This is a genomic window from Bacillus sp. EAC, from assembly GCF_002156875.1.
In the GTDB taxonomy this organism is placed as follows: domain Bacteria; phylum Bacillota; class Bacilli; order Bacillales; family Bacillaceae_G; genus Gottfriedia.
This window is the reverse complement of the sequence record NZ_NCSY01000009.1, coordinates 57,672-173,014: the sequence shown is the minus strand read 5'-3', so window position 1 is coordinate 173,014 and position 115,343 is coordinate 57,672. Positions and strand designations below refer to the sequence as shown.

The following is a 115,343-nucleotide window of genomic DNA, read 5'->3' as shown; positions in this document are numbered from 1 at the left end:
CTAAATCATCAGTTGGGATGATTTCTATTACCACAAGCAATAGATCATTAACTTTTGGTTAAAATACTTTATATTTCTTCTTTATTTAATTGATTTGATTTATTATTATCTTAGTTCCTAAGATATTTAGTTACGATAAATTTTATTGTACCTTCTAATTATATAAGGAGAGAATACTATGTCGGAAAAGACAACATCTAGAAATGAATTTATCACCTCACTAGTCATGGAGATTAGAAAGTTTAATACCTCCATTGTTATCTTAAATGAAGGTATTGCATCTAAGCTTCATTTGAATGTGACTGATTTAAGGTGTAGAGAATTACTAAGTCAAACTGGTCCTATTTCAGCAGGTCAGCTATCTCAACTAACAAATTTAACAACCGGGGCGATAACTGGAGTAATCGATCGATTAGAAAAAGCGATGCTCGTTAAACGAATTCATGATCCAGAAGACCGTAGAAAAGTAATTATCCAACCTTTATATGAACGTGATGATGAAATTACAAAGCTTTTCAAGCCACTATCGGACTCTCTCTCTAATATATTTAATCAGTACAATGACGAGGAATTAGATTTATTATTCAAATTTTGGAATGAAATTAATGAGTTAATTCCAAAAGAGACAAAGAGATTAAAATAAAAGGGGGAACTTAAATGGTTTCAAAAGAAAGTAATGTTGGCTTAGTTGTTGCAGGTCTACTTCTTGGTATGCTTATGGCAGCGATGGACAACACAATTGTATCTGCCTCGATGCCAACAATAGTTGGTGAACTTGGTGGACTCGATCAATTTATCTGGGTAACTTCAGCTTATCTAGTTGCTACGATGGCAAGTATGCCGATTTTTGGAAAGTTATCTGATATGTATGGTCGTAAACGATTCTATTTATTAGGCCTTGCCATTTTCCTAATCGGATCTGCTTTATGTGGAACAGCAAATAGTATTGTGCAATTAAGTATATATCGTGCAATTCAAGGGATTGGTGGAGGATCATTAATGCCAATCGCATTTACGATTATTTTTGATATTTTCCCTCCAGAAAAAAGAGGAAAAATGACTGGTCTTTTTGGAGCAGTATTTGGATTATCCAGTGTTTTTGGTCCACTTCTAGGAGCTTACATTACCGATCAAATCGATTGGAGATGGATTTTCTACATTAACTTACCATTAGGCATTATCTCTTTATTTTTCATTTCAAAGTATTATAAGGAAACTCTTCAATTAAGAAAACTTAAAATTGACTGGCTAGGAGCTATTACACTTGTTGGTTCAGTTGTAAGTTTAATGTTTGCTCTTGAGCTTGGTGGAAACGAATATGACTGGAATTCCACACAAATTATTTCTCTTTTCACAGTTTTCGCTGTACTATTCATTTCATTCATCTTTATTGAAAGAAAAGTAGAAGAACCAATTATTTCGTTTGGATTATTTAAAAAGCAATTATTCGCAGCAACACAAGGTGTAGCATTTTTCTATGGTTCTGCTTTTATTATTACAACGGTTTTAATACCACTTTTCGTACAATCCGTTTATGGTGGTTCTGCAACAAACTCAGGTATTATTTTAATCCCTATGATGGTCGGCTCAGTAATTGGTAGCCAAGTAGCAGGTCAATCTGTTCGTAAATTTAGCTACAGAGCAATTATGCTAGTTTCTGTCATTTTATTTTTCACTGGTATGGCTTTATTAAGTACGATTGATCTTGATACAACACGTACAACAGTTACAATCTTTATGGTTATTGCTGGTCTTGGTATGGGTTGTTCATTCTCGTTACTAAGTATGGCAACACAACATAAAATTGAACCTCAAAAAAGAGGTATTGCAACATCCACAAATACTTTCTTTAGAACATTAGGAATGACAATTGGTGTTACTATTTTTGGTACAATCCAAAATCATGTATTTAAAAACAATATAAGTGATGCACTAGGAAATCTAGCTGGTTTTGCAGGGAAAATTGACTCTCGAGCACTGCTATCGGCTGATGCAAGAGCGAAAATTCCACCTGAAGTATTAAGTAAGATTACTGATGCAATGGCAAATTCAGTTGCTACTACATTTATGTGGACATTAGTTCCAATTGCTTTAGGATTCATTGCGATTGTTTTAATGGGCAAAGAAAGATTAACATTTGAAGTAAAAGAAAATAGAACAAAAAAAGCTCAATAGATTTAACTTTACTATTGATAAAAGCCATATCCATTTTAGTGGATATGGCTTTTTTATTAGCTCTTTTCATAAATATTGTTATTTTCTTACAAGGTGTTAGTTTCCGCTACAGGATGCTCAATTTCTTTAGGGGGCGGTTGAACCTCCTCAGCAATTTCTCACCTGCAAGGTCTCACTTGTCCCGTTACTCCCATTTGAGTCCCACCATCTGCTCCAACTAACTGAGTTTTTTGCTTTAATAAGATTCCTCAGCTTTGGTTACACCGCCTGTTGACCAGTTTCCCTTCGGGTATTCATTTATTAAGACTTTTACTTGGACTGGTAAAACTTCAAGTGTACGACAAACTACTTCATTAATTTCTTTCATCAATTCTTTTTTTAGTTCAGTGCTTCTTCCTTCAAGCATTTGGATTTGAATAATGGGCATTTAGATTCCCCCTTATTTCGAAACTCGCAAAGTCATGTTTTCTAAACCTTCAAAACGAGCTTCAACTAAATCTCCATGTCCTACGTGAATTGCCTCAGTGATTCCCCCTGTTAAAATGACCATTCCTGGCTCAATTTGATAGCCATTTTTGCTTAGCATTTTAACTAATTTCACTACAGATTCCACAGGGTGATCTAGTACATCTGAACTTACCCCTGATTGAACCTTTTCACCGTTTTTATATAGCTCTACCTGAATTTGATCCCATGATGTAAATGTTGGTGAGTATTCTTTTTTTCCAATCATAAATTTCGAAGAAGATGCATTATCAGCCACTACATCCGTTAACGTAAATGAAAAGTTTTTATATCGGCTATCAATTACCTCGAGTGCTGGTACAATATATTCAGTAGCTTCCCATACATCTGCAGCTGTTACATCATTTCCGAATAAAGGTTTATTCAAAACAAAGGCAATCTCTGGCTCCACACGAGGATGGATTGTTCCTTCCAAATGTAATTCATTCGAATCTAATTCCATCGACTTTGTTAATCGACCATAAATAGGTTCATCTACTTTTACAGATTTTTGTTTTGCGATACTCGTTAAACCCATTTTCCAACCAATTAAAGGATCACCATTTTCAATCGCATAGTCGATGCTTAACTTTTGAATTTCATATGCATTGTTCACATCTAACTCAGGGTACTCTAGAGTAATTTTGTCCATTTCCATTCCATTTTTTTGGTGTTGATATATTTTGTTTGCTATTTCAGTAATCAATTGTTTATCTCCTTTCAAAAAACAGACAATTTTTTATTTGCTATTTGGCAAGCAATTTCCTGAATCATATCTTCTTGCCCACCTACTACCCTTTGCTTTCCTAGTTCAACTAATATGTCTCTTGCGTCTACATTCCATTTTTTAGCAGCTCGATTTGCATGTAATAGAAAACTAGAATAAACTCCAGCATAGCCTAGAATTAAACTTCCTTTTGTAATCTCCTGGGGTGTTTGTAAGATCGGAGCTACGATGTCTTCAGCTAAGTCCATTAATTTATAGAAATCTATACCCGTTTTTATACCTAATCGTTCAAGTACTCCTACTAACACTTCTGTCTGTGTATTACCTGCACCAGCACCTAAACATCTTACACTTCCGTCAATCCTTGTTGCTCCTTCTTCTATCGCAATTAACGTATTGGCCATTGCTAACGAAAGATTATTGTGTGCATGAAATCCAATTTCGATTGATAATGACTGACGTAAAGCTGCAATACGTGATTTTACTTCATGTGGAAGTAATGCGCCCGCTGAATCTACCATATAAACCACATCTGCACCATAGCTTTCCATTAATCGCGCTTGCTGTACTAGTTTTTCAACAGGTGCCATATGTGACATCATTAAGAAACCTACTGTTTCTAGTCCAAGTTCTTTTGCAGTTGATATATGTTGTTTCGATACGTCTGCTTCAGTCACATGTGTAGCTATTCGTGCCATTTTAGCACCTAAATTCGCTGCAATTTTCAACTCTTTTACTGTCCCAATACCAGGTAAAAGTAAAACTGCAATTTTCGATGATTCACATACATTTACTGCAGCTTCGATTAAGTCAAACTCATTTGTCGTTGATAAGCCATATTGTAACGACGATCCACCTAATCCATCACCATGTGACACTTCGATAAATGGTACCCTCGCTTCATCAAGCGCCTTTGTAACGCGAACGACTTGGTCGACTGTATAGGAATGAGCAATCGCATGACTCCCATCTCGTAATGCTACCTCAGTTACAAGGACATCTCTTTCATTCATTGACTATTCCTCGCTTTCGAAAAAGTTCTTAAACTGTTTCAGCCAAATCATATTGAGCAATCTCTTCAGCCACTTTAACCGCAGACGCTGTCATGATATCTAAATTACCAGCGTAACTTGGTAAATAATCTCCAGATCCTTCAACTTCTAAATAAACGACAACTGTTTTCCCATCAATAATAGGGTCCATTCTTAGACGGTATCCAGGTACATAACTTTGGACCTTTTTTACCATATTTTTAATTGAACTGATTAATTTTTCTTGGTCAAAGTCATTTTCCTCTAAAACACAATAAACTGTATCTCTCATCATAATTGGAGGCTCAGCTGGATTTAGAATAATGATGGCCTTACCTTTTTTTGCCCCACCAATAATCTCTATTCCACGTGCAGTTGTTTCGGTAAATTCATCAATATTTGCACGTGTTCCTGGCCCAGCACTTTTACTACTAATTGTCGCGACAATTTCAGCATAATTCACTTCAGAAACTTCGTTAATCGCATGTACAATAGGGATTGTTGCCTGTCCACCACATGTAATTAAATTAACATTTTCTTTTTGAATATGAGTTCTTAAATTTACTGGAGGTACGACAAAAGGTCCAATCGCAGCTGGTGTTAAATCAATGACTCTTTTCTTTAATCCACTAAGAACCTCTGCATGCATTTGATGTGCTTTTGCAGAAGTCGCATCAAATAATAAATCAGCTAATTCTGCCTTTTGTACAAAGCCTTCGATTCCATTATTAATCACTTCAATCCCTAACTCTTCCGCTCGCTTTAACCCTTCAGAATTAGGGTCAATTCCTATCATAGTTGTTAGTTCAAGGAAAGAATTATTTTGTAATTTCATCATCAAATCTGTACCAATATTACCTGAACCAATGATTCCAACTTTTAATTTACTCATAGGACACCTCATTCAGTAAATAATATAGAAACTTCTCCAAGTAATGGGAATTTCGCTGTAAAACAATCTCCAGCATTTGCATTTATTGCAGCAGATAATGCACCCGATAAAATGATTTCTCCCGCTTTTAACGAGATACCAAATTCACTTAGTTTATTTGCTAACCATGCAACACAATGAATTGGATTGCCTAGAACTGCATCACCTTTTCCTTTATTCATCAGTTCATCATTGCGATATAATTCCATTTGCACATTTGGTAAATCAATTTCCTGTACATCGAATCTCTTATTTCCTAACACAAACAAACACGATGATGCATTATCTGCAACAGTATCTTCTAATCGTATTTTCCAATTTTCAATTCGGCTATCAACAACCTCAATCGCTGGTACGATATAGTCCGTTGCATCAACAACATCTTGAAATGATACATTTGGTCCAACTAAATCTTTTTTCAAAATAAATGCAATCTCAGCTTCAACCTTAGGTAAAATTGTTTTTGAAATAGAAACTTCTCCATGGTTTACTATGTGCATTTCATTTAATAAATGACCGTAGTCTGGTTCATCAACTCCCAATAGTTCTTGCATTGCAATTGATGTCAAACCAATCTTTTTCCCTACAATTTTTTGTCCTCGGTTTAATTTATCATTGATATTCGATAATTGTATTTGATAGGCTTCATTAACGGTTAAAGTAGGCAGACTTTCAGTCAGTGGTTTGATACTTTCCCTACTTTTTTCTGCCTCCAATAAGAGATTCGTAAATTCTTCTACTCTTGTAGTCTTCAATTCTCTTTCTCCTTTTACTTATAATTTAATTGTAATATTGGATAATTCACTATAAAATTCGAAACTATGAATGCCGCCTTCGCGTCCTAAACCACTTTGTTTCATACCTCCGAATGGGGTACGCAAATCTCTTAAATACCATGTGTTTACCCAAATAATTCCTGCCTCTATTTGATGGGCTACCCGATGAGCTCTGCGTAAATCGTTTGTCCAAATCGTAGCTCCTAATCCATAATGGGTATCATTTGCCCATTCAAGTACTTCTTCTTCAGTATCAAAAGGCTGTACTGTTACGACAGGACCAAATATTTCTTCTCTGACGCATCGAGAATCGCGATCTAGTCCACTAATAATTGTTGGAGCGATAAAGCATCCTTTATTAAGGGAATCTGGTCGATGTCCACCTGTTAAGATCGTGCCACCTTCTTGTTTCGCGATATCAATATAGCTTAATACTTTTTCATAGTGCTCTTTGCTAATAACAGCTCCAACTTTAGTTCCCGCTTCAAATGGATCCCCAACCTTTAATTCCTTTGTTTTCTCAACAAATTTCTCGACAAACTCATTGTAAATTGAGCGTTCAATATAAATTCTAGAGCCACATAAACAAACTTCACCTTGGTTCATAAAAGAAGATTTCAATGTCGTTTCTATTACTTCATCAAGATTTGAATCGGCAAATATGATGTTTGGATTTTTTCCACCAAGTTCAAATGACAGTTTCTTTAATGTTGGTGCAGCTGCTTTCATAATTGCAGTTCCTGTTTTTGTTTCACCTGTAAATGTAATTGCATCTACATCCGAATGCTCTGTTAACGCAGATCCTGCTGCATTCGCTCCATAACCGTGAACAATATTTACAACGCCATTTGGCACACCTGCTTCTTGACAGATTTCAGCAAGTAATGTAGCTGTCATCGGTGTCCATTCTGCTGGTTTCATTACCGCTGTATTCCCTGCAGCTAAACAAGGTGCTAGTTTCCAAGTCAATAATAGTAACGGAAGATTCCATGGATTAATCATACCAACTACTCCAACAGGTCTCCGGTATGTATAATGTAATGCTGTTTGATCTTGCATATGTGACTCTGAGCTTAATGTTGTAATATAATCAGCAAAAAAATAGAAGTTATGTGCAGATCTTGTAATATCAACCTCAAGTGCCAAATCATACGGTTTTCCTGTATCCATTGCTTCTAATGCAGCAAGTTCTTCTTTACGTGCTAATATTCCGTCGCCTATCTTTCTTAAAATGGCAGCTCTTTGACCGCTAGTAAATTTTTTCCATTCTCCTTTTAATGCTCTCTTTGCGGCTTTGACAGCTAAATCCACTTCAATTTCTCCACCTTCTGAGACAGTGCCTAACACTTCTTCGGTAGCTGGATTAATATTTAAAAAAGTTTTTTGATTATAAGATGAGATATATTGGCCATCAATAAAGTGCTTACAATCAATTGGTAATGTTTTGTTTTTTTTCTCTTTAACTTGCAATATAGACACCTACCATTCTAATAGAATAAAAGGTGACACGAATGCCACCGAAAAGTTTAATCTTCTATTTCTACAATCATCTCTATTTCAATTGCCGTATTGTTTGGAAGCTGTGCCATCCCTACTGCTGACCTAGCATGACGTCCCTTTTCTCCAAACACATCAACTAATAAATCAGATGCACCGTTCATCACTTTTGGTTGATCAGTAAAATCTTCAGTGCAATTTACGAACCCTAATATTTTTACGATTCGTTTTACCTTTGAAAGCTCACCTAGTTCATTTTTTAATACATTTATTAAATTCAACATCGATAGACGAGATGCTTCGTATCCTTCTTCTATTGTTAAATCTCGGCCAAGTTTCCCATGATATTCATCAACGCCTTGCCCCGCAGTAAATAGGAGATTTCCAGTACGAACCACACTTACATAATTCCCAACTGCAGGCCTAATTGGCTTTATGAAGTATCCTAAACTTATTAGTCTATCTTCTGGAGTCAATACTTTGTTTTCCATGAAGTAGGTCTGTCTCCTTTACATTTAAAAATTTCAATGCATTTTTCCATAATATACTTTCTCTTATTTCCAGACTTGCGTTTACTAGATTATCGATTACTCTTCCTGGAGGAGTTTCTCTCAATAAGAACGGATAATCTGTACCCATTACGATTTTTTCATATCCAAAACGATCAATTAAAAATTGAATATTAATAGGATCATAATGCAGCGAATCAAAATAGAAATTATTTACATAATGGCTTGGTGGATTAGCAGTTTTTCGTAAGTGTGGCCAAACGTTCCATCCTTGATCTAATCTAGGCAATAAATAAGGAAAAGTTCCTCCACCATGTGCGAAGCAAATTTTTAAATCTGGGTATTTCTCAATCACTCCACCAAACGTTAAGCTAGCAGCTGCTAAGGCTGTCTCACTTGGCATCCCAACTGTATACATAAAATTATGATTAGGCGTACGCTCTCGAGCCATCGTTTCCCATGGATGGATAAATAAAGGGACATTCCATTTTTCAGCCATTTCAAAAAATGGAAGTAACTCTTCACTATCTAAATTTACTCCATTGACATTCGTTCCAATCTCAATTCCATTTAAACCTAATTGATGAATACAGCGATCCATTTCTTGAATTGCAATACTTGCATCTTGCAATGGTACCGTACCGAGTCCAATAAATTTAGCAGGATGATTTTTCACTGTTTCAGCAATGAAATCATTTTGAATTTTGGACATTTCTAAAGCAGCTTCGATTGGCGCCCAGTAAGAAAATGTGACTGGAATAGGTGATAACACCTGCATTGATACGCCTTCAATTTTCATATCTTCAATTCTTTTTTCAGCACTCCATACTTGATCGGTTACTTCCCTAAAGACTTTTCCACCGACCATAATATTTGCGCCACATGAACAAGTTGGCTGTAAAATGGGCCAACGCTCTTGACCGTATTTCTCAAAGAAATTAGGCAAGTTTGCTGGAATAATATGTGTATGAAAATCTATACGCATACCCATTCATCCGCTTCCTCTTTCATTACATGTCCACAATGTTTACATGTTCTAAGCTCTAAGCTTCCATTAAATTGTTCTATTGCTTCTTTAACTTGAGTCCCAATATCCGTTAATTGAACAGTTGTTTTATGCATTTCTTCATTGCACTCATCGCAGTACCAAACAAAGCTTTCTAATTCACCTTCAGCTCTTTTACGTTCAAGTACAATGCCATATGAATCCTTAACTCGGTGAGGTGAATGAGGAACAAATGATGGAAGCATAAATATTTCGCCTTCACCGACTGTTACAACTTCACGTTTTCCTTCTGGCGTAATACACTCCACATAGCAGCTCCCTTTAATTTGGAAGAAAAATTCATCAGCTGGATCAACATGGAAGTCTCTACGTTTATTTGGTCCTCCAACAATCATTGCAGCATACTCTGAATCTTCCCAAATCACTTTATTATTAACTGGTGGTTTTAATAGCTCTTTATTATCCTCAATCAATTTGAAAATATTAAAAACTCGACTTTTTAGATTCATCTTTTATTTCCTCCTTGTTTGAAATGCTATATTTCACTTAATTTTTGGCACAGTTAACACAAGTTTTTTTAATTCTCCTAAATTCACTATCAGTAAACGCTTTCATTATGCGTTAATATAACCCAATTCGTTTGAAACCGTCTTAGCCGTTTTAATGACATCTTGTATCATGCGACCAATATCTTGGCTCATCATATATGAAACAGGTCCTACCATATTTAATGCAGCAAACGTCTGACCAGTATATGTTTGAAGAGGAGCCGCAATCCCAAATAAACCTAAATCATTTTCATTATTACTTATGCTATATCCATTCTCTTTAATAGCAGTTAATTCTTTTTTTAATGTTTCGATACATGTAATCGTATTTGTTGTATACGGTTCAAATCCTCGATCAATTGTTGACTTTAAATAAGATGGATTATATGAAAGAAGAATTTTCCCTGTACTCGTACAATATGCAGGTCGTTTTGCACCTACGAAGGTCGGAACTGGTATTGAGTTTTTAGAGGAGACTTTTAACACAAACCTTACATCCCCTTTATCAAACATCCCAATATGAACAGTGCCGTTATAATTTTTCAATAGATTTTCTACCAAGGGAATAGCTTCTCGATAAATGTCTTGCTGATACATGACATGGTTACTCCATTCAAGTAACTTCCAGCCAAGTCGATACTTTTTTTTACTATCCTGAATTAATATCCCCTCAGAACAAAGAGTACGAACTAGATGGTGGACTGAGCTTGCATTCATATTTAACTTTTCAGCTATTTCTAAGTTTCCTAAGACTGGTTCATCTTCTGTAAAGCAATCTAATATTCTAGAAATTTTACGAATAGAAGAGATCATTTAGTCTACCTCCTCACTCAAGCCAAAACAATTCATAACTCCCCTGCTTTCTAAAATTAGTTGTTAATTTTAGAATTCGCTAGATTAGTAGATTGTCCTTTTAAATTATTAGCCCCATTCAATGCATCATCAACCATACTGAATGTTTTTTTGCGTTTCATTTGATTATAAAATATCGCTCTTTTTCGAATTGGGTCACCTGTATAATATCTCTCATATTGTAAAGCCCTTTGACCAAATGCTTCTCCACATAAATCCCAAGCGAGCTTAAATAGTTGTACACGCTCTTCAGATGAAACGCCTTCTCGGCCAACATAATATTTATCAAGTGAATCTCTTAAATCAGGGTGATTGAAGTCTGCCTCTGTTGGTGACATAAGTAAGCCGCCAGCACCAATGGTTTGAATTACTTCAATCGCTCTTGGATACATTGTTGGAAGTAGTCCACGAATCGTTTCTAATGGTTCCATTGCTGGTCTTACTTCACCTGAAGGTAGAGTCTCAAATTCTGCCTCTGCTACACGAAGTAAAGCTCGAATCGTTTCTACCGATTGTAATAGTTCTCCTAAGTCGTTTTGAACATTTAAATAAACATCTACACCAATTGAATCTGCTAGTTTACAAGCTACTTCTGTTGCAAATGCTAGTTTTACATACCCTCTTACTCCAGATTGATGTGCAGGCTGCTGTGCAATTCCCGTTTTTGGATATAGATTATTAGCTGCCTCTACATTATTATGAATAAACACTCGATTCCACGGAACCAATACATCTTCAAATACAAGTACAGCATCCATTTCTTCAAATCTGGATGCAAGTGGATGATCAAAGAATGACCTTTTTCCATCTTGCATTTGCTCTCTACAAATAATTTTTAATCCCGGTGTATCGATAGGTAACGCAAATGCTAGCGCATATCTCTCATCACCCTCATGAAATCCTGGGAATGAATAAATGATTACTTCATCTGTAATAGGTGCTAAAGTTGCAAGCATTTTTGCACCTCTAACAACTAAGCCTTCATCAGTTTCTTCAACGGCACCTAAATGCGTAAAAAGATCTTTTTGCTCATACGAAGGTTTACTTCTGTCATTTTGCGGATTTATAATTGCATGTGTTAAAAAAATATCTTGATCACGAACAAATTTAAAATAACTTTGGACATTTTTTGACCACTCAGGATTGTACTTATCTAAAAACCACGAATTGCTTGCCATTGAAGTTAAAACAATATTTAAGAAATCTGGGGTTCTACCCATTAGTCCAAATGTTGACTTTGCATATGCCTCAAATAAAGCTCCTCTTGCTTTAATATCCTCGATCGTTTTAGGAACTAAAAATGCATTTGAAATACGTTCGCCTGTTTCTTCACTTATATGTGTTATCTTATCTTGATATTGTGGATCAAATTGCATATCATATAATTTTGCAATTTCTAAAATTGGCTGTTTAAACACTGGATGGTTTACTAAATCATCGACTCTTTCACCACCAAGCCAAACCTCTGGCTTTCTAGATTTTAATCCTTCAATATATTGCGCTCCTGTACGAATACCCATCTAATTATTTCCTCCATCCCAATATGTAAATTTCTTTTAATCTACTTTTTCACTATCGATTCGAAAAAAACAATAAAGCGCTTTCATTTTATTTAATAATCTCTTATTTCATTACTTTAGTTCTGCCCCCCTTATTCACGTTTAAAATCTAATTTAACTATAAGAAATTATAAAATTAAGAACAATCAGATTATTTCACATTATGAAATTCCTATTATTTAAATCTATGCTCTGTTAATGTTTATTGTTGAATTTAAACAAAACGCATTGTTTTGAAAGATTTAACAGGATTTGAAACAAAGAGTGTAGTAAGAGATTTGATTGGATTGGATATGCGAGACTCCTGTGGGAGTAGCGAGAAGGGTGAGACCTAAGCAGGCTTGCCGAGGAGGCTCAGATTTCGCCCCATGGAAAGGGAGCATCCTGTAACGAAAATCAACATTATTTTTAGTTTAGAAAAAAAAAGACGTCATTATGACGTCCCATCACTTGAAATCTTTCCAAGAAATATTACTTTCATTTAATAATTCTTCGAAAGATTTATTTTTCTCACGCAATCTTTTTTCTTCACGAATACGTGCTTCTTCTTCTTCTTTTAATTTCACTTCATTTTCTTGTAATTGTTTTTTCGTATTTTTTAATTTTTGAAGTACTTCTTCATTCATAAATGAACCTAAAGTGATTTTCTCTTTTTGCTCATATGATGGTTTTGCTTGTTGCTGCGGTTTTCTTTTTTTCATGTTATATTCACCTTCCATACTCATTATTTTAACATGAAATAATGTCAATTTTTAGTTTAATGCTTCATTAATAATTGTCAAATTTAATTTTCTAACTATTCATTCTTTTATGATACACTTACCTAAAAGGAGTGACTATAATGTCTAACACTGAACAAATGTTACAAGAGAAATTTGTCTGTTCAAAATGTAAACATACTCATGCAAAAATTAAAGAAGTATCAATGTCTGGTTCTGGTTTAAGTAAGTTGTTTGATATTGATTATAATCATTATTTATTTGTCTCTTGTTTAAATTGTGGATTTGTAGAAGTTTATAATCCTTCTATTTTAGAAGGAAAAACACGCGGAGAACTTTCTACAATATTAGATATTTTATTTGGATAAGAAAGTGTGATGGATACATATGATATTCTTACTTGTTGTTATCCTTCTCTTCCTCATTTATTTTGTTGGAATAGGGTTTTATTTTACTAAACAAGTTTTATTTATGAAAACTAATTCACTTGAATACATTTATCATCGTGAGTTGGTAAATTCTCGATTTGATGAAGGTTGGTATCGTTCCGTTCATAAGCAGTCCTTTTCCGTACAATCTCGTTACGACTATGAACTAAAGGGCTTCTTATATGAATACTATGATACAAATAAATGGGTTATTATAACTCACGGTGTTACAGTGAATAAAAATAATTCAATTAAATATGTCGAGCTTTTTTTAAAACTTGGTTTTAATGTTTTATCATACGACCATAGACGACATGGTGAATCTGGCGGTCATACAACGAGCTATGGCTTTTATGAGAAATATGATTTACAAACGATTATAAAGTTTTTGAAGGAATTGAAACAAAATATCGTTTTTGGTATTCATGGAGAATCGATGGGAGCATGTACTTTACTTCAATATGCGGGGTTCGTTGAGGACTCTGCTGACTTTTATATTTCAGATTGTGCATTTGCTACTTTTGAAGAACAGCTTGCCTATCGTTTAAAGATCGAAGCCCATCTTCCAAAGTGGGCCATCCTTCCTGTTGCAACTTGTTGGTTAAAACTAAGAGATGGTTTTTGGATTAATGATATCAATCCACTAATTGCTACTCAACTTATTAAAAAACCAATTTTATTTATTCATAGTAAACCTGATTTGTATATTCCTTATTCTCAAACCCTTGAATTATTTGAAGCTAAAAATCAAGGTATGAAAGAATTATATATTGCTGAAAATGGTGCGCACGCTATGAGTCTTAACGAAAATAAAGAAGAATATTATTCGAATGTTTCATCATTTTTAAGCAAGATTGGTATTGACCACGTAAAGTTATAAAAAAATGGACAGATTTTGAACTGTACACGAATTGTTAATCAAAAATAACAATTGGAAGTGCAGTTCATTTTTCTGTCCATTTCTTATGGTTATAGTGCTGCTTCTAAAATTTTAAGTGCATCATTTTGATCTAATTTTTTAAAGTGACCAAATGGGCCATATTTAACTGTTTTAGCTGCCATTTCAGAAAGTTGTTCTTTTGTAATACCATACTCGCTTAAACGACTTGGTGCTCCAATTGAATTCCAGAATGAACGCAATGCTTTAATACCAGCTAATGCCCACTCTTCTTTTGTCATTGAACCTTGTTCAATATCAAATACTCTTTCTGCAAATTGACAGAAACGATCAACATTTTCGCTCATTACATATTCCATCCAATGTGGGAAAATAATTGCTAATCCACCACCGTGAGGAATATCTGACACCGCTGATACCGCATGTTCAATATTATGCGTAGCCCAATCACCTAAAACACCCATGCTCAAAATGCCATTTAAGGCCATCGTACCACTATATAAAAGAGTTTCACGTGCATTGTAATCTTCTAAATTTTCAACAGCAATTGGTGCAGTTTCGATTACCGTCTTTAAAATGCCTTCACAAAAACGGTCTTGAATCTTCGTATTTGTGCCATGATGGAAATACGACTCAATTACATGCGACATAATATCTACTGATCCATAAACAGTTTGATCACGTGGAACAGTAAATGTATTTTGAGGATCTAAAATTGAAAAAGTTGGGTAACTGAAACGACTTCCCCATCCTAATTTCTCATTTGTTTCCCAGTTTGTAATAACCGAACCAGCGTTCATTTCAGAACCAGTCGCTGCAAGAGTTAATACTGTACCGAATTTTAATGCGTCTGTCGGAGTTGCTTTGCGCGTAATAACGTCCCAAATCTCTCCATCGTATTTTGCACCTACTGCGATCGCTTTTGTACAGTCAATAACTGATCCGCCACCTACAGCTAGGATGAAATCAATCTTCTTGTCTCTACATATTTGAATTCCTTTATGTACAGTTGATAACCTTGGATTTGGTTCTACTCCACTTAACTCGTGAATTGTTTTATCAGCTTCTTTCAGAATTCCTACAATTTGGTCATATAGGCCATTTCTCTTAACGCTTCCGCCACCATAAACAATTAATACATTTTTGCCAAAGCTTGTTGCCTTTTCTTTTAACTTTTGTACGCTGTCCTTACCAAAAATCAATTCAGTTGGATTTGCAAATGTAAAAAAATTCAATTGAATCCCTCCTTTTTTCTCATGTTTAATTTTAACTTAAACAACAGAAAGGATGCATCTTAAACGACTTCTGTGGCGAATATTTTTTTATGAATTGGGAAAACTAAATAATCGTATGGATGTCCCATAATATACTGTACTTTTTCGTACGTAAATCCGACTTTTTCATACAATCGTCGAGCAGCAGGTTTATTTTGATCCACGTTTAATGAAACACGATTAACACCCATCTCTTTTGCATGGGAAAGTAAACCAGTTAATAACTCAGTTCCGATTCCTAGACCTTGAAAATTTGGATGTACGGATACAGTATCGATATAGAAATCCTCTTCATCCGCTTCTTTGTCAACTGTTGCATTTTCACTATTTAAATTACGACTGATTATTTCAAGCATTTCACGATCTAGCACTGATAGCTCTGTGCAATTATAAGCAATTATCACTCCAATAATTTGGTCTTCATGTACCTTTACTAAGCAATTTTGATAGCTTAATCTATTTTTTTCAGAACGAATATAATACTCTAATATTGGCAAAGCTTCGTCATATGATGAAGTTCCTGTCAACATAAAAGCGATTTCTTCTATAGCTTGGACAATTAAAGGAACAATCTGTTTCGCATCTTCTTTTTTAGCTAACCGAATCATGGTGACAACTCCTTTTTTTACTTTAAATTTATATCAATATAGTATATATCATTTTTTATACTTAATGGAATAAGAAATACTTTTAAAGCTTAATTAAAATTTTGTTTCATATTACTAACCAATAAATAAGATAACCCTTTCATTTTAAGAAACTTCTAATGTATAATTAATCTAAATGTGTCTAGGAGGCAATATAATGTCTGATGTTCAAATTAAAGTGTTAGATAACGGTCCATTCCGTGTGACTGGAACAGTTGAGCTTATTGATGCTGAAGGAAATAAATTCCCTCAAAAAGCAGCTTTTTCTTTATGCCGATGTGGTTTATCAAGTAAATTACCATATTGCGATGGTACGCATAAAACTCAGTTCGAATCTGTTGTTCGTGCTCCTAAAGAAGAAGAATAGTCTCTACCTGCCGATTATTTATTTCAACTCATAAATAATCGGTTTTCTCTGTCCAATTCTTTGTTTTGTTACTCAACTAAAATTACGCCCCATTAATCACATTTAGCTAAATTATGGATAACACACTTAGGGGGAAGCATCATGAAAAAGGTTGTAGCATCAATCGTTTTATCCGCAGCTTTAATTGCACCAGGATTAACAGCACAAGCAGCTCCAAATAAGACTGAGTTAACGACTTACTTAAAAAGTATCGACATGACTCAAATAGAATTAGAAAATTATTTAAAATCCAACTATGGTGAGTCTATCGCTGATTATGATTCAGTTGATGAATTAAAGGACACTTTAGGGGAACCTCTTACAAAAGAAAGTCTAGCTGCTATTCTAACAGATTATGATTATACTGAAGATCAAGTTAAGGAACTAGCAGTCTATTACGATGATATGGACGAAAATGCATCATTATTAGAAACTTATTACTTCACATCAGATATTGAAAATTTAATTTTATTAGAATCAGATAGTAGTGGCGAAATGCCATCTATGGATGATATGTCTAAGTTACTTGATTCATTTGGAATTACTCAAACTGAAATAGATCATGTATCTTCTTATATTGAAAAAGTTATGAAGGATGATCCTTCTGCAGAAGCAAAACTACAAGTTTTAGCTGAAAGAATGACTAATCTGTCAGATAAATATGCAGATATCTTCTCAATGGATACAGCTCCGGATGAATTACCAGCTGAGTTATCTGCGGAACTTACAAATATTGTAAAAGAACTTCAATCTACTTTAAAAATCGATGTAAAAGTTGCTATTGAACAAAATGGTGTAAAAACGCCTCTTACTTTTGCAAAAATGTTAATGATGGACGATTCTGCCGATTCAATGGCAAACGCTAAGGTTTATTTAGATATTTATGATAATTCTGGCAATCTATTATTAGATGCCGTAGTGACAGAAGATTTATTATTAAATGACGATTTACTAGGTATGGTTAACGATGTGAAAGTTAACGTTAAGAATCATTCAAATGGTATTAGCAGAACTGAAAACGGTGGAAAACTTCCAAAAACGGCAACTCATACTACTGAGTGGGCATTTGTAGGTATTTTCATGATGTTATCTGCACTTGTATTACGCAGAAAAGTAATTGCTAAACGATAAAAGATGAATCGCAAACGTAAAATTCTTCTTTTCATCTCGGCTTTCCTTTTTCTATGTGGCTTATTTTTCTCCACGACAAATGCTTTTACAATGATTAAAACTTATTTTCTTTATAAACAAACAAAGGACGAGTTTAAAGAATCAGTAAATAAAGATGCGGCGAAAAAAATGGACCAGATAAAAAAGAATGCGCCGCTTTATAGAACTTATCCAAAATTTGGCGAGGAAATGGGAACTCTTTCCATTCCGAGAATCCATGCGACATTACCAATTTTCCATGGTACAAATGAAGACGAGCTTTCTAAAGGTATCGGTCATTATGCAAAATCTGTTATGCCGGGAGAACGAGATAATAGTGTACTTGCGGGTCACCGTGACACAGTATTTCGTGAGCTTGGTAAGGTTAAAATCGGTGATCATTTAATTGTCAAAACTTCAGCTGGTACTTTTACGTACGAGGTGCACAAAATTCGAATTGTTGATAAAGATGATCGTACTGTCATTATCCCAAAGCCAAGACCGACATTAACTGTTAGTACTTGTTATCCATTCCGATATATCGGTCCTGCACCAGAGCGTTACATCCTTGTTGCTGGTTTAGTAGAATCTGAAGTTAATAAATAACAAAAAAAGGCTCAACTTTTCTTGAGCCTTTTTTGTATATACTCTATTCATTTACTTCATTACTCCTCAAGTTTTTCCCAATACTTTTCATTATTTAAATTTCGAACACTCCATTGGTAATGACCATCGCTACAATTTTCTGAAAAGTAATTTGCTGAATAAATACTATAAAACAGTACGTATAAATAAATACGATTTTTATATTCGTAACCAATCGTATCTAAAATCATCTTTAAATAATTTTCTAATTTCTTTTCACCTAATTCTTCATACAAATCAAACAAGAACCAACTTAGAGCAACATCGAATACAAAATCTCCATAAAGTGTCATTAATCCAAAGTCAATTACCCCACTAATTTTTCCTTCTTCATTTACTAAAAGATTTGATGGATAAAAATCACCATGTATTAATGAATAGTCTCCTTTATACTCGACTGATAGTAACTTAAGTAACCTCTCATATTTCATTTCATAATTTAGTACCGCTTTCATAAGATACTCTTTTACTTCATTGTTTTTACAGATGAGTGATTGTTTTAAAAAATCGTACCAATCATTTGGCCGCTCTGACCATTCATAGTCACTTAATAATTTGTACTCACTCATCTTCGTTTTTAGGTTGATATTTTGTATGCTTACGATCGTATTTAAATAATTTTTAAAAAATGCTTCTAACTCTTCAGCATTATATTGTGACAAATCTTTTTGGATATTACGTCCTACAATTCGTTTCTCAATTGTTAGAATAGCGTCTTGTTCTTTAATTATTTCATGTATTGATGGCAATTCAAAGTTAATATCATCCGAAACCATAGATTCATAAAACCGCTTTAAAATTTGCTGTTTTTTAAATGCCGTAGAATCATATAGTTTAATGACTCTATCATGATCATACAAATATACTTCCGCTTCCTGCCCTTTTCCTAAAAAATCCGATTCTTTTATATTATATTTTTTCAAAATGTACGCCTTAACATTTTGTTTAATCATTTTGAAATCCCCATCACAATTTATTTTTTATTTTACTATTTTTCAATACACTTTCTATATATTCCTTCTTTCTTAAAATTAGCCTTATTTCCCTTAATTTTCAATAAAAAAAGCGAACTTCATTCTAGAAGTATCGCATTATTCGTTAAATAAGTATGCTGTTCTTTTATCCATCGTTGCTTTTTGGGAGTGTGTTAGTTGATTTCCACTCCAGGATGCTCCCTTTCCGTGGGGCAAGAGCTGAGCCTCCTCAGCAAGCCTGCTTAGGTCTCACCCTTCCCGCTACTCCCACAGGAGTCTCGCATATCCAATCCAATCAACTTCTGTCTATAAAGTTACAAAAAACCTATTTATACGTAACAATCTTTTAGTAAAGGGCCAATTAGTAAGAGCAGCGTCTTTTAATTAATTGATAAATTTTGTTACCCATACGATATAGTTAGCACCGGGGATAAAGAGTATTTGAGCAAAAAGAGTTCCTAGTAATCATGATGATATCATCATGATTGATATTCCTTTTAGCTTGGAATAACTCCCTCTATTATTTACCACATCATCTGCCAGAACTGAAATCTTCGGATCAATTAGAAGTGCTAATAGAATTGTAGCAACTCCATTTATAAATCCTGATGCCATTGTTGTACTTGTGTGTCTTTCAGGAACAAGGACGGATGCATAGAGTGCCGATAATACTCCAATCGTATAAATTGAAGTAACAATTAAATTAATAAAAAATAGCTTATACGGTATATCTTTTAAATTCACGTCATTAAAATATGATAGTCTAGGTATTTTAAAATGCTTTACATACCCTAAAAGATTTTTCAAAGTCAGTGCTTTTTTAATTACTGCTAATATAGATCCACGTTCGTTTGACAGTTGAATAATTGCTCTTGAAAATAACGCCACAAAGGTTGGTAATAAAAGGATTCCTAAAATTGTTCCTAGTGTTGATGCTCCGATTAGCACTCTAAACTGTTCATCTATATGATTTAATGTATGATTAATTGCAGCCGTATCTACTAAACTACCAGTAAATGGTTGCTGCATCATGTTTGCCATCCTTGAAACGATTACCATCATGCTAAATAAAGATACGGCGGAGGCAATTAATTTTACTCTTGCACCAGATAGTCTGACCGAGTAGGCAAGTGTTTCAATACAATGTATGATTAATATAAATATAGAGATAAATATAACCTTTCCAGTTAAAAAATCCATTTTAGCTCACTTCTTTTCTTCGATTTAACATTCAAGTACTTGATCATCTAAGCTTCTTCTATTACTAAATTCATAGAGATTAACGCAATTTAGCCATATAATATTCGTCGTATACCGTTCCATCGATCATCAAAGATTTCTTTTTTGTTCCTTCTATTTCATAGCCCATTTTTTTATATAAATTTACTCCTGCTTCATTTTGAGTAACAACAGTAAGTTCCAATCGGACTATTTTATGTGTGATTGACCATGCGTCTAATTTTTGGAAAAGTAATGTTCCGATACCTTTCCCTCTATATTCATCTAAAACACCTACCACTATATATGCTGTATGTTTTTTCCTTTGAGCATTCCCACCGATTACCATTAGATATCCACAAAAATCACCTTTTTCTTCGGCAATTAATATTGTTGCATTCGGCTGCTTAGTAATAATTTCAATTTGCTGACGTTGTTTATCCGCTGTCATTTTTCTTTCACCGGCTTTATAAAGCATAAATTCCGATTTATTTTCAACTTCTTTTATTAATTGTAGAAATCTCTCAGCATCTTCCGTTACTACTTCCCTTATCAACAATTGATTTCCCCTCCAAGAAAACTAATTCTGCAGCTTCCAATCTTACGCTTGTCATATTATACCATTTTTAGTTATTTAATTTTCTTATTATTTCGACTTCTACAACTAAATGCATTGTAATAAAAAAAACCTCTTAAAAGAGGTTCTCCCACATCTATTTATTCTTCTTCCTTACTCTCCCATGACCCTTGTAACTTGCGAATAAAAATGATTTGTCCAATATGATATGTATTATGTGTACAAAGGTTTGATAGTGCTTCCCACCAAATTGCCCCTTCTGGAAAAGTTGGAATCTGTTCATGGAGCTTTTCCTCAGTAGATTCCTCTATAATTTGTTGCCAGTTTGCCAATCCTTCATCTATCTTTTGAACAAGTTCTTGCCAATGATCTTCTGTAATCTGCTTAATCTCAAAAAATGTATCCGCATTTCGTTTAACAACTTCAGTAGGAATTTCACCTTTAAAACGGTTCAACCATCTTTCATTATAAAAATATAAATGATTTACAATTTCAACAATGGAATGAGCGGTCTCGTTTTGTTTCCATATAGCATCTTCAACTTTTAAACCTTCTAAAGCAGTACTTAATGGTTTAATCCAACTTTCGATATTGCGACAAACTGCTAATTGATCCAATAAAAATTCTTTTTTACTCATAGACAAATCCTTCCCCTCTCCCGATTAACCCTTATGGAGTCTTTAGTTAGTTTCTTCATCAACCATCTATATTCCTACCTTGATTATATTCTTTATTGAATGAAAATAAGCTGGTAACTATAATTTCCGAAAAAAAGTGCATTACTTTTTTAAGTAAAAGCAATGCACTCTTGGGATAAAATAGAGCAAACCTATTTATTTTATAAAATAGCTTGTCCTAACTTATTTTGAAAACAGAAAGTGAAGCGCCAGCACCTGCTAATAGCGTCACAGTACCTACTATTCCAAACAATTCAAGCGAAATAGTATCTCCTTCTTCTAATGGCAAGATAATTTGATTATTGTATTCTGTTCTATTCTCTACTGGTGCAATCGTTGTAGCACTTACTCGTCTGCCGTTAATTAAAATCGCTGTGGATACTTTTGTTGGAATAGTCGTATTCACAGAATAAGCAATATAATAATTCCCTGGATGAAAAACTGTTAACCGATCTTTAGCTTCATTAATTATAATTGCTTCTCCTAAAAATTCGAATGATGGGAATGTTACTTTTGTCCCTTCATTTAAAACGGCAATTACTCCCCCGCTATTTGTTACTTGCGCAAAATCTTCTCCAGGTGGAAAAGGTTTTGGTGGTCTTAGATGTCTTCCAAAATGCATAATATCACCTTATTTTATTTTATTTTATTAGACATAAATCTCTCTTTGGAATAGCACTCCTTAAGCTTGTCTATATTTGTTAATAATCTATTAATATGATTGTTATTTGTTTTCGTTACTACTTGTCCCTAACTTTTACAAAGTTATTTTCATCATTGGCAAACCTAATTAACTTTTCTAACTACAACATGAAAACATCACAAAAAAACACAAAAAACCTTAGTCGTGATACAGAACTAAGGATGTTCATATTAGTACTTCTTTACTTGATAAAGTGGAGAAACTCTCCCGTGTGAATCAGTATTTTCACGAAGATTTTTCTAATACACGAGCAATTCGTTCCAACGCTTCTGTTTGTTTTTTCAACTCTTTATTTTTTATGTTCGATAAATTCTCGTACTTCTTATAGAAGAAATAGATAATCCCAACCGGAATAGCTATGTAAAATAACATAAAAATAATCGGTATGAAACCAGCAATTGCATTCATTTTAATGTTCTCCTTTTATTTTTTTATAGTGTATTTATTAATTACGAAATTAAAATTGCTACGAGATACCTAAACTCTCATCCGAAAATTTTGACTGTTTTATTGTATTAATTCTTCCTTAATTCGAAAAGACCTTCAAAAAAAACTGAAGGTCCTCCATTAATCTATTTTTCTATTAGTGTAATTTACTTAATATCAATTCAAACAAAGGATGGTCTTCCTTCAAACCACAAACTTCATTTAATGTTTTTTCGTAACTTAATTCTTTTATTTTTTTCTGTAATTCTAAAGCCTCGTCGTCTTGCCTAAAATCATATTTTAGTGCAGCAACAATTGCATTTGCTAGGTGGACTGGCTCCGCTTTTACATAATCATAATATTGAATAGCTGGACTTACTAAACGATCATCATGTCCTAACTTACGCAACGGTCCTCTTGCCACCCTTGGTATTTCATCGTTAATATATGGATTAGTAAAACGGCCAATAATCTTTGTGATATATTTCACATGATTGTCGTAATCAAAATCATATTTCCTAATTAATACATCCCCTGTTTCTTTTAATGTTCCTTCAACCGCTGTTAATACTTTTGGGTGTTCCATCGCATCTTTAATTGTTTCTAGTCCAGTTTGATAACCGATATACGCAGCCACTGCGTGTCCAGTGTTGACGGTAAACAATTTCCTTTCTATGTATGGTCTTAAATCATTTACATAAGTAACTCCTTCAATCTTTGGTACTTCTCCTAGCATCATTGATTGATCTATAACCCACTCATAAAAAGGTTCAACATGAACTATTAATTTATCTTCATTTATTTGATTTGGCACAATACGATCTACTGCGGCATTTGGAAATGCGAAATTTAAATCAAACTGATTTTTTTCTTCTTCTGTTATTTTTTCGTATACATTCTTTTTCAAGAATTCACTACCATCAATCATATTTTCACAGGCAATAATATTTAATCGTTTGTTTGTTTTCTCTACTCTTTTTTTCAAACCATCTGCCATTAGTCCTGATATAATTGGTAGAATAGTAGGACCGACAGCTGTTGTAATTAAATCTGCATTAACAATTGCTTCTATTACGTCATCCGGATCTTTTATGCTATTAATCGCTCTTACATTGTTAACTAGTTTTTCTTCTGATTGATCACTTACAAGAACCACACGATATGATTTTTTCTCATTTAGCAAATCTACTATTTCACTATTTACATCTACAAAGCAGACTTGATAGCCTGCTTCTGAAAGTAGGCCACCAATAAAACCTCTACCTATATTGCCTGCACCAAAATGGACTGCTAACATATTATTAATACACCTCTTCAAACATATTTAGTATTTGTTCTGGCGTTGTTGCTTCTACAAGTTTTTGAATATTTTCTTCTTCAGAGCATACAATCGCAATTTGTGAAAGTATCTCTAAGTGTTCATCGTCTTTACCAGCAATCCCAATGAGAATTTTTACGATATTCCCATTTCCAAAGTCAACACCATTTGGTACTTGAATAATCGATATACCAGAATCAATTACATTTTTCTTCGCATCCTCTGTACCATGTGGGATTGCTACAAAATTCCCCATATATGTCGTCGTCAACTTCTCACGTTCTAGCATTTTCTCAATATAATGGTCTCTTACATAATCCTTTTCTACTAAAATTTGTCCTGTTTTTCGAATCGCCTCTTCTTTATTTATAAAGCTCGCGTTTAATAATATATTTTCTTTTGATAAAATCTGTTTGTTCATGTTAGTAAAACACCTCATTTTATAAATTTCGAGTCATATAACTCTTTCATTTCAGTTGCTAATAAATTAAGTAGTTCCTCTTCATTGCCGGTTTGGAACAGTTCAATTGATTGTTCATCACGAATTATGAGTGAACTAATTCCACTTAGAATTTCTAACGCCTCATCGCTAATATTTGATGGTGAAAGCATTAAAAGTATCGTGTCTACTTCAATATCTGTATCATCCATCGCTTTTCTTTTAAATGCATTATTCAATCTTCCTATCGAAAAGCTAGGTTTAAGTATGCTTTCACTTCTAGTATGATATAAACCGAGTGAAGTACCTGGTATCCCTATTCCGCCAAGTTCTTCCCGTTTAAGTAAAGCTGATACTACATTTTCCGGATCCTTAATGACACTTTTTAACTTAAGTACATTACAGATTTCTTGTAAGGCATCAGCAATTGTCTCGCTCTGTTCAATGTTATCTATATAAAATCCTTCTAATAGTTTATAAATCACTGTCGAATAGTTTTTAACCTTTTTAAGATCGACTATAAAATTTTCATGATTAACTTTAATTTGATCTTGATTTTCGTTTATACCTTTCCCAATTAGACGTTTATTTGTCATAATTGATTTTCTAATTTTAGCAATCTCTGATTCTGACAATAATGGATTTACTAATAAGTACTCTTCATTAATATTTTTCAGTGGAATTGTCGAAATGATTGTCCCATATTCCGATAGATCTATTTTTGGCAAATCAAACAATGATATATTTACAGTTTTTAATCCAGGGATTTCTTTTTGTAATTTAGTCGAGAGTATTTTGGATGTCCCAATTCCACTCGAACAGACTACTAGAGTTTTATGCTCTTTTACTTGGTCACTACTTAAAATTGCAGAAGCAAAATGGATAACTAAAAATCCAATCTCTTCTTTCGGTACCTCTAAGTCATTAAAAACGATTTGTGCTGCTTTTGTTAATATAAAATATAGTTTCTGATAATCTTCCTCAATCTTTAAGAGAAGTGGATTTGATATTCCCATGTTTTGCTTAATTCGGTATAACGCAGGTTTTAAATGAGCAACTAAGTCTTTAAAAAGTGATACATTTTTTGTTAAATCTCGATTCAATTCATTACTTACGAAACGAATTAAATTTTGAGCATAAACTCCTACGTGAAGACTCGAATCTTCTAATATTTCTGGATGTTCATTACTAAGTTTTGCACCCATTAAATGCATTGTTATATAGCCAACTTCACCATCGCTGATCTCAATATTAAATATCTCCTCTAGCACTATTGCCAGTTTTTTTGCTAAATTGAATTCTTTTGATTTTTTCAATTCAACTAAGAGATTTTCATCAAAATTTATTTTCTCTCCTTGCTCTATTCGTTCAATTGCTAGTACCAAATGGACGACTAAGCCTATATATGCACGATCTGCAATAGCATAAGGTAATTCTTTTTTGATTCGATTGATTTGTTTTTCAATTATTAGCAGCTTATTTTCATCAATTAAACCTAGTAAGCGAGTGTTAACTGATTCAGCAGATTTTTTTTGAATATTTTCTTTTATGATCGATATAAATTCATACTCTTCGATATTAGTATTAATCAATTTACTCATTGCTTTTCGTTTGTCTGATTCAAGTCCGTTTATTTCAACCCCATAGCCTCGTTTCCTTAATAATTTAAGGTTAAAGGGATTTATTTCTTCATCTACTTTATTTAGATCATTACTTATAGTTGCCAGTGTTACATTTAAATCATTCGCTAAAGATACTAATTTAACTGGTTCTTTAGAAGCTAATAAAGTGGACAAAATAAACGTTTGTCGTTCTTCCGAAGTATATTCATAATAGTTAAGATTGAATAAAAAGGATTGAATCTTCTCCTTTAACGAAACATCACCGATCAGCTGAACACCGCTCCCAGATTTTTTATTTAGCAAAAGACCATATTCATCTATAATTTCTTCTACGCCTTTTAAATCGCGATGAACTGTACGTGGACTTACAGTTAATTCATCTGCTATTTCTTTTACAGTGATTTCTTCCTGTTTGTTTAGTAAAAGTTCCAGTATTTTTCGTTCCCTTGCCGAAATATACATTTTTTCACCTCCATTACTTTATTACTAGAATTTCTGATTCAAAGGTTTTCAAAGTTATTATATAAAGAGTCTATAAAACTTTGTTTATATGCCGACTCAGACAATTGGTTAGTCTGTTCTTTAATCATTATTTCAAGTTCTCGATTAACTCATCATATTTAGGACTACTCAGGAAATTCTCAACTGAAATATGATGTGCAGTCGGAAGTTTATCAATTGCTCTTGAAGTTAAATCTTTATGTGAAACGACTATATCAGCATCGTGTGGGATGTTATTTATAGTAGTATTGGAAATATCGATATTCAAGCCTGATTTCTTCGCTTTATTTTTAAGAATAGAAGCTCCCATTGCGCTAGAACCCATTCCTGCATCACATGCAAAGATAATTTTCTTTACATTTTCAGGTTCAAAATCCTTTTTTTCTCTAGACTGAACTGTAGCCCCAAAAGTTTCAACTACAGCGCTTTTCTTTCCTTTTAATTGTTGCATTTTTTCTGTTGCTTCAGAAATATCTTCTTCTGTACCTGACTTACTTGATTTTAAAATAAGTGATGCTACTACAAATGAAACGACTGTTGCAACTAAAACACCTAATAACACGCCAAAATGGTTTCCATCTTTTGGTGTCATTGCAATTAATGCAAAGATGCTTCCTGGTGAAGGGGGAGCGACTAATCCGACCTTTAATAAAGAGAATGTAAATACGCCACTAACACCACCTGCAATTGCTGCTAAAATTAATATTGGCTTCATCAAAATATAAGGGAAGTAAATTTCATGAATTCCTCCAAAGAAGTGGATAATTGCAGCTCCGGGTGATGTTTGTTTTGCTGTTCCTTTTCCAAATATCATAAATGCTAACAGAATTCCTAAACCGGGTCCTGGATTTGTTTCTAATAAGAAAAGAATTGATTTCCCAGATTCGGATGCTTGTTCAGTCCCCAGCGGACTTAAGATTCCATGATTTATTGCATTATTTAAGAAAAGGACTTTTGCAGGTTCAATAAAAATATTTGCTAATGGAAGTAGTTTCGCATCAATAATTGCTTGAACTCCAGATGCTAATACATGATTTAATCCAACTACTGTCGGACCTATTGCCCAAAATGCCAATAATGTTAAAATTCCTGCTAATATACCTGCTGAGAAGTTGTTAACTAACATTTCAAATCCTTGTTTTACTTTTGGTTGTATGTACTGGTCAACTTTTTTAATTAAATATCCACCTAAAGGACCCATAATCATTGCTCCAAGGAACATCGGTATATCTGAACCGACTATAACCCCCATCGTTGCGGCTGCTCCGACTACTCCGCCTCGACCTTCGTAAATCATTTTCCCACCCGTATAACCAATTAATAATGGTAATAAATAAGTGATCATTGGACCAACTAGTTCAGCCAAATGTTTATTTGGAAGCCATCCTGTTGGAATGAATAATGCTGTGATAATACCCCATGCAATAAATGCTCCAATATTTGGCATAATCATGCCGCTTAAATAACTACCAAATCTTTGTATTTTTACTCGGTAGTCCTTAGAATTAGTATTTGACATCCTATTCTCCCTTTCATCTCTACAGTATTTTTTCTTCGTTTTCTAATCTAATCATATGCTTGTATTAAAGCGGTTTCAATTTAAAGAAAAATGCATTTTGTCAATTCCATTGTTGTCATAATTAATAATTAGAAACTAAAAAAACGAATCGAATATAGATTCGTTTCACTACACTTTTGCTCTTCATCACATTGATTTGGCAAGAATAATTTGTCATTCACATCTTCAATTTTCAATTCAAAAAAGCCCTATCCTTTATTGGATAAGGCCACTATACTTTATTTAATTTTGCTTCATTTTTTGTTTTTGATCTAAAAAATGATAAATCGCATGCGCTACTCCAGCTTCGTCATTTGTTTTTGTAACAAATGCACATTGACGTTGTAGCTCTTCTTTTGCATTCCCCATTGCTACTGAAAAACCTACGCGATTAAACATCGAAACGTCATTAAAACTATCTCCAATAGCCATGCTCTCTTTTAAATCTACGCCTAGAATTGGGGCAAGCTTTAATAATGCCGCTCCCTTACTTACGTTTGCTGCATTAATCTCGACATTGTTTGAATGAGACGAAGTAACAAGTAAGCTTTCTTCTTGCATTAAATTAAGACGAACTCGATTGATGACTTCTTCATTCTTTGAAAGAAATAAAATTTTGTATACATCCATATTATTAAAATCTTCTATTGATGTATAATTACGAACTTTTCTCAATGTAGCTGTTACTTTTTGTGGCTTTCCTGTTTGTTTGTCAGTGAAAAATTCTTCATATAACGTGTCACGACATTTAGTAAATGAACCTTCACTTGTACTTATAATAAACGTTTTATTTTCCGCTTCACAAATTGCTAACGCCTTTGCAAAAACATCTTTACTCATTGAATCGTTGTGTAAAACATTCGCTTCTTTATCATAAATTTGCGACCCATTTAAACATACAATTGGGCAAGATAACCCCGCTTCATCTAGAGTTTCTTTTGCACTTTCATACATTCTGCCTGTAGAAATGACAACATGGATTCCTTCTTTTTGTGCAGCTCGAATGCTCTCAATATTTTCTTGAGGTATACTATTTTTACCATTTACAAGCGTGCCATCCATATCAATTGCAATTAATGCCATGTCGTTCTCTCCTTTACTACTATTCTATTATCTATTCTATTACTATCTTAATCCCAAGTATTCATTCATTGCTAGTAAAACCTATTTCTGTTCCATTTAATCATTCTATTATAACGCAAAAAAAGACCTCCTGCATTGGAGGTCTTAGTAATCTTTTAATTTCTTTTAATTTTGCCACTTCCACATTCAGCTAAGCTAATCTTCTATCATAATTTAATATCAATTATTTCTTTTCCCACTAGTCGCGCGCTTTGTTTTGCTACGACAATACCACCCGTAGAAGTAAACACATTATTTGCTACAATTTTATCCATCACCTGATTAATTAGTGTTGGATTAACCGGAATAGTTGGATTGTCTACCGTTAATGTTACAACTTTTTCATCTTCATTTAAAAATTTCAATTCTAAAGTTTGAATCATGTCATTTCGCTCCTTTTCTACAGAGTGTTTAAAAGCAATCCGTTACTTAATACTTCTAGTTCCACTAACGGTAAGTCTTGAAGTGATGCTAAGGCACTTCCAACATCGACCAGCTTCTCTAAATCAACGCCTACCCGTATGTTTTTGTATACCTTTTTCTTGATGATGATTTTTCCTTGTGCATCTTTTCCTGCATGTAACTTTACATACAATGTAAGTTGTTGAGTAGCAATTTGCGCCATTTTCAACTCCCCCTTTCGATGTATAGATACAAATCTGAGGGTGAGTATTCGTTAATGGACTCATTATTTTTTAATGCTTCCTATGATCCAATTTTCACGTCCACAATATCACTTAATATTAACTCCATGTATCCCGCTTGTTCTTCATGTATTGATAGTCTATTTTGATGTAAATTAATTTTCCCTACTTTTCCTTTTACACTATGATGATGATGATCTTTATAAAACGTAATTTGTACACTTTCATCCTCATATATAGCCTGTTGAAGATGGCGATTCATTTCTTCCAATAACTGTTCATCAACATCTCGCTGTTGTTCATAGTTTTGAGATACTTTCCAGTCACGAAGCATTTTTACATGCTCAGGCATCATCATTGACGTCCATTTAATCGTACCACGGTCACGAATCATCGCATTCTTCTCCTTTTTTCTGCACATCTCTTTTGGTTGTTATTATTGTTCTTTTTCTTATGCTTATGAGCCCACAGGATGTGGGTCATGCATGCATTACGACAGGACGTCGTGGTTTTAGCATGCCATCTTCTGTGAGCGAGACGCTTCCACATTTCGCACTGTCTAGTTCCAGCGCCTTGCCCCTCGAGGTCATAAGCTAAAGTCCATTAAAGGTTAAAAACCAACCTTTATTGTTCTTTTTCTTATGCTTGTCGGGGTTAGCGAGACGCTTCCACATTTCGCACTGTCTAGTTCCAGCGCCTTGCCCCTCGAGGTCATAAGCTAAAGTCCATTAAAGGTTAAAAACCAACCTTTTTCTACATTTCGAATTACCCTTTATGTCCGCCTACTAGCTTACTCCGAGCAAGGGCTGTTCCACCTTCCGTATAGGAAACTGCCCATAGAAGTGAATTCGATCCATATTTTTTTCGCACTGCATCCATGATATAGCCTAACTTTCTTTTTTGAGGCTTCTTCTGATCAAATAAATTTAATTGCATCAGTTCATCACTTACGATGTTGGAAAGGGTAATAAAGATTTGCCGAACTGTTTTACCCTCGTAATATTGATCAAAAAGCTTGTTACATACTTCATACAAATCTGATGTGATATTCGTCGGCTCATCCATCGTGAAAGCATGAGAGAATCCTCCGCCAAACTCTTCACGGCTATAGCCGATTCCTAATGTAATCGTTCTTCCCGCTTTTTTGGCATTTCGAGTGCGACGTGCAACCTCTTCACACATTTCACGAATAACAAATTTAACTTCTTCTACTTTCGTATAATCTCTCATTAATATCTGGCTTTTCCCAAAGCTAATTTGTCCGCTCATAATCGGTGCACCTAATTCAGAGAGATCAACTCCCCATGCATGATGATACAGTTGATTCCCCATCACACCGAATTTCTTTTCAAGCAAATGGAGAGGATAGTTCGCTAGTTGGCCTACCGTAAAAATTCCCATTGAATTTAGAGAACGTTCAGTTCTCTTACCGATTCCCCACATTTCACTTAGAGGGCTGACTTTCCAAAGCTTTTCTTTTACGTCGTCGTATGTCCACTCCGCTATCCCATCTTTTTTCCCTTCTAGGTCTAGACATAGCTTTGACAAAAGCATATTAGGACCTATACCAATCGAGCATGGTAAATTAAAACGAGCTGTAATTTCTGCTTGAATTTTTTCAGCAATTTCCCATGCATCTCCCCATAATTTCTTTACGCCATCAACTTTTAAAAAACATTCATCGACACTATATACATGCAAATCCTCTAAAGGTACATATTCATTTAGTAACTTTACGATATTAGTTGAAACCTCCAAATACTTTGACATTGTAGGATTCACAATTTTAATACGAGGATCCTTTGGAATTTCAAAAACCCGCGAACCTGTTTTTATTCCAAACTCCTTTTTTAATCGTGGAGAAGCTGCAAGTACAATGCTTCCCTCCCTCTCTACGTCACCAACAACTGCTAAATAACATGCTAAAGGATCCAATTCGAGCATAACGGCAGAACAACTTGCATAAAAGCTCTTCATATCGATGCATAATATACGATGATGTGGTAACTCTTCATAACAAATGCTCATGCATACCACTCCAATTCTTCCAAATAATAGCAGAACTCATGTTCTTATTTTTATTATAAACATATATTAAACGAATATACGTTCTATTTCAATAAATTTTTCTCTAGGAACCATTTAAAATTTTGGATATACTTAAAGTAACTTAAGGGAGGAAATACATAGTGGATGGACAGTTTGTGAAACAGATGATCAAAAAGGCATTAACACAATATGGGGGCGAACACGAACAATGGATTACAGTTGAGATGTTAAATGAACTGTACAATCAAATCATAACCGAACAAGAAAAAAACGAACGTTCGCTACATGAATTAGTACAAGATATTGTTTACGAATATGTAACGAATTATGCTTAAACTAAAATAAAAAACCCGAGAACGAACATTACTGTTCACTCTCGGGTTTTAAGAATATGTAATTGTTACTTCACTTGTAATGCCATCGTCTTCATCAAATCCAATTACTATGTCCATTGCATGGGAGGAAAAACGATGAATCTCATCTAAATAAAAACCGATGGCATCCGATATTTGTTGTTCTCCATAATGAGAGTCTAGATGATTCGCTTTTACGAGACAGTTTACTCCTTCACCTTCATTAAATTGAAACTCAATTTGTACATCCTCAGGGCGTATTCTTTCCAAATCAGCTACAAATACACAAATTGCATTTGCAACATCTTGCTCATCAAAATAAATTCTCATCAGCTACCCCCAATGGATAATAACCAATCCTACCTACCACTTCTACGAAAAATTTTCTTGATAAACCAAATAATAACGATAATTAAAAGTATATCGATTAATAGACTAAAAAATGAAAAGCCAAATTGTTGCCCGCCAAAGTAACCACCAAACGGATGTAGCATTGACCCAAATAAAGAACCAATACCAAATGCCCCTGCATAACCTAGAAAATTCCTGCTGGTATTTCTGGAAGAACGGTAACTTGATCTAGGTGCAGAAGGACGATAACTTCGATTGGAGCGATAAGATCTTCTTAGTGCAAATTTCATCGATGATTGCTTACTACTTAAGACCGCTTTTGAAGGACTTTTCAGAACCTGTTGACTTGAGTAACTATTTGCAGAAACCGGAATTGAAAATGAAAAAGCGAGTACCATAATGCAAGCAGCGAACAAGACATTTATTTTTTTCAAATCTGACCCTTCTTTCTTTATTAAACATCCTTCATAGTATGGATGAATTCACAAAAATCATGTGACAAAAAAAGGGTCTATAACCATTTGATACGCTGTTTAGTAAACAATTGATCCGCTAAAAGATGCGAAAAATAACCAACTGTTCCTGCCAACCATAAACCATTAATTAATAAATCCTTTTGAATTAAAAAGCAAATCCCACTCCATATTGCTAAAAAGTAAAGAGAATGTGTCGGTCCGCGATGTTTTAATCTTGAAGAAATGGCAATAAATAAACCTACAGCAATGATTGACCATTTATCATGAAAAGCAAACCAACCAATAAACGAAATCAATAAACCGGTCAACATAAGTATCGTTTTCATATGCCTTAACCAACTCACGCATATAATAAATAAAACGAATAACCCTACACCATAAATCCAGGAACCAGCAAAAATAAACTTGCCCGTTTTTATCAAGACAAATAATGAAACGGCTAAAAATAATAAACTAAACAGAATTTGTAATGGGGTCGAAATCTTTTTAGTTAATGAACCGTTATGATGATCTAAATCCGGAGCGAGACTACTAATTGCACCAACAATCAGTGGAACGGTCATTGAATCATTGTGTGTTGCGTACATAGTGACACCTGTTGCGAATAATCCTACAATTACATGACTTTTTCCATCCAAAACACTTACCTACCTTATCTTAAATACTCGTACTTATTATTATAGTCGGACAAAGATAGAAAGCCTATTAATATGTTAGAAAAAGATAGACATGAAAGAATTCTGAAAGTCCCTTATATTCATTGACGATTGTTCTTTTTTCTGACAAAATGAAGGAAACTCTATATATTATAATAAAATACTTTCATAGTTTGCGTTGGGGGAAAATATGCAAGAAAAAGAAATGAGTGTCATTGATCATTTAGATGAGCTTCGAAATCGAATAATAAAAGTAATTGCTGCATTCGTCATATTTTTAGGAATAGGTTTATATTTTACAAAAGATATTTTTCATTTTCTTGTACAAGGTTTAGATCAAAAACTTTTAGCACTTGGGCCAAGTGATGTTCTTTGGATTTATTTTATGATTGGTGGAGTGTTTGCAATTGCCTGCAGTATTCCTGTAATTGCCTACCAATTGTGGGCGTTTGTAAGACCAGCCTTACATATAAAAGAACGTAAAACGACTATGCTCTATATCCCTGCTTTATTTATTTTATTTATTTGCGGTTTGGCTTTTGGTTATTATTTTATTTTTCCAAACGTATTAAAATTTTTAAAGGATATTGGAGAAGAATTAGTCACAGTTACATTTACTGCTGAACGCTATTTTAGCTTTTTATTTAACTTAGTAGTTCCGTTCGCGTTTTTCTTTGATTTACCTGTTATCATCTTATTTTTAACAAGTATTGGAATTGTAACACCAGCGTTTTTACGAAAATTTCGCCGGTTTGCTTATTTTGTATTAATTATTATCGGAACTGCAATCTCACCACCTGATTTTGTGTCTGATATGATGACAAGTTTACCATTATTAGTTATATACGAATGTAGTATTCTTGTATCATCAATTGCATATAGAAGAAGAATAAAACGCCTACAACAAGACACTGAAAATGACGAATCATAAAAAAAATGGACAGCACATGAAGTGCTTGTCCATTTTTTTATTACAAACTAAATTAAAATATGTGATGAATATAAAGTGACTACTAAACCTGAGAAACTATAAATTAAAGATGCCTTAATCGCAGTACTTCTTTGAAAATCTTTATGTAACTCATTTAATTCTAATCCAGCCGCACGTAACCATTGATATTGCTGGAAAGGCGTGTAAGTTTGTTTTTTTGCGCTTTTCCAATAAAGGATAATTGTTGTTGCGAATCCAATAATTATTGCAGTATTACTAGCCGATGAATCCGAAAGAACACTAACAAGGAACGTCAATATAAGTTGTACAATTAAAATAGCAAATACATAAATGATCTTCTTCAACATGTTAATCCTCCTCATATTAGCTTAAATAAATTATATCAAAGATATATTTTTCAGAATAGTAAAAATTTTGTAGAAATCATAGGATATTAGTATCAAATATCGGCAAAAAGACTACAATATAGAAAAAATTTCCAATTAAATGATAAAAACATATTCCTTTATCAAGAATCTTTTTAAAATTGCACCCTATTCGATTCTATTATAAAATTTAAGTCCATACGTTCTATTTTATAGTTGCAACAACAGAACGATTGTTCTATAATAAAGATATAGAAAAAGATTCCCACAATAATGAGAATCTTTTCTGAACATCTATTTAGTTTTTCGATTGAAGATCTTCCTTAGATTTCGGTACGATGATAATTGTTTCCCCTTTTTTAGAGAACATATATTCATCCCGAGCATAGTTTGCTATAAAGTCTGGATCATTTAGCAATTTAATTTGTCTAGTAAGCCCACTCTCAGCTTTCGTTAACTTTGTTTGTTGTTTCTGTAAATTATGCAATTCACTTTGCTTTGCCGAAACAATTTGATTCTGACTAAACAAATAAACGCCAGCTACAACAAATAAAGATACATATAAGACTGCCAAAATTAGCCTATGATATCGAATCGATTTTCTTTTTTGAGACTGCGGAAATTGATTACGAGAAGGCTTGTTTACTACTTCTCTATGTGGACTATATAAATTTCGTGCTTCTGCCTTCACGTATAACTACCTCACTTTCAAAAATATTATTCCACTCTAGTGTATCAATTTATCATCTATTAGAAAAGAGAAAAAAGGTAAAATAAGTAAAAAAATGACTATTTATCACTAATATGACATTATTTTGTCGAGTTTTATACATTCATTTTATCGGCTAAACGAAATAAATTATAAAGTTTTTTGTTATTTTTTGAATATTTTAAAAATTTTCAATAAATCTATTGACGAACATTTTTATATCATGTATATTAAGTATAAATTAACTGAAAATTTAAACAGTTAAATTTTAGTAATCATGTTATACACATCCCCCCAATCCCTATCACCCAATTAGATAGGGATCTTTTTATGTTTAAAAAACTTAACACTTATCTAGACGCCACAGAAAACTAGAGCATCCTGGAGTGGAAATCCTCAAATCTCCATGTTTAATAGCAACAAAGTTTAACAACCAAAATCTAAAACCATCAAATTACCATTTTAGGGAAAGTTGGATTATAATACTCTTTATAGGAGGTAGATTAAATGCAAACATTACAAATCAGTGCTGTAGAAGAAGCACTTCAAAATTTCATAAATCAAACTGTATACTTACATTTAGAAACAACAAATGGTGCATATGCTAATCATTTTAATGATAAAGTGATGACGGTAAATGCATTTATTCGAAATACTAAAGTTAATATAAGTCGAGCGACAATTACTGGAAAAAATCCTTACAGAATTGGCCTAAAGCTCGAAGAAGGCTGGGTAGTAGCAGAAGGTTTAACAGATTTTCAAGTCGATGACCACAACCGTCTCCTATTAGCAGGACATAATGAAGAAGGCAAACTTGCAATCGCAATTCAATTAAGCCACACGCCATTTTAAGAGAGGAGCACGAAAAATGAAACAAGAAAAAGTATTGCTAGTGTTCCCTCACCCAGATGATGAAGCATTTGGAGCTGCTGGAACAGTATCACAGTTTACGAACAAAGGAATTCCTGTTACATACGCATGTTTAACACTTGGAGAAATGGGACGGAATATGGGAAATCCATTTTTTGCTACAAGAGAGTCCCTTCCAACTATTAGAAAAAATGAATTAATAGATGCTTGTAGAGAAATGGGTATTCAAGATTTAAGAATGCTAGGATTTCATGATAAAACGATAGAATTTGAAGATCCAGAAGTAGTGATTGGAGCGATAAAAGAAGTAATCGATGAGGTTCAACCTACACTTGTAATTACTTTTTATCCCGAACATGGCGTACATCCTGATCATGATGCTACTGCTAGAGCTGCGATTGAAACTGTTCGTCGAATGGATTCGAATGAGCGTCCAATCGTATGGTGCATTGCGATTACAAAGGAACGTTTTGAAGTATTAGGAAAACCTGATATTGTAAATGACATTATGAATGTAGCAAGTCAAAAACTACGTACGTTGAAGGCACATCGATCTCAAACTGAGTCAATGCTAAAAGATGTAATCAAGATTGAAAAATTCGAAGATATTCCTGATGATCGATTAAAATCATTTTTTGCGAAAGAATCATTTTACACATATCAATTTGAATAAAAGGATAAACAATGAATTTGTAGAAATATTGAGGGATTATACTTTTCTGGAGGAATAGATATGTTAAAAATGAGATATTTAATTTTATACGTTACGAACCTAGAAACGTCTCTTACATTTTATACGAAAACATTTGGTCTTAACATTCGCGGAAATCATGGTACATATGTAGAATTAGACACAGGACAGACGATTTTGGCTATGATTCAGCGTGACAATGTACAGGAGCTAACAGGATTAACTTATAAAAGTTCCCAGGAATCTTCACAAACATTTGAAATTGGCTTCGTAACAGACGACGTATTCACTATGATCGAAGACTTACGCTCGAAAGGCGTCAAAATTATTAAAGAACCAATTACTAAACCATGGGGCCAAACAGTTGCATATGTAGCTGATCCAGATGGTCATTATATTGAAATATGTAGCTCAATGGACGAATAAGTTTCATATCAAAAAGCCATCTCTAACGCTAGAGATGGCTTTTTAATATGAACTTTACACAAAATTTCTAGTATGACTATTTCTGCTAAATTTATAAACTGCTATTAAGAAAAACGCGATAGCGAAGGCTAAAAGAATTAAAATGTTTAAATATAAACTTCCTAAACTGCTACCCTGCTGTAATTTTGTTAAAGTTTCTAATGTCCACCTTTGTGGAAGAAAATCTGCAATTTTTTGAATTGACGTTGGCATAATTTCAATTGGCCAAAAGCAACCAGAAATCATAACGGTTGGTACGATAATTAAATTTTGTAAAGCACCTGACGATTTCGTGCTATTAGAGAATGCAACAATTACTAATGAAATTCCTACCGCAATCAATGCAAATAATAACATCACAACAGCCGCTTCCCAAAATGGGATGTGAATATCGATATGGAATACAAATGTCATAAAGACCAGTGTTAGAATTACTTGAATAAACATGACAATCATATTAACCACAATATTTGAGAAGATGTACTTTCTGGCATTAATCGGTGTAGAAAGTAGACGGAAGTAAATTCGATTTTCTTTTTCTTTTAAGATGATTTCCGATAAATTCCCTGCAGACATTAACATAATCATAATTAAAAAGCCCAAACTATAAGTAGTCATATTTTCAGATTTAGATGTATCTGACAATGTCTTAGAAGTTACCTTAAAATTAGCATGTTGGTAATTTGAAACCATTTGATCAAACTTAGTTTGGTCCGTTTTTGCTACTCTGCTAATAGCAGCAATATTATCAATATAATTATATAAGTAAGACTTAACGAAACTAGTAATTTGAGCGCCTTTTATCGAAGAAATTTGAATATGGTCAGGCTTTCCTTGTCGGACACTTTCAGTGAATCCATCCTGAAATGAAATAACACAATCAAGTGATCCAGATGCAACTTTATCTTTTACTTCCTTATTGCTTATTTTTTGAATATGAACATTATCTAAACCTTCTAAAAATCTAATCGTATCATTGGCAATCGTATGATTATCATCATTAACAATACCAACTTGGATAACTGTTTTATCCGCTCCTCCGTAAGCTAAGAAAGAGATGAAAATACCTATTAAAGGAACAAAAATATACATAATGATATTTTTCTTATTTTTCAAAGTAACTCTTAATGTATTGGTAATCAACCAAATGATTGTTTGCATCTTACAATCCCTCCCTTCTTCGTAGAGAAATAGTTGCCATTAATAAGAATAATAAAGATAATCCAATATTAAAAGTGAACGCAGGAACTGCAGCAGACAGATCATCGGCATAGATGATTTTACTAATTGCAGTATTCGCCCATGTAAGAGGTGAAAGTTTAGTGATAAATTCAAGAATCCCACTAGTATCTCCTAGTTTAAAATAAGCACCACCAAAAAATGAAGATAACTGTACAACAATCAAGATAATCACCCTAGAAGAAGCACTTGTTTTCGTTAAATAGCTAATCGCCAATCCAAAACTAATCGCAAACAATACTTCCGTCAATATAACAAGTAAAACTAACCAAAGGTGGCTACCCCAATCTGCATCGAAAAAGAACTTACTAAAAAATACGATTACTGTCGCACAAAGAAAATTAACAACAATACTTCCTACTATTTTCCCAATGAAAATCTCACTTTTACGAATAGGAGAAACAATTAAACGGTCAGCTGTTTTTCGAACTCGTTCCCCACTAATTAAATTACTGGCAGACATAGCTCCATAAAGTGCAATCATAGTTGTCATCGCAATTGCATAATAATCCATTGATCCAGGCTGCTTATTAGAACTAATTGATGTATCCTTAATATAATTTTCATGTGAATGATTGCTAAAAACTTCCTTTACTTTACTAGGATCAATTTTGACAACTTCTGCTGCAACATTATATTTATCAACAAAGGTAGTTAACATCCCTTGAATAATGCTACCTTCAACACTATTTCCTTCATTAATAAATAATTTGATTCCATTATTTTGGATGACTACATACCCATCATAACGATTTCGTTTTACTTCATTTTCACCATTTACATCATTTGTTGCTTTTTTAAAATGAACCCCAGAATGGTTTGCTGCTTTAATAAATTCATTAAAATAATTCGAAAACTCTCCTTCTGTTGACGAATCTTTATATAAAACATCTACGTTTTTAATTGGAATCGATGTCGTAAATGCATTTGAAAGTGCCGTACCAAGAACTAACATTAATACAATTGGAAATGCTAACATAAAGACTAATGTTCTAATATCCCGGAAATCACGTTTAATTTCCATGAAAGCAATGTTAAATATGTTCAAGAGAAATGCCTCCTTTTTAAATTTCCAATGAAATTAATCACGTAAATTCCGACCCGTTAGTGTCAGAAAAACTGTTTCTAAATTAGGTGCATTCTCATGTAATGAACTAATTTCAATCTCACTATTAATAAAATGCTGAACGATTTTATTTAAATTATTAACACCATTATCTGACGTAATTGTAATAAGATTATCTGAAATGTGAACAGCTTCTACACCAATAATCGATTTAATCTGTGTTACATCAATATTTTCAGTTGATTTAACTTCAATTTTAATATCTTTCGTATTTGTAATAATAGATGTAAGCTGCTCCTTCGTCCCTTCAGCAATGATTTTGCCATGGTCGATAATTGAAATACGGGAACAGATTTCTTCTACTTCTTCCATGTAATGACTTGTGTAAATAATCGTACAACCCATTTCATTAAGCTTGCGAACACTATTAAGAATATAATTACGTGAATGTGGATCAATTCCTACTGTTGGCTCATCCATAATAATTAACTTAGGTCGGTGTGCAATCGCACAAGCAATGTTTAGACGTCTCTTCATTCCACCAGAGAAATTTTTAGGATACTCCTTAAGCTTATCTTCGAGCCCTACAAATTGTAGCGCTTCTTCGACTCTTTCATTTAATTCCGAACCCCTTAGTCCATATAAGCCAGCAAAAAATCTAACATTCTCGTATGCTGTTAAATCTTCATAAATTGCCAAATCCTGTGGAACCATTCCAATATTCATTTTGGCAAACTTACTATTTTTCTTTGTATTTTTTCCAAGGATTTCAACTGTTCCTTGATTACTACGTAAAAGTCCGGAAATAATATTAATCGTCGTACTTTTCCCTGCACCATTCGCACCAAGAAAACCAAAAATTTCGCCTTCCTCAATTGATAAAGACATATTATCAACTGCAATAAAATCGCCAAATTTTTTTGTTAAGTTCTTTATCTCTAAAACTTTCATACTCTCACCTCTCCATTGACTTCATGATGCTATTATAAGCAAAAGGGTGAACTAATATCAGTGTATTAGTTCACCCTTTTCACATGAAGAAACTCATATTTTTTTATGAAATAATCATTGTCACCTACAAAATATTTACAAATAACTATGACTGACACTTACTGGATTTGGATTGGAAGTAAGGTTGTCACTGAAAAACCAATATTCCCATCAACAATTATTTTCCCGTTAATAGATGCTGTTCTCTCTTCCATACCGATAATGCCTAAACCTTTTTTGATTTTCAATTTACCTTTACCATTATCTTTCACCTGTGCCTTAATCATTTGATTCATCACGTGAATTTCGATCGAAATTTCAGTTGCATCAGCATATTTCATCGAATTTGTTAATGCCTCGATTACATTTTCATGTATGATTTTCCATTGAATTGGTGTAACAAGATCCAAATTTCCTTTGTAAACAAACGAGGTTTTCAATTCATTCTTAGCAGAAAATTCATCAATGAATAATTTCATATGGTGAATCCCCATTTGTTCAGTTGGAGGTTTCATATTTTTCAAGGTGAGTCGTATGTTTTCAATTCCATCCTTCGAAATATTAATTGCATTTTGAAGTAATTCCAATGCTTTATCTTGATCATTACTCATTAGGTGCTTAGCCGCTTCCATCTGAAATAAAGCACCTGTCATAGAATGCCCGATCTTATCATGAATTTCTTGTGATATCCGATTTCGCTCTTCTAACTTAAAGGTATATTCCGACTGTTCAATGAACTCATTATGATCATTTAATTTTTTCGTAAGTTTTTGAATAGTGTTTCTCATTTTGTCAATCTGATCTTCCTTAAACCGAAACCTCGTATTAAATGATGTAACAATCGAAAAAATTATAAAACTAACTACGGTGACTAGACCATAAATTGCTTGATACGAATCTTGTATATAGAAAATTGGCAATATAGCAAGAATTAACCATACCCACTTTTTCGAAGTAAAGTAGACGGCAATTTCGAGAATAGAAATTGGTAGCAATAATAGTAATAATGGCTGAACCAAGAAATTTGAACAAAGAATTAGCACAATCGATAAAAAGATAATAAATTTAATTAGCGATACTTTCTTTAAAATGTAAATGCTAATATTCAAACAGAAGTAAAGTAGTAACGTAAATAATACCCAAGAAAAATTAGAAATATCATTACGAATACAAATAAATGCGATATACATGATAATAGAAAACTTATTTAAAATAATCCAACGCTCCATCTTCAGCCCCTCGCGTTAATCCACTTTCCCTGTTATATAGAAAATAGCAATTTGTGTGCGATGTTCTAACCCTGTTTTTGCTAAAATCGAAGTAATGTAATTCGCGACTGTTCCTTCAGAAATATAGATTTGCTTTGAAATTTCTTTATTTGAAAAACCTTTTGCTATTAACGACATTACATCTAACTCTCTTTGTGTAAATTGACTTGTATCGATTTTTGTTTCAGATCTATTTGATTGATTTAAGTTTGATCTAATTTTATCTAATACTAGATCTTGCATGATCGTATTACCATAGTAAACACTTTTAATGGCCTCACGAATCCGTTCTGGATCATTGTTTTTTAGTAAATATCCCTTTGCACCGTTTTTAACAGCATCAATAATATATTCATCATCATCAAAAGTCGTTAAAATAAGTGGTTTCGTCTTCGTCTGCTCAGATATAAGCTTTGTAGCTTCCACACCATTCATATTCGGCATCCGTACATCTAAAAGCGCAACATCTACTTGATTGTTTTGACAATATTTGAATGCCTCACTACCATCATTTACAGTCTCCAGAACTTCAAATTCGTCGTATGAACTTAAGATGATTTTGAGCCCCTCTCTAATAAATGAATTATCATCAGCTATAATTAGTTTTATTTTCATACGAATAAAGGGAAAGAAATTTTGTCCCTTGTTCACATCCTTTTATATCATGAATTATATTTCCATTATATACCTCTTTTAAACAATATCCATTAGAAGAATAATATCCTATTTATTTCAATTCAAAAAAATAAATCCCTTCTACAAAAGCAAAAGGGATTTTACAAACACATTATTTATTTACGATTAACACTTTACCAAACTCTATTTCTTTATTCTCTAAATAATCATGAGCTTCTTTCACTTGATCAAACGTAAAGCATTTAGGATTAATAAGGGGTTTTAATTTATTGTCTTCCACAAGACTAGCGATTTGATTTAATATAGCCGCATGCAATTTACGCCCTTCTTCTGTTCGCTGAGTCAGCATTATAAAAATAACATGCAATGATAAAGACTTGTTATGTAAAATGGTTAAATCATGAGTTGAGCGAGCAGCGATAGCAAGAACACTTCCGCCTGCTTTAACAGCATAAAATGATTTATCTAAATTTTCATTACCGACTGTATCAAAGACAATATCAAATCCTTTGCCATCCGTTAAACGACCGACATACTCATCAACCGTTTCTTCTTTGTAGTTAATGACATAATCTACGCCAAGTGATCGAACTAGTTCGGCTTTTTCATTCGAGGAAACTGTAGTAGATACGATTGCACCTAAAGCTTTAGCAACTTGTATTGCGATATGACCTACTCCACCTGTACCTCCGTGAATCAAAATATGATCACCTTTTTTCATATTCCCTCGATCAACTAATGCCTCCCATGCTGTAATTGAAGTTAAAGGCAAGCTTGCCGCTTCTTCAATAGGTAAATTACTAGGAGTTTTGGAAATCACATTTTCATCGATGACTAAAAAATCTGAAAGAGCACCTCCAAATACATTTAAGCCATAAACGAAATCTCCGACTGAAAAACGCGATACATTCTCTCCAATTTCAACAATTTCACCAGAGAAATCACTATGTAGGATCATCGGAAAATTCGGTTGGAACGCATTCGGAACGACCCCTTTTCTAATTTTTGTATCAATTGGATTTATACTCGTAGCAGATACCTTTACTAAAACCTCATTCCCTTTAGGCTTAGGTCGAGAAATATCAGATGTTTTAAATTCAGAGCTATCTCCATACTGATGAATTAAAATTGCTTTCATGAATACGCCTTCTTTCGAATGGAAATTTTTTCTATAATTGTATCATAAACTAATTAATACAATCTTTTTCACACTATTTGCTAGACTGTTAAATTATAAAGTTATAAATTCAAAAAAATTCGGGACCTGATGATTCTCCGAATTTCTACTTTCAATGTGTACCTTCCTACTACGCTTCAGAAATTAAATCGAATTAAATCTTCATTCCTACAGCTATTTACTTACAAGAACCAATAAAGATCACTGTCGAGTTACTAAACAGGTACTTTTAGGATTGCATTTTACTATTTTGCAGAAATTTTTTCAGTGTAAATAAAACACTATCGTGTATCGGAATATTTATTCCAAATCCTTCATGACTTTCAAGAGATACAAACCCATGGAGAATACTTCTAAGTCCTCTAACCGTATGAATCAAGTCTATTTCACTTAATTTAAACGGATTAAGAACATTAAAAATTAATTCCAATATTTTTTTGCCCATTGAATGATATTCATTTCCTAACGTATGATTTGACGATAATGTCGCTTGATATAAGCCTGGATGATTTCTGGCAAAATCAATATAGGCGAATGCTAAAGAATAAATCGCTTCGTCTTTATCTTTTGATTTAACAGACGCTTCAAGCTGATCGTAAAGTTGAGTAATTCCATAAATTGCGACTTTATTTTTTAGTTCATCTAAATTTTTTATATGATTATAAATAGAAGGAGGTTGAATCGTTAGTTTTTTAGCTAAATAACTAATGGTTAAAGCCTCCCACCCTTCATTATCAACAATTTCAATAGATTTTTTTAATAACTCATTAAAATTCAAACCAATTCTAGGTGACATTACATGTTCTCCTTACTTTATTTCTTGATAATTGCTCTCTCGATTGCATTTTGTGGATTACTTAGCATAGTTCCGTGCCCAACAGCTAATAATGAAGGATTATATTTCAATATTTTTTTAGCGCTATTAATCGCTTCATCTTTATTCCAAGTAGCTAATGAGGGAAATGGAAATAAAATTCTTAATTGACCAGATATGGCAAACCCACCTCTTAAAGAAAATGCATCTCCAGCAATAACAGCGTTCGTCCGTTGATCTAAAAATGCCATAGAACCAGGTGTATGTCCAGGTACTTCAATGGCTAATAATGATCCAATCATATCTCCTTCTTGCAAAAGTCTGTCTGGGACCGTTTGAATGTTCTTCGGAATTCCACCTTTAATAGGGAAATTAGCTGGCTCATTTTCTTCTAAACTAGCATCCCCTCTTAATAATTTAGCATCTCTTTTTGAGATTGAAACAATAGCGTCTGGTAAAGATGCTTTCAACTCATCTAAAGATCCTACATGATCACCATGTGCATGTGTCAATACGATATTCGTAATTTTTTTACCAATTTGATTTGATACATCTAAAATTTTATTTGCGCTAAACGATAACGCAGTATCTATTAATGTAAGTCCATCGTCTTCTTCAATTAAAAAACAGTTCACAGGGAAAAAATTAGGTAAAAAGCTTATTTGATAAAGAAAATTATTTTGAGTAACCTTCATAAAAAAAACCTCCTAATGAAAACTAATGGTATTAGTTTTATAATACTAATGATATTAGTTTTTGTGAACAAAAATGTCAATTTTTTAATAAAAATAATTAAATCAACTAAAAACCCTTCCATCAAATGACGGAAGGGCTACATTTTATTTTCTGCTTAAGTCCATTTCTTTATAAGGAACGACTTTAGTATTATGTTTAAATTTATAAACTAACCAAACGATTAAAAATACTGGAATTCCGATATACGAAACTAGAACACCTTGCCAATCGATTACATGACCAGTAAATGCTTGGTAGTTTTGAGCTAACACGATAAATAAACATGCTAAGAACGCTAAGATTGGTCCTAGTGGGAACCATTTTGCACGGTATGGCAGATCATTTAAATCTTTCCCTTGAGCAAGATAGCCTTTACGGAAACGATAATGTGAAATTGCAATACCTAACCATGCGATAAAACCAGATAATCCAGATAAATTTAATAACCAAGTATATACTTGACCTTCACCGAAAAATGAAGTTAAACATGCTAGTGAGCCAACAGCCAGTGTTACATATAAAGCATTTGTTGGTACACCGTTTTTATTTACTTTTGTTAAGAATTTAGGAGCTTTCCCCTCAATCGCTAAAGTATATAACATACGAGTTGAAGCATACGTACCACTATTCCCAGCTGATAAAACTGAAGTTAAAATAACCGTGTTCATTACAGATGCAGCAAACGCAATTCCAATTTTCTCAAAAACTAACGTAAATGGACTTACCGCAACATCACCTCGCATTAAATCAGGGTCAGTATAGGGTATTAATAAACCAATAACGAAAATTGCTAACACATAGAATAAAAGGATACGCCAGAAAATTTGACGGATTGCTTTTGGAACATTTTTTTCTGGGTGTTCTGTCTCACCAGCAGCTACCCCAATTAATTCTGTACCTTGGAATGAAAAACCAGCAACAATAAAGATTGATAAAACTCCTAAAAATCCATTATGGAAAGGAGCATTTCCAGCAGTAAAGTTTTTGAAGCCAACATTTTCTCCACCTAAAATACCAAAAATCATTGCAATACCAACTACTAAAAAGACAATAACTGTTACAACTTTGATTAAAGAGAACCAAAACTCAGACTCGCCATAACCTTTAACTGATAGTAAATTTAAGCCTAAAATGATAATTAAAAATATAGCACTCCATAATACAGCCGGAGTATGAGGGAACCAATATTTCATTAACATAGCAGAAGCAACTAATTCAAATGCTAATGTAATTGCCCAGTTATACCAATAGTTCCAACCCATTGCAAAACCGAAAGCAGGATCTACATAACGAGATGCATACGTACTAAATGAACCAGAAACTGGTAAATATGTAGCCATCTCTCCTAAACTTGTCATTAAGAAATAAACCATTAAACCAATTAAGCCATAAGCTAGTAAAGCTCCTCCTGGACCTGCTTCACTAATAGAAGAACCACTAGCTAAAAATAAGCCAGTTCCAATTGAACCACCAATTGAAATCATTGTTAAGTGTCTTGCTTTTAAGCCCCTTTTAAGAGCACCTTGCTGAGTAGCTGTTTCTACTCTTTCATTTTTTGGGAGATTCGATTGTCCCATCATGTTGCCTCCTCTTCATTCATGCAATATTATCTTTACGCAGAATTAGGGACGGTTCAAAAGTGTTGTATGATGTGTATTTTACACAGTAATTTCCAACATTATGTAAAGTTTGGAAACTTTGGAAAAATACAAAAAACACGTGAAGCAATGTTCACGTGTTTCAGACTCAATTTATGTGTCAAACAGCATCAACATCTCTTCAATAGCCCTCCACAAGAAAAAAACTTGTGACAGTCCTACGCTTATTCAGCAATAGGCCCAGCAACAAACTTGAATGGCAAATTTGTTACTTCGGCAGTTTTACCTTTAATTACTTTTCACAGGTACCATAAACCTCAAAGTAATGACTCATCAAAACTGCGCCTCTATCCATACGAGATAAAGATCATATTAAATTAAATTTTATAAATTCACTATACATTCTACTAATCTAGTTTGTCAATATATTATTCTACAAAATATGACAAAGACAATAAAATGGCTATAAAAAGGCAATAATCTAAGTAAAGTAACGAAAAAATATCTTTAAATTACTATTTTCCAATTCATTATTGTTATAATAAACCTCTATATTATTAAAAAGGACTATATTTTCTTACATTCAAATTGATCTTCAAAATACTTTTATTGATTAGCGAACACCACTTCACAAATACATCACATTTTTATAATAAGATTATTTTTAGCATAAAAAGTGGTTAATTTAACTTAGCGAATTCTATATTCATTCACTATTAAATTAAGCACTCATTCTTACATAAAGAAGGAGATTTATATGAAAAAAGGTTTATCATTTATCATTTTACTATTATTTTTATTCCCAACAATGGCGAGCGCACATACGAAACTTGAGTCGTCTAACCCATCTGAAGGTCAGGTTGTAACGGAACCAATTAAGCAAATTACGTTAGAATTTGAAGAAGCACTAGAACAATTAGGAACAATAAAGTTGTATCGCAATGGAAGCGACAATGTCGTTACAAAGGTCATAGTTAAAGATAATAAGTTGATTGCAAACTTACCATCTGGTTTAGAAAATGGTAATTATAAAATTGAATGGAAAGTAATTAGTGAAGATGGGCATCCAGTAACAGGACAAATATCATTTAAAGTACAATTAAAACAAGTTGAATCTAAATCTTCAACCGTAAAAAAGTCAACTGAAAAAGAAATAAAGGATAAATCGCCAAGTGCTGAAAAACAAAAAGAAGCTACACCAAAAAAAGAAAAATCTAAATACCTAATCCCGTTGATTGCAATCGGACTATTCGGTATCGCGTTAATGGCAGGTGGCGTAATGCTTTGGAATAGAAAATGAGTTATATTGTTCCATTTACAGAATTTATTACTTATATTCTTTATTCAATATTAGCTGGATCAATCGTATTGGAATTTATTCAAACTGAAAAAAAACCTTCAACAAATATTTCTAAGAGTGCAATTTATTGGATTATTATTGGAATCTTGGTCTTTTCACTGTTTCCAATTCTACGAGTGATCACCTTTTTCATAGACGATGTTAGTCTTAAAATGGCCGCATATTCAGTTTTTGTAAAAACGGCTATTGGTAATGCGTGGATTTACTTATGCATGTTTGCGCTTATGCTAGGAATTAATATTTATAATGACGGAAAAAAGTACTTTAATTTCTTTTGGTTATTATTAATGATTTTAAGTATAGGGTACGCAGGTCATATTACTTCAATGGATTTTTGGAAAGGGTTCATCTTCCAAAGTAGTCACTTTCTAATGGTATCTATCTGGAGTGGAATCTTATTTCATGTAGCATTTCTTTCAAAAGATACAAAAAACTATTCTAATTTTTTAAAATGGTTTACTCCCTTAGCGATAATTAGTGTAGTTATTATTTTTGCAAGTGGAATGATTTTAATGTTAGAAGAACTAAAACTTAAGGATTATATGACTGCTTGGTTATTACCATATGGACAAATGTTACTTTTAAAACATATAAGTATCATTCCCGTTTTGTTCTTTGCTTTTTTTAATGGATTTCTAATGAAGCAGTCTATTGAAGATTCTTCGAATAAAATAAAAAAATGGTTAAAAGCCGAGTATATCATAATTACATTAGTTTTCTTTTTTACCGGCATAATGAGTACGCAATCTCCTCCACATAATCTAAATTTAACATTAAAAACGGAAGGATCGTCTAAATGGATTGAATTTATTATGGGAATCGATATTCTTTCACCTATGAAAGTAGTATTTGCCTTTACATTAGAAGGATCATTGTTATTGGGTATGTCAATGACCTTCCTTGTTCTACTAATAATTAGCTTTATAAAAAAAACCAACATTATTTTACCTATAGCCTTTAGCTTTTGTTTTGTTATAACAATGTATCTTGGTCTCATGTACAACATAACAGTCTGACAAAAAAAGATTGTACTTATGTATTAATTACATACTGTACAATCTTTTTGTAATTTCTTCGATAATTATTTACTCGTCTTCTTTTTGGCACGTCGCAACCAAAAAAATATCTTGAATTGATATTTCACTATCCAAACTATGGGTATTTCAGAAAAGTTTAAATTACTCACATTATATTCCTCATATTGGTCCAATCTACTCTTATCCTTGTACCTTCTCCTTTCATTTCTGTATAATAATAACAATGTAAAATAAAGGAGGATATAGTCATATGACAGTTTATAAAGCTTTAACTCTTGCAGGATCCGATAGTAGCGGTGGTGCTGGATTACAAGCAGATATTAAAACATTTCAAGAGCGTAATGTTTATGGAATGAGTGCGATTACAACATTAGTTGCGATGGATCCTCATAATCATTGGCATCATCAAGTATTTCCAATTGACATAGAAACGATCGCAGCGCAGTTAGAGACAATCGTTGTAGGTGTTGGTATACAAGCAATGAAAACTGGCATGCTTGGTTCTGTAGAAGTCATTGAATTAGCTGCCAAGACAATTAAAAAACATTCTATTGACCGTGTAGTTGTCGATCCGGTTATGATTTGTAAAGGTAATGACGAAGCTCTGCACCCAGAAACAAATGATGCATTAAGAGAGATATTAGTTCCCCTTTCAACTGTTGTCACTCCAAACTTATTTGAGGCATCTCAATTAGCAAAAATGGAACCAATTAAGACAATCGAACAAATGGAAGAAGCAGCACGTAAAATTCATGCACTTGGTGCTAAATTTGTTCTAGTAAAAGGCGGAAGCAAAATCCAACATAAAAATGCAGTAGATGTATTATTTGACGGAGAAAAAATGGAGCGTTTAGAGTCAGATCGAATCGAAACGACTTACACTCACGGTGCTGGCTGTACATACTCAGCTGCGATAGCGGCTGAATTAGCTAAAGGGGTTGAGCCAAGAGAAGCGATTTATACAGCTAAGAAGTTTATTACAGAAGCAATTCGCCACTCATTCCCATTAAATGAATACGTAGGCCCTACAAACCATATGGCTTATCGCTTACATGGTGAGAATAAATAAGTAATTGAATTGATATAAAAAGGCGTTCTCCTAAATTGGAAAACGCCTTTTTAGTAACCTATTAAAATTTATCCCATGTCACAACTTCATCTAATGAAAGACGAACTTTTTCGAATCCAGCTTTAACGCCTTTACCTACAGAAATTAGCATAACTGGTTTAAAGTTTTCAGGTACATTAAAAGCTTCTACAAATTTCTCCTGATCAAATCCACCCATTGGAACTGTATCTAAACCTTTTGCTTTAGCAGCAAGCATTAATTGCATTGAAACTAATCCCCCATCGATCATCGCAACTTTAGTTGCAACTTCAGTTGGAAAACTACCATAGTTTTTAATGATTGATCCTACATAGAAGTCTTTAATTTCTTGTGTCATCATACCTTTTTCAACTAATTCATTGTATATGCGATCTGCATTTTTGTAAGCTTCAAGATCACCTAGAACTGCGATTACAACAGATGCATCAACAACTTGTTGCTGATTATTAGCGATAGGTAATAATTTTTCTTTCGTTTCTTGATTTTTAATAACAAGAAATCTCCAAGGCTGTAGATTTGATGAAGATGGCGCTTGAATTGCTATTTCTAATAACTCATTGATTTCAGCGTCATCCATTTGATAACTTGAATCATAATGACGAACAGAACGTCTTTCTTTAGCTACCGTAAAAAAATCTGTGCCTTCAATTTCTTTTGGCGCCTCACTCCCAAAATCTATTTCATTAACTTTATTTAAGTATTCTTCTTTGTCAGTTGAAATTTTTGACATCATAATCTCTCCTTATTAACTGTATTGTTTATAGATACAGTATAAAACTTTAACTGTATATTTGTCAACTACAGTTAATTTTAAAAAATAAAATCGAAACATAGTTTCGATTTCATTTAGTTAACTTCCTTTGGTAATAGATCAGAAATTGTTTTTTTAGATAAGCCCTCTACTAACCAGCTCTCCATCTCATCTTTTAAATTATATAAGGCTGAGCGTGTTGATGGGTCAAAACATTCCTTACTATTTACATCAAGAAAACCTTTTGAATATGGATCTGATCTCATTGCATCATATACATCTTTTAATGTTATTTCATTAACTTCTCTCGCTAAGTAATATCCACCATCACGACCTTCTTTTGCAGAAATGATTCCCGCTTTAACTAAATTAGCAAGAATTTTTCTTAAGAAAGTTGATTGTGCTTCAAGTTTTTGTGCCATAATTGCACTTGGACAAATTCCATCGTACTCTGCCAAAATAAGTAGAGATTGTAGTGCAAGTCCAAACCATTTCGTGCTAGAAACCTTATCTTTCAAGAGCTTTCACCTCAAATACTAGTCTAAACTATTTTGCAAAAAAGACAACCTACTTAATTAATAGTCCGAATAAAAGAAACATTAATAAAAAAACTTTTTAAAAACAACAATCTAATAGAATAAAGCCCAATAAAAAGAAGACCATAAAGGTCTTCTTCATTAGTTACTATGATAAATTATGAAGCATTGCTTTCAGCAACTTCTTTATCAGATAAACGCTCGTTCCCCATTAAGAAGATTGAGAAGAACGCTAATCCAACTGGAATAAGTGTCCATAAGAATGTATGAGAAATGGATGTCGAAAACACATCTGTAATTTTTGCTAAAATAGGTGCTGGAATGAACTTGCTAGCCTCTGGTGAAAAAGCTTGATTAATATTTGAAAAATCTTGAGGAGCTCCAGATTTAGCAAAAGAATCCGTGATTTTGTTTGTAAATACATTACGTTGAATAACACCAAATACTGTTATACCAACCGTCATTCCTAATGCACGTAAGAATGAATTTGTTGAGCTTGCTGAGCCGCGATTCTCATTATCGAAATGATGCATCGCAGACATACCAAGTACAGAGAATGATGCGCCAACTCCAAGTCCAACAATAATCATATATAAGATAACTTGGAACTTTGTTGTATCAGGAGTTAATGTACCTAAACAAATAATACCAATTAATAAAAGAATAACTGATACAATCATGATATTACGGTAACTAGTTTTATTTGCTAGTGCACCCCCAAATGCAGCAGAAACACTGACACTAACCATCATTGGTAATAAAACTAAACCTGAATTTGTAGCAGTACCGCCTTGGACAAACTGAATAAAGATTGGAATATAAATCGTAGCCGCAATAAAGGCAGCACCATAGAATAAACCGACAAAATTACTTGCTGCAAACAAGCGATACTTAAACATATCAAACGAGATAATTGGTTCAGATGCTTTTCTTTCGATAAATAAGAAAATAATAAGAAAAATAGCAAAACCAGCGAACAAACTTAAAATTTGAACAGAATCCCAAGCGTATTCTTTACCGCCTAACTCTAGCCCAAACATTAAGCAAACGATACTAATAACAAAAGTTGTTGCTCCCCACCAATCGATTTGTTGTCTTTGATGGTTTTTCGATTCATTATAGAAATAACTAATTAATCCAAGAGTTAATAATCCAAAAGGAATATTAATATAGAAAATCCAACGCCAGTCAATATAATCCGTAATATAAGCACCGATTAATGGACCAAGTACACTAGATAATCCAAAAACCGCACCAAAAATACCACTCATTTTACCACGTTTTTCAATAGGGAAGACATCCCAAATGATTGAAAAAGCAATTGGCATTAAAGCACTTCCACCGATACCTTGGATCGCACGGTAAATACTAAGTTGAACAATTGAATGAGCCGTACCGCAAAGGATTGACCCTCCAATGAATAAAATAATACCTAACATAAAAAATCTTTTTCTTCCATACATATCTGAAAGTTTACCGAAAATCGGCATACCCGCCATTTCTGTAACTAAATATGCTGAAGTAACCCAAACAAATTTATCATAACCACCTAGATCTTTTAAGATGGTTGGCATTGCAGTTGAAACAATTGTGTTATCAAGTGAAGCAAAAAATATCCCAAGTAATAACGCAATCATAACAGGAACCAATTTTGTTTCCTTTTGTTTCATACATATCTCCCCTTTAACAGCGATCCTTTTGAATCAGTCTTTATTAATGTATAGTATTGCATTACTCAATAGACCTAAACCTATTCCTATACCAAAACCTAAAAATCCTCCAACAATTATATGTGAAGTGAAATAACCTACTCCTAAACCAATTGTTAATCCTAAGATTACGAACGCAGCATAAAAAATCCCAACAGCTTCTTCATGTCTTAACATCATATCATTCCCTTTCATTTATATTTTTAAGTTCAAATAAACTAATTATCTAATGATTAAATCAAAATACATTATTTCTTTTAGTTAATATAACATTGTTTCGTTACTTCCACAATACACAAATTAGATAATCTCATTAGATTTTTTTATAAAAGCATAAATCTGAACTTAAAAACCTATAAACCTTAATATAGAAAGAGAAATATTCCTTTTTAAAAAATCATTTTAAGAATTCAATTAACAAAAAACAAAACATTGTTGTGTAAATACAGTACATCCTATTTATTATTCAAAACTTTTAAAAAAATCTCTTAACTTTGTTGCTAGATAAAGCAATAACCAACTTTTTTAGCAAGGCTCAAATTGATTAAACAACGACTTTACGATTTTTAAAAAGTTTAAATGCTAAACCTACTCCGCTTAAAAAGAAGAGCCAAGCCGCAAGATGAAACATAAAATGAATATCAATCGATTCTAATAAAATCCCTACACCAATAATACATAATGCAGTTACAAATGATGTCCAAAATAAATAGCTTCGATAAAAATCAGATGAAGCATTCATAAATAATCTTTTCTCTGCTAGTTTAAATAAAGCTGTAAAACTACCAAATAATAATTGGCCGATATATACAATTTTTATATTTTCAATGAGAGGTAACGAGAAGAATAATAAACTACAAAATAACGAGTGACACATCATCAATAAATATGGAGAAAAACGTTCAATATATCTTCCTCCAAAATAAACAACTACGCTCAAGCTTAATGAAAATAAACCGTACAATAAACTGAATACATCATAGCTATCCCCAATATTTCTCAAAAAAAGTACATAGTATGGAAAAACTAATGAACTACTGAAACCAATTATACTTAATAAGGTAATTAAAAACCGATTCATCACTTTACTCCCCGTAATTATGATAAAAGGTATTAATAAATACACCTTTCTTATCAAACTCTCTCTTCTTTTCAAAAAATTCATTTGTTCTAGGGTAAGCTAATTTCATTTGTTGTTTAGATTGATATGGATAATAAGGTAAATAATATGTCCCATTATGATCTAGTGTGATATCAGTCCATTTTTGAATGACATCTTTTGCATATTTAATGGATGATTGATCTTTGCCATGTTGAATTAGTACGACGAAAGCGAACATGTTATCTTTCGCATAATTTAAAACTGTTTCATCATCCTTTTCGACATAACGAATAGTGATATTGAGAATATTTAAGTTTTCACCTTGTAAATATTCTCTTACATCATCTATATACGGAACAAATTCATCGACAGGAACAAAAAATTCTTGAAGTACTTGAGTATCTTGTTTGTCTTCAAATTCCATAAATTTACTTTCAGATCGCATGACATTATTACGAGTTTCATAGTTTCCACTAAGTGAGTCGATAAAATGATATTGTATATTCCAGAAAATGTTTTTTCCTTCATCAGACGTACGAGACATCCCTAACGCTAGCTTTGGTAAAAATGAAGAATGATCTTCCTTCAACAACTTATCTGAATCAGTCATTTTGCGTGAAGTTTTCATATAGTTAATTGAATAAACGGAATCTAAAAAGCTATCTGGCGCGACCGAAATACGCCCAATGTGCATTTCTGCTTGCTTATTATTTAATACATTCTTTTTAAAATATGACGGATATTCATCATAATCCATCGTACTAGTCTCAATTTTATACAGTTCATTATTTGTCAATTGAAGTTCAACATCTAAAATTACACCAAATAATCCATATCCACCAAGAACATAAGGGAAAAGATCACTATTTTCTGGACGACTAACTTTTATTACATTTCCATCTGGAGTCAATAGTGTAAACCAATTAACTGTACTAGCTAATGAATGATTTCGAATATCACGACCATGTGCATTTACACTTAAAGAACCACCAACCGAAAATATTTCTTGAGATTGTGTCACCTTTAATGCAAGATTATACGGATTAATTGCTTTTTGGATATCTCCCCAAGTTGCACCACTTTCAACAATGACAGTTTTTCGAATAGGATCCACTTTTTTTACGTGATTAAACGATTTTAAGTCAATAACAACCCCATCTTTATAGTACGTATGACCACCCTGACTATGACGCTGACCTGCAATCGAAACTGTTTTTCCTTGTTGATTTGCGGTCTTCACAATTTTTTTTAATTGCTCAATCTCTTTCCCCTTCACTACACGGTCTATTTTAGTAGGAAGAAGATGCCCTACATCATCGATCATTCCATCCTTTAACATAACCGGCTTATTCCATAACGTATGTAATACAGTAAAAAATACCGTTAACAATAGAATACCAACTACTATTTTTCTCCACAAATTTGTTTCCTCCAATTGTTAAAATAAAATGATGAAAGTCCATAAAAAAAAGACGTGTTACATAAATTGTATGCACGTCTTCCCTAAAAATAAATTGCGCACATGATTAAATTCAAGGGAAATGTAGTCTCAAAAATAATATTTTAACTAAACCATCCGATCATTCGATTAACGTCTCTTTCATCTAAGTGATTCACTTGATATGTATGACCGAATTGGCTAGAAAGAATTGTAATATAGATTGATTTCAGTTTTACTCTTTTTTGTAGGATACTTTGTTCACCTATTAATACTTGTATCCGTTCCTTTGGCAGTATAGCAGTAGTTCTAGAAAAGTAACCTGAACGAAGGATCACTGTTCGATCTAACAAAGAATACCCTGCATTTCTATATCCTAATTCACCTATAAAAATACCAATTAAGACAATCCCGAATGCCCAAAATTGAATAAATGGAAGTAAAACGATCCCACTAGCAATTAATAAAAAGATAATTATGTTTCTCGCGTAATACGTTCTTCTAGCTCTTTTTGGTGCTAAATGGTAGATTTCACCATATACGATTGACGGTAGAAAATGATTTAAAAATAAAGGGACATCTCTTTTTTTTATAAAAGGATGCAGAACATGTCTTCCATACTCCTGCGAATCTCCCATTCCGACCGCTTCAACATATACAGTCGCATAGCCAAATAACTGGCGGAGAATACCTTCTTTTATGACAACACCTTGTATTCGTTTAGTTGAAACTGTAAACTCATTTTTTTCAAATATTCCACGTGAAATAATAAGTCGATTTTCGATTCGCTGAACAGTAAAGTTCGCAAACTTTAGCACATATCTTAATGTAGAAAATATTAAGGACAGCAATAAACATCCTAAAAATACGAAAAAAAACATCATATATGTGAATGATTGGATTTGATTATATAATGCTCCATAAAGACTTTTAGGCAATAAATCCTCGATTTGCGAAAATAATGATGCCAATACCGCAAATGCAATTCCAACTTCAAACGAAGTTAAGCCAGCTAAAATAAGTTTTTTCGTATCTACTTTCGTACAATAATCAACAGTTGGTTCATCAACTGGTTTTTGATTTTCTTCAGTTACATTAACATCTATTTTTTTCTTTTTAGAGCGTAAAATTTCATTTTTTAAAGCGAGTGCTTCATCCTTTGGGATCGCATTTAGTACCCCTTCTGCTTTCTTTCCACCAGCTGTTTCAATTCGTACACTAACGACATTAAAGAGTTGTTGAATAAATCCAGCGTTAATTGCAATTGATTGAATTCGTTCTTTTTGAATAAAAGTGTTTTCAATTACAAATAATCCCGAACGAATTCTAAATTCGTCTTCAGTCAAACAATAAGAAAATCGATACCATTTAATGATTGCTGAAGCAACAGGAAATACAACTAAAACAGCAGCAAACAAATATTGAAATATTGATCCTTTATCACCTGAGATTAATAAAATGATGATTGGAATGATAACATTTTTAATTTGTTCAATTAATACTGATAAAATATAAGCTGGATGTTGTCGTTTCGGCTCAAACATCATCATCACTGATCCTTGCTAAATAAACAATTTTATCTCTTAAATTCTCAGCAATATGATGCTCTAAGCCTTCAATTTTATGAGTGGTAGCAGCCGTGGAAATATTAACAGTAGATAAACCATATCGACGAAGTAATGGACCAACTTCTGTCGTAACATGTTGTACTCTTACCATTGGAATAATAATTCGTTTAATAACGAACATGCCTTTTTGAATTTCTAACTCATTTTCATAAATTTCATAAGCTGTATATTTCATTTTTAATGATGGCAAAAATAAAGTTGTAAAAAGGATTAGTCCAATAACGCCAACAGATAAAACGATTATAAAAAGAGTAGGAAATGAAAAATATCGCATCAGAAAATAATAAATAATTGGTAATGCAACTAGAGAAATACTACTAAGTAACGATGTAATTCTCCATACAGACCTCATCTTTGGTGATGGTCTTTGAGATGGATCTGACCTCATTTAATCACCTTTTCTATCTCTAAATTCACTCGACAATTATATCATAACATGAGAGCCACTTTTCACAAACAACCTAAAAATCGACAAATTCTTATTTTTTATAAATTAACATGCGATGAAGAATTGAAAAAGCGATTATTTGAACATAATCGCTTTAACGTCCTTCTACTATATTTGCAAACTCCTCAATAGTAGTGGAATACTTAATATAAATTCTTGGTAAAAGAAATAATTCATTTGGTATGGATTGTCCTGTATATAGTTTAGGAATAGTTGTTAGTCCAAAAGAATAATATTTTTTGGTTTCTTCCACTACCTTTTTATTATACAAACTATAAGGGTAGGCTAGTGCAATTACAGGTTTGCCTGTAATTTGTTGAATTTTCTCTTTAGACATTTTCAATTCATATTCATAGTCTTTTACTTTCATTAAATCCGGATGAGTCGCCGTGTGTGATTGAATGGAAAACATCCCAGATTCAACCATCTTTTTTAAATCAGTCTCTGAAAGTCTATTAGTGCGACCAATAAATTCAGATATTGCGAAAATTGTTCCGATTGGTTTAAAACGATCACTTTTTAATTTTTGAAAGATCGTAAATGCATTCAAATTATTTTTATATCCATCATCAAATGTAATGAAAATAGGTTTTTTAACCTTTGATTTCTCTTTCCATTGTTCAAACGATAATAAAGTAAAACCATGATTTCGCAAATAAGTCATTTGTTCTTCAAAATTCTTTGGTGAAACATATAAATCAATCGCACCATGTCCATGAAAATCATCGATCGAATGATAAATTAAAATGGGAATTTTTTGATCTGCATATGTTTGACTCGGATATTGCAAAACGAATCCGACAAATAGCATGATAATTAATATTTTCTTCATAATTCTCCTCACTTCAACTCTTTTCATATAGTGTTCCTAATTCCCTTTCTTCTATTATAATTTTGCTAATAGCATAAGAAAAAAGGACTCGTGAAATAACCGAGTCCTTTGACCTTTAAAATGTAACAATTATTCCTGATTAATCTTGTACTTCGCTTGTTGAGATTGGAATTTTTTCTCTTTCATTTCATCACGTTTTTCTCGTTTATTCTTTAAACTCATATGCTCCGGATTATTTTGATATTCTTCACGCCTATTTAAACGTGATAGTCCTTTAGGTACTAAATTAAAGAATTGATCTTGGAATATTCCAGATATGCCAACAGTTGAATTTTTTTCATCCATTTCCGGATAAATGCTTTTAAAATAATCATCTGCTCGATCTGGAACATAATTTTCAGGTTCTGGATATGAAGTAATCACACCTTCAAAATTACGTAATACAACTTTGTTAGTACTTTGAGCTAACAAATAATTCGGTTGTAGCGAGATTTTCCCACCACCACCAGGTGCATCTACAACAAATGTTGGAACAGCATAACCAGATGTATGTCCCCTTAATCCTTCTATTATTTCCAATCCTTTTGCAACCGGTGCTCTAAAGTGTCCAATGCCTTCTGATAAATCGCATTGATAAATATAGTAAGGTCGAACTCTAATCTTAACTAAATCATGCATTAGTTTTTTCATAATTGGGATGCTATCGTTTATTCCAGCAAGAATCACTGACTGATTACCAAGAGGAACGCCAACATTAGCTAACATTTCACACGCTTTCTTCGCTTCTTCTGTTATTTCAATTGATGTATTAAAATGAGTGTTTAACCAGATTGGATGATATTTTTTCAATATATTACATAAATTCTCAGTAATTCTTTGTGGAAATACAACGGGTGCTCTCGTTCCAATCCGAATGATTTCAACATGTGGAATCTCTCGAAGATTTTTTAATATGTATTCCAAAATGTTGTCATTAATTAATAATCCATCGCCTCCGGAAATTAACACGTCACGAACTTGAGGAGTTTTACGGATATAATTTATCGCATCATCCAGTTGTTTTTTCGGAACACCCATACCAACTTGCCCTGAAAATCTTCGTCTTGTACAATAACGGCAATACATTGAACATTGATTCGTTACAAGGAAGAGTACCCTATCAGGATATCTATGGGTTAACCCTGGAACTGGACTATCTTCATCCTCATGAAGCGGATCCTCTAAATCATATTTTGTCTTCGATAATTCATTGCTGATTGGAATTGACTGCATTCGAATTGGACATCGTGGATCATCTGGATTCATCAACCATGCATAATAAGGAGTTATGTTTAAAGGAATTGTTTTTGCAGAGACCTTTACCCCTTCCTCTTCATCTGGAGTCAAATTAACGACTTTTTTCAGATCATCTATTGTACGAATCGTATTGGTTAATTGCCAAAGCCAATCATTCCATTGTTCATCTGTTACGTCCTTCCATAACTCGATATCTTTCCAATGACGATTTGGCTTATATAATTTTTGCATCATATTTATTAACCTCCTAAAATATTAGTTTAGTTCGGTCGTACAATTTATGTTTTTTATTTATCTGCTAAATTTTTTACCCATACATTCATATCTTCTATTTTATCAAAGATATAACAATTATTTGTAAGCCTACCAGTATATCTATAACCTAATTGATGAAATGCCGCATTCATTCCATACGATCTTGACCTCGCGATTGTATAAGAACAATAAATGGATTTTTTTATCAGTTCAGACTCAAGTTCAAGCAATAAATGCTTCATCCACCCATGTTTGCGATAAGAAGGTAAGGTCGCACAATTCGTTAATTCTGCATTGTAATATCGTTCATTTAACTCTGCACCAGCAGCACTAACAATTTGCCCATTATGAATAATCACACAAAAAATTGTATCTTCTTTTATTGATTTCGCAACATAATCGGGTTGATCTAACGGTGTCGGATAAATTTGAAAAACTTGCTTGTATAAGCCAGCTAATGCATCTGCATCTTTTTCAGTAGCAATTCTCATAGTATAGTTATCTTGCAAATCAGGTTTATTCCATTTATTTGGAGAAAGAACAATTTTTTGAACAATCTCATCTTCTTCAATCCAAAAATCACTATTGCGCCTTAAATTGTCATTGTATTTTGTATAAAAACTCATATTATTCCCGTGAAAATAGTTAGTCACTTCAGCTTCTTTTACAAATCCATGGAGTTGTAACGTGAAATAATCTTCGTCCCTTGTTTTTATAATAAATTTTGTAAAACGCTTATCCGTACTAACTTGGTTAATATAATCAAGCATCGATTCAACGTTTCCACGATAATCGTCAATTCGAATCCGTTTATTAAAATAGTCAAAACAAATATCTGCTACAAAATTCCTCTTAGTAATTACTTTGTTTTCATAAAATACTTCGTTCATCCACACCACACCAATCTAGTAATGTGTAAGCAATTACTTTAGAACACTGTATAAGTTCATCTAAATCAATATATTCATTTGGGTAATGTGCAACTTTTGTTTCACCTGGTCCGAAAACAATCGTCGGGATCTGCTTTATTTGTGTAAATAATCCACCATCTGTTCCCCAAGGAGAAGCTTCAACTATAGGTTCTTTCTCATATACCGTTTCGAATGCTTCTTTTAGAGATTCCATAAAAGGATGTTCAAGGTCAATACTTCCTGGAACCCATCTAGCACCAAAAAATTCAACCTCTACTGGATATTCAATAAACCACTCATCTTTTTTGTTTAGTCCACTTATCCAATTCTCAAGCTCAAATTTAGCATTTTCCATTGTTTCATCAGGAGCGACACCTAATCTTCCCTCAAGAATTACCAAATCAGATACGGAAGATGGCCAAGTACCACCCTCTATTTTCCCTATATTAATAGGAATAGGGATCGGAACATTTTTATATAAAGGATCATCTTGTAATTTTTTATTTCGTTGCTTTTCTAGTTGAATAACATGATTAACGACGATCATACTCTTTTCAATGGCACTAACACCTTCATATCTCGTACCACCATGCGCAACTCTGCCTTTTACCTTTAAACGAAACCACATACTTCCCTGTTGTTTCGGAAAAATTTTCATTTTAGTAGGTTCAGGAATTAAGACTGCATCGGCTTCATAGCCTCTTAAAATAGCTGCCAAAGTACCTGCCCCACCGCTTTCTTCTTCTATTACACTTTCAAAAAACACATCACCCTTTAGTTGTATTCCTGAGTTCTTTATTGCTTCGATCGCTAAAAGGGCTGCTACATTCCCACCCTTCATATCGGTTGCTCCTCTGCCATACAACCGATTACCTACAATTTCTCCACTATAAGGTTGATATTTCCACTGGTGTAGTTCACCTTCTGGGACAACATCTATATGACCATTTAATATAATCGATTTTCCATTCCCCGAACCCTTTAAAGTTGCAACGATATTCGGACTATCTTTAAATGAAGTCCTTTGAGAAATAAAAAAACTAGATTCGTTTAATTCCTCAAACGAAGGCTCCCATACATCTAATTCAAGACCTAGCTTGTTTACATAGTGAGTGACGATACCCTGCGCAGTAGCTTCGTTTCCAGAAACACTTCTTTCCTGAACTAGTTTTTGAAGGAGTTCAATTGCATTTTGACTATGATTTGAAATATAATCATTAATTCTCGTTTTTAAGTTCAATTGAATTCACTCCCATCTATGAACAATTACATTTGGATTTACAAACAATGGTGCTCCTGTTTTTTCTATTACTTCAATAATCGAATAAGGTGACATTACCTCATTTAACCAGAGTTCACCGCTCTCCTTCTTAACTTCAATAACAGCCATTTCAGTAATAATTAAATCAACACATTTTGGAGAAGTTAATGGAAGGGTACATTCAGAAACAATTTTTGGTTCACCATTTTTACTTGTATGATTCATAAGTACAATTACTTTTTTAGATTTTTGAGCTAAGTCCATTGCTCCTCCAATGCCTGGTACTCTTTTCCCTGGAACAATCCAATTTGCTAAGTCACCATTTTGACTTACTTCTAACGCACCAAGTACGGTTAAATCTAATAAACCTCTACGAATAATGGCAAAAGCAATACTACTATCAAAATAACTAGAACCAGGAACAAGCGTAACTGGAAGCCCCGCTGCGTTGCATAAGTTTCCGTCTTCTTCACCTTTTAGAGGTGTCGGTCCAATCCCGAGAACACCATTTTCTGCGTGAAACATAACGTTGCAATCTTCAGATAAATAATTCGGAATAAGTGAAGGAATTCCAATACCTAAGTTTACAATCATTCCATTCTTAACTTCTTTCGCTGCACGCTGAGCCATCACTTCACGAGCAGTCATTTTTCCCAAACCCACTTCCAATTCACCCCTTCCGATTGAACGATATGATGCACGAATGCACCTGGAACAATGATTTCTTCAGGCTCCAATGAACCAATAGGAACAATTTCATCAACTTCCGCTATCGTTATATTGCCAGCCATCGCTACATATGGATTTGAATTTCGTGCACTTTTATCGAATATTAAATTGCCGAATGGATCAGCTTTTTTGGCATAAACAATCGATACATCAGAAATAAGTGGCGTCTCAACTAGATACTCTTTTCCATGTATATTTACCCTTTGTTTATTCACATCGATCACACTATCAATTCCAATATCAACAAGCACGCCACCTAGACCAACACCACCTGCACGAACACGTTCAATAAACGTACCTTGTGGGCTAAACTCGATATCTAGTGTTCCATCTGTCATTTGTTTCCCTGCATTTGGATTGGAACCAATATGGGTCGTAATCATTTTTTTAACTCTTTTTGCGGTAACAAGCTGCCCGATTCCAACATCTGGAAAGCCGGTGTCATTCCCAATCAATGTTAAATTTTTAATTCCTTTTTCTAAAATTCCTTTTATAAGTGATGGCGGATTGCCAATACCTCCAAATCCCCCAAACATAAGTACCATATCATCATGGAAGTATGAAAGAGCTTCATCAATACGTATGATTTTTCCAAATGTATTGATTACCATTAAACTACCTCCTTCGCTTCGTTATTCAAATCTTTAAATACTTCTTCCAGAATAATAAGTAACTCTCCGACTTGATCATCTGAAATGACTAAAGGTGGTGATAATAAGAAGCTATTTTCCACCCTCCCATATGGTCCACTTACAGATGGATATAACAATAAACCTTTACTTTTAGCAATATTAATTACATGTGATGTCAAACTGTTTGATTCAAAAAATTCTTCATTTAACTCGACTCCAATTAGTAAGCCTTCTCCTCGTACGTCAAAAATGAATGGAAAAAGTGTCTGCCATTCTTTTAATTTTGAAATTATTTTTTCACCTTGTATTTTCGAATTTTGAACTAAATTATTCTTTTCAACGTAATTTAAAACAGCTAATGCGACACTTGCAGATAATGGATTTCCACTAAATGTGTGTCCACTCATAACAAGACGGCTACCTTCTATAATTGGCTGCATCACTCGATCACTTGCAACAGCTGCAGCAATTGGTGTGTAGCCGGCAGCTAACCCTTTTCCTAAAACTAAAATATCCGGAATACAATTCCAATGATTGACTCCAAACATTTCTCCAGTTCGACCAATTCCCGTCATCACTTCATCTGCTATAAACAAGACATCATGTTTTTTACAAATTTCACTAATCTTCTCATAGTATCCCTTTGGTGGAGTTAACGCTGCTCCTGCTGCTCCAACGATTGGTTCAGCTATAAAGGCAGCTACATTTTCCGGACCTAATTTTTGAATCGTTCGTTCAAGAGAAGTAGCACAAAGTAATTCACAATTCCCACTCGTTAACCCATAAGGACACCGTTTACAATATGGCGCTTCGACCATCGGATAGTCTTCAAGTAAACTAGTAAATCGTTTTCTTCTTAGTGGGTGACCTGACATCGATAAAGCACCCATTGTAATTCCGTGATAGCTCATCATTCTTGATAGTATTTTAGTTTTCGAAAAAATTCCTCTTTCTTGAAAATGTTGGATTGCCATTTTCATAGCAGTTTCAGTAGCTTCTGTTCCACTGTTTACAAAAAAGCTCCAATTCAAATCCCCTGGCGCAAGCTCGGCAATTTTTTGAGCTAAAGCCTCCGCTGCTTCACTTGTAAATTGTGATCTGTATACAAACGCTACCTTAGATGCCTGTTTAGTCATTTCATCGATTACTTCCTTCACACCATGCCCTATACTTGCAGATACTGCACCAGATGACCCATCAATATATTTTTTCCCTTGCTTGTCCCACAGGTAGATATTTTCTCCCCGATCAATCGTTGGATAGTTTTCACCAACTAATGGTTTGATTAAGTAATCTCTTTTAGACATACTACACCACCAGCTTTCATTTAGTGCTTATACCTATATATAGTTTAAAGTTCAATAAGTTAGACTAGATAAAATTCAAGTAAACGGGCTAATAGTAGGATAAGGTAATGAAAACAATACAATCTTAAGCAATCTAACTCTTTGCAAAAAACAAAAAAGTCACGTTAATTAACGTGACTTTAAGGTGTATTACACAATGTCCAAGTAATCATAGTTTGATACGATTCAATGTAAACTTCAGCAGGATTTGTTTTCAAAAGTATCCCTTTTTCACGATCCCAATGAATAGGAGTAATTGAATCTTCACCTGTTGTATATTCAAATACTTTTAATGGTGTTGTACTTAATGGTGTTGTATTTCCTGCATCATCAATATAAACAAGTGCGTTTAACAATTTATGCGATGAATTACTCGTAGATGTTAACGGGGTATTAATCGATGCTGTTATATGCCAATTCCTACCTGGAAGGTCGTCAAAAACAGACATTTCCCAATTGGAATCATCTCGATGAATTATTTTTTCCGTTGATGAAATAGTTGATGTTGGAAAAATGATTGAATCTGGTATTTTTTTAAAATGCAAAAAACCTAGATTATACTGTGTAACTTGCCCATAAAAATCAGAACCTGAATTTCCAATCGTTACATAATTATTCCATGTAAATTTATTTACTCCAGTTGTACTCCAAATTAGTTGCCCATTTTCATAAGTACCTGTTCCATCTGACCAAATAACTGGTGGAACGCTCATATTCGGATTTAAAAGAGAAAATGAAGTTGGAACTCCAATTGTTCCTTGACTTAATTGAATTGATTGATTTGCAAGATTGATCGTACGAATATTTATTAATCCTTTCAAACTACTTACATCACTAATTTGATTCACAGACAAATTTAAATTTGTTAATTTCGTTAATCCTGATAATGAATCTACATCTCTAATTTGATTGGATTCTAGAAATAATTCAGTTAAGTTTGTTAACCATGATAAAGGACTCACATCTCTGATTTGATTAAAATTCAAAGATAATGTAGTTAATTGTGTTAATCCTGGTAATTCGCTAATATCACTAATTTGATTTGAATTTAAATATAATTCTTTTAAACTTTTTATTACTGACAATGGGTTTAAATTACTAACAAGATTATTACTCAGATTTAATACATTTAATTTGGTTAAACCTGATAATGGACTCAAATCACTAATTTGATTAGATGAAAAATTTATGTCTTGAATATTAATTAAACATTCCATTCCACTTAAATTTTGTATGGATTTATTTGGTGCTTCTAAGTCCTTAATAGAGTCCAATTCTAGCTTTGTTACAAAATCCGTAACATGCTTTCCTAGTTTAGTTGCTACCGCTTTTGCTAGATTTAAATCAGGAAAAACTTGTTGAATTCGTTGCTTCATTTTTACACTTAGATCGAGTATAGTAAGATATCTTTGATCATTATTATTATAAAGTATGCTAGAGGAATTAAGTCCAAAAGCTAGTCCAACTGTTGTTCCTGTACCTATAAATGTATAGTTAACTGTACCAGATTGCATATTAAAGGTAAGTGGCACTGAACCACTTTTTAATGATTCTATATTAGAATTAAACAATTCATATATAAAAGATTGATATTCATCACCTTTGGCATAGCCAATTTCATACTCATATGGCAATAATACTTCGTAAACTGCATCTTTAACAGTCTCCACTTTAACTGCAGCCGCTACAGTAGTTGTATATATTTTAATTTTATCAAAAATTAGGAACTGAAATATTCTGCCATCAGCATGTATTAAACGATGATTTTCACCTGGAAACGGAATCCATCCTGTGCCAACTCCTTGAAACTGATTCATCCCGTTAAATACAGCATTCTGTAAAGTTCCTGCAAACGCTGTATTTGTGAAAGTAACATTATTTCCATTTTGAATTTTTGTGACAGACTCAACTAATTCTTGTCCAACTTTGCAATTTCCTACTGATCTAGCTTTTGTATCATTTAGGTTCGATTCTGCTATTATTTGTAGAGGTAATAAATAGGTTGAAAAAAATACTATAGCAGAGAAGATTACATTAAAAAAAATACGTGTTAACTTTGGGTTTTTTATATTATTTGGTTTTGTTTTTTTCAAATTACTCCTCCTCCTTTAAAAGAAAAATGCTCGTTATATGAAATTTCATCTTTCATACCTTACCTGAACGAATTTATTTTCTCCTTTTATTTCTTTTATCGATCTTGAAGAATTGTAAAATGTTAGATCAGTTTTCACTAAGAAAAGTCTAATTTTATGGCCTTTTTTCACAACTGAATACGCGAGTAATAAAAAGTTAGAATAAAAATTCAAATTAATATTAAAGGATAATTTTACTAGTTCTAACATAATTTAACAGAAAAACATACGTTTTGTCTGTGTCCATATTGTGAAACATTTAACTAAGTTTTTACTATATTATTCTAATAACAGTAGTAGATAAAAATGATAAATCTATTTATCTACAATATGTTAGAACTTCTTTACACCGTGAACTTTCTAGATTTTAAACTTTTAATAAAATAATTATCATCACAAAATTAATACTTTTAAAATAATAAAATTTAGTAAAACAAGGGATCTGCAATTAAAGAATTACGGCAAAACTAAAAGGCATGAGTACAGTACAATAACAATACTGAACTCATGCCCTAAAAGCCGCCTCCCGAAATAACCTATCTAGCTTTTTGAAGTCACTTCAAAGTAATATGCTTGGATTAATTGATTAAATTATATTTCAACACTCTTTAGTCACGTTAACTAACGTGACTGTTTTTACGAAAAACTTTTACGTATAATTCGTTCCCTACATCAATTCGTTCGATAAGATGTTCGAAATTTTTATACAAAGAATATCTTTGTACTCCTCTAGTTTTTACTAGAGCTGAAATTGCATATTCAGTTGCTTTATCAATATCTCCTTCTTTTTCATATGTTTCTGCTAATATTGTTTCTCTCATCCAAATAGAATTTATTTTATCAGCAACTAAACGAGCTTTACTCATATCCCCTTCAAGTATCGCAATTAATGCTTGATAGTATTGCCTATATTCTTTTTGTTTAATTAAATGTACATTTGCATTCGCGCCAAATGTATCCTTTTTATAAATTGCATAAGCTGTTTTATAGATTGCTTGCCTACTGCTATTTTTATATTTGATTAAGATTTTAATATATGACTCTTCAGCCTCTGAATTTAAGTTATTTGCTGTTGAATAGACAAAAAAGTATAGAGGATTTTGCTTGTTTTTCAATAGAAATTTCTCAATTTTACTGACATTAACTGAAATAAAAAGTGGAAAATAAGTTCGACCTACTACTGTTATTAATGAAATGATAATAACCACATCTAGTATACTTGAATCTACTTTAAAGAAAGCTAGTATAAAACTAGTAATAATAAGTGATGTAAAAAATATTAAATAAAATTTAATGACAAATACCCCCAGATGTACTCTTAATCAAAATGATTTCGAGAAATTTTTCATTTTATCATTCATAATTCTTACAATATCTTTATTTAATCATATTTTAATATGCCAAGTCTCTAAAAATTTAAATTTTCTTGCAAATAAAACTTTATTTCATTACCTTTACATACTCTATTACTCTAAAAAGATGCGATTCGTACCTTAATTCATTTTCGCTGACGAGTATTTTCAAAAAATAAGAGCTTGAGGACAATTGTCTTCAAGCTCTCTTATGGATTAGAAATTCCTATTTACTTTTTATTACCAAACTTCATCATTATACGGTGACTAATTTTTGGAAAGATTGAATAGAATTTCGCACCTATACCCATCCATGAAGGTAAGTCGATTTCATGAATATTTTGACCAATTAGCGAAATAACTTTCATAGCCACTTTTTCAGGATCAAGCATCATTTTTCGTACAGATTTTGCATAAGTTCCAGTTTCATCCGCAATCTCAAAAAATGGGGTATCCATCGGTCCAGGATTTACGTTGGTAATGAAAATTCCATCTTTTTCAACTTCTTGTCGTAATGCGTTACTGAATCCTAGAACTGCATGCTTTGAACCAGCGTATGCTGCAGCCTTTGAAGTTGCTACTTTCCCAGCTAGAGAAGCCACATTAATGATATGTCCTTTACCTTTTAGCTTCATTGAAGGAATTGCAAGTTTCGAACAACTCATGACTCCAAAAACATTCACTTCAAACATTTGTTTCATTTCTTGAAGTGACATTTGTTCAACAGTTTGAAAAAGACCATAACCAGCATTATTAATAAGCACATCAATACCATCAAATTGTTCTTCTATTTGATGAAATGCCTCATAAACTGAATTTTCATCTGTCACATCAACAACAAAATAATGACATTTAACAGGATACATTTCTTCAATAGTCGTTTTAAGTTCTTTTAGCTCCAATTCTCTCCTTGCAATTAGTGCAATATTTGCACCCTCTTTTGCAGCAGCTAAAGCTAACTCCTTCCCTAAACCACTAGACGATCCTGTTATTACTATCGTTTGATTACTTAACCTCAAACATTTCCACCTCAATTACTGACTGAATGTTCATTCGTTTTATACTCAAGTATACCATCATTTCGTTCATTTAATCGAATAAATCCTAAATTTTCTAAGTAGTCAAGCTGTCCAATTGTTTCTGATATAGTAAGTGAAAGCTGTACTTCATAAATCTTTGGAAAAAGTAATTGGCATACTTCAAATGCAGTTAGTGGCTTTTGTTTAATCATTTCAAATACTTTTTCAGATCTAGCTTTTTGCTTCTCTAATCTGATTTCCACTAAACCTTTCACATCTGTAACTGGTTCACCATGGCCCGTGTATAATTTTGAAATTGAAAGTTCTGCTATTCTTTGTAGTGATTGATTATATTGTATTAGAGGTTTTGGACGTTCTATTTCTCCATTCAAAGGTGGTTCTAAAATAGGGTTAGAAGAAACTTTATCCAGCAACAAGTCTCCACCAAATGCAATTCCATCTGATTCACTTAATAAAGCAATATGAGAAGTGGCATGACCCGGTGTATGAAGAACCTTTACATTAAATAGACTCTCTAAACTATCACCCTCATCTATTACATGAGTTAATGATCTGCTACAAGAAAATGGAATTTTTTTTGCCGTTCGCGGCATTTTTTCTACAAATTTAGTAGGCACACCAAACTTTATTGCATTTTCGATAAAAAATTCATTATAGAAATCTAAAAAAGGTTTCTCTTGGGTAAGGAATGGAATATTTCTTTCATGCCCTAAAATTAATACATCATCTTTAAAAACTTCTAATAATCCTGAATGATCTGGATGATGGTGAGTTAAGATTACTTGTTCGATATCCTCTAAATTATAGCCTATGTTTTTTAAATTACTCTTTAAGGCATCTAGTGTATCAGTTGTATTTGTTCCAGTATCAATTAATGTCAACAAGTCACCTTCGACTAAAAAAACATTAACAGTTTTCATTGCATATGGAACTGGTAGTGTAATGCTGTGAATTTTATTTGTAGGAATCATTCTGAGTCCTCCTTATCTGAATCTTCTTAAAGTTTATTCTAATATACATTTCTAAAAATACAAACAAAGTTGTTTACTAATTTGTTAGTAATATCATTTTACATAACATTCGTTTAAAATGATGCAATCTTTATACAATAAAATAAATAAAACTAGAAAGTCAACAAGGAATATACCGTTCATTTCTCTAATATAAATATCTATTACAATATAGGTGAGGTGAAATGTAATGTTTCTTGGCAAAGTTGCATTTATAGGCGCAGGTAGTATAGCAGAATCATTAATTGCCGGATTAATTGATAGTGGGTATATTGAGAGTGATCAAATAGCCATTACCAATAAAGAGGACCTTGATCGTTTAGACGTTTTACATACCAAATATGGTGTATTAGCAACTTCCAATCGACAATTGGCAATCACTGGTGCAAGTGTTGTATTTCTAGCAATGAAACCAAAAGATGTCGCAGTTGCAATTGAACAATGTAGAGATTTAGTTAATGAGAAGCAATTAATCATTTCATTAGTTGCTGGAGTTACAATCGACACGATCAAAGAGTTATTTGAAAACGAAAATATTAATGTGATTAGGGCGATGCCGACTACATCATCTTTAGTACGAAAATCGGCTACTGCATTAGCATATCACGATAACATTCCATTTGAAAAATCTCAAACTGCAAAAAGATTGTTCGAAAGAGTTGGTATTGTCGCAAAAGTTGAAGAAGATGAATTACATGCAATGACTGGACTTTTTGGAAGTGGACCTGCTTATATTTATTATGTAATTGAACAATTTGAAAGAGCAGCTATGGCTCTTGGTATCCATCGTGATATCGCAAAACCATTTATTCAACAAACATTAATTGGTTCGATTTCAATGCTACAAGAAACAAATAAATCACCACTTACATTAAGAAAAAAAGTTACAAGTCCAAATGGTACTACACAGGCAGGTATTTCTATACTTGAAGACCGTGAAGTAGCAAACTCATTTTTAAATTGTTTTATCGAAGCTACTGTTCGTTCTAGAGAAATACAAGAAGAATATGAAAAAATAATAAAATTAAAATAGCTTGTCATGACTCTTCTCTTTAGGTAATACAATGATACAGTTAACTGTGTCGTCTTAAGGAGGAGAGTTTAATTATGAAATTTACTAACAATGAAGTTTTACGAGAAAGCATTAAACGAATTCTCATCACAATTACTTTAATAATAACGTTAATTGTTTTAATTGGATTTATTACGATCAGTTATGTTGTAGGCAATTCATTTGTTGAACCGACTAATAAACCAGCACATTTAACTAAAGCCGTTTCAACATTACTTTTGTTAAAAATGGACTCAGAGAAAAAATAAAAAGCAAGGTAAATTCTATACCTCGCTCTTCCAATAGTATTAATGTTTTAAAGACACTTCTTCATGAATAATATGAAACTCTTTTTTAATAATATTATCTTTTAATTTCTTATAATCGTCTTCACTGATTGTAGGTGGGATTGTAATTAGGATTCTTCTATAAACAGAATCACTATCTAATGTGATACAACTTTTTACATTTGCATATTTATTTACTATTTTAGCTAATCTAGATAAAGCTCCTTCGTGTTCCATTGTACTAACAGTTAATGAGTAACCGCCATCTTTTAGACCCCAAGCTTCCTCTAAAAGTTCGAATACTGTTTTATGAGTTAATATTCCAACAAACTCATTCATGTCGTTTATAACTGCTAAATATGGGAATCTCTTAATCGTGAAGAAGACTTTAAAGAATGGTGCATCTTCAGAAATCGGTTCGCATTCTTTACGTACAAAATCTTCTACCGTTTTCCCTTGTAAAGTTTCATTGTCTACTAGATATTCTGCTAAATGAACTCTATACAAATTCCCTACATATTCTTTACCATTTTCACTTAGAACAGGAATACAACGATACTTCGTTTTCTTTAACAAATCCCAAGCAAACTGTGCTTCAGTTGTTACCATACAATGTACCACTTCATGCTTTTTAACGATATTTCCTTTAATTCTCACATAACTACCTACTTTCAACATTTATTTTACTACAGTTCTTTGTTTACATAAAAATATTCTTGTCCTTTAACACCTCTAAAAACCAGTATTAAATATACTTCCCCACAATGTACTTATTCGCCAAATCCTTTATTGTACCTCTAACTTCTTGACTTCAATTACATAAAAATTTTTCAATTAACAGTCTCCATTAATCCGGCGAATGATCAAACATCCTATCTATATTTCCCAACTCTCTTTATCATTCCAATTGAATCGTTATTTCTTACTCATTTAGTTCTAGATTTGTCTTTTCAGTGACGAACCTGTTTATCTTTAAAGATTTTGCAAACAAACCCGTATACACGAATATAATTCCAATCATAACAACCAACCCAATCGTGATTGACATCATTGATGGTTTTAAATACGCGCCTAAAATGATACTTGAACGCGCAATTAGCTCTGCCCCATTATACGAAAGATTAGATAACGCAGAATACGATCCTCTTTTATTTTCTGGAATAAAAAAAGAGAAGAAAATAATTATTTCTTCTCTTTTTCCTATTTATTAAGCCTCTTTTTTAAACCCATTTTGAAGATCTTTTTTTAATTGTTCAATTTTGTAGTCAAATGATTGAAGGTCAAATTCTGAGCGAACACGTAGTTCTAAGTCTCTAATTTGTTTTTCGAAATAGTTAAAATCAATCGATGGCATTTTACTATTTAGTAAATGATGTGTTTCATTTATTTTTTTTGTCGCATGCGCCATATTTTGACGAGACATTAAATCATACTTTTTTGTATGAAGCTCCTTTAACTTTTTTTCAATTTGATTAACTTGTTCGTGCATAAAATTGACTTCATCTTCTGTTTTAGTAATTAATGTTGCAAATTTTTCTGCTTGCTCTTTATAGAAATTCACATCATCACTTGCACGTTTAATTAACTCTTCCGATCCAGCCTCAGTAGCAACTTTTAATTGCTCTTCACGTTTGATCATCATTTGAATTGCACTTTCACGCTCAACTTGGAATTTTGTTCGTAATGAATAATGTCTTTCTAGTAAAGCTCTAACTTTACTTAGTTCACTTTCTGACTGCTTAATAAAGTAATTTAATTGTGAAATTGGATTTTGTTGTTCTTTCTCATCTAATAATCCGTGTAAATCTGCTGAAATTTGATTTTTAATTCTAGTAAATAAGTTTTTCATTTTCTAACACTCCTCTTATTTTATAGGGTTGAAATTTTCATCATAAATATTAAATTCATCGTCTTTATGTTTCATTTGATTTTTATAATCTTTGTAAAGGTAATATAGCAGGATAGCAGCTGCTACTCCTATTAAAGATGGTAGACCGCTAATAGCAATCGACAATCCAATTAATCCAAGAACTGTCCAGATTATTTTTTTAATGATTGATTCTGTTTTCATAAACTTTTTAAAACTGTAATACGTAATAATTAAACCAAGTGCTAACGTAATCAGGCCACCTAAATTCGCTAATGCAACACCAATTAAAATTAGTACGAGGATAAAAGTTAAAAACTTTTTCATGACCTCGTTCGCCTCCTTTCAACTTATACTCTTATCTTATACAAGTTTTCGCGTATGAATAATGGCCTGAGGAATGGTTTTATATCAGCCTTAAGTAGTAGATAACTAAAAATGATTGAATTTCCTAAGCTTTATTTTTCTAGGCTGTTTTCATATAGTAAGATGATTTCCACTCCAGAATGCTCGCTTTCCGTGGGGCGTGAGCTGAGCCTCCTCGTCGCATCCGCTCCTGTGGGGTTTCAGCCTTCCCGCATTTCCCACAGGAGTCGAACACTCTTCCGTTCCAATCAACTTCTGTCTTGAAAGTAACAATACCTAAAAGCAACAATTCTTTAAAAAAGAGCCTTGTTCTTAATTGTTAAAACGCATCATACTCCACTCCTTATCCGCGGACGAACCTCCAAGCCATCTCACTCGATCTCCATGAGGATTTTTTGTAGCCTGTACTTCCGCAGGAGTCTCGAATATTCTCTAGCAGATCAATATAGTAATCTACATCTTTGACAAAACGATTTAAAATAACAGAACTTTTAACAAGGAAAAAACCAGTTTATTGAGAGAAATCCCAACAAACTGGCTTATTCTTTAGAAACTAGGAAGTTTTACTCCCGCCTTTAATTGTAAAAGTTGTGACACGGTAACGAATTGATACCCTTGTTTCTGTAATGCAGGCAATATTTGTTTAAGTGCATTAATGGTTTGTGATCGGTCACCACCATGATCATGAAATAATACGATATCACCTTTTCTAGTATCTTTTAAAACATTTGAAACGATTTTATACACACCAGGGTTTTGCCAATCAAATGTATCTTGATGCCAAGACCACATAACCGTAAGATACCCCAATTCATGAACTGCATTTATTGAACGTTCGTTATAAAAACCAAATGGTGGTCTAAATAATACGGGTTCAACATGCGTTGCAGCTATGATTGCTTCATGAGTTTTATCAAGCTGAGACTTGATTTGTTCATCGGATAAATATTGAAGTCTAGCATGGCTATATGTATGATTAGCCACTTCATGCCCCTCATTTATTTCTCTTAATGCAACTTCGGGATATTTGTTTACTCTCTCCCCTACTAAAAAAAACGTAGCTTTGGCATTGTATTTTTTTAATAAGTCTAATACTTGAGGTGTATAAATATCATTTGGTCCGTCATCAAACGTGATCGCGACAACTTTTTCTTTTACTGGTACCTCCCAAATAGCAGTACCTTGTTTTTCATAATAATAACGATTTTTACTTTCTGCATTTACATTTTTAAAACACAACGAATTAAAATTAAACTGTAAAATGACATAAATTAAAAGGATAACTTTAAACAGTTTCAAAGCTCCGACCTACCTTTTGCGCATAATACTTATATCATGTCACTAATGATTTCTTTTATACTGCATAGGTATGTATTGTTAATCTTTTCTCTTTATTTCAAACTCATCAAAATCATTCGCAATATATGTATTTTCAAAAATTGCTCGTGCTTCATTTAGTAACTTAATGGATGATTCGCCTTGATACCTAGCACTAATATGAGTTAAAAACAGTGTAGTAATATTTTCATTTCTAGCTACTTCGGCTATTTGTGAACTAGTTGTATGAAAATAATCATATGCATGTTTTGCTTCCTCTTCTGCAAACGTTGATTCATGAACTAGCACGTCCATACCTTTGGCAAGCAAATTGCTTTTTTCAGTTAAACGTGTATCACCGGCAATCGCAATACGACGACCTTTTTTTGACTTTCCAATAAAATCAATGCCATTTATAACATGTCCATCATGATGCGTAACTGTTTTACCCTCTTTTAAAAATTTATAAATTGGTCCTGGTTCGATCCCTTTTTTTTTCAATTCCGCTACATTTAATTCACCAGGTAAATCCTTCTCGATTAGTTGAAAGCCAAATGACTGAATCCCATGCTCAAGTTCAATCGCATGCACAATAAATTTGTCATCCTCAAAGATAGTCCCTTCACTAATCTCTACAAACTTAATCGGATATTTTAAATAAGTACCACTAATTCGAAAACTTGTTTCAACATATTCTTTAATTCCTTTTGGTCCATATATCGTTAGTAAATCTTCTCCACCCAAAAAGGTACGGCTACTTAATAATCCTGGTAATCCAAATATATGATCCCCATGACAATGAGTAATAAAGATTTTCTCTATTCGTCTTGGTCGAATCGTTGTATGTAAAATTTGATGCTGAGTTGCTTCACCACAGTCAAACAACCAAGTAGTGCCTCTTTCCTCTAAAAGTTGTAATGCAATGCTAGTTACATTTCTACCTTTTGATGGCATTCCTGCTCCCGTTCCTAAAAATACAAGCTTCACGATAATGCCTCCATTTATATCTTTTCTACTTGTTACAGTATCATTTGTAGATGAAATTGCCAACACTTTAAGAATGAATAATGGTCAGATTGGGAAATTTACACAATAGAGATCTTTACGAAATTATTATTAAACGGAGGAAATCAATGGGAAAACGGTTTTTCCAAATGGTTTCGATTACTTTACTAGCTTCAATTACATTAGCTAGCTGTAGTAATCGAAATAATAATATTAATACAATGGATGAAAAAGCCAAAGTGAAGGATTTTAAATTAGGGTTCGTCATGAGTAAAACAGAAGTAAATGACAAGGGATTTAACCAAGCAGTGTGGGAAGGCGTTCAGAAAACAGGAAAAAAATATAAATGGAAGGAAAATAAAAATTACACCAAAGAAAATCCAAGTTCTGATAAAGAATTTGAAAAACAATTAGAGAAGTTTTCAAATGAAAAATATAATTTAATTTTTGGAGTTGGCTATTCTTTTCAAGATGCCATATCAAAAATAGCTAGCAAGAAAAAAAAATCTGATTTTATCATAATTGATGGAATTGTAGAAAGACCTAATGTTGTAAGTATCACATATCGTGAAGAGCAATCAGCATTTTTAGCAGGTATTGCTGCTGCAATGAACACAAAATCAATGAAAATCGGATTCGTTGGAGGGACTAAAAGTAATTTTATAAAAAGATTTGAATATGGATTTAAAGCTGGAGTTTTGTCTGTTGATCCGAAAATCAAAGTTTTTACAAAGTATACGAATAGCTTTGATAAACCTGATGAAGGAAGCAAATTAGCATCTTCTTTATATAACGATGGAGTTGATATCATTTTCCAGGTCGCAGGCAAAACTGGATTAGGTGTATTTACTGAAGCAAAAAAGTTAAAAAAGAGCGGAAAAAATGTTTGGGTAATTGGTGTAGATCGAGACCAATTTAAGGAGGGTCTACCCGAAAATGTAACACTAACATCAGCGATTAAGAGAATAGATAAAGGTGTAGATGAAGTGATTACAAAAACATTAAATGGAAATTTCCAAGGTGGTAGAATATTAAGATTTGGTATAAAAGAAAATGGGGTTGGACTCTCGAAACAAGATAAAAACTTAAATAAGGATACGAAGGAACAAGTAAAATTATATGAAGAAAATATAAAATCAGGCAAAATTGAAGTACCAAAAACGAAAGAAGAGTTTGATAATTTTTCACCTATTAAACCTAAAAAAGAGGCATCAAAGAAAAAAGTAAAAATAGTTAAATAAATAATTAATTATAAAACTCTTGTCCAATATGTTGAACAAAGTGCATATAGTATAGTACCAACAAAAAAGGTTAGGTGTTATACTATGACAATTCATGACTTCGTTTTACTATTCTACTGTCTTATAATCTTTTTATCAGTTCCAGTGGGCTATCGATATGTTTCCGATAAGACGACAGAAACCGGACAATTTCTTCCTTATTTAGTCATATCACTCATTCTAGTATTGGCTGATGGCATCGTTTCGATCTTCATATGGACTTTATTTAGTTCATTTATGGATACCTTTATGTATATTGGCGGAATCCTTACAGGAATGATTTTCACTTCAATATGCGGATTTTTATTGTTATTCGTATTGCTTTTAAGGAGAAGAACGTTTTTAGATAGCTTCACTGAAAAAAATGAGAAAATGAAGGAAGCTACGATTGAAAATACAGATGAAACTTCCATAAATTTAAATAAGAATGAAAAGAAATAGAGTTTATGCCCTCTCTATTTCTTTTTATTTGAGCTTAAAAATTGAGATTAGATTATTATTATGTTTTACTTTTAATAATTGATTTAGGAGGTAATAAAAAATGAAGGTTACGATTTATTCAGATTATGTTTGTCCTTTTTGTTATTTAGGAAAACAACCACTTGAAGAAGCTTTAAAACAAGTTAATAATGTTGAAGTTGAATGGAAACCATTTCAATTAAGACCTGAAGGTTCAGAGCCGCTTAGCCCAAATAGTTCATATATACAACAAGGTTGGAAATTTGGTGTTCAACCACTTGCCCAAAAACTAGGCGTTGAGATGATCTTACCAACTATGGATCCACACCCTTCTACATTGAAAGCACACCGTGGCTTCTTATTCGCAGAAGAGAATGGAAAAGGTAATGAATATGCACAAACTGTATTAGCAGGTTTTTGGAAAGCAGGAAAAGAAATTGGAAGTGACGATGTCCTTGCAGATATCGCAGAGAACATTGGATTAAATCGCACTAAATTTATTGAAGCAATTTCAAACTCATCAAAAGATGCAACTATGCAAAATCCTAATTTTATTAATGCGGTACCTACGTTCATTATTGGTGATACAGTATTACAAGGTGTTCAAAGTAAAGAAGCATTTGTTCAAGCGTTAAATAACCAAAAAAGTACTGAAGAATCAGCATTAAGCTGTGATATTGATGGCAATTGCTAAATTTTAAAAAAGAGGTGAGATACCTCTTTTTTTAATTAACTTTATAATATTATCAATCACTTTATAGCTTTTTAACAAGATTCCAGTCAATTACATATGGATTGGCACCTAAATTTTTACGTTGCTCATCCTTTATCTCTATTGATTGCTGTGACTTTAGTACTGGAATAAATTTCAAATCATGTCCACTTCCATCATAATATAATGGTTTTTTCTCCATTCATTTACCTCCCTATTTTATTGTTCATTAATTCTATTCTCTTTAAATCTCAATGATACCTTTGTTTTCAGCAGTCAAAAGTAATATTTTTTTAATGATTTTTTCGAAAAAATTTATTAACCTACGCTAAGTCTTTTTTACTACTAGCTTACTATCTACTTACACAAAAAAGTAACTTTATCTTTAATAACTTGATTTTTCTTACTATAATTAATTTAATATTCTTTTTTTGAAAGGTGATAGTCATATATGATAAAAGTTGGCATTATTGGTCTTGGAGCTATTGGACAGCGCTTAATCCCATTATTCTTGAAACATCCCGAAATAAAAATCGTTGCCATTTGTGATACGTTAGAAGAACGGGTTCATGAAACCAGTAAAACTTTAGAAAATGTTTTAACTTACACAAGTCATAAAGAGTTACTTGAAAAAACTGATCTTGACTTGGTTTACGTTACAGTACCTCCAAAATACCATCATGCAGTTGTTTCAGATGTAATCGAAAAAGGCATAAATGTTTTATGTGAAAAGCCTTTAGCAAATTCGACTCAAGAAGCACTAAGCCTATACAATCAAGCGAAGAATAAAGGAATACTTCATGCGATGAACTTTCCTTTAAACTATAACCAAGGTAGCAAATCATTTGCTGCTCTAATTCATGAAGGTTATGTCGGGGAGTTACGAAGAATAGAATTAAAGATGCATTTTCCAATGTGGCCTAGAGCTTGGCAACAAAACGACTGGGTTGCTTCAAAAGAACAAGGTGGCTACGTTCTTGAAGTTGGCGTACATTATATTCAACAAATCCAAAAGATATTTGGTGCTGTGAAAGTCATCCATAAAAATATTCAATTTCCAAAAGACCCGAAAGCATCCGAGATTGGCATTCTTGCACATTTACAATTAGAAGATGGAACACCAATTTTAATTGATGGATTAAGCCAAATTGCCGGACAAGAAGAAATCAAATTTACAGCATATGGTTCAGAAGGTACCCTATCTTTACTTAACTGGGCCGAACTCGAAGGTGGAAAACTAGGTGAACCGATTCAACGTATTGAATCGGATAGTACACTTGCTGATTCACTAATTGATAATCTAGTGAAAGCAATTAAAGGTGACGAAGCGACAATCATTGATTTTTCAGAAGGATATGACGCTCAAATAGTTTTAGAGGCTTTAAGAGGCTAATATGAAAGCTTGATTTTTAAAAATTAGAGGTAGTAAAATGGTTAAAGTTCATTTTTATCAATTAAATACGATAGAAGATTATCTACTAAAATTTGCTGTAATCATGGCTAGATATCAAGGGAAATGGATTTTCGTAAAACATAAAGAAAGAACTACATGGGAAATTCCTGGAGGTCATCGAGAAGAGAACGAATCTATTGTTCATTCAGCAAATCGAGAACTAATAGAAGAAACTGGTGCTGAGGATTTCAACATTTCACCTGTCTGTATTTACTCTGTACATGACGGTAAATCAGAAACATTTGGTCAATTATTTTATGCTGATGTATTTAAGATTGGCGATTTACCAAATTCAGAAATTGGTGAAATTAATTTCTTTAATTCTACACCTGGAAATTTAACCTATCCTTTAATCCAGCCTTTTTTAGCAAATAAAATAGAATTAATTTATAAAAATCAATAAAGAATGTAAGTCGCAATTAATAATAAAAATCGTGCAACCTAAAAACGAAAACTTTTAGCTGCACGATTTTTATTTATATTTGTATTTTACTTTACTGGAATCCAAATTTCAGTGTAATATTTTTCACCGAAAGGATCTCCTTCTGGATATACTTCAAACTCCGGAATACCAGCATGTTCATAGCCACTTGATGGAAACCATTCCGTGAAGATTTGCCTCCATGCTTTTTGCATTGCGTGAGGCATTGGACCAGTGATTCCAAAAATTGCCCATTTCGATGCAGGAATCTCTAATTTTTCAAACCCTTCTGGAGAATCTCCCTCATGTTCTGTAGCTACCCAGTATTCTAGTAAGCTTTTAGATTTCTGCTCTTCATTCATTGTACAAACACCTAATACACCTTTTATTTGACCATTGTTTAATTCATATAAACGATCGCTCGTTCCATTTGCATTCACTTCATCCCACATTTTAGGAATATTTTGTTGTTGCTCATCATTTGCACATGAGAACTCCTTTTTAACACCTATTACTTGAAAACTTCCTTTTTCTACAATATTAAATTGCACTGGTTCTGCTCCCTTCAAACTCACCTGTATAACAAGGCGGTTATATGAATTTAGTTTTCCTATATACTTTCTTGCTTCACTTGGTGTAACGCCATGCTGCCTTCTAAATGCTTTTGCAAAAGCTTCGGGAGTGTCATATCCATACTTGAAGGCTAAATCGATTATTTTACTATCTGTTGTTGTTAATTCTTTTGCAGCTAAAGTCAAACGTCTTCGTCTTATATATTCAGCAACATTAATATTTGTAAGGATTGAGAATGTCCGCTGAAAATGAAAAGCTGACGAATTTGCTTGTTTAGCAATCTCTTCGATTAATAATTCTTCAAATAAATTTTCTTCTATATAATCTATAGCTTTTTGTAATGATTCAACCCAAGCCACATGCTTCACTCCCTTAATTACATCCTATCAATATGTATCTTCAGTCATCCTGTCTTTTTATGCTCTTTTGTGACAGACAATTTATAACGTAAACTTCAATATTGTTTCAAGAACTTCCTTCTTTTAACAAATTTTCAATTTCTCGATTAAACTTTAAGATTCCCCTTTTTGTTTTACAAATGACAAAATGATAATTGTACTAATTATGCAGACAGTTCCCATCCAATCTACCAGTCCAAAATTAACATTTAGCCAAATAACAGATAAAATGGCCGCCGATAATGGTTCAACACATGCAAGTAAACTTGTTTCTGATGCATTAATATATTTTAAGCTTTCTAAATAACAATAAAAAGCAATCAATGTTCCAAAAATGACGATAAAAACCACGGCAAAATATGAACTTACTGACCATTGTCCTTGAAAATCCCATGGTGGATTTACAAAGCTAAATACAAGCCCCCCAATCAGCATACCCCACCCTACTACAATTGTTGATCCCCATTTCTTTAAAAGATATTGAGGTTGTATTGTGTAAAATGCTAGTGCTAATGCTGAGCTAAGTCCCCAAAATAATGCCAAACCTGTGATTGATAAACGACCGATATTCCCATGTGTAACTAATAGAACTGTACCAATTAGAGCCAGAATAACTGCAACGACTTCTTTATAATTTGGGAATTGTTTATGACGCATCGCTAAATAGCATGTAATGATTACTGGAGCTAAATATTGTAAAATTGTTGCTGTTGCTGCATTTGAACTTTTAATTGCAGCAAAATAAGTATATTGAACGGATAGCATTCCTAAAATGCTAAATAAAAGAATACTATATGCATCTTTCTTAGATTTCCAAATATCAATAATATTTCTTTTTTCTTTAAAACTAGCAAAACTTAGTAAAATAATACCCGAAAATAATAATCGAATGACTACAAGCCATTCAGGACTAAATCCATTTTGTTGAAATAAAAACTGCGCAACAGTACCTGATATGCCCCATAAAACCGCTGCTGTTAATACTAGAAAAATTCCTCTTGATCTTGAATTTGTTATTGCAATTTTATCAGCACTCATTTTATCTCCTTCTTTAAAAAATGTAATCTTTATTTAGTTTAATAGTCAAATAGTAACACACTTTAAATATTCAGAAAATAACAATTGAAAGAACAATTCCAAAATATTCTTTCTTGCTTGAGAATCAAAGTTTTCCGTTTAGAAATAATGAAATTGGAAAAATTGAACATATACGAATACGTAATGAGAAGTAATTAGGAGATAGTAAATGGATAATTTTTATGAATGCGTTATAATTGGTGGCGGTTTTGCAGGGTTACAAGCTTCTATACAACTTGGTAGATACAAGCGACAAACACTTGTTATTGATTCAAATTATGGACGATCTACTTTATGTAAAACGTATCGTAATATTCTCGGTTGGCCAGGTAGTGTGAGTGGGTATGAACTACGAGAACTTGGAAAAAAACACGCTGAAATCTATGATGTATCTTTTGCAGACGATAAAGTGATTCGTGTCAAAAAGGAAAAACATTACTTCTATGTTTCTACTCAGAACGGTATGAACTATAACACGAAAACAATTTTATTAGCCACAGGGCTGTTGGATAGGATTCCTGATATCAATTATCTTGTAGATTGCCTAGGTGCATCAATCTATGTATGTCCCGATTGTGACGGCTATGAAATCTTGAATAAAAGTGTTTTAGTCCTTGGAGCAGGTGAAGTTGGAGCTAAAATGGCACTTACATTAACTTATTGGACTAAAAATATTGCATACATTAATCATGATGGTGAAGATTTACAACAAGAATTATTAACTAAGCTTAATCAACATGGGATTCATTATGAAAAGGAAAATATAAAAGAAGTAATAAAAGAAGGAGACTCTAATTTTAAAGGAATCGTTTTAAATAATGGTGAAAAACTTTATGCAGATCGTGCATTTATCGGATTTGGTGGTAATAAAGTACAAAATGAACTTGCTAAACAATTAGATATAAACTTATTAAATAATAAACACGTAATTGTTGATCCACGTACAAAAGAAACAAATGTTACAAATGTGTGGGCAGCTGGTGATCTCGTTGCCCATTCACAACAAGTAACAATTGCAATTGGCGAAGGAACACAAGCTGCCGTATGGATTCATAAGAGACTCTTTGAATTATAGTCGAACAAAGATTGGAATCTTTCTTTTCACAACTTAAATTCTAGTTGAATATCTAAAGGTTCCTTTTGAAAGATTTTTTCATTTATTTCCAAAGCTGGCATGCATCCTAATTTACGATAAAAGTGTTGGGACTCGATTGATGGGTGAGCCGCAATATATAACTTTTGAGCCCCCAACTTCTTTGCCATTTCACAGCATAATATAAAAAGGCCTTTACCAATACCTTTTTTCCTGTATTCTCTTGAAACATGAATAAAGGGTAATTCAATATATTGTTTTTGCGATCCAAAAAAATCATTATCTACATTCGCGAAACCAGCTAATTCACTTTTATAAAACGCGCCTACTACAGCCCCACCGGAATATAAACAATTTTGAAGTGATTGAATCACCTCTATTTTTTTCGCATTATTCCATTCATCAATAAAATAGTCTTCTCTTACCTTTAATAGATTATCTTCCAAAAACCAGACTTGAGTTGTTTCCTGAAATCGGTTAAAACTTTTTAAAAACGTTAAATCAATATCTTCTATTTGTAGAAGCTTATATTGAATTCCGGACATATTTCTCACTTATTTTCCTCTCTATTTTTCATCTCAAATTGTTTTTGACATAATAATATTCGTAATTTCATAACCTATTTTTTCATAAAGCAATCGTGCGATTTTGTTATGTCCAAACACGTGTAATTCAATTCGATTCATCCCTAATTCTTTTGCCTTTTTATCAATTTCAATCATTGTCTTTTTTCCGTAGCCTTTTCCTTGAAATTCATCAAAAATGATAAAGTCATATATATATCCATCCTCTTTTCGCGATGGTGAGACTAAACCCAACCAGATTACACCGACTTTTAGATTATCATTGAAGATGTTATAAACATAATGATTTTCTGTTTTTTCACGATTTGGTAACAACTGACAAAATTCATTTGTTGCTTTTAAAAGTGCCTCTTCTTCAGTCCAATTAGTGGAAGCAACCTTTTCCTTCGCATAACCTTTGATAGCTTGATGAAAATAATCGTCAAATTCAATTTCGTTTATCAAACGTAAAGTAATCATAATTGAACCTCCCTTAGTCTGAAAAATACGTGCTCTTATTTTAGTTCAACAAAAAAGCATTACTTCCTTTTCAAGAAGTAATGCTAATGGATTAAATATTTATTTCTACAACTTTAAAAGTAAATGTCAATGATCGTATACATCGTTATCATTGATAAAATATATAAAATGACAGGTATCATAATACGTAAAAACTTAGAAGGGATTTTATATTTTCTAAATACATCTTGTATGCATAAAATACATAAAAAATAAATAATCGCTGATAAGATTAATCGAATGATTTCTATATTTCCAAGTGAATTAAATGGTTGATCATAAGTTTGAAACACAAAAAATTGTACGAGGTTGAAAAGTAAAAATAACAAAAAATAGTAGAATATACTAAAAAAACCATTACTACCTTTGATTTTTTCTTGTTCTACGTGATCATGGTGCTTCCTAAAAAGCAGCCGTTTCTTATGTCTTTCTTTTCTCGGAATAAATTGTTCACCCATTGATGTACATCCTTATTTTTATTAATAGAAACATATCTCTCTTTATTGTACCTAAAATAACCCCAATTTAAAATATTTCAAACCTTATTTTAATTAATTTCTGTTAAACAAGTATTTAAAATACTATATACCATTCCATTATAACACTTAAGACGATTCCTAATACTAAACCAAAGCTACTTGTTTAATACATTTCCTTTTGCAATAGTTTAAAATCGATCAAAATTTTTTATGAAATAAATAGCTAGATTTTAGATTGATTATTTTATAATACTAAGAATTATATCAAATCCCCCCAATTTTTTTCACTTAAATTTCCAACTATTAATTTCTTAATCTTATTTCCACAAAAAAGAGCACACTATTAGATCTAACTAACAGTGCACCCCTTATAATCATAATTATTTTTTTAAACCAGTATAAATGTGAATCGCGTCTCTTAAAAATTCTGCTGTACCTGGCTGATTTTTATCATAATAAGCTGTAAAGCGCTCATCATCAACATACATTTGAGCTAAACCTGCATGCGCTTCTTTACTATATTCATTCCAAAAATATGATAACCATTGTTTATGCAAATCCGCTGCATTTTGAGCAAGTTCACATGATGGATCTCCTGTTTTAAATGCCTCAGCCAACGTATTCGTTAATTCCTCGGAAAGTCTAGTAACTTCCTCATGTTGCTCTTGTGTCATATTTTTTATTTTTGCATTTGATTTATTTACAGCTTCGTCACCATATTTCCCACGTGCTTCCTGACCGTATTTTTGCTCGTTCTCATCAATCATCTTTTGCTTAAAACCTTCGAATTTCTCTTGATCTGTCATTGTTATACTCCCTTCAGTTAATTCAATCGATTTTTCTACATTTGCAATCAATAAATCTAATTGCTTTCTTTTGTCAAGAAGCTTTTCACGATGTTCTCTTAGAGCTTTGGCTCCATTAAATGAAGGTGAAGTTACAATTTCTTTAATATGATCTAAACTAATTCCTAGCTCTCTATAAAACAAAATTTGTTGTAATCGATTAACCTCTGATTGCCCATATATTCGGTAGCCTGATGAGTTAATTCTTGCCGGCTTAAGAATTCCAATCTCATCATAATACCTTAGAGTTCTAGTGCTGATCCCTGCTAAGTTGCCAAGCTTTTGAACCGTATATTCCATGTGATTACCTCCTGACAATTTTACTTTACACCTTTACGCAACGTTAAAGTCAATTCTAATTTCTAATTTTTTTTATTTTTTAATTCATTTTTGTGAATTTTAGTTTTGCTTCGAGAAAAGAATAAAAAGACGCTAAAAGATAATGTTTAATTTGGAGGGGTACTCAATTTTATGAAAAAAGTTTTATTTGTCATTGTAATGATCTTTCTATTAAACTTCACAGCCTGTTCTAGTAAAAATAATAACTCCCCTATTCAAAATGAGAAAAATACTGAAAAACAATTAAGTAAGAAAAAAGATAAAAGCTCCCGAAACATTTCACTCACTGAAAATAATCAGCAAATTAAACTTAACAACATGAAAATATCAAATAAAAATCAAGCGATTCATACAATAACTCAACCAGCAACAATCTCTGTTTTAGTAAACAAACAATATTTCCTACCTAAAAATTACACACCTAAAAATTTAGTTTATCCTAATGTATCATTTATTTTTAAAGAAAAAATTGAAAAGAGAAAAATGAGGAAAGAGGCTGCGTTGGCATTGCAAAAATTATTTGCGGGAGCAAAAAAAGATAAGATCTTTTTAAGTGGTGTTTCAGCATATAGGTCATATGCGACACAAAAAGCTGTGTTTAATCGGTATGTAAAAGAAGATGGCTATGCTAATGCCCGAAAATATAGTGCACTCCCTGGTTCAAGTGAACATCAAACAGGCTTATCGATCGATGTCAGTAGTAGTACAGGAAAATGTGCTGCACAAAGCTGCTTTGGTAGTACGAAAGAGGCAAAATGGTTAGCATCCAAAAGCGCTAACTACGGATTTATCATTCGATATCCAAAAGGAAAAGAATCCATAACTGGCTATAAGTATGAACCTTGGCATATCCGATATGTTGGTATTTCCACATCAAAACAAATCAAAAAACGTAATCTTACACTAGAAGAATACTTACATGTATATCCAGTTTCAAAATAAAAAAATCCCATATCGGGATTTTTTTCTACTTTGTTGTAAATTCGACCATTCCGTTATCGCCGTTATAAGGTGCACCACCAGGTGTCGTTACATAACATACGATCATTCTATATTTCTTTTTAGAAGGGATATTTTGATTAAATGTAAGTAAAAAAGAATTATTATCCCCTTGTACTTTTGCGATCTTCACTTCATCGTTTGTAAGGGAATTTTGAGAATTTATTTTTCCTCTTTTACCTAATGTTGCGATACCGGTTGGCCTTAGGTCTGTCATACTTTGAATCCAATAGTTTGAAGGTTTTGTTGCTGAATTAATGTCAACCTGTTGATCGTATGTAATCAAAAGTTGATTTGTTGAAACTTGTACGATATCTGTCAACTTAGGAATCTGGTTAACTGCTTGTTTTGTCGTATTTCCTCCAAAATAAAGTTCCATATTAGTTGCTGCAGCTTTTATTGGTGACATTCCAGGAATAATTGCCAAAAGTAGCAGTGAAATAAATAGGAATATGTATAGTTTCTTCATCTTCATTTGCCTCCATGAATTTTTCTTAATCACCTATATAGTTTGAAAAAATGGCAATTACTATACAAAAAAAATACAATTTTTTACAGTTTCCATTCCATTAACTATATTTTTGAAAATATATCTGACTATTTAATCTCAGTCCAAGTTTCATATTTTCTAATATGCCCCTAATTTCTAGCCGTAAATTTATCCTTTTTATTTATTATACCTACCCCATTCCAATAAAAAAATGCACCTCTTATCGTTAGACTTAGCCTAACAATTTGAGATGCATTTCAATACTATATTTGTGAATTTAAACCAAAAATCAATAAGCAGTCCAACCTGCATCTGCAGTAATTACTGTACCGTTAACAAAGCTTGATTCATCAGTAGCAAGGAATAAGGCAACATTCGCAATTTCTTCTGCCTTACCCATTCGTGGATTTACTGCCATTCCTGGTTGTGTACGTCTTATTCCAAACTCATTTATATTTGTCATTGAAGCCCCAATATTTGTCTCAACTCCACCAGGAGCAATCGCATTACAACGAATACCGTCTTGTGCATACATAAATCCTGTATTCTTTGTAAATCCAACTACCGCATGCTTAGATGCAGTGTAAGCAGCTCCTGCACGAGCCCCCTGCAATCCACCTGCTGAAGCTATATTTATAATAACTCCTTTTTGTTTTTCTAGGAATATTGGTAATGCTTTACGAGTAGCACGCATGACACTTGTTGTATTAATTGCAAAGATTCTCTCCCATTTATCATCCTCAATGTTACCGGCAGGTTCAAAATTATCCATAATCCCAGCATTATTAACTAAAATATCTAGTGTTCCAAAAGTATTAACTGCTACGTCGATTAGATTTTGTATATCTTCCTCATTTGCAACATTAGCCAGTACAGCTACCGCTTCTCCACCAGTTGATTTTATTTCTTCCACAGTTTGATTAGCTGCCTCAATGTTAATGTCAGAAACAACAACCTTTGCTCCTTCTTTACCATAAGTAATTGCAATTGCTTTCCCCATACCTGAAGCTGCGCCAGTGACAACAGCTACCTTATTTTGAAGTCTCATTTTTATTTACCTCCATTTGAATTGTAACCGATTTCACAATTTTATTGAACATCTGTTGCTTTTCTTAAATCTACATATAGTATAATGAATTAAGATTACTATCTTCAATCAGCAAAAAAGGCTTGAAATGTTGAATATCCAACAAACGTATTAATCTTTGTTTATTAACATTCATTTTTGAACATTAGAGGTGTTAAATGTCTACTATAAATACTGACAAAAGAATTATTAAATCCAAAAAGGCCTTAAAAGAAGCAATGATTACATTAATGCAAAAGAAAGACTTTAAAGAGATCACTGTGAAGGATCTTGTCTTCTCAGCAGATGTAAATCGCGGAACTTTTTATAAACATTATCAGTTTAAAGAAGATATTCTGAATGAGATTATTGATGATGTCATAAATGATTTAATTGAATCTTATCGCGAACCATATAAGGACATGGAAACATTTGAAATTAGTAAACTTACATCTAATGGAATCAAAGTATTTGAACATGTTCATAAATACTCAAATTTCTATTCACTTATAGTGCAATCGAATATACTAACTGGATTCCAACGCAAAATTTGTGATGTGCTAAAGAATCTATCCCTACAAGACCTTATTGTCCATAACTCTAACAATTTAATTAATAGAGAACTAGTTGCAAGTTATCATTCGCATGCTATTTTTGGCATGATTATCGAATGGATTAATGACGGATTCAAATATAGTCCAAGTTATATGGCAGAACAACTATTAGCCATCATAACTAGCAATGCAGCAAACTCTATTTATAAGTCGAATAATAAAGAAAAGAGTTAAAGAAGTTTCATCTTTAACTCTTTGTTATAATCATTCTTTTAATTTTGAAAACTGTCTTACGATATATAAGAATTTAATTCAATATGGAAGATACTAAATTACCAAAATCTTTAATATCTCTTAAATAGTCATAACCGGCTGGATTTCCAATCTTATTGTACATACGGACTGCTACTGCTTTATATTCTGGTATAACTAATACTGTGCATCCAGATGCACCTAAAATTTGATAGGATTTTGATGGAAGGTTTTCTCCTAATTCACTATCAAGATATGAGTTTTCATTCCTAAACCAAAAAAAGCCGTTTTGATGAGTATTAACCATTTCTTTTGGTGTTTGAATTGCAGTTGTTAATTCAAATAACCTACTTGGTAAATACTGCTTTCCATTTATATTTCCTTTATTAAGATGTAAAAAACCCCAGTGGGCAAGTTCTCTTGCACTTACATATAAATTCCTTTCAAACCCTGTGTCATCATCTAATCTAATTTTTGGATCTTCTGATGATTCGAATACATCGGCTATAAGACTCTTTTTATTTGTGGTTTCCCAACCAGTCTCAGTAAATTCTAAAGGATCCAATACATATTCTCTGATAAATTGATTAACATTCTTACCTGTAGTTCTCATTATAATTTTATATAGTAATGAAAGCCCAGCTCCATTATAATCCCAACAAGTTCCTGGAGAAGCATACTTTATCAGATTCCCTTTTTCAAATTCCAATCCATGTGTATGGGTTACCAAATGTCGTATTGTTATGCCTTTACTAATTTCCTCATCTATATCCTCTAAATAATTCGATATGTCATCATCTAAATTTTTGATTTTCCCGTCATTTAAAAGGATTGCAACTACCAATCCGATATAGCTTTTACGCGCGGAATATATATTAAATCGAGAATCTTCTTCTATTTTTTGTTTTGTTGTAGGATTATATCCCGAATACCATTCACCTATCACTTTATTTTCCTTGATTATGTATACAGCTGATGCAGATGCATCGATTTGCTTTTTGATATCTTCCACATAATTATAAATTAAATTTAATCGTTCTGATTTCTCGTATAGTAAACACTGTTGTATTTTATTAGTCGACTGATTTTTAATCATATCCTTTACACTCCCCTCATGCTAACGTGAATCTGAAATATTACTATCTATTATTCTATTAGATAAATCAATTTTAAGCGTTAGCTTATTAAACAGTCTTTTTCTCGTTACTAACCATAGATTCTTCCTCCAATCGATTAAATAACTAAATGTTGTCCATCTGACCTAAAATCAGAAAAATTTCTTAGCTATTTATCAAAACTATTAGACTTCAAAAGTTCTCCAATTAATCTATTTCAGTTACAGATTTCGACAAATCTCATTATTCTCCTTTAAAACTAACTTCAATCAAACTGAACATGACCTCAATAAAAAAAGTCGCATTAGCGACTTAAAAAATTCGTTTATTATTTAATACACCATCACATCTCTAATAGCTTTCGTAATTTGTTCAATTTGTCCCTGAAACATCATCGAAGGAATAAATAGTGATTCTTCTTCTGGATGAGCAATCACGAGATAAGCGCTATATGAAGCAGTTTGTTTATATCGATACTGTAAATTGACTCGAGTAATATGATGGGCTTTAATTGTTCGTTTGAATCGCCAATGTTTATAAGTAACACCATTTTCATTGACTGTAATAGCCATACTTCGTATATAACCGATGTATGCTAAAAATAAACTGTAGATCAAAGCAACTAGAATATATGTCTTAACTGTTCGTGGTAAGCCGTTTTCTTGAATGAAAAAGATAAAGCATCCGGTACTAATTAAAAACAAAATACTAACCAACACATGTGACAATATCCCGCTATTACGAAAAATCATATCCCACACCTCTTTTTTATTTCTTCTTGGTGTTAGTTTATGCATGGAATATTCGGAATAAACGTCTTGTACTAACTCAAACATAAATTAGATTAGTCTTTTTCGATAATTTGCTTTCCTTCTTTATCAAAAAATTCATAGTTAATTTCATATCCATGATCTATCTCTTTTGGCAGTTTATCTAATTTGAAAAAAGAAGCAGAATTTTCTCCTACACTCAACTCAGTCTCGATTAACTTTTTTCCATTTGCCTTCATTTTCATTTTTGCTATCTGATTTTCTCCATTAGTAACTATAAGTACTTCATCCAGTGACAGTCTGATTGAGAAAATAGAAAGTGATTCATTTGACCTTTTTTCTGCATATTGCCATTTATAGTTTCCTATCTTATTTTTAGAAAAAAGTAAATATGAAGGACTATTATTATATAAAAATGGCACAAGTCGATCGTTTTTTGAATCGATAATTTTTAGAATTTTAATTGAGTCTTTGTTTTCATATCCTTCAAGTGAACAAATAACTTTAATAATATTTTGCTTATTGTTGCCATTCATTAAGAAAGTCGGCTTAAAGAATTGATATAGAATGATTAAAATAATGATTAGTAAAAATATAATAGTATTTTTGTATTTTAGCATTAAACTCCACCTTTAAAAGAACGATTCCACAATCACAGAATAATTCTTATCTCTTATCTTCACTAATAACTTTAAGTAATTCTTCAATCTTTTCATTTCTTTCTTGATCCAATTTTATTTTCACTTTCATGAACTTCAATACTTTTAGCACAAAATAAATACCAATAATAAGAAGCATGATCTTAATGATGAATGGGATAAAAGTAAGAAAAATCAATGCACCATCCGATGCAAACAATGTATCACCGTGAAGCATATTAAACCTCCAATCGTATTTTTGATCTACAATATTAAACATACCTTATAGAACTAATAGACTTTACTTCAATAAAAAAAGCCGCATTAGCGACTCATGATTATGTTAATCTAACGCATTTGTTTATTCAATATGAAAACTTAAATATCCTTTTCTATATTCAACTCATAATGGATTAGATGCCGATATCCGATATATATTTATCGTACTAATACCCTTTACTCTCAAAATGTTTAACACTTTATCTAAACTATGGATATAAATGTTCTTTTTATTCTGAAAATACAGAAAAAATCATTTTACTTCGATTATCGAAGTGCTAAGATAGACTTGTATATTGCTAATTAAGGAGGAAAGAAGAATGACAAAACGCCCTATTACGGCAGAGGACTTATGTAAATTTAAGTTTGTAGGAGATCCGCAGGTATCCCCAAACAAAGAAAAGATTGCTTATGTTTTAACTCAAGTTGATCAAGAAAAAGATGGGTACTACTCTTTCATCTACTTAACAGATTTAAACGGGGAAGGTAGGCAGTTTACTTCACATTATTCAAAAGATAACTTAGTAAAAGATACAGCTCCAAAGTGGTCACCTGATGGAAACATCCTTGCCTTCCGCTCGAATCGCACGGGTAAAAATCAGGTTTGGCTTTTACATACTGATGGTGGTGAAGCAATACAATTAACAGACGTTAAGCAAGGAATCGGTGAATTTACTTGGTCTCCAGACGGAAAGCAGCTTGCTCTTACGATTAATGGTGAACTGAAATTGACTTCTGATAAAGAGTCAGAGAAAAAGGAAGAAAAAAGTGATGTAAAAGTAATTACTAGACTTCGTTATAAAGGTGACGGTGTTGGAATTTATACCGAAGATAGTAAGCATGTTTATTTATTTGATGTTGATACAAAGGCTTATACGAAAGTAAGTGAAGGAGATCATGATTTTTCCCAACCACGTTTTACCCCAGACGGGAAAAGCTTATTCTATATTGGAACAAAAGCAGAAGATATAGAGTGGGGGTATCTACCTGCCATTTGGAAATTTGATATTTCTTCCAAAGAAGAGACTCTTTTCTATCAAGGAAATGGCTATATTATGGCACCTTCTCTATCACCCGACGGGAAATGGTTAGCAGTAGCTGGTCATGCCCGCGGTGAAAGAAGCCAAGGGAATGCGAATGTTCTTCTGCTTTCTGTTAAAACAGGTGAATTTACTAATTTAACGGAAGGTTTTGATTATACAGTCGGGAATCTTGTAGGTGTAGATGCGAAGTATGACACAGCAGAGCAACGACTCATTTGGGACTCTACTAGCTCTAAAATTTACTTTAATGCGACGATAGGTGGAGATTGCCAGTTATTTAGTGTGAATTTGGTTGGTGAGGTTTCACCTGCCCTATCTCCTTCAGATTCTGTCGTTACTTCTTATGATATTGTAAACGATAGCCAAGCGGTGCTGGTTATGGCTACTCCTCATTCTACTGGAGATTTGGTTACTCAAGATTTACATGATGTGAATAAAGTTGGTATACTAACTGATTTGAATAAGGAACTTTATAACGAGGTTTATTTAAGTAATCCTGAAAATTTCCGCTACGAAAGTACGGATGGTAAGCAAATCGAAGGCTGGATCTTAAAGCCTTATGGTTTTGAGGAAGGAAAAACATTTCCAATGATTCTTCAAATTCATGGTGGTCCAGCAACCGCTTATGGAAATGGATTACACCATGAAATGCAATTAATGGCCTCAAAAGGTTATGTAGTGTTGTATACAAATCCGAGAGGAAGCCAAGGTTATGGTCATGACTTTGTCAATGCTGTTATCGGTGATTACGGTGGCATGGATTATGAGGACATTATGGCTGGTTTAGATTATGTACTAGAAAACGTTAACTACATCGACCATAACCAACTATTCGTGACAGGTGGAAGCTATGGAGGATACATGACCAACGTCATAGTGACACGTACAGATCGTTTCAAAGCAGCAGTTACACAACGTAGTATTTGTAACTGGCACAGCTTCTATGGCACAAGTGATATTGGTTTCTTTTTCACTGAATGGCAGCACGGACATGCTGAATTATGGGATGATGCTGTAAAAATTTTAGAGCTATCACCACTTCATCATGCTCGTAATGTGAAAACACCAATCCTTATCCTGCACAGCGAACAGGACTTACGCTGTCCAATTGAGCAAGCAGAGCAATGGTATGTCGCCCTTAAACGTCTTGGTGTAGAAACAAAATTCGTCCGCTTTCCGGATGAGAATCATGATCTTTCTCGTTCTGGTAAACCGAAGCACCGCTTAGAGCGTTTACAGCATTTAATTGGTTGGTTTGATGATCGCCGAAATTAAACTATTTTTTAATGATTGATGGAGAAAAGGATCCTTTTGGATTCTTTCTCTTCTTTTTTATTTTGATTAAAAGTTAACTTTCAAGTTCTAATCCAAAGATTAAATAGTCTGAGTGCAGGTCATTTCAATAAAAAAAAAGCCGAGTTAACGACTCATGGGCATGACAACTATCGTATGCGATTGTTGAACTTAGAAGTTATTTCTATTCCATTCGTGATTAATGAACTCCATCGATGACTTTGTTCGTCTTTGTGTTCACATTTAGCCACGCAATTCCCTCATTATGGTCACCTAAATCACGATACACATGGACCGTGTACGTTCCATCTTTTTCTCGTTTTGCCTCAAACTTCTGATTTTTTGTAATTTCTCCATACGTTTTTGTCACATAGTCCTTCGCAATTTGAAGCACCATCTTTTCTTCAGCTGCTATTTGTTCCTTTTTTTGTTCTGTGTTTTCATTCGTTTTGGTTTTTAGTTCTTCTTTCCCACATCCATATAAAATGGCAGTAACTAAGATAAAGATTAATGTAGCTAGTTTGAAACGTTTCATTTTTTCTCCCCTCTTTCACTAGACATTTAGTTAAGTAGAAAAACGATCATTCATTACAACTTGTTTACTAATGTCATTAGATTGGGTGGTTCGAAATGCTGTCCATTTATTACTAAATTATTTAGTTTTTTTTGTCATAAAGGCAAATGAAATTGCGGCTAAAATTGAAGCAGAAGCTATTAATATTTCGATTACTACCAAGTTAAAACCACCTTTTAATTTAACTATCAAATTTTTTAATTTAAATATATTTCTAACGTTTAATCCATTTTTATTTAATTATTTATATTCAAGATAGATCAGACCTCACAACATTTTTTTCGTCAAACATAGTTACAAGAAGTGTGAATCTACTTATCTTAAAACTATAATATAAAAATCAGACAAAAGTAGACCTTTTATTCAGGGAGATTGTCTTTTCTAATTCACCACTTTATTAACTGAACAATTGGAAATCCCCAATTTAAGAATAGTTCCCCTTGGAATATTACTTAACCTCAACTAGCTTATCTTTAGCTACAAAATTTTTTCAAGAATAATTTTGAATTCTTCTTTTTCATTGGTGTATGTACCAATAATATCAAAACCTGTTTTAATATTTAAAATTAGCATGCTACGCCATTTATTCATTGTTTTTGTTTGAACAGTCTTAAATCCTTGTTCTTTTAAATACTGATGTTGCTTTCCCATTAATTTAGAAGCCACACCAGTATTTCTATATTTTTGGTCAACCCCACCTAGCCAACTATAAAATTTCTCCTTATCAACGCCATATCCAATTTTATATCCAATTACTTTTGTTCCTTCTATCGCAACATTAATTAGCAATTCTGGTTTACTTTCCATTTGTTTAACCAAGTTATCAGAACTACCAAAAATACTTTTATGTAATTCTAAAATGCTATCTAATAACCTTGCATTGGGAATTTTGTTAAGTTGAATATATTCTACATCCAAAAATAATCTTCTCCTTTCATACTAATCATCTTACCTCCCAAAAATCTTCATTCACTCATAATTATGTATTCTATTTTAATTTAGCGAGTCCTTTTCTTCTGCTACTAAACTCCTTGAAGTTCTAATTAACCTCCAAGAAAAAGACGCATTCCTATAAAAATGCGTCGGTTAACTGTATAAGAAGCTTTTTGAATTGACGTAGTAGTTCTTCAATTCGTGAATAGCTGTGAATCAATGTCGTCAATGAGTGGAGATTTACGACCAGTATATAGTACATACAGCTTGTGGAGTGCGCGTGTACATCCAACGTAAAGGAGCTTTGCATCTTGTTTTGAGGCTTCATAATGCTGATTATCTACATCGATAAGCAATACAGCATCAAACTCTAGTCCTTTCGCAAGGTAAATAGGAACGACAGAAATGCCACCTTCATATTTGCGCTGCTTTGAATGAATAAAGGTAGCAGTTAGCCCTGCTTCTGACAGAGCGTAGTGAAGTATTGCACATTCTTCTTCTGTACGGCCAATAATTGCAATAGTATCCATTTTATTCTGTTGAAGCTGTTCGGTTGTGTTGATGATTGTATTAATGCGATTTGTATCTTCTACTTTTAATATTTTTACTTTTTCACCGCTCCTAAAAACAGGATTAGCTAAGCTAACAGGGATTTCCGCTTTCGAAATAATCTCATTTGCAAAGTGAATGATTTCCATTGTTGATCGATAGCTTCTGTTTAATTCATAATATTTAACTTCATTTTGTTTAAAAATCTCCAAAAATTCATTCCAACTTTTAATCCCTTGGTATTCGTGAATAGCTTGTGATAAGTCACCCAAAATGGTAAAAGAATTCCCTTGTGTCATCTGCTTTAATAATGCAATTTGAAAAGGAGAAAAATCCTGTGCTTCATCTACGATTACATGATGATATTTGTGCTGAGGCTCGATGCCAAACAGTTGATTGTGAATATAGACAAGCGGAGCTAAATCCTCTAAGTCTACCTCTTTCTTTTTGCAATTTATTGCTGTAGTTTTCAAAATGTCTGCCGGTATGCTACCTACCAATGATGATTGGTTTGTTGGCATGAATATTGATTTATAAAATGAAAGTGCAGTATACTTTGGCCATTGCCTCATATAGGAAGTTAGATATTGTGTTGCTTTTTTCTTTCTGTCTTTTTTCACATTAGATTCTTCTATGTACTTCAGCTGGCCATCAATCCAATTTTTTATCCGTGTAACGATGCGTTCTCTTCGTTTAGCTAGTGGATAATGCTTATATTCGAAGCTAAACCATTGCAGCAGCGTTTCTTTTTCTATCTTTAAATTGTCCCATGGTTCAAAATCTCTATCAGGAACAGCTGATGCAACGTATCTTTCCATGAATAGATCAATGTAATCTGTAAAACGAGTTGAGCCCTTCCACTTTCCAGGGCTATTTTCACTCACTTCAGTGCGATTGACACCAGTAGTGAACCATTTTTCTAGGTTTTCTGAAGAATCCTTAACTTTTACTTCGTAGTCAAGTATATCTAAAGCCCAATCTGTAAAGGTTGTTTGCTGGATGCCGCCTACCCCTAGCTCAGGAAGTACGTTTGAAATGTAATTGAGGAACATATTGTTTGGTGCAAAGATAATCATTTTTTCAGCCCGTATGGTTTCACGGTATTGATAAATAAGGTATGCAAGACGATGCAGTGCAACGGTTGTTTTTCCGCTTCCGGCAACTCCTTGAATGATTAATGGAGTGTTTTTCGATGAACGAATAATATCATTTTGTTCGGATTGAATGGTTGAAACGATATCCTTTAAACGATTATCTTTGTTTTCGCTTAATCGATATAGTAGAAAATCATCAGTAACGGATTCATTTTGATCGCCTTTACTATATGTATCTACAACGCGCTGGAGAATTTTCTTACGGATTACAATATTTCGCTTGAGATAGATTAAACCTTCAATGATACCTTCAGGAGATTCGTAAAAAGCAGGATCGTCTCCTCCTGTAAATGAATAAAACATACTTGCAACTGGGGCACGCCAATCTATCACCATCGGATTTTCTGTCGCTTGGTCAGATACACCAATTTTTCCAATGTAAAGAGGCATGGATTCCCGACCCTCTTCTTGAAAGTCCATTCTCCCAAAGTAAGGCTCATGTATTGCTAAACTAAGATTTCTTCGATTCGTTTCTCGGATTCCTTCTAATACTTGTTCTGTAACATCACTACCTGTATAAATAGGGATACCTTCAAGCTTCGTTAACTGTCTATCAATTTCGTCCGTTATTGTGTTTAACTGCTGAAGTTCTTCTTCATATGCTTGCGTTTCCATTTTTCCTAACCTCCCTACTTGAATAAAACACCGAATTTTCAGACGGAATGCTATTGTATCAAAGAGTTGAGAGTAAAGTAAAGACATTATTTAAAGAATATGTAAGGATTTGAGAGAATAGAGTGAACATAACTATTTCTTAAATAAAACTCCTGACAGTTGCATAAACATAAAAAGGGAAAAATCGTGACTCAATTAATTGAACAATCACATACGTTTTTTATTTAAATTGGGTGCTACGGCAACTCTTTTTTTATTTCCCATATTCATGAAAAATATTCCGATTATTAATAAAGGTTTTTCCAAGTAAATGCAAAATATTAATAATAAACAAATTAAAGGAGGAAAACTTTGTGTGGAAAACAGTTTTATTGGAGTTACAAAAAACAGATATTTCATTTTCAAAATTTGAAGAAGTTAAAGCTGAAAACTTAGATTTTAATAATGTAAATTTAGCTAGATCAAAATTTAAAAATGCAAATATGAGAGAATTAGAATTAACTGAAATTAATTTATATGGAACTCAAATATCAGATGTTAATATGTCAAATGCTAGAATTTCGCATGCCAATTTAAGTGATTTAGAGATTAATTATGTCCATTTAATGGGAGCCACTTTCCGAAATATCGTATTACCAAATGAAAACGATTATAATTTCGATTCAGAGCAAAACTATAAACCAGTAAAGTTTGAAAATTGTAATTTAACAAAGACTCAATTTACTAGTTGCGATTTGTCTAATATCGAAATTAGTAATTGTAATTTAGAAGGCTTAAAAATCAATGGGATATTGGTTGAGGATTTACTAAAGATTTATAATCAAAGGAATTAATAACAAATCAACATTAAATAGAAAAAGCCTCAAAATGTGATCTTGTTCAACTTTCGCATGCGTTAGTATTATTAGGAAGATCCATTTTATTTTCTAAAAAAATTTCCACTTCAATACATAGTAGAGAACGCTAGCCGAAAACTAAGGAATAAAAGAACCTATCTAAAAATAGGTTAACCATGATGGTTGACCTTTTTTTATTGAGTTATACATTAGGCTGATTTAAAACTACATATGCGAACCATCCAACTAATAGAAAATTTGGAGAGATAAGTATAATAGATAACCAAATAGTATACTTTCTGATTAATATTGAAGCACCAGCAAAAAAGAATGGAAATATGATACCCCATACTTTAAATGATGGACTCATTGCTAAATAAAGTGACATAGGTAATATTAAAAAAGCTGCAATTATAAGGAATTTTGGCTTTCTAAACATTAGAGCTAAGATTGAAAGAATTAAAGAAGAAAAAGTAATAGACCAAAATAAAAATGACATAATGTATCTCCATATCTACTTTTAATATAACTTAATTACTATCAGTTCTACAACATAACGATAAAAACCTTGTTTTACTTTCATGCCAATTAACACAATAAGAAAAGCTGCATCCAATGGCAGCTTATTTTTAAATATAATTAATCTTAAAAACAGCAGGAAAGAAATAAACTATTTTCATAGTAAATTATTTTTTTGAATAGGTGGAAAGACCCCGTCCAATAAGATTTGCTGAAACCGGCTTTTTTCCTAAATCCCTTGCCCAAATTGATAATTGTCCTACATGATGAATTTCGTGAGCAAGAGTATGTCGCATAATTTCACCCCAAGTAAGCGTCTCAACAGTTCCATCTGGCAGAGTATCATAGATTAATTTATTTTCCATAGTGTCATCCCAGTTGTTTACAAAGTTCGCCACTTCTAAATGAAATTCAGCGTCCAATTTCCGAACCTGGTTCAAGCTTTTATAACCATCGAAACTTTCCTGAAAGTCTGTTTTACCTTGCAAAATTCGTATCCAACTCCACTCGACATCTACTATATGGAAAAGTGTATGCAAAATACTTCCCACTCCACCAGTTCGATTCTGCAGAAGTTCTTCTTCACTTAACTCTGCGCACCACCGATACCAGTCTTCCCTTACCATCCAGTTATAGTTAAAAAACATTTGCAAAAAAAATCCCTCCCTATTTAGTAAAAAGTTAGCCGATAAAACACTTTAAAAATACTACCAAACTTTGTTAAATATGACTATTTCATCCATCATACATAAAAATTCTTGTTTAACAGACTGCCAGTTACTTGAATGAGAAAAAGGCTTGTCCAGGCAATATTCTTCATCTAACCTATTCGATAATTTCATAAAAAAAGGCTTTTTCATTAGCCCTTTAAAACCTTATATCCTTCCGTTCAATTAGATTTTAAGATCCTCCGCCATTTGTAATATGATCCATTTAATATTTCATCGAATATTAGTCATATATTATATTCCATTTAATACCAAAAAATCCTTTTCTTATAAACGATCCTGCCAGTTCGCAAATTAAAAAGGGCTTTTTTAAAAAAGCCCTTAGTGTTCTTCAGCTATCTAATACGTTAGATTATAAAATTAACTACTTTTATTCAATAGATTTATAGAAGAGAAGTTTGAAATTTGGTTATTGCCTCTACTATCAATTCATGATCTTCTTCCTGAGACAAGCCAGAAACGGTAATTACTCCAATTACTCCTGAGCCTTCTATTGTAATTGGAAATGCCCCACCATGGATTGCATATTCAAATGGGCTGACTGAGTAAAATTCAAAGTATGATCTGTTTTTTAACTTGTTATATAGTTTCATATAATAAGAACTGTGATGATGACGGAAAACAACATTTGATTTTTTCTTAATCCATTCATCTTGGTCTGGAGATGTGCCATCCATTGCATAATGGAATACTGTTTGACCATTTTTTACGATATTGACTGCTACTGATTTATTGAATTTTTTTGCAGATTCAATAATAAACAAACCGATCTCTAGTGCATTTTCATTAGAAAAACTTTTGAATAGTAATGTTTCTTCCTGCTCTTTAATTTTTTCAAGCTTCTTTTGAATCGTTATATTTTCCATCGTAATCCCTCCCTGAAAAATGAAAGATCTAATCACACATATATTACTGTTTTTTCTGTACTACTTTTTTGGGCAGCCTCAATGATTTTAATAACTGATAAACCTTCATGTGCAGTAACTGGGGCTCTTTTTCCTTCAAGTATGCTTTCAGCTATTTTTTTATAGTAGGTGTTATAAGAACCATGAATTGTTTCAATTGTTTCCTGCTTCTCTTTTTCCCCTTCAATCGTAATGAGCTTACCGTAAAATTGCGGGTCATCTGCGCCCCATGAGTCATTTATAGGTTTTTTACCTTCTTTAAGCGCGTCTTCTTGACCGTCAAGTCCGTACTTAATAAAGCTTCCATTCCTACCGTGTACTTGAAAACGTGGTCCATTACTTGGAATGATTGAACCAGAATGTAAAATAACTCGAAGCTTCTCATAACCTAAAATAACATGAAAATAATCATCCGTTTCTGCATTCTCTCTTTGCGCAAAAACGTCCGCTAATATAAATTGTGGCCAGCCAAATAAATGTAAGGCTTGATCAATTAGATGTGAACCTAAATCATATAACATACCTGAACCGCGGCCTTGTTTCTCTCTCCATCTATCTCTTACTTCTGGTCTGAAGCGATCAAAATGGACCTGATATGTATTGATATCTCCAAGCACACCATCATTCACAAGCTTCTTTACTGTCAAAAAGTCATTATCCCATCTTCTATTATGATAAACGCTTAATAGCAATTTCTTTTCTTCTGCAATCTTAATGAGTTCTTCTGCCTCCCATGTTTCTACCACCATTGGTTTCTCTAAGACAACATGTTTTCCAGCCAATAAACTTTGTTTCGCCATTTCATAATGCAAACCGCTCGGCGTTGAAATAACAACTAAATCAATTGTTTCATCTTCTAGGACCTCTTCTAAGCTACTAACTACTTCCACTTCTTTTAAATCCTGATGAACTTTTTCACGATTGGAACTAACAACTTTTGCAATTTCAAATTCCTCTAAAACACTTAACAACGGTGCGTGAAATGTAGCACCAGAAAGACCATACCCAACTAAACCCACATTAATTTTTCTCATTCAATTCTCCCTCACTTTCTTCATCTTCCGTAACAATTAAATGAATATTATTTTCTTTTATTATTTCCATTACAGCATTATCTGGATGTCGATCGGTAATTATTACATCAAAGTCTGTAATATCACACACCCTGTGTAGAAATGTCTTTTCAAACTTTGAACTATCAGCCAGCAGAATAACTTGTCGTGCACAACTGATCATTTTTTTCTTTAAAAATGCCTCCTCCTCATCCGGAGAGGTTACGCCTTCTGTACTGATTCCGCAAGCACCAAGAAATAACTGGTCGACCTTAAATTCATTCAATGTCTCAATTGTTCTTGGACCGGTTAGATTTCTGTTTTTTCTATTGAATTTACCAGGCAGCAAGAAAGTTGGAATATCTGTATGATCACCTAATAAATCAACTATATCTATTGAGTTTGTAATCACATTAACCTGTTTGTTTCCCATGAATTTAGCCATAAGGGCACCAGTTGAAGTTGCATCCATTAACAAATCATAATGGTCGTGAATAAGTAATGTCGCTCTTTGTGCAATTCGTTCTTTGCCTGCGGTCACAGTTCGTTCTTTGTAATCGATTAAATTCCGATTGGCCGATGGAAGTGTCGCTCCTCCCTTTATCCTAATAATTTCCCCACGTTCTTCTAGTTTTACAAGATCTCTTCTTGCCGTATCCTTAGAAACACTAAGCGTTTCACATATTTCTTCTAACGTAATACTTTTATTAGAAGACAAATGATTTCTTATCAATGTTAGCCTTTGTTCTTGATACATAGTCCAAAGCTCCTTTATACATTTCCTAACCAAATGATTATCCTCAAAACCCATTATATAAGATCAATATCAATTAATCCACAATTTAACTTAAAAAAATTAATTACATTAAGTTTTTTAAGTTAAAATATTTCCTATATTAGAATCCTTTTCGTTTTCAATGCTAGTTAGTGTCTAAATAAAGTTTTAAATAGTAATGGTTCATAATGGAATTTGCAGAAAATAAAACTCCGATATAGAGTAATCTAACAACCATACCGATTTCTCTACAGTAGATCAATAGGTCAAGAACCTAACGTAAGCAAAAAAAAAACACCACCCTTTTTAAAGGCAGTGTCTCTTCAAACAATCGTATTTAACACTTCTTACAAGCATTTCCATAGTCTGAAAAAGCCTCTTACGATCCTTAACGATAGTTAATATTGCATCAGTTCAAAGGCGATGATACAACCCATAATTTTTTTAAGCTGGATATCCGCCGGTTGGTGGTGGCCAAGCACTGAATAGTCTACGAATCAGCACAATTTCACCTAAATGGTAGGAATTGTGAGATGCAATATTGCGCAGTACACCGCCAAGGGTTTCGCCAGGCCAATTCTCTAATGGTTTGTCCAATTGAACAGTTTGGGCAATCGTACATGCCTGTTCAATCCCCTGAAGAAAATGCTGAATAATCTGTTGCCATTCTTCCTCACTACTGGGGCATTCTTCTTCTGGCCAGCTCTCTTTCACATTGTTGGGCAATGTAGGCTTCTCACCTCGAGTAAATAATAAGAGAAAATCTTGCCAATAGATCATGTGTTTCACTAATTGATAAATGGAATATGGCAGTTCCTCTCTACGTTTCCCTGCTAGTACCGAGTCTATATCCGACAAAGCATTTTTAATGGGAAGATGACCTCGTTCTCCTATTAACGATTTTACTAATGCGTCACTAAACGCTTTGTTTGATTGCTCCATAATTAACCGACTCCCATCCTTTTTAGTTTATCAATTGTCAATTTTATTCTTCTGTCTCCATTATTTAAACTAAATAAATTATGGAAGAAAATATCGTTCACACAAGTTGAATCGCAAAATATTGACCCATCTAAATCACAATTTCCTTCTGTATTGTCCTTTTTAAAAGAACGACGCTTTACACACTCTCATAGTTCTCAAATGAAAAATCTATGAGTTGATTATACTGATTAGAGTGAACTCTAAGTCAAGAGTAAAATTTATGAAAGCTTTCTAGTGCTCACGATTGATTTTTAAGGTTAAGTACACATACATTTCGGTTTTTTCTTGCACAAATAAAAATAATCCTACAATCTTTATTATTTTATAATTGGTGATTTTTTACCAACCAGTAGATCCTTCACCACTCGTTATAACTATTCTGCCAATTTGCACAAAAAATAGACCGTCGAAGCAATCCTTCCTTTCGATTTCTCGTTATAGCAATGAAAAAGCACTTTACTTTTTAACCTATGTGCTTAGTACGTCATGTATTTTAACCTTCAGAAATACCGCCTTTCCATAAAAAACGAGCACAATTCCTGCAACGGAAATGGGCCCTATTTCTGAAATATGATTTATTTGTATCTATCGATTAATATTAATAAGTATTAATTTCTATATGACAGATCTATTCAAGTAAAATCAAAAAATTGATACTGAAATGTAGTCAACTAGTTGTTGTAGAATTCATTTTACAGTTCTGCTAATACTTTACCTAGCTTATCACCCATACTTGTCCAACTATATTTAGCACCCTCAATAGCTCCTTTGCGAGCTTTTGTTTCTTCACTAAATCCAGTTTGATCAAGACGTAGATGAATAACTCCATCTGAACCTTCTTTTAAAGTCCATGTAACAGTAGTGGTTTCTCCGGCACTTGCCCAAATATACGATAATGAATAAGGCTCGTCTACTTTGAGCACCTCGCAATCTACAATTCCATTCCACCATTCATTTGGCTCAGTTCTGAATTGAAATTTATGTCCTACGATTGGTTTAAAGTCATTTTCCATTATCCATTTTGCAAGAGTATCCGAATCTGTTAAAGCGTTCCACACCTGCTCGATTGAATTTGTAAATTGAAAATCTAATGATACATCTGATTTCATTTTTTTTCCTCCAATAAAAGATTTAATTTAACAATATTTTGTATCCAGAATCCTTCGTAAAACGATACCCAATCTTTAATTTCTTGTAGGGGAGCTGCATTTAGTCTATACCTTGTTTCTCTACCGATTTTACGGTCAACAACTAGACCAGCTTCTTTAAGGATAGCCAAATGTTTAGAAACAGCAGTTCGCCCCATTTGAAATTGAACGGTTAATTCGTGAAGTGGTAACTCTTCTACATCTGCCAACAATCGTAGCAATTTACGTCTTGTAGGATCTGCAATAGCTACATAAACATCACGCTCTTGATTTTTCTCGTTCAAAAGCATCCCCCCCTTTACAAATAGGACACCAATTGGTGTCTTTATTATAGGACACTAATTAGTGTCATGTCAATTATATTTTTGACAGTAAGTATTTGTTTTATTCTCCTATCATCAAGTATATAGAATCCTTCTATTAGTTTAAAAGAAATTTACTTGGCAGAAAAAAAACGACCAGTCATGGTCGCTTAAAACTCTGGTAGGTTACTTAAATTGTTCTCTAGGATACCGTCTGGTTCGCTTCGAATGATCTCTCGCCCGTATTTATGAATGATGTCTAAATGTGCGATTTTCCTTTGTTTGATCTCCTCTAATGCTTGAAGGTAATCCAACTCTCTATTTTGATTCGTTTGAAATGCGATAAGGTCGCCATCACCATTTTTTCGCACCGCTACTATGTGCTCTTGTTCGAAATCATTTCCGACCTGCTCATTCTCACTTCCTTGCCCGCTTTTCGCTTTATATTGTTCATATGCTTCTTCAAATCGGTCTGTCAACAGATCTCACTCCTTTTAACTTAGTGTGACCTTTATAGGAAATAGTTATGATGAAATAGTTAATGTCGTTCTGGATATAGTTATACTATTTTATAAGATATAAAATAAATAATTTATTGAACTATCACATGCGTAGTTATATATGAAAAACATAGTAGTCGTATAAAATATACAATGTCCTATAATTTCATTGGTTAAATCCATTCTAAACACTTTTCCATTCACTTATGGCCAATTGTCAAAGATATTTGCTATTTGATCCTTGAACGCTTATTAAAAAAAACTAACATTGAGCACAATAACAATGATTTACGAAGCAGGTTCACTGTTATTCAAATAGATGTGATAAAAGTGATATAATTTAATTGTTAAAATTCGAATAAAGGAGAAAAAATAAATGACAGAACAAGAAATTAAGGAATATCGAGCAAATGTAATTAAGTCAATTGAAGAAGAAATTGTTTACTATGAAAATTTAATAAAAATAACAAGACATAGTAAACGAAAAGAAAGACATATGTTTAACCTTAACTTCATGAAAGAATTATTGAGCATTGAAAAAGAAAACTACGACATTTAAATAATGTATTTAGTACTAAATAATTAGAAAAGAGCCTGTTTCTCTAAAATTAACTTAGAGTAAACAGGCTCTTTTTATTGATATAGGTATTGTTGTGGAACTAACGCATTTGTAAATTATATTAGCAATCCAGTTTACACATGCTAACTCATTATTTTTTAAGCGTTTAAATTAGTTTCATCAGTCTTGCCATTCTCTGAACTATTCTCAGGTAAGACAGTATGATTTATATAACCATTAGACCTAGATACATATGACTTTAACAATTCTGCTACATCAATCCCTGTTATTTCTTTTAAAGGCTCTTGCATTTCAACCATTGTTTTTGTAATGCTCTTCCCGAAAGAAGGGATCCCCTGTCCATTACCTGAATCAATAATCTTAACTGATTCAATATTATTTAATGGTTGTGCAATTTTTTCAGCAAAAATAGGTAGCATTTCGATTAATTTTTCAGTGATGATAACTTCACCGTGTTTTTCTGTCGCTTCAGCTAATAACTTACGAGATTCTGCTTCTGCTTTACCGCGTTCACGAATAACATCCGCTTCGGCAGAACCTTCTTCCCTACGAATCTTAGCTTTTGCTTCTCCATCAATCTCAGCTTTACGAGCTTCTGCTTCGGCTTTACGAGTAGTTTCATAGTATTCTGCATCAGCTTTTGTTTTACGCACTTTACTTTCCTCTTCCTCTAACTTAACTGCTCGTTCTCGTTCTAGGAATTTAAGTAGTAATTCCTCTTCTTTTACTTCTTTCGCTAGTTTAGCTTTTTCTAATTCGTATGACTGTTCTGATTTTGCACGAGCACGCTCGGTTTCCTCTTTGAAGGCTGCGTCCTTAATATCCTTCTCCTTTTTAGATTCTGCAATCGCAATTTGTCGTTTGTATTCTTCTTCTTTAGTTTCTTGGTCAGTCTGTGCTATATGTATACGAGTTTCACGCTCACTGTTTGCTTCAGCGATTTCTGCAAGCTTACGAACCTCAGCAATTCGTGGTCTACCTAAGTTTTTTAAGTAGCCATTCTCTTCATCAGCGTCACGTAAGTCTGTAAGACCTAATGAGGTAATTTTAAAGCCCATTAAGTCGAGTTGCTTTTGAGCAACTTCAGATACATCCTGATTAAATTTCTCTCGGTTACTATTAATATCTTCTACAGTCATTTTAGAAAGGATAGCACGTAGATTACTTCCAAGCACCTCTATGATTTCAGCTTCAATCTCTTCTTGTTTCTTACCTAAAAACTGTTCTGCATAGTTTGCAATACCATTTAAAGTATCCGCGACCTTAACCATCGCTACTGCATCAGCAACAATTGGAACGCCTCCATTTGTATAAACTCTTGGAGTCGATAACTTTAATTGAAAGGATGTAAGATTAACAGGTGTTGATGTTTGGAAACGTCTTAAACGGTATCCTCCACCTCTAATAATCTTCATTGAACGTCCTTCTTGATCTGTAAAGATATTCGTTTCTTTCTCAGGATCACCTAACTTTGGACCTGTAATAATTAACGCTTGATTGGACTTTGCTGTTCGGTAACGATATCTTATCCAAAAAAAATATCCTACACCTCCAATAACAGCTATGATTAACACTGGAATTAAAAACAATAGACCTCCAACAAAACTTAACATTCCTTCTTTACCCTCCTGAATTTATTTTTTAATTAGACCTTAAATAGGTGAAAACACTAACAACACTATTGAACAAGCTAATAAGTTAGTTATAACTATTAAATGTGTCGTTCTTTCACTATTTGGTTAACAAACCAGATAATTGAATAGCTTGGAGTTGTTTTATAGCATTATTTCCCCTATTAAAAAGAGAAAGAAAGCTATCAAATTTTCAAATGCAAATTCTTAACCATATTTTTAAACCCAAAATTTTCCATTTATTCTACTATTCGACACTAATTTTCAAATCCCTTGTTCAGAAAAAATGGACTACCGAAGCAGCCCATCGTTTTGTAATTATCGAATAAAAAATAATTCTCTTATCCTTAATTTGTACATTATATTTAAACTTATCTACCTGTTATTTTGGAAGTAAGAAAACCCTGGATATTTTACAACAGGCCATTTCTCCTTGCGCAAAGAATCGAGTAATTCCGATCCAACATTTAAGTTACTTTGAACTAATTCCTTGGGAGTCAGTGCCATCCATTGATTCAGCGATACATCCTCAAAACGATCGCTTTTGAACATTTCTAAAAACCATAACGTTTCGGTACCGGTGTTTTGAATATAGTGTCCAGTTGCAAAGGGGACATATCCGACATCTCCAGCTCTATAATCAAATGTACGTGCTGCACCGTTTCCCATAAATACAGTCATTCTCCCTTGTCCGGTGAGATAATACTGCCACTCGTCGTTATTTGGATGCCAATGAAGTTCTCTCATTCCACCTGGCTCAATCTCAACAAGTGCCGCTGAGATTGTTCTTGAAATGGGAAAATTAGTAGAGTCTACAATTCTTACACTACCACCAGGCGTTTTAATTGGTGTCTGTTTCAACAACTCGTACTTGAAGCTTAGAGGAACCTCTCCAAAGGGCGACTGGATTTCCTGACTTTCAAGCGATCCGGGTATTTCACCTTGATAAATATATACTTGATCTGAAGGAATAGAGTTAAAAGCACTTTCTGGTACTCCAAAATTGGCCGACAGAACATCTTTTGGCGTATGTGCAAACCAATCAGAAATGGATAAGGTGGATAGATCGGTAAAATTTCCGTCATCAAAGACTAGTAAAAATTCACAATGCTCCAAACCTTGAATCGAATGCGGAATCCCCGGAGGAAAATACCAAAGATCACCTGGGCCAACGTCCGCAATGAAATTTCGACCTTGTTGGTCAACTGAGGTAATACGTGCCCGTCCTAACAACATATAAGACCATTCTGCTTCTTTATGCCAATGGAGTTCACGCACTCCCCCAGCAGTTAAGCACATATTTACTCCTGCTAGAGTCGTCGCTATGGGAAGTTCCCTAACGGTGACTTCCCGGGACCATCCACCGTTATTTAATGTCATTGAAGTATCTGAGAATGAGAATTTTAAGTTAGGAACTAAACCCGCATCTGTAATTGGAGGGACGAGCATATCTGGGTTTTGCAAATCACGCATAATATTTCGCGGGCCGGAGTCAATTGCTCCAGCTCCATCACTACGGATAGGTTGTGGCACATTTCCGCTATCTTGATTAATACTTCCGTTTGTCATCATAACGCTCCTTTTTTATGGAACTAATCAGATTAACCCTTAAAAATAGTGTATGACTTGGGCTTCAAATAAACGACAGCAAATCAACAATCCACTCGCGTTTGCTTTCCACTATTAACATATTTTCTTTTTCAACTAATCTGCCATTTTGTTGAATAATTTCCACTACTATTTTTTATAATTGATATGAACTATTCATTTTTATCATTTTCATTTTGGAGTTTTATGGAACCAATTGAAAAAGGAGGACATAGCCCTCCCTTCTTTAAATCATCATGTTACTTTTAATTTATATACTGAACCTTAAATTAATATGTTGTTTCTCTGTTAGTTTTTAATAAAGTTTCAATCATTCATTTTTAAAATATTATAGGTTGGAATTTATTCTCTTCAAATACATTATTTTCTAAAAAGAATTATTAACTAAAACGTTTCTATTTCTATACTTTTTTTATATCATTGTAATTAATATAACGACCCAAACCTTTATAAAGTTTATAAAAATAAGGAGAATTATAGTGAGTGTAATCGAAAGTATTAAATGGATTATTGAAAGCAGAGCAACGAAACATAAAGATTTACATGAAGAAACTAAAAAGGATTTTAAAATATTGAGAAACGATATAAAAGATACAATTAAAAATGAAAATCCTTTTCTTGGAAATGTGATTGAAACAACTGATCGTATTGGAAAATCCATTGCTAATGTTTTTATGCCAGTTCCTAAAAAACAAAAGATTTCAAAAAAAGCTAGAGTACTATACAAGAAACTTGAATTAGAATACGATGTTTTAGATTTATCTCGCGGCGATCATATTGTTGTTCGTAGAGGAGTATATACACACCATGGAATTTATCTAGGCGACCAAAAAGTAATACACTACCGAAATAAAGGTGTAAAAGTTGAAGATATAAAAGTGTTTAAAAAATATTGCAGGGTTTTTAAAGTCCTTATTAGAAAAGAAAATAGTCCTTTACTATATCCTATAGAAACTGTTATTAATAGAGCTATGGAAAGAATTAATGAAAATGAATACAATCTTATCACTAACAACTGTGATCACTTTGCAAATTGGTGTCGAAATGGAAGTGAAAAATCAAAAGGTATTTAAATATCCACATGAAATAGTAAACTTACTTTTGAAAAAAACCCAAATTTTCTTTAATATAAGGCTCTGTTAATTAAAATAGAATATTGAAGTGTAAAAAGGCTATCTATATCTAGACAGCCTTTTTACACTTCTATTCAATTTCCAATGAGTAAACTACCAGATTCATAAATTTTAAACACTGATTTTAGCTTCTAAGTTTTTTTCTACTAACGTACCCTTTAATTGAACAAAAGTGGATAATACTTTTTCTAACAATTTTCAAACTTCTCATATTAATATCGGATCTAATACAATTTCGTAAAATTGACTAAAGCTTTCCAATAGTGATTTAGGTTTGTTAACTGCCATTTTTTTCGACCTAGGTAATTTATCACTACTTCAAATTCTATTATGTTCGACAAAAGATCAAATGATCATCAGGATTCCAAACGTGAAGATGATCAGCACGGTATCCGCGCAGCCACAACTCACCGTCAATTCTTCTAAGATAAAACCCTTTTGGAAAATCATAATCTTCAGTTAGTATCTTCGATGCAATTGTGATTGAGCCTGATGGAGCTTGATGTCGCTTTATAGGATTCCCTGAATAACCTTCAGGCTGATCGAGATACTCAAGTCTTAGATAAGGTCCTAACTCAACCGGGCACAATTCCAATCCAAGATCGCTCGCTCTATTAAAAACCTGGCTCGTAGTAGCCCCATCAGGAAAGCCAAGATCACCAACGGTTAGTTCAACGGTCTGCAGGCTGTACTTTGTATCAGAGGTCGTAAATTTATCATCAGCTAATAGTCTTTCTCCAGACTCATTCATCAAGATTGAGTATTGTTGCAATTTTTGGATAAGCTGCGATTTCGTAAGTCCGCCAACCTCTACAGTTCTGGTGATAATTGGGCAATTAGGGTATATTTTCTCTTTTTCGATACGCATTCGTAGTCACTCCTTACAAATTGGATACTTCAGCTGAGAAACCGATATTATTGACTGTATTTTAATATTCTACAATTCCCTACAAACTTCCTTGTTTAACTAAAATATGTGTTAGTTGAACAAGCAAATTTTATATTTTTAGGATATTTTAGAAATCAAAATTCAGTGTTGTCTAAATAACGATTACGTTAGTTCGAAAAGAAGACTTAAAATTTTTAAACATTTCTATAAAAAAGTTATTAATTATTTTCTCAATATTCCCCCTATTACTTTCTCTTTTTTACTATCCACAAAGTATACAAAATCCTCTTGATTGCTCTTTGTTTTATAAGTCACTGAATAAAGATTTTCATTACTATATTTTTCGTCTTTAATAGTAGCATAAGTAGGTAAATAATGAATTTTTTTTATGCTCACACTATTTTTAATTACATCAACTTTCTCATATTCTGTTAAGCTTTGATAAGTTATAGTTTTAATCTTACTTATTTTACTAAAATGAAAACCTAAAAAAATAACTATAATAATCGAGAACAGTATAAGAACTTTTTTATATTTCACTTATACACCTTCTTTTGTTTCAAAATTTTATCATTCACATTGATTATTCGTATTATTTTATTAATATCCTTTTTAAATAGTCAGATTAATTTTAGAACAAATTTTCGACAAAAAAAAACACCCTTAACTATAAACTTAAGGTTGTTTTCTAATTTAAATTAAACCACTATTTTTTTAAGTCTTCTAATAATGAATGTAATAAAGAATAATGCAGGAATATAACCAACCATAAAATAAAATCCTATATTCGTTACACTTTTACTAAACAACTGAACTTTAGAAGGTGTATCGAGAAAATATGAAACAATTATCATTGTTACTATTGAAATGACTAATGGTATGCGTGGTTTCACTTTACCTATTTTTTTTACAATTCGAGTTGTACACCAGATTGGTAAGCACATTGTTGGTACTACAACAAATAACCATGAAAATATAAAAATGTTTTCAAATCTTTCGATAAAAGGAAATTCAATTATTTTGGTCATGACTAAGGTTGGCCAAGCATTATGAAGTAACTGACCTTGACTAAAGAAGAGTATGCTTAAAATAGCCACCAATGTATAAAAGATTGTCGTATAAAGTACACCAAGGTGAGCCCATTTTGCAGATTTTTTTGCATTCTTAATAAGAGGAAAATAGACCAGTAATGACTCAAAGCCAATAAACAAAATACAACTTACTTTGGAAGACTTAAATAAGTCTAATAGTGAAAGATTGCGGGAGGCTGGAGCACGACTTCCAACAAAAGATTATATAAACGAGTTTTAGCGTAGTAAGAGCTAAAGGAAAAAGGAGTGCCTTTTCAAAGAAGGTACTCCTTTTTTGGAAACAAGTATATCTGCTAAATGTTTCCTTAATTAAACATTCTCATCAATATCTAAACCAAGAATTAATGTTTGTAAGAAAACGCATGAGTTAGTTGAATAGATTGTAAATAAACTTAATAAAGATCCATTTTCCAATAATGTAAATTATTGCAATTACAATAAAAGTAATTGTTAGCCAAAAAACAGTAGCTATTATCGGGTAATTTTCGAATATACCATTGTATGTAATAAAATAACTATCTTGAAAAGAAAAATCATCTGTTGGTTTTGTTTGAATGAGGTTAAGTAACAATTTAATGTTACTTAACCTCATAATTAAATGTATCGTAAATGAAAAAATAATAGACTGAAAAATTGTAGATTTTAACATATTTCCCTCTTATAATACTTTATTTACCTAAAATTATATCATGTCTTATTGAGTTATAATGCTAGTCAGTTAAATAAAGTAAATAACATTTAGCCAAAATAATAAAAATTGCATTCTTCCTTAATTAATGGCAAACTATTTATAAAGACTTC

General features: G+C 32.9%; 126 protein-coding genes, 2 pseudogenes and 1 riboswitch. Of the genes and pseudogenes, 30 read left to right on the top strand and 98 right to left on the bottom strand.

Annotated elements, in window-relative coordinates; genetic code table 11:
* Nucleotides 1-178 precede the first annotated feature (178 nt).
* Both B7R65_RS15735 and B7R65_RS15730 read left to right on the top strand, forming a co-directional pair.
* Nucleotides 179-643, top strand: a complete 465-nt coding sequence (locus B7R65_RS15735; RefSeq protein ID WP_088043764.1) for a MarR family winged helix-turn-helix transcriptional regulator — start codon at nt 179-181, stop codon at nt 641-643.
* Nucleotides 644-657: 14 nt separating this feature from the next.
* On the top strand, nt 658-2,175 hold the full coding sequence (locus B7R65_RS15730) for an MDR family MFS transporter (RefSeq protein WP_088043763.1): 1,518 nt from the start codon (nt 658-660) through the stop codon (nt 2,173-2,175).
* 235 nt (nt 2,176-2,410) lie between these two features.
* On the opposite strand, the gene B7R65_RS15725 is transcribed toward B7R65_RS15730, so the two are convergent.
* From B7R65_RS15725 to B7R65_RS15670, 12 genes are all read right to left on the bottom strand, one after another.
* A complete protein-coding gene (locus tag B7R65_RS15725) occupies nt 2,411-2,602 on the bottom strand; it encodes a tautomerase family protein (RefSeq protein WP_088043762.1) in 192 nt (63 codons plus the stop codon).
* Between the two features lie 12 nt (nt 2,603-2,614).
* Entirely contained in the window at nt 2,615-3,385 is a 771-nt protein-coding gene (locus B7R65_RS15720; RefSeq protein ID WP_256941349.1) for a 2-keto-4-pentenoate hydratase, read from the bottom strand.
* A gap of 14 nt (nt 3,386-3,399) precedes the next feature.
* A complete protein-coding gene (gene dmpG, locus B7R65_RS15715) occupies nt 3,400-4,419 on the bottom strand; it encodes a 4-hydroxy-2-oxovalerate aldolase (RefSeq protein WP_088043761.1) in 1,020 nt (339 codons plus the stop codon).
* A 28-nt stretch (nt 4,420-4,447) separates the two neighbouring features.
* Nucleotides 4,448-5,329: an acetaldehyde dehydrogenase (acetylating) gene (locus B7R65_RS15710; RefSeq protein WP_088043760.1), complete on the bottom strand. Its 882-nt coding sequence runs from the start codon at nt 5,327-5,329 to the stop codon at nt 4,448-4,450.
* A gap of 8 nt (nt 5,330-5,337) precedes the next feature.
* Nucleotides 5,338-6,123 (bottom strand): 2-keto-4-pentenoate hydratase, encoded by a 786-nt coding sequence (locus tag B7R65_RS15705; protein WP_088043759.1) that lies wholly within the window; start codon nt 6,121-6,123, stop codon nt 5,338-5,340.
* An 18-nt stretch (nt 6,124-6,141) separates the two neighbouring features.
* Complete coding sequence (locus tag B7R65_RS15700; RefSeq protein ID WP_088043758.1) at nt 6,142-7,614, bottom strand: aldehyde dehydrogenase; 1,473 nt, start codon at nt 7,612-7,614, stop codon at nt 6,142-6,144.
* A 56-nt stretch (nt 7,615-7,670) separates the two neighbouring features.
* Nucleotides 7,671-8,132 carry a RidA family protein gene (locus B7R65_RS15695; protein ID WP_088043757.1) on the bottom strand — a complete coding sequence of 154 codons (462 nt, stop codon included), beginning with the start codon at nt 8,130-8,132 and terminating at the stop codon, nt 7,671-7,673.
* Nucleotides 8,101-9,141, bottom strand: coding sequence for an amidohydrolase family protein (locus B7R65_RS15690; RefSeq protein ID WP_088043756.1), 1,041 nt, complete (start codon nt 9,139-9,141; stop codon nt 8,101-8,103). Before B7R65_RS15690 ends, B7R65_RS15695 begins: the two co-directional genes overlap by 32 nt.
* Nucleotides 9,126-9,665 (bottom strand): 3-hydroxyanthranilate 3,4-dioxygenase, encoded by a 540-nt coding sequence (locus tag B7R65_RS15685; protein ID WP_088043755.1) that lies wholly within the window; start codon nt 9,663-9,665, stop codon nt 9,126-9,128. Before B7R65_RS15685 ends, B7R65_RS15690 begins: the two co-directional genes overlap by 16 nt.
* A gap of 105 nt (nt 9,666-9,770) precedes the next feature.
* On the bottom strand, nt 9,771-10,517 hold the full coding sequence (locus B7R65_RS15680) for an IclR family transcriptional regulator (protein WP_088043754.1): 747 nt from the start codon (nt 10,515-10,517) through the stop codon (nt 9,771-9,773).
* A gap of 56 nt (nt 10,518-10,573) precedes the next feature.
* The gene (locus tag B7R65_RS15675) at nt 10,574-12,076 is read right to left on the bottom strand and encodes a 4-hydroxyphenylacetate 3-hydroxylase family protein (protein ID WP_088043753.1); all 1,503 of its coding nucleotides are present in this window, start codon (nt 12,074-12,076) and stop codon (nt 10,574-10,576) included.
* A gap of 485 nt (nt 12,077-12,561) precedes the next feature.
* Entirely contained in the window at nt 12,562-12,816 is a 255-nt protein-coding gene (locus tag B7R65_RS15670; protein WP_088043751.1) for a YqkE family protein, read from the bottom strand.
* 140 nt (nt 12,817-12,956) lie between these two features.
* Between B7R65_RS15670 and B7R65_RS15665 the strand changes: the two genes are divergently transcribed.
* Nucleotides 12,957-13,202, top strand: a complete 246-nt coding sequence (locus tag B7R65_RS15665) for a zinc ribbon domain-containing protein (protein ID WP_179194896.1) — start codon at nt 12,957-12,959, stop codon at nt 13,200-13,202.
* A 19-nt stretch (nt 13,203-13,221) separates the two neighbouring features.
* The gene (locus B7R65_RS15660) at nt 13,222-14,142 is read left to right on the top strand and encodes an alpha/beta hydrolase (protein ID WP_088043750.1); all 921 of its coding nucleotides are present in this window, start codon (nt 13,222-13,224) and stop codon (nt 14,140-14,142) included.
* A gap of 89 nt (nt 14,143-14,231) precedes the next feature.
* On the opposite strand, the gene B7R65_RS15655 is transcribed toward B7R65_RS15660, so the two are convergent.
* Both B7R65_RS15655 and B7R65_RS15650 read right to left on the bottom strand, forming a co-directional pair.
* The gene (locus tag B7R65_RS15655) at nt 14,232-15,395 is read right to left on the bottom strand and encodes an iron-containing alcohol dehydrogenase (protein ID WP_088043748.1); all 1,164 of its coding nucleotides are present in this window, start codon (nt 15,393-15,395) and stop codon (nt 14,232-14,234) included.
* 59 nt (nt 15,396-15,454) lie between these two features.
* Nucleotides 15,455-16,042, bottom strand: a complete 588-nt coding sequence (locus B7R65_RS15650) for a GNAT family N-acetyltransferase (protein ID WP_088043746.1) — start codon at nt 16,040-16,042, stop codon at nt 15,455-15,457.
* Between the two features lie 196 nt (nt 16,043-16,238).
* Here B7R65_RS15650 and B7R65_RS15645 point away from each other — a divergent pair, with 196 nt between their 5' ends.
* From B7R65_RS15645 to B7R65_RS15635, 3 genes are all read left to right on the top strand, one after another.
* Nucleotides 16,239-16,448, top strand: a complete 210-nt coding sequence (locus B7R65_RS15645) for a CDGSH iron-sulfur domain-containing protein (protein WP_088043744.1) — start codon at nt 16,239-16,241, stop codon at nt 16,446-16,448.
* A 141-nt stretch (nt 16,449-16,589) separates the two neighbouring features.
* On the top strand, nt 16,590-17,618 hold the full coding sequence (locus B7R65_RS15640; RefSeq protein WP_088043743.1) for a processed acidic surface protein: 1,029 nt from the start codon (nt 16,590-16,592) through the stop codon (nt 17,616-17,618).
* Nucleotides 17,619-17,621: 3 nt separating this feature from the next.
* Nucleotides 17,622-18,242, top strand: coding sequence for a class D sortase (locus B7R65_RS15635; protein WP_088043742.1), 621 nt, complete (start codon nt 17,622-17,624; stop codon nt 18,240-18,242).
* Nucleotides 18,243-18,301: 59 nt separating this feature from the next.
* Here B7R65_RS15635 and B7R65_RS15630 read toward each other — a convergent pair whose 3' ends face one another.
* The 15 genes and pseudogenes from B7R65_RS15630 to B7R65_RS15560 all read right to left on the bottom strand — a co-directional run bounded on the left by B7R65_RS15630 (nt 18,302) and on the right by B7R65_RS15560 (nt 32,088).
* Nucleotides 18,302-19,234 (bottom strand): aminoglycoside phosphotransferase family protein, encoded by a 933-nt coding sequence (locus tag B7R65_RS15630; protein ID WP_088043740.1) that lies wholly within the window; start codon nt 19,232-19,234, stop codon nt 18,302-18,304.
* 405 nt (nt 19,235-19,639) lie between these two features.
* Nucleotides 19,640-20,455, bottom strand: a pseudogene (locus B7R65_RS15625) (lipid II flippase Amj family protein).
* Between the two features lie 79 nt (nt 20,456-20,534).
* Nucleotides 20,535-21,032, bottom strand: coding sequence for a GNAT family N-acetyltransferase (locus B7R65_RS15620; protein WP_088043739.1), 498 nt, complete (start codon nt 21,030-21,032; stop codon nt 20,535-20,537).
* Nucleotides 21,033-21,190: 158 nt separating this feature from the next.
* Nucleotides 21,191-21,688: a DinB family protein gene (locus tag B7R65_RS15615; RefSeq protein ID WP_088043738.1), complete on the bottom strand. Its 498-nt coding sequence runs from the start codon at nt 21,686-21,688 to the stop codon at nt 21,191-21,193.
* Between the two features lie 217 nt (nt 21,689-21,905).
* Nucleotides 21,906-22,349, bottom strand: coding sequence for a BclA C-terminal domain-containing protein (locus B7R65_RS15610; RefSeq protein ID WP_088043736.1), 444 nt, complete (start codon nt 22,347-22,349; stop codon nt 21,906-21,908).
* Nucleotides 22,350-22,655: 306 nt separating this feature from the next.
* Nucleotides 22,656-22,838 carry a hypothetical protein gene (locus tag B7R65_RS15605; RefSeq protein ID WP_088043734.1) on the bottom strand — a complete coding sequence of 61 codons (183 nt, stop codon included), beginning with the start codon at nt 22,836-22,838 and terminating at the stop codon, nt 22,656-22,658.
* A gap of 175 nt (nt 22,839-23,013) precedes the next feature.
* Complete coding sequence (locus B7R65_RS15600) at nt 23,014-24,153, bottom strand: mannitol-1-phosphate 5-dehydrogenase (protein WP_088043732.1); 1,140 nt, start codon at nt 24,151-24,153, stop codon at nt 23,014-23,016.
* 4 nt (nt 24,154-24,157) lie between these two features.
* Nucleotides 24,158-24,595 (bottom strand): PTS mannitol transporter subunit IIA, encoded by a 438-nt coding sequence (locus B7R65_RS15595; protein WP_088043731.1) that lies wholly within the window; start codon nt 24,593-24,595, stop codon nt 24,158-24,160.
* 14 nt (nt 24,596-24,609) lie between these two features.
* Nucleotides 24,610-26,697 (bottom strand): BglG family transcription antiterminator, encoded by a 2,088-nt coding sequence (locus tag B7R65_RS15590; protein ID WP_088043730.1) that lies wholly within the window; start codon nt 26,695-26,697, stop codon nt 24,610-24,612.
* Nucleotides 26,698-26,824: 127 nt separating this feature from the next.
* A complete protein-coding gene (locus B7R65_RS15585; protein ID WP_088043729.1) occupies nt 26,825-28,255 on the bottom strand; it encodes a PTS mannitol transporter subunit IIBC in 1,431 nt (476 codons plus the stop codon).
* Between the two features lie 282 nt (nt 28,256-28,537).
* Nucleotides 28,538-29,377 carry a Cof-type HAD-IIB family hydrolase gene (locus B7R65_RS15580; RefSeq protein ID WP_088043728.1) on the bottom strand — a complete coding sequence of 280 codons (840 nt, stop codon included), beginning with the start codon at nt 29,375-29,377 and terminating at the stop codon, nt 28,538-28,540.
* A gap of 206 nt (nt 29,378-29,583) precedes the next feature.
* Complete coding sequence (locus tag B7R65_RS15575) at nt 29,584-29,799, bottom strand: DUF2922 domain-containing protein (protein WP_306298484.1); 216 nt, start codon at nt 29,797-29,799, stop codon at nt 29,584-29,586.
* Between the two features lie 17 nt (nt 29,800-29,816).
* A complete protein-coding gene (locus tag B7R65_RS15570) occupies nt 29,817-30,041 on the bottom strand; it encodes a DUF1659 domain-containing protein (RefSeq protein ID WP_088043727.1) in 225 nt (74 codons plus the stop codon).
* An 80-nt stretch (nt 30,042-30,121) separates the two neighbouring features.
* Complete coding sequence (locus B7R65_RS15565; RefSeq protein ID WP_088043726.1) at nt 30,122-30,454, bottom strand: YolD-like family protein; 333 nt, start codon at nt 30,452-30,454, stop codon at nt 30,122-30,124.
* A 371-nt stretch (nt 30,455-30,825) separates the two neighbouring features.
* The gene (locus B7R65_RS15560; protein WP_088043725.1) at nt 30,826-32,088 is read right to left on the bottom strand and encodes a Y-family DNA polymerase; all 1,263 of its coding nucleotides are present in this window, start codon (nt 32,086-32,088) and stop codon (nt 30,826-30,828) included.
* A gap of 161 nt (nt 32,089-32,249) precedes the next feature.
* Here B7R65_RS15560 and B7R65_RS15555 point away from each other — a divergent pair, with 161 nt between their 5' ends.
* Entirely contained in the window at nt 32,250-32,444 is a 195-nt protein-coding gene (locus B7R65_RS15555) for a YqzH family protein (RefSeq protein WP_088043724.1), read from the top strand.
* A gap of 48 nt (nt 32,445-32,492) precedes the next feature.
* Here B7R65_RS15555 and B7R65_RS15550 read toward each other — a convergent pair whose 3' ends face one another.
* The 3 genes from B7R65_RS15550 to B7R65_RS15540 all read right to left on the bottom strand — a co-directional run bounded on the left by B7R65_RS15550 (nt 32,493) and on the right by B7R65_RS15540 (nt 33,927).
* Complete coding sequence (locus B7R65_RS15550) at nt 32,493-32,792, bottom strand: DUF2653 family protein (RefSeq protein ID WP_088043723.1); 300 nt, start codon at nt 32,790-32,792, stop codon at nt 32,493-32,495.
* Nucleotides 32,793-32,821: 29 nt separating this feature from the next.
* Nucleotides 32,822-33,247: a hypothetical protein gene (locus tag B7R65_RS15545; protein WP_088043722.1), complete on the bottom strand. Its 426-nt coding sequence runs from the start codon at nt 33,245-33,247 to the stop codon at nt 32,822-32,824.
* Nucleotides 33,248-33,324: 77 nt separating this feature from the next.
* Nucleotides 33,325-33,927 carry a metal-dependent hydrolase gene (locus B7R65_RS15540; protein WP_088043721.1) on the bottom strand — a complete coding sequence of 201 codons (603 nt, stop codon included), beginning with the start codon at nt 33,925-33,927 and terminating at the stop codon, nt 33,325-33,327.
* Between the two features lie 208 nt (nt 33,928-34,135).
* On the opposite strand from B7R65_RS15540, the gene tatC reads away from it, so the two are divergent.
* Nucleotides 34,136-34,876, top strand: coding sequence for a twin-arginine translocase subunit TatC (tatC, locus tag B7R65_RS15535; protein ID WP_088043720.1), 741 nt, complete (start codon nt 34,136-34,138; stop codon nt 34,874-34,876).
* Between the two features lie 47 nt (nt 34,877-34,923).
* Here tatC and B7R65_RS15530 read toward each other — a convergent pair whose 3' ends face one another.
* Nucleotides 34,924-35,244, bottom strand: a complete 321-nt coding sequence (locus tag B7R65_RS15530; protein ID WP_088043719.1) for a hypothetical protein — start codon at nt 35,242-35,244, stop codon at nt 34,924-34,926.
* A 316-nt stretch (nt 35,245-35,560) separates the two neighbouring features.
* Complete coding sequence (locus tag B7R65_RS15525) at nt 35,561-35,953, bottom strand: FtsB family cell division protein (protein WP_088043718.1); 393 nt, start codon at nt 35,951-35,953, stop codon at nt 35,561-35,563.
* 525 nt (nt 35,954-36,478) lie between these two features.
* Here B7R65_RS15525 and B7R65_RS15520 point away from each other — a divergent pair.
* Genes B7R65_RS15520 through B7R65_RS15510 form a run of 3 tightly spaced genes read left to right on the top strand, consistent with a single transcriptional unit; the run spans nt 36,479 to nt 37,958 of the window.
* Nucleotides 36,479-36,823, top strand: a complete 345-nt coding sequence (locus B7R65_RS15520; protein WP_088043717.1) for a YojF family protein — start codon at nt 36,479-36,481, stop codon at nt 36,821-36,823.
* A gap of 16 nt (nt 36,824-36,839) precedes the next feature.
* Nucleotides 36,840-37,514 (top strand): bacillithiol biosynthesis deacetylase BshB2, encoded by a 675-nt coding sequence (bshB2, locus tag B7R65_RS15515; RefSeq protein WP_088043716.1) that lies wholly within the window; start codon nt 36,840-36,842, stop codon nt 37,512-37,514.
* A gap of 60 nt (nt 37,515-37,574) precedes the next feature.
* A complete protein-coding gene (locus B7R65_RS15510; protein ID WP_088043715.1) occupies nt 37,575-37,958 on the top strand; it encodes a VOC family protein in 384 nt (127 codons plus the stop codon).
* Between the two features lie 54 nt (nt 37,959-38,012).
* Here B7R65_RS15510 and B7R65_RS15505 read toward each other — a convergent pair whose 3' ends face one another.
* The 9 genes from B7R65_RS15505 to B7R65_RS15465 all read right to left on the bottom strand — a co-directional run bounded on the left by B7R65_RS15505 (nt 38,013) and on the right by B7R65_RS15465 (nt 47,499).
* Nucleotides 38,013-39,158: an ABC transporter permease gene (locus B7R65_RS15505; RefSeq protein ID WP_088043714.1), complete on the bottom strand. Its 1,146-nt coding sequence runs from the start codon at nt 39,156-39,158 to the stop codon at nt 38,013-38,015.
* A gap of 1 nt (nt 39,159) precedes the next feature.
* Nucleotides 39,160-40,284, bottom strand: a complete 1,125-nt coding sequence (locus tag B7R65_RS15500; RefSeq protein WP_088043713.1) for an ABC transporter permease — start codon at nt 40,282-40,284, stop codon at nt 39,160-39,162.
* A gap of 33 nt (nt 40,285-40,317) precedes the next feature.
* Nucleotides 40,318-41,253 (bottom strand): ABC transporter ATP-binding protein, encoded by a 936-nt coding sequence (locus tag B7R65_RS15495; protein ID WP_088043712.1) that lies wholly within the window; start codon nt 41,251-41,253, stop codon nt 40,318-40,320.
* Between the two features lie 158 nt (nt 41,254-41,411).
* Nucleotides 41,412-42,521: a sensor histidine kinase gene (locus B7R65_RS15490; RefSeq protein ID WP_088043711.1), complete on the bottom strand. Its 1,110-nt coding sequence runs from the start codon at nt 42,519-42,521 to the stop codon at nt 41,412-41,414.
* 15 nt (nt 42,522-42,536) lie between these two features.
* Nucleotides 42,537-43,175 (bottom strand): response regulator transcription factor, encoded by a 639-nt coding sequence (locus B7R65_RS15485; RefSeq protein WP_088043710.1) that lies wholly within the window; start codon nt 43,173-43,175, stop codon nt 42,537-42,539.
* 172 nt (nt 43,176-43,347) lie between these two features.
* Nucleotides 43,348-44,334, bottom strand: coding sequence for a zinc-dependent alcohol dehydrogenase family protein (locus B7R65_RS15480; protein ID WP_088043709.1), 987 nt, complete (start codon nt 44,332-44,334; stop codon nt 43,348-43,350).
* A gap of 268 nt (nt 44,335-44,602) precedes the next feature.
* Nucleotides 44,603-45,169: a TetR/AcrR family transcriptional regulator gene (locus B7R65_RS15475; RefSeq protein WP_088043707.1), complete on the bottom strand. Its 567-nt coding sequence runs from the start codon at nt 45,167-45,169 to the stop codon at nt 44,603-44,605.
* A 17-nt stretch (nt 45,170-45,186) separates the two neighbouring features.
* A complete protein-coding gene (locus B7R65_RS15470) occupies nt 45,187-45,882 on the bottom strand; it encodes an MBL fold metallo-hydrolase (RefSeq protein WP_088043706.1) in 696 nt (231 codons plus the stop codon).
* 144 nt (nt 45,883-46,026) lie between these two features.
* A complete protein-coding gene (locus B7R65_RS15465; RefSeq protein ID WP_088043705.1) occupies nt 46,027-47,499 on the bottom strand; it encodes an amino acid permease in 1,473 nt (490 codons plus the stop codon).
* A 198-nt stretch (nt 47,500-47,697) separates the two neighbouring features.
* Nucleotides 47,698-47,878, bottom strand: a riboswitch (Lysine riboswitch).
* Between the two features lie 399 nt (nt 47,879-48,277).
* On the opposite strand from B7R65_RS15465, the gene B7R65_RS15460 reads away from it, so the two are divergent.
* From B7R65_RS15460 to pdxK, 3 genes are all read left to right on the top strand, one after another.
* Complete coding sequence (locus tag B7R65_RS15460) at nt 48,278-48,820, top strand: copper resistance CopC family protein (RefSeq protein ID WP_088043704.1); 543 nt, start codon at nt 48,278-48,280, stop codon at nt 48,818-48,820.
* Complete coding sequence (locus tag B7R65_RS15455; protein ID WP_088043703.1) at nt 48,817-49,896, top strand: copper resistance D family protein; 1,080 nt, start codon at nt 48,817-48,819, stop codon at nt 49,894-49,896. The genes B7R65_RS15460 and B7R65_RS15455 overlap by 4 nt, the downstream gene beginning before the upstream one ends.
* Nucleotides 49,897-50,167: 271 nt before the next feature.
* Nucleotides 50,168-50,986 (top strand): pyridoxine/pyridoxal/pyridoxamine kinase, encoded by an 819-nt coding sequence (gene pdxK, locus B7R65_RS15450; RefSeq protein ID WP_088043702.1) that lies wholly within the window; start codon nt 50,168-50,170, stop codon nt 50,984-50,986.
* Nucleotides 50,987-51,047: 61 nt separating this feature from the next.
* On the opposite strand, the gene B7R65_RS15445 is transcribed toward pdxK, so the two are convergent.
* The 19 genes from B7R65_RS15445 to B7R65_RS15355 all read right to left on the bottom strand — a co-directional run bounded on the left by B7R65_RS15445 (nt 51,048) and on the right by B7R65_RS15355 (nt 71,394).
* On the bottom strand, nt 51,048-51,755 hold the full coding sequence (locus B7R65_RS15445) for a nitroreductase family protein (protein ID WP_088043701.1): 708 nt from the start codon (nt 51,753-51,755) through the stop codon (nt 51,048-51,050).
* 116 nt (nt 51,756-51,871) lie between these two features.
* Nucleotides 51,872-52,294, bottom strand: coding sequence for an RrF2 family transcriptional regulator (locus B7R65_RS15440; protein ID WP_088043700.1), 423 nt, complete (start codon nt 52,292-52,294; stop codon nt 51,872-51,874).
* Nucleotides 52,295-52,470: 176 nt separating this feature from the next.
* Nucleotides 52,471-53,982: an MDR family MFS transporter gene (locus B7R65_RS15435; protein WP_088043699.1), complete on the bottom strand. Its 1,512-nt coding sequence runs from the start codon at nt 53,980-53,982 to the stop codon at nt 52,471-52,473.
* Between the two features lie 33 nt (nt 53,983-54,015).
* Nucleotides 54,016-54,216, bottom strand: coding sequence for a hypothetical protein (locus B7R65_RS15430; protein WP_218780445.1), 201 nt, complete (start codon nt 54,214-54,216; stop codon nt 54,016-54,018).
* Nucleotides 54,217-54,565: 349 nt separating this feature from the next.
* Complete coding sequence (locus tag B7R65_RS15425; RefSeq protein ID WP_088043697.1) at nt 54,566-55,102, bottom strand: MFS transporter; 537 nt, start codon at nt 55,100-55,102, stop codon at nt 54,566-54,568.
* A 4-nt stretch (nt 55,103-55,106) separates the two neighbouring features.
* A complete protein-coding gene (locus B7R65_RS15420; protein ID WP_256941345.1) occupies nt 55,107-56,543 on the bottom strand; it encodes an FAD-binding oxidoreductase in 1,437 nt (478 codons plus the stop codon).
* Between the two features lie 143 nt (nt 56,544-56,686).
* Complete coding sequence (locus B7R65_RS15415) at nt 56,687-58,105, bottom strand: PH domain-containing protein (RefSeq protein ID WP_218780444.1); 1,419 nt, start codon at nt 58,103-58,105, stop codon at nt 56,687-56,689.
* Complete coding sequence (locus B7R65_RS15410) at nt 58,098-58,577, bottom strand: PH domain-containing protein (protein WP_088043695.1); 480 nt, start codon at nt 58,575-58,577, stop codon at nt 58,098-58,100. The genes B7R65_RS15415 and B7R65_RS15410 overlap by 8 nt, the downstream gene beginning before the upstream one ends.
* 154 nt (nt 58,578-58,731) lie before the next feature.
* Nucleotides 58,732-59,469: a polysaccharide deacetylase family protein gene (locus B7R65_RS15405; RefSeq protein WP_088043693.1), complete on the bottom strand. Its 738-nt coding sequence runs from the start codon at nt 59,467-59,469 to the stop codon at nt 58,732-58,734.
* A 129-nt stretch (nt 59,470-59,598) separates the two neighbouring features.
* Complete coding sequence (kamA, locus tag B7R65_RS15400) at nt 59,599-60,999, bottom strand: lysine 2,3-aminomutase (protein WP_088043691.1); 1,401 nt, start codon at nt 60,997-60,999, stop codon at nt 59,599-59,601.
* A 53-nt stretch (nt 61,000-61,052) separates the two neighbouring features.
* On the bottom strand, nt 61,053-61,910 hold the full coding sequence (gene ablB / locus B7R65_RS15395) for a putative beta-lysine N-acetyltransferase (RefSeq protein WP_088043690.1): 858 nt from the start codon (nt 61,908-61,910) through the stop codon (nt 61,053-61,055).
* A complete protein-coding gene (locus B7R65_RS15390; protein WP_088043688.1) occupies nt 61,891-63,171 on the bottom strand; it encodes a peptidase in 1,281 nt (426 codons plus the stop codon). The genes ablB and B7R65_RS15390 overlap by 20 nt, the downstream gene beginning before the upstream one ends.
* Before the next feature lie 6 nt (nt 63,172-63,177).
* Complete coding sequence (locus B7R65_RS15385) at nt 63,178-63,840, bottom strand: 3-oxoacid CoA-transferase subunit B (protein WP_373419590.1); 663 nt, start codon at nt 63,838-63,840, stop codon at nt 63,178-63,180.
* Nucleotides 63,837-64,532 (bottom strand): 3-oxoacid CoA-transferase subunit A, encoded by a 696-nt coding sequence (locus B7R65_RS15380; protein WP_088043685.1) that lies wholly within the window; start codon nt 64,530-64,532, stop codon nt 63,837-63,839. The genes B7R65_RS15385 and B7R65_RS15380 overlap by 4 nt, the downstream gene beginning before the upstream one ends.
* Nucleotides 64,532-65,860 (bottom strand): aspartate aminotransferase family protein, encoded by a 1,329-nt coding sequence (locus B7R65_RS15375; protein WP_088043684.1) that lies wholly within the window; start codon nt 65,858-65,860, stop codon nt 64,532-64,534. Before B7R65_RS15375 ends, B7R65_RS15380 begins: the two co-directional genes overlap by 1 nt.
* Nucleotides 65,861-66,039: 179 nt before the next feature.
* A complete protein-coding gene (locus B7R65_RS15370) occupies nt 66,040-67,992 on the bottom strand; it encodes a leucine-rich repeat domain-containing protein (RefSeq protein ID WP_088043682.1) in 1,953 nt (650 codons plus the stop codon).
* 656 nt (nt 67,993-68,648) lie between these two features.
* A complete protein-coding gene (locus B7R65_RS15365; RefSeq protein WP_088043681.1) occupies nt 68,649-69,239 on the bottom strand; it encodes a hypothetical protein in 591 nt (196 codons plus the stop codon).
* Nucleotides 69,240-69,613: 374 nt separating this feature from the next.
* The gene (locus B7R65_RS15360) at nt 69,614-70,402 is read right to left on the bottom strand and encodes an SDR family NAD(P)-dependent oxidoreductase (RefSeq protein ID WP_088043679.1); all 789 of its coding nucleotides are present in this window, start codon (nt 70,400-70,402) and stop codon (nt 69,614-69,616) included.
* An 11-nt stretch (nt 70,403-70,413) separates the two neighbouring features.
* Nucleotides 70,414-71,394 carry an MBL fold metallo-hydrolase gene (locus tag B7R65_RS15355; protein ID WP_088043678.1) on the bottom strand — a complete coding sequence of 327 codons (981 nt, stop codon included), beginning with the start codon at nt 71,392-71,394 and terminating at the stop codon, nt 70,414-70,416.
* A 229-nt stretch (nt 71,395-71,623) separates the two neighbouring features.
* Between B7R65_RS15355 and proC the strand changes: the two genes are divergently transcribed.
* Nucleotides 71,624-72,466 (top strand): pyrroline-5-carboxylate reductase, encoded by an 843-nt coding sequence (gene proC, locus B7R65_RS15350; protein WP_088043677.1) that lies wholly within the window; start codon nt 71,624-71,626, stop codon nt 72,464-72,466.
* Between the two features lie 74 nt (nt 72,467-72,540).
* Nucleotides 72,541-72,753 carry a hypothetical protein gene (locus B7R65_RS15345; RefSeq protein ID WP_088043675.1) on the top strand — a complete coding sequence of 71 codons (213 nt, stop codon included), beginning with the start codon at nt 72,541-72,543 and terminating at the stop codon, nt 72,751-72,753.
* Nucleotides 72,754-72,792: 39 nt separating this feature from the next.
* Here the strand turns inward: B7R65_RS15345 and cbpA are convergent, their stop codons facing one another.
* The 5 genes from cbpA to rnz all read right to left on the bottom strand — a co-directional run bounded on the left by cbpA (nt 72,793) and on the right by rnz (nt 77,308).
* Nucleotides 72,793-73,428, bottom strand: a complete 636-nt coding sequence (cbpA, locus tag B7R65_RS15340; RefSeq protein WP_088043674.1) for a cyclic di-AMP binding protein CbpA — start codon at nt 73,426-73,428, stop codon at nt 72,793-72,795.
* A 550-nt stretch (nt 73,429-73,978) separates the two neighbouring features.
* On the bottom strand, nt 73,979-74,620 hold the full coding sequence (locus tag B7R65_RS15335) for a PspA/IM30 family protein (protein WP_088043673.1): 642 nt from the start codon (nt 74,618-74,620) through the stop codon (nt 73,979-73,981).
* Nucleotides 74,621-74,635: 15 nt separating this feature from the next.
* Entirely contained in the window at nt 74,636-74,965 is a 330-nt protein-coding gene (locus tag B7R65_RS15330; RefSeq protein ID WP_088043671.1) for a lmo0954 family membrane protein, read from the bottom strand.
* 585 nt (nt 74,966-75,550) lie between these two features.
* On the bottom strand, nt 75,551-76,303 hold the full coding sequence (locus tag B7R65_RS15320; RefSeq protein ID WP_088043668.1) for a polysaccharide deacetylase family protein: 753 nt from the start codon (nt 76,301-76,303) through the stop codon (nt 75,551-75,553).
* Nucleotides 76,304-76,381: 78 nt separating this feature from the next.
* Nucleotides 76,382-77,308 carry a ribonuclease Z gene (gene rnz / locus B7R65_RS15315; RefSeq protein ID WP_088043666.1) on the bottom strand — a complete coding sequence of 309 codons (927 nt, stop codon included), beginning with the start codon at nt 77,306-77,308 and terminating at the stop codon, nt 76,382-76,384.
* Between the two features lie 146 nt (nt 77,309-77,454).
* Between rnz and B7R65_RS15310 the strand changes: the two genes are divergently transcribed.
* The 3 genes from B7R65_RS15310 to B7R65_RS15300 all read left to right on the top strand — a co-directional run bounded on the left by B7R65_RS15310 (nt 77,455) and on the right by B7R65_RS15300 (nt 79,759).
* A complete protein-coding gene (locus B7R65_RS15310; RefSeq protein WP_179194894.1) occupies nt 77,455-78,567 on the top strand; it encodes a BMP family lipoprotein in 1,113 nt (370 codons plus the stop codon).
* Nucleotides 78,568-78,651: 84 nt separating this feature from the next.
* Complete coding sequence (locus B7R65_RS15305) at nt 78,652-79,047, top strand: hypothetical protein (RefSeq protein ID WP_088043663.1); 396 nt, start codon at nt 78,652-78,654, stop codon at nt 79,045-79,047.
* Nucleotides 79,048-79,147: 100 nt separating this feature from the next.
* Nucleotides 79,148-79,759: a DsbA family oxidoreductase gene (locus tag B7R65_RS15300; RefSeq protein WP_088043662.1), complete on the top strand. Its 612-nt coding sequence runs from the start codon at nt 79,148-79,150 to the stop codon at nt 79,757-79,759.
* A gap of 61 nt (nt 79,760-79,820) precedes the next feature.
* Here the strand turns inward: B7R65_RS15300 and B7R65_RS21385 are convergent, their stop codons facing one another.
* Nucleotides 79,821-79,979, bottom strand: coding sequence for a hypothetical protein (locus tag B7R65_RS21385; RefSeq protein WP_179194893.1), 159 nt, complete (start codon nt 79,977-79,979; stop codon nt 79,821-79,823).
* 249 nt (nt 79,980-80,228) lie between these two features.
* Here B7R65_RS21385 and B7R65_RS15295 point away from each other — a divergent pair, with 249 nt between their 5' ends.
* Both B7R65_RS15295 and B7R65_RS15290 read left to right on the top strand, forming a co-directional pair.
* Nucleotides 80,229-81,170 (top strand): Gfo/Idh/MocA family protein, encoded by a 942-nt coding sequence (locus B7R65_RS15295; RefSeq protein WP_088043661.1) that lies wholly within the window; start codon nt 80,229-80,231, stop codon nt 81,168-81,170.
* A 37-nt stretch (nt 81,171-81,207) separates the two neighbouring features.
* Nucleotides 81,208-81,633, top strand: coding sequence for an NUDIX hydrolase (locus tag B7R65_RS15290; protein WP_088043660.1), 426 nt, complete (start codon nt 81,208-81,210; stop codon nt 81,631-81,633).
* 86 nt (nt 81,634-81,719) lie between these two features.
* Here the strand turns inward: B7R65_RS15290 and B7R65_RS15285 are convergent, their stop codons facing one another.
* Together B7R65_RS15285 and B7R65_RS15280 are read right to left on the bottom strand one after the other, a co-directional pair.
* Nucleotides 81,720-82,583 carry an AraC family transcriptional regulator gene (locus B7R65_RS15285; protein ID WP_088043659.1) on the bottom strand — a complete coding sequence of 288 codons (864 nt, stop codon included), beginning with the start codon at nt 82,581-82,583 and terminating at the stop codon, nt 81,720-81,722.
* 153 nt (nt 82,584-82,736) lie between these two features.
* On the bottom strand, nt 82,737-83,660 hold the full coding sequence (locus tag B7R65_RS15280) for a DMT family transporter (RefSeq protein WP_088043658.1): 924 nt from the start codon (nt 83,658-83,660) through the stop codon (nt 82,737-82,739).
* A gap of 208 nt (nt 83,661-83,868) precedes the next feature.
* Between B7R65_RS15280 and B7R65_RS15275 the strand changes: the two genes are divergently transcribed.
* Nucleotides 83,869-84,774 carry an NAD(P)/FAD-dependent oxidoreductase gene (locus B7R65_RS15275; protein WP_088043657.1) on the top strand — a complete coding sequence of 302 codons (906 nt, stop codon included), beginning with the start codon at nt 83,869-83,871 and terminating at the stop codon, nt 84,772-84,774.
* Between the two features lie 26 nt (nt 84,775-84,800).
* On the opposite strand, the gene B7R65_RS15270 is transcribed toward B7R65_RS15275, so the two are convergent.
* From B7R65_RS15270 to B7R65_RS15255, 4 genes are all read right to left on the bottom strand, one after another.
* Nucleotides 84,801-85,337 (bottom strand): GNAT family N-acetyltransferase, encoded by a 537-nt coding sequence (locus B7R65_RS15270; protein WP_256941358.1) that lies wholly within the window; start codon nt 85,335-85,337, stop codon nt 84,801-84,803.
* A gap of 33 nt (nt 85,338-85,370) precedes the next feature.
* Nucleotides 85,371-85,835, bottom strand: coding sequence for a GNAT family N-acetyltransferase (locus B7R65_RS15265; RefSeq protein WP_088043655.1), 465 nt, complete (start codon nt 85,833-85,835; stop codon nt 85,371-85,373).
* Nucleotides 85,836-85,948: 113 nt separating this feature from the next.
* The gene (locus B7R65_RS15260; RefSeq protein ID WP_088043654.1) at nt 85,949-86,332 is read right to left on the bottom strand and encodes a hypothetical protein; all 384 of its coding nucleotides are present in this window, start codon (nt 86,330-86,332) and stop codon (nt 85,949-85,951) included.
* A 401-nt stretch (nt 86,333-86,733) separates the two neighbouring features.
* Nucleotides 86,734-87,498 carry a MerR family transcriptional regulator gene (locus B7R65_RS15255; RefSeq protein ID WP_088043653.1) on the bottom strand — a complete coding sequence of 255 codons (765 nt, stop codon included), beginning with the start codon at nt 87,496-87,498 and terminating at the stop codon, nt 86,734-86,736.
* A gap of 171 nt (nt 87,499-87,669) precedes the next feature.
* Between B7R65_RS15255 and B7R65_RS15250 the strand changes: the two genes are divergently transcribed.
* Complete coding sequence (locus tag B7R65_RS15250) at nt 87,670-88,479, top strand: M15 family metallopeptidase (RefSeq protein WP_088043652.1); 810 nt, start codon at nt 87,670-87,672, stop codon at nt 88,477-88,479.
* A 25-nt stretch (nt 88,480-88,504) separates the two neighbouring features.
* Here the strand turns inward: B7R65_RS15250 and B7R65_RS15245 are convergent, their stop codons facing one another.
* Together B7R65_RS15245 and B7R65_RS15240 are read right to left on the bottom strand one after the other, a co-directional pair.
* A complete protein-coding gene (locus B7R65_RS15245; protein WP_088043651.1) occupies nt 88,505-89,005 on the bottom strand; it encodes a hypothetical protein in 501 nt (166 codons plus the stop codon).
* A gap of 310 nt (nt 89,006-89,315) precedes the next feature.
* Nucleotides 89,316-90,074, bottom strand: coding sequence for an SDR family oxidoreductase (locus tag B7R65_RS15240; RefSeq protein ID WP_088043650.1), 759 nt, complete (start codon nt 90,072-90,074; stop codon nt 89,316-89,318).
* Nucleotides 90,075-90,271: 197 nt separating this feature from the next.
* On the opposite strand from B7R65_RS15240, the gene B7R65_RS15235 reads away from it, so the two are divergent.
* Entirely contained in the window at nt 90,272-90,880 is a 609-nt protein-coding gene (locus tag B7R65_RS15235) for a TetR/AcrR family transcriptional regulator (protein ID WP_088043649.1), read from the top strand.
* Nucleotides 90,881-90,953: 73 nt separating this feature from the next.
* On the opposite strand, the gene B7R65_RS15230 is transcribed toward B7R65_RS15235, so the two are convergent.
* From B7R65_RS15230 to B7R65_RS15215, 4 genes are all read right to left on the bottom strand, one after another.
* Entirely contained in the window at nt 90,954-91,994 is a 1,041-nt protein-coding gene (locus B7R65_RS15230) for a serine hydrolase domain-containing protein (protein ID WP_088043648.1), read from the bottom strand.
* 351 nt (nt 91,995-92,345) lie between these two features.
* Nucleotides 92,346-92,849 carry a hypothetical protein gene (locus tag B7R65_RS15225; protein WP_218780443.1) on the bottom strand — a complete coding sequence of 168 codons (504 nt, stop codon included), beginning with the start codon at nt 92,847-92,849 and terminating at the stop codon, nt 92,346-92,348.
* An 8-nt stretch (nt 92,850-92,857) separates the two neighbouring features.
* Entirely contained in the window at nt 92,858-93,403 is a 546-nt protein-coding gene (locus B7R65_RS15220) for a hypothetical protein (protein WP_088043646.1), read from the bottom strand.
* 46 nt (nt 93,404-93,449) lie between these two features.
* The gene (locus B7R65_RS15215; RefSeq protein WP_088043645.1) at nt 93,450-93,659 is read right to left on the bottom strand and encodes a hypothetical protein; all 210 of its coding nucleotides are present in this window, start codon (nt 93,657-93,659) and stop codon (nt 93,450-93,452) included.
* Nucleotides 93,660-94,020: 361 nt separating this feature from the next.
* Here B7R65_RS15215 and B7R65_RS15210 point away from each other — a divergent pair, with 361 nt between their 5' ends.
* On the top strand, nt 94,021-96,018 hold the full coding sequence (locus tag B7R65_RS15210) for a S9 family peptidase (RefSeq protein WP_088043644.1): 1,998 nt from the start codon (nt 94,021-94,023) through the stop codon (nt 96,016-96,018).
* Between the two features lie 217 nt (nt 96,019-96,235).
* Here B7R65_RS15210 and B7R65_RS15205 read toward each other — a convergent pair whose 3' ends face one another.
* On the bottom strand, nt 96,236-96,571 hold the full coding sequence (locus tag B7R65_RS15205; protein WP_088043643.1) for a hypothetical protein: 336 nt from the start codon (nt 96,569-96,571) through the stop codon (nt 96,236-96,238).
* 70 nt (nt 96,572-96,641) lie between these two features.
* Between B7R65_RS15205 and B7R65_RS21545 the strand changes: the two genes are divergently transcribed.
* A complete protein-coding gene (locus tag B7R65_RS21545; RefSeq protein ID WP_218780442.1) occupies nt 96,642-96,869 on the top strand; it encodes a hypothetical protein in 228 nt (75 codons plus the stop codon).
* 218 nt (nt 96,870-97,087) lie between these two features.
* On the opposite strand, the gene B7R65_RS15200 is transcribed toward B7R65_RS21545, so the two are convergent.
* Entirely contained in the window at nt 97,088-97,528 is a 441-nt protein-coding gene (locus tag B7R65_RS15200; protein ID WP_256941344.1) for a GNAT family N-acetyltransferase, read from the bottom strand.
* Nucleotides 97,529-97,737: 209 nt separating this feature from the next.
* Nucleotides 97,738-99,861, bottom strand: coding sequence for a HelD family protein (locus tag B7R65_RS15195; protein WP_088043642.1), 2,124 nt, complete (start codon nt 99,859-99,861; stop codon nt 97,738-97,740).
* Nucleotides 99,862-100,214: 353 nt separating this feature from the next.
* Here B7R65_RS15195 and B7R65_RS15190 point away from each other — a divergent pair, with 353 nt between their 5' ends.
* A complete protein-coding gene (locus B7R65_RS15190; RefSeq protein WP_088043641.1) occupies nt 100,215-100,694 on the top strand; it encodes a pentapeptide repeat-containing protein in 480 nt (159 codons plus the stop codon).
* Nucleotides 100,695-100,899: 205 nt separating this feature from the next.
* Here B7R65_RS15190 and B7R65_RS15185 read toward each other — a convergent pair whose 3' ends face one another.
* From B7R65_RS15185 to B7R65_RS15145, 10 genes are all read right to left on the bottom strand, one after another.
* Entirely contained in the window at nt 100,900-101,196 is a 297-nt protein-coding gene (locus B7R65_RS15185) for a hypothetical protein (protein WP_088043640.1), read from the bottom strand.
* Between the two features lie 187 nt (nt 101,197-101,383).
* The gene (locus B7R65_RS15180) at nt 101,384-101,869 is read right to left on the bottom strand and encodes a DinB family protein (protein WP_088043639.1); all 486 of its coding nucleotides are present in this window, start codon (nt 101,867-101,869) and stop codon (nt 101,384-101,386) included.
* A gap of 54 nt (nt 101,870-101,923) precedes the next feature.
* Nucleotides 101,924-102,076 (bottom strand): hypothetical protein, encoded by a 153-nt coding sequence (locus tag B7R65_RS21540; protein ID WP_218780441.1) that lies wholly within the window; start codon nt 102,074-102,076, stop codon nt 101,924-101,926.
* Nucleotides 102,077-102,327: 251 nt separating this feature from the next.
* A complete protein-coding gene (locus B7R65_RS15175) occupies nt 102,328-102,810 on the bottom strand; it encodes a heme-degrading domain-containing protein (RefSeq protein WP_088043638.1) in 483 nt (160 codons plus the stop codon).
* 32 nt (nt 102,811-102,842) lie between these two features.
* Nucleotides 102,843-103,883: an oxidoreductase gene (locus tag B7R65_RS15170; RefSeq protein WP_088043637.1), complete on the bottom strand. Its 1,041-nt coding sequence runs from the start codon at nt 103,881-103,883 to the stop codon at nt 102,843-102,845.
* A complete protein-coding gene (locus tag B7R65_RS15165) occupies nt 103,870-104,658 on the bottom strand; it encodes a DeoR/GlpR family DNA-binding transcription regulator (protein ID WP_088043636.1) in 789 nt (262 codons plus the stop codon). The genes B7R65_RS15170 and B7R65_RS15165 overlap by 14 nt, the downstream gene beginning before the upstream one ends.
* A 462-nt stretch (nt 104,659-105,120) precedes the next feature.
* Nucleotides 105,121-105,618: a DinB family protein gene (locus B7R65_RS15160; RefSeq protein WP_088043635.1), complete on the bottom strand. Its 498-nt coding sequence runs from the start codon at nt 105,616-105,618 to the stop codon at nt 105,121-105,123.
* A 734-nt stretch (nt 105,619-106,352) separates the two neighbouring features.
* On the bottom strand, nt 106,353-106,769 hold the full coding sequence (locus B7R65_RS15155) for an SRPBCC family protein (RefSeq protein WP_088043634.1): 417 nt from the start codon (nt 106,767-106,769) through the stop codon (nt 106,353-106,355).
* Entirely contained in the window at nt 106,766-107,092 is a 327-nt protein-coding gene (locus B7R65_RS15150) for an ArsR/SmtB family transcription factor (protein ID WP_088043633.1), read from the bottom strand. The genes B7R65_RS15155 and B7R65_RS15150 overlap by 4 nt, the downstream gene beginning before the upstream one ends.
* A gap of 188 nt (nt 107,093-107,280) precedes the next feature.
* Complete coding sequence (locus B7R65_RS15145; RefSeq protein ID WP_088043632.1) at nt 107,281-107,589, bottom strand: DUF3892 domain-containing protein; 309 nt, start codon at nt 107,587-107,589, stop codon at nt 107,281-107,283.
* A gap of 397 nt (nt 107,590-107,986) precedes the next feature.
* Here B7R65_RS15145 and B7R65_RS15140 point away from each other — a divergent pair, with 397 nt between their 5' ends.
* Nucleotides 107,987-108,169, top strand: coding sequence for a hypothetical protein (locus B7R65_RS15140; RefSeq protein ID WP_088043631.1), 183 nt, complete (start codon nt 107,987-107,989; stop codon nt 108,167-108,169).
* Nucleotides 108,170-108,327: 158 nt separating this feature from the next.
* On the opposite strand, the gene B7R65_RS15135 is transcribed toward B7R65_RS15140, so the two are convergent.
* A complete protein-coding gene (locus B7R65_RS15135; protein WP_088043630.1) occupies nt 108,328-109,803 on the bottom strand; it encodes a flotillin family protein in 1,476 nt (491 codons plus the stop codon).
* Nucleotides 109,804-110,196: 393 nt separating this feature from the next.
* Nucleotides 110,197-111,390 (bottom strand): oxalate decarboxylase family bicupin, encoded by a 1,194-nt coding sequence (locus tag B7R65_RS15130; protein WP_088043629.1) that lies wholly within the window; start codon nt 111,388-111,390, stop codon nt 110,197-110,199.
* Between the two features lie 518 nt (nt 111,391-111,908).
* Here B7R65_RS15130 and B7R65_RS15125 point away from each other — a divergent pair.
* Nucleotides 111,909-112,502 carry a lecithin retinol acyltransferase family protein gene (locus tag B7R65_RS15125; RefSeq protein ID WP_088043628.1) on the top strand — a complete coding sequence of 198 codons (594 nt, stop codon included), beginning with the start codon at nt 111,909-111,911 and terminating at the stop codon, nt 112,500-112,502.
* A 388-nt stretch (nt 112,503-112,890) separates the two neighbouring features.
* On the opposite strand, the gene B7R65_RS15120 is transcribed toward B7R65_RS15125, so the two are convergent.
* The 3 genes and pseudogenes from B7R65_RS15120 to B7R65_RS15110 all read right to left on the bottom strand — a co-directional run.
* On the bottom strand, nt 112,891-113,430 hold the full coding sequence (locus B7R65_RS15120; RefSeq protein ID WP_088043627.1) for a helicase: 540 nt from the start codon (nt 113,428-113,430) through the stop codon (nt 112,891-112,893).
* Between the two features lie 243 nt (nt 113,431-113,673).
* Complete coding sequence (locus tag B7R65_RS15115) at nt 113,674-113,991, bottom strand: hypothetical protein (RefSeq protein ID WP_088043626.1); 318 nt, start codon at nt 113,989-113,991, stop codon at nt 113,674-113,676.
* A 158-nt stretch (nt 113,992-114,149) separates the two neighbouring features.
* Nucleotides 114,150-114,692 (bottom strand): annotated as a pseudogene (locus B7R65_RS15110) (GerAB/ArcD/ProY family transporter); the annotation flags it as partial.
* Nucleotides 114,693-115,343 lie beyond the last annotated feature (651 nt).

Coding starts and splice junctions, on each gene's coding strand:
- B7R65_RS15735 (WP_088043764.1), top strand. CDS start 179: ATGTCGGAAAAGACAACATCTAGAAATGAATTTATCACCTCACTAGTC.
- B7R65_RS15730 (WP_088043763.1), top strand. CDS start 658: ATGGTTTCAAAAGAAAGTAATGTTGGCTTAGTTGTTGCAGGTCTACTT.
- B7R65_RS15725 (WP_088043762.1), bottom strand. CDS start 2,602: ATGCCCATTATTCAAATCCAAATGCTTGAAGGAAGAAGCACTGAACTA.
- dmpG (WP_088043761.1), bottom strand. CDS start 4,419: ATGAATGAAAGAGATGTCCTTGTAACTGAGGTAGCATTACGAGATGGG.
- B7R65_RS15710 (WP_088043760.1), bottom strand. CDS start 5,329: ATGAGTAAATTAAAAGTTGGAATCATTGGTTCAGGTAATATTGGTACA.
- B7R65_RS15695 (WP_088043757.1), bottom strand. CDS start 8,132: ATGGAAAACAAAGTATTGACTCCAGAAGATAGACTAATAAGTTTAGGA.
- B7R65_RS15690 (WP_088043756.1), bottom strand. CDS start 9,141: ATGGGTATGCGTATAGATTTTCATACACATATTATTCCAGCAAACTTG.
- B7R65_RS15685 (WP_088043755.1), bottom strand. CDS start 9,665: ATGAATCTAAAAAGTCGAGTTTTTAATATTTTCAAATTGATTGAGGAT.
- B7R65_RS15680 (WP_088043754.1), bottom strand. CDS start 10,517: ATGATCTCTTCTATTCGTAAAATTTCTAGAATATTAGATTGCTTTACA.
- B7R65_RS15675 (WP_088043753.1), bottom strand. CDS start 12,076: ATGGGTATTCGTACAGGAGCGCAATATATTGAAGGATTAAAATCTAGA.
- B7R65_RS15670 (WP_088043751.1), bottom strand. CDS start 12,816: ATGAAAAAAAGAAAACCGCAGCAACAAGCAAAACCATCATATGAGCAA.
- B7R65_RS15665 (WP_179194896.1), top strand. CDS start 12,957: ATGTCTAACACTGAACAAATGTTACAAGAGAAATTTGTCTGTTCAAAA.
- B7R65_RS15660 (WP_088043750.1), top strand. CDS start 13,222: ATGATATTCTTACTTGTTGTTATCCTTCTCTTCCTCATTTATTTTGTT.
- B7R65_RS15650 (WP_088043746.1), bottom strand. CDS start 16,042: ATGATTCGGTTAGCTAAAAAAGAAGATGCGAAACAGATTGTTCCTTTA.
- B7R65_RS15645 (WP_088043744.1), top strand. CDS start 16,239: ATGTCTGATGTTCAAATTAAAGTGTTAGATAACGGTCCATTCCGTGTG.
- B7R65_RS15640 (WP_088043743.1), top strand. CDS start 16,590: ATGAAAAAGGTTGTAGCATCAATCGTTTTATCCGCAGCTTTAATTGCA.
- B7R65_RS15635 (WP_088043742.1), top strand. CDS start 17,622: ATGAATCGCAAACGTAAAATTCTTCTTTTCATCTCGGCTTTCCTTTTT.
- B7R65_RS15630 (WP_088043740.1), bottom strand. CDS start 19,234: ATGATTAAACAAAATGTTAAGGCGTACATTTTGAAAAAATATAATATA.
- B7R65_RS15615 (WP_088043738.1), bottom strand. CDS start 21,688: ATGAGTAAAAAAGAATTTTTATTGGATCAATTAGCAGTTTGTCGCAAT.
- B7R65_RS15610 (WP_088043736.1), bottom strand. CDS start 22,349: ATGCATTTTGGAAGACATCTAAGACCACCAAAACCTTTTCCACCTGGA.
- B7R65_RS15605 (WP_088043734.1), bottom strand. CDS start 22,838: ATGAATGCAATTGCTGGTTTCATACCGATTATTTTTATGTTATTTTAC.
- B7R65_RS15600 (WP_088043732.1), bottom strand. CDS start 24,153: ATGTTAGCAGTCCATTTTGGTGCAGGCAATATAGGTAGAGGTTTTATT.
- B7R65_RS15595 (WP_088043731.1), bottom strand. CDS start 24,595: ATGAACAAACAGATTTTATCAAAAGAAAATATATTATTAAACGCGAGC.
- B7R65_RS15590 (WP_088043730.1), bottom strand. CDS start 26,697: ATGTATATTTCGGCAAGGGAACGAAAAATACTGGAACTTTTACTAAAC.
- B7R65_RS15585 (WP_088043729.1), bottom strand. CDS start 28,255: ATGTCAAATACTAATTCTAAGGACTACCGAGTAAAAATACAAAGATTT.
- B7R65_RS15580 (WP_088043728.1), bottom strand. CDS start 29,377: ATGGCATTAATTGCAATTGATATGGATGGCACGCTTGTAAATGGTAAA.
- B7R65_RS15575 (WP_306298484.1), bottom strand. CDS start 29,799: ATGATTCAAACTTTAGAATTGAAATTTTTAAATGAAGATGAAAAAGTT.
- B7R65_RS15570 (WP_088043727.1), bottom strand. CDS start 30,041: ATGGCGCAAATTGCTACTCAACAACTTACATTGTATGTAAAGTTACAT.
- B7R65_RS15565 (WP_088043726.1), bottom strand. CDS start 30,454: ATGATTCGTGACCGTGGTACGATTAAATGGACGTCAATGATGATGCCT.
- B7R65_RS15560 (WP_088043725.1), bottom strand. CDS start 32,088: ATGAGCATTTGTTATGAAGAGTTACCACATCATCGTATATTATGCATC.
- B7R65_RS15550 (WP_088043723.1), bottom strand. CDS start 32,792: ATGAGAATTTATTTTGATGAGCAAGATGTTGCAAATGCAATTTGTGTA.
- tatC (WP_088043720.1), top strand. CDS start 34,136: ATGCAAGAAAAAGAAATGAGTGTCATTGATCATTTAGATGAGCTTCGA.
- B7R65_RS15530 (WP_088043719.1), bottom strand. CDS start 35,244: ATGTTGAAGAAGATCATTTATGTATTTGCTATTTTAATTGTACAACTT.
- B7R65_RS15520 (WP_088043717.1), top strand. CDS start 36,479: ATGCAAACATTACAAATCAGTGCTGTAGAAGAAGCACTTCAAAATTTC.
- bshB2 (WP_088043716.1), top strand. CDS start 36,840: ATGAAACAAGAAAAAGTATTGCTAGTGTTCCCTCACCCAGATGATGAA.
- B7R65_RS15510 (WP_088043715.1), top strand. CDS start 37,575: ATGTTAAAAATGAGATATTTAATTTTATACGTTACGAACCTAGAAACG.
- B7R65_RS15505 (WP_088043714.1), bottom strand. CDS start 39,158: ATGCAAACAATCATTTGGTTGATTACCAATACATTAAGAGTTACTTTG.
- B7R65_RS15495 (WP_088043712.1), bottom strand. CDS start 41,253: ATGAAAGTTTTAGAGATAAAGAACTTAACAAAAAAATTTGGCGATTTT.
- B7R65_RS15490 (WP_088043711.1), bottom strand. CDS start 42,521: ATGGAGCGTTGGATTATTTTAAATAAGTTTTCTATTATCATGTATATC.
- B7R65_RS15485 (WP_088043710.1), bottom strand. CDS start 43,175: ATGAAAATAAAACTAATTATAGCTGATGATAATTCATTTATTAGAGAG.
- B7R65_RS15480 (WP_088043709.1), bottom strand. CDS start 44,334: ATGAAAGCAATTTTAATTCATCAGTATGGAGATAGCTCTGAATTTAAA.
- B7R65_RS15475 (WP_088043707.1), bottom strand. CDS start 45,169: ATGTCACCTAGAATTGGTTTGAATTTTAATGAGTTATTAAAAAAATCT.
- B7R65_RS15470 (WP_088043706.1), bottom strand. CDS start 45,882: ATGAAGGTTACTCAAAATAATTTTCTTTATCAAATAAGCTTTTTACCT.
- B7R65_RS15465 (WP_088043705.1), bottom strand. CDS start 47,499: ATGGGACAATCGAATCTCCCAAAAAATGAAAGAGTAGAAACAGCTACT.
- B7R65_RS15460 (WP_088043704.1), top strand. CDS start 48,278: ATGAAAAAAGGTTTATCATTTATCATTTTACTATTATTTTTATTCCCA.
- B7R65_RS15455 (WP_088043703.1), top strand. CDS start 48,817: ATGAGTTATATTGTTCCATTTACAGAATTTATTACTTATATTCTTTAT.
- pdxK (WP_088043702.1), top strand. CDS start 50,168: ATGACAGTTTATAAAGCTTTAACTCTTGCAGGATCCGATAGTAGCGGT.
- B7R65_RS15445 (WP_088043701.1), bottom strand. CDS start 51,755: ATGTCAAAAATTTCAACTGACAAAGAAGAATACTTAAATAAAGTTAAT.
- B7R65_RS15435 (WP_088043699.1), bottom strand. CDS start 53,982: ATGAAACAAAAGGAAACAAAATTGGTTCCTGTTATGATTGCGTTATTA.
- B7R65_RS15430 (WP_218780445.1), bottom strand. CDS start 54,216: ATGAAAGGGAATGATATGATGTTAAGACATGAAGAAGCTGTTGGGATT.
- B7R65_RS15425 (WP_088043697.1), bottom strand. CDS start 55,102: ATGAATCGGTTTTTAATTACCTTATTAAGTATAATTGGTTTCAGTAGT.
- B7R65_RS15415 (WP_218780444.1), bottom strand. CDS start 58,105: ATGTTTGAGCCGAAACGACAACATCCAGCTTATATTTTATCAGTATTA.
- B7R65_RS15410 (WP_088043695.1), bottom strand. CDS start 58,577: ATGAGGTCAGATCCATCTCAAAGACCATCACCAAAGATGAGGTCTGTA.
- B7R65_RS15405 (WP_088043693.1), bottom strand. CDS start 59,469: ATGAAGAAAATATTAATTATCATGCTATTTGTCGGATTCGTTTTGCAA.
- kamA (WP_088043691.1), bottom strand. CDS start 60,999: ATGATGCAAAAATTATATAAGCCAAATCGTCATTGGAAAGATATCGAG.
- ablB (WP_088043690.1), bottom strand. CDS start 61,910: ATGAACGAAGTATTTTATGAAAACAAAGTAATTACTAAGAGGAATTTT.
- B7R65_RS15385 (WP_373419590.1), bottom strand. CDS start 63,840: ATGACTGCTCGTGAAGTGATGGCTCAGCGTGCAGCGAAAGAAGTTAAG.
- B7R65_RS15380 (WP_088043685.1), bottom strand. CDS start 64,532: ATGGTAATCAATACATTTGGAAAAATCATACGTATTGATGAAGCTCTT.
- B7R65_RS15375 (WP_088043684.1), bottom strand. CDS start 65,860: ATGTCTAAAAGAGATTACTTAATCAAACCATTAGTTGGTGAAAACTAT.
- B7R65_RS15355 (WP_088043678.1), bottom strand. CDS start 71,394: ATGATTCCTACAAATAAAATTCACAGCATTACACTACCAGTTCCATAT.
- proC (WP_088043677.1), top strand. CDS start 71,624: ATGTTTCTTGGCAAAGTTGCATTTATAGGCGCAGGTAGTATAGCAGAA.
- B7R65_RS15345 (WP_088043675.1), top strand. CDS start 72,541: ATGAAATTTACTAACAATGAAGTTTTACGAGAAAGCATTAAACGAATT.
- B7R65_RS15335 (WP_088043673.1), bottom strand. CDS start 74,620: ATGAAAAACTTATTTACTAGAATTAAAAATCAAATTTCAGCAGATTTA.
- B7R65_RS15330 (WP_088043671.1), bottom strand. CDS start 74,965: ATGAAAAAGTTTTTAACTTTTATCCTCGTACTAATTTTAATTGGTGTT.
- B7R65_RS15310 (WP_179194894.1), top strand. CDS start 77,455: ATGGGAAAACGGTTTTTCCAAATGGTTTCGATTACTTTACTAGCTTCA.
- B7R65_RS15305 (WP_088043663.1), top strand. CDS start 78,652: ATGACAATTCATGACTTCGTTTTACTATTCTACTGTCTTATAATCTTT.
- B7R65_RS15300 (WP_088043662.1), top strand. CDS start 79,148: ATGAAGGTTACGATTTATTCAGATTATGTTTGTCCTTTTTGTTATTTA.
- B7R65_RS21385 (WP_179194893.1), bottom strand. CDS start 79,979: ATGGAGAAAAAACCATTATATTATGATGGAAGTGGACATGATTTGAAA.
- B7R65_RS15295 (WP_088043661.1), top strand. CDS start 80,229: ATGATAAAAGTTGGCATTATTGGTCTTGGAGCTATTGGACAGCGCTTA.
- B7R65_RS15290 (WP_088043660.1), top strand. CDS start 81,208: ATGGTTAAAGTTCATTTTTATCAATTAAATACGATAGAAGATTATCTA.
- B7R65_RS15280 (WP_088043658.1), bottom strand. CDS start 83,660: ATGAGTGCTGATAAAATTGCAATAACAAATTCAAGATCAAGAGGAATT.
- B7R65_RS15275 (WP_088043657.1), top strand. CDS start 83,869: ATGGATAATTTTTATGAATGCGTTATAATTGGTGGCGGTTTTGCAGGG.
- B7R65_RS15270 (WP_256941358.1), bottom strand. CDS start 85,337: ATGTCCGGAATTCAATATAAGCTTCTACAAATAGAAGATATTGATTTA.
- B7R65_RS15265 (WP_088043655.1), bottom strand. CDS start 85,835: ATGATTACTTTACGTTTGATAAACGAAATTGAATTTGACGATTATTTT.
- B7R65_RS15260 (WP_088043654.1), bottom strand. CDS start 86,332: ATGGGTGAACAATTTATTCCGAGAAAAGAAAGACATAAGAAACGGCTG.
- B7R65_RS15255 (WP_088043653.1), bottom strand. CDS start 87,498: ATGGAATATACGGTTCAAAAGCTTGGCAACTTAGCAGGGATCAGCACT.
- B7R65_RS15250 (WP_088043652.1), top strand. CDS start 87,670: ATGAAAAAAGTTTTATTTGTCATTGTAATGATCTTTCTATTAAACTTC.
- B7R65_RS15245 (WP_088043651.1), bottom strand. CDS start 89,005: ATGAAGAAACTATACATATTCCTATTTATTTCACTGCTACTTTTGGCA.
- B7R65_RS15240 (WP_088043650.1), bottom strand. CDS start 90,074: ATGAGACTTCAAAATAAGGTAGCTGTTGTCACTGGCGCAGCTTCAGGT.
- B7R65_RS15235 (WP_088043649.1), top strand. CDS start 90,272: ATGTCTACTATAAATACTGACAAAAGAATTATTAAATCCAAAAAGGCC.
- B7R65_RS15230 (WP_088043648.1), bottom strand. CDS start 91,994: ATGATTAAAAATCAGTCGACTAATAAAATACAACAGTGTTTACTATAC.
- B7R65_RS15225 (WP_218780443.1), bottom strand. CDS start 92,849: ATGTTTGAGTTAGTACAAGACGTTTATTCCGAATATTCCATGCATAAA.
- B7R65_RS15220 (WP_088043646.1), bottom strand. CDS start 93,403: ATGCTAAAATACAAAAATACTATTATATTTTTACTAATCATTATTTTA.
- B7R65_RS15215 (WP_088043645.1), bottom strand. CDS start 93,659: ATGCTTCACGGTGATACATTGTTTGCATCGGATGGTGCATTGATTTTT.
- B7R65_RS15210 (WP_088043644.1), top strand. CDS start 94,021: ATGACAAAACGCCCTATTACGGCAGAGGACTTATGTAAATTTAAGTTT.
- B7R65_RS15205 (WP_088043643.1), bottom strand. CDS start 96,571: ATGAAACGTTTCAAACTAGCTACATTAATCTTTATCTTAGTTACTGCC.
- B7R65_RS21545 (WP_218780442.1), top strand. CDS start 96,642: ATGTCATTAGATTGGGTGGTTCGAAATGCTGTCCATTTATTACTAAAT.
- B7R65_RS15195 (WP_088043642.1), bottom strand. CDS start 99,861: ATGGAAACGCAAGCATATGAAGAAGAACTTCAGCAGTTAAACACAATA.
- B7R65_RS15185 (WP_088043640.1), bottom strand. CDS start 101,196: ATGTCATTTTTATTTTGGTCTATTACTTTTTCTTCTTTAATTCTTTCA.
- B7R65_RS21540 (WP_218780441.1), bottom strand. CDS start 102,076: ATGAAAAAGCCTTTTTTTATGAAATTATCGAATAGGTTAGATGAAGAA.
- B7R65_RS15175 (WP_088043638.1), bottom strand. CDS start 102,810: ATGGAAAATATAACGATTCAAAAGAAGCTTGAAAAAATTAAAGAGCAG.
- B7R65_RS15170 (WP_088043637.1), bottom strand. CDS start 103,883: ATGAGAAAAATTAATGTGGGTTTAGTTGGGTATGGTCTTTCTGGTGCT.
- B7R65_RS15165 (WP_088043636.1), bottom strand. CDS start 104,658: ATGTATCAAGAACAAAGGCTAACATTGATAAGAAATCATTTGTCTTCT.
- B7R65_RS15160 (WP_088043635.1), bottom strand. CDS start 105,618: ATGGAGCAATCAAACAAAGCGTTTAGTGACGCATTAGTAAAATCGTTA.
- B7R65_RS15155 (WP_088043634.1), bottom strand. CDS start 106,769: ATGAAATCAGATGTATCATTAGATTTTCAATTTACAAATTCAATCGAG.
- B7R65_RS15140 (WP_088043631.1), top strand. CDS start 107,987: ATGACAGAACAAGAAATTAAGGAATATCGAGCAAATGTAATTAAGTCA.
- B7R65_RS15135 (WP_088043630.1), bottom strand. CDS start 109,803: ATGTTAAGTTTTGTTGGAGGTCTATTGTTTTTAATTCCAGTGTTAATC.
- B7R65_RS15130 (WP_088043629.1), bottom strand. CDS start 111,390: ATGACAAACGGAAGTATTAATCAAGATAGCGGAAATGTGCCACAACCT.
- B7R65_RS15120 (WP_088043627.1), bottom strand. CDS start 113,430: ATGCGTATCGAAAAAGAGAAAATATACCCTAATTGCCCAATTATCACC.